The sequence below is a fragment of the Halomonas sp. 111 genome (genome assembly GCF_052379685.1).
Classification (GTDB): Bacteria; Pseudomonadota; Gammaproteobacteria; order Pseudomonadales; family Halomonadaceae; genus Vreelandella; species Vreelandella citrativorans.
Map to the genome: position 1 here is coordinate 1 of NZ_JBQSYV010000012.1, position 113,718 is coordinate 113,718.

At 55.9% G+C, this 113,718-nt stretch carries 108 protein-coding genes (1 of these 108 only partly in view); 51 read left to right on the top strand and 57 right to left on the bottom strand.

Annotated features, from left to right (window positions below):
- Positions 1-33: 33 nt before the first annotated feature.
- Positions 34-1,206: an MFS transporter gene (locus tag ACT3T7_RS10350; RefSeq protein ID WP_444630983.1), complete on the top strand. Its 1,173-nt coding sequence runs from the start codon at positions 34-36 to the stop codon at positions 1,204-1,206.
- Between the two features lie 135 nt (positions 1,207-1,341).
- Here the strand turns inward: ACT3T7_RS10350 and ACT3T7_RS10355 are convergent, their stop codons facing one another.
- Together ACT3T7_RS10355 and ACT3T7_RS10360 are read right to left on the bottom strand one after the other, a co-directional pair.
- Positions 1,342-1,920 carry an NADPH-dependent FMN reductase gene (locus tag ACT3T7_RS10355; RefSeq protein WP_444630984.1) on the bottom strand — a complete coding sequence of 193 codons (579 nt, stop codon included), beginning with the start codon at positions 1,918-1,920 and terminating at the stop codon, positions 1,342-1,344.
- 28 nt (positions 1,921-1,948) lie between these two features.
- A complete protein-coding gene (locus tag ACT3T7_RS10360) occupies positions 1,949-2,944 on the bottom strand; it encodes an alpha/beta hydrolase (protein WP_444630985.1) in 996 nt (331 codons plus the stop codon).
- Between the two features lie 182 nt (positions 2,945-3,126).
- On the opposite strand from ACT3T7_RS10360, the gene ACT3T7_RS10365 reads away from it, so the two are divergent.
- Positions 3,127-5,301 (top strand): malate synthase G, encoded by a 2,175-nt coding sequence (locus ACT3T7_RS10365; RefSeq protein ID WP_444630987.1) that lies wholly within the window; start codon positions 3,127-3,129, stop codon positions 5,299-5,301.
- Positions 5,302-5,423: 122 nt separating this feature from the next.
- Here ACT3T7_RS10365 and ACT3T7_RS10370 read toward each other — a convergent pair whose 3' ends face one another.
- From ACT3T7_RS10370 to ACT3T7_RS10395, 6 genes are read right to left on the bottom strand one after another with little or no spacing between them, the layout of a single operon-like run.
- Complete coding sequence (locus tag ACT3T7_RS10370) at positions 5,424-6,170, bottom strand: SDR family NAD(P)-dependent oxidoreductase (protein WP_444630988.1); 747 nt, start codon at positions 6,168-6,170, stop codon at positions 5,424-5,426.
- Positions 6,171-6,173: 3 nt separating this feature from the next.
- A complete protein-coding gene (locus ACT3T7_RS10375) occupies positions 6,174-7,025 on the bottom strand; it encodes a fumarylacetoacetate hydrolase family protein (protein WP_444630989.1) in 852 nt (283 codons plus the stop codon).
- A complete protein-coding gene (locus tag ACT3T7_RS10380; RefSeq protein ID WP_444630990.1) occupies positions 7,022-8,011 on the bottom strand; it encodes an aldo/keto reductase in 990 nt (329 codons plus the stop codon). The genes ACT3T7_RS10375 and ACT3T7_RS10380 overlap by 4 nt, the downstream gene beginning before the upstream one ends.
- Positions 8,008-8,805 (bottom strand): amidohydrolase family protein, encoded by a 798-nt coding sequence (locus ACT3T7_RS10385; RefSeq protein ID WP_444630991.1) that lies wholly within the window; start codon positions 8,803-8,805, stop codon positions 8,008-8,010. The genes ACT3T7_RS10380 and ACT3T7_RS10385 overlap by 4 nt, the downstream gene beginning before the upstream one ends.
- A complete protein-coding gene (locus tag ACT3T7_RS10390; RefSeq protein ID WP_172116880.1) occupies positions 8,802-9,236 on the bottom strand; it encodes an RbsD/FucU family protein in 435 nt (144 codons plus the stop codon). The genes ACT3T7_RS10385 and ACT3T7_RS10390 overlap by 4 nt, the downstream gene beginning before the upstream one ends.
- Positions 9,233-10,555 carry an enolase C-terminal domain-like protein gene (locus tag ACT3T7_RS10395; protein WP_444630992.1) on the bottom strand — a complete coding sequence of 441 codons (1,323 nt, stop codon included), beginning with the start codon at positions 10,553-10,555 and terminating at the stop codon, positions 9,233-9,235. The genes ACT3T7_RS10390 and ACT3T7_RS10395 overlap by 4 nt, the downstream gene beginning before the upstream one ends.
- Before the next feature lie 97 nt (positions 10,556-10,652).
- On the opposite strand from ACT3T7_RS10395, the gene ACT3T7_RS10400 reads away from it, so the two are divergent.
- Positions 10,653-11,366, top strand: a complete 714-nt coding sequence (locus ACT3T7_RS10400; RefSeq protein WP_444630993.1) for a FadR/GntR family transcriptional regulator — start codon at positions 10,653-10,655, stop codon at positions 11,364-11,366.
- A 16-nt stretch (positions 11,367-11,382) separates the two neighbouring features.
- Here the strand turns inward: ACT3T7_RS10400 and fucP are convergent, their stop codons facing one another.
- Entirely contained in the window at positions 11,383-12,732 is a 1,350-nt protein-coding gene (gene fucP, locus ACT3T7_RS10405) for an L-fucose:H+ symporter permease (RefSeq protein ID WP_319941232.1), read from the bottom strand.
- A 275-nt stretch (positions 12,733-13,007) separates the two neighbouring features.
- On the opposite strand from fucP, the gene ACT3T7_RS10410 reads away from it, so the two are divergent.
- A complete protein-coding gene (locus tag ACT3T7_RS10410; protein ID WP_444630994.1) occupies positions 13,008-13,421 on the top strand; it encodes a PaaI family thioesterase in 414 nt (137 codons plus the stop codon).
- A 109-nt stretch (positions 13,422-13,530) separates the two neighbouring features.
- On the opposite strand, the gene ACT3T7_RS10415 is transcribed toward ACT3T7_RS10410, so the two are convergent.
- From ACT3T7_RS10415 to ACT3T7_RS10435, 5 genes are all read right to left on the bottom strand, one after another.
- A complete protein-coding gene (locus ACT3T7_RS10415; RefSeq protein WP_444630995.1) occupies positions 13,531-14,499 on the bottom strand; it encodes a substrate-binding domain-containing protein in 969 nt (322 codons plus the stop codon).
- A 108-nt stretch (positions 14,500-14,607) separates the two neighbouring features.
- The gene (locus ACT3T7_RS10420; RefSeq protein WP_172116875.1) at positions 14,608-15,600 is read right to left on the bottom strand and encodes an ABC transporter permease; all 993 of its coding nucleotides are present in this window, start codon (positions 15,598-15,600) and stop codon (positions 14,608-14,610) included.
- Entirely contained in the window at positions 15,584-17,125 is a 1,542-nt protein-coding gene (locus ACT3T7_RS10425; protein WP_444630996.1) for a sugar ABC transporter ATP-binding protein, read from the bottom strand. Before ACT3T7_RS10425 ends, ACT3T7_RS10420 begins: the two co-directional genes overlap by 17 nt.
- The gene (locus ACT3T7_RS10430; RefSeq protein ID WP_444630997.1) at positions 17,122-18,300 is read right to left on the bottom strand and encodes a Gfo/Idh/MocA family protein; all 1,179 of its coding nucleotides are present in this window, start codon (positions 18,298-18,300) and stop codon (positions 17,122-17,124) included. Before ACT3T7_RS10430 ends, ACT3T7_RS10425 begins: the two co-directional genes overlap by 4 nt.
- Positions 18,301-18,322: 22 nt before the next feature.
- Complete coding sequence (locus ACT3T7_RS10435; protein ID WP_444631056.1) at positions 18,323-19,378, bottom strand: sugar phosphate isomerase/epimerase family protein; 1,056 nt, start codon at positions 19,376-19,378, stop codon at positions 18,323-18,325.
- Between the two features lie 377 nt (positions 19,379-19,755).
- Between ACT3T7_RS10435 and ACT3T7_RS10440 the strand changes: the two genes are divergently transcribed.
- Positions 19,756-20,805 carry a LacI family DNA-binding transcriptional regulator gene (locus tag ACT3T7_RS10440; RefSeq protein ID WP_444630998.1) on the top strand — a complete coding sequence of 350 codons (1,050 nt, stop codon included), beginning with the start codon at positions 19,756-19,758 and terminating at the stop codon, positions 20,803-20,805.
- Positions 20,806-20,880: 75 nt separating this feature from the next.
- Here ACT3T7_RS10440 and paoC read toward each other — a convergent pair whose 3' ends face one another.
- Genes paoC through ACT3T7_RS10455 form a run of 3 tightly spaced genes read right to left on the bottom strand, consistent with a single transcriptional unit; the run spans position 20,881 to position 24,575 of the window.
- On the bottom strand, positions 20,881-23,064 hold the full coding sequence (paoC, locus tag ACT3T7_RS10445; protein ID WP_444630999.1) for an aldehyde oxidoreductase molybdenum-binding subunit PaoC: 2,184 nt from the start codon (positions 23,062-23,064) through the stop codon (positions 20,881-20,883).
- A 3-nt stretch (positions 23,065-23,067) separates the two neighbouring features.
- Complete coding sequence (locus tag ACT3T7_RS10450; protein WP_172116870.1) at positions 23,068-24,018, bottom strand: FAD binding domain-containing protein; 951 nt, start codon at positions 24,016-24,018, stop codon at positions 23,068-23,070.
- Positions 24,015-24,575: a 2Fe-2S iron-sulfur cluster-binding protein gene (locus ACT3T7_RS10455; RefSeq protein WP_172116869.1), complete on the bottom strand. Its 561-nt coding sequence runs from the start codon at positions 24,573-24,575 to the stop codon at positions 24,015-24,017. Before ACT3T7_RS10455 ends, ACT3T7_RS10450 begins: the two co-directional genes overlap by 4 nt.
- Positions 24,576-24,765: 190 nt before the next feature.
- Between ACT3T7_RS10455 and ACT3T7_RS10460 the strand changes: the two genes are divergently transcribed.
- Together ACT3T7_RS10460 and ACT3T7_RS10465 are read left to right on the top strand one after the other, a co-directional pair.
- Positions 24,766-25,746, top strand: coding sequence for an XdhC family protein (locus ACT3T7_RS10460; protein ID WP_444631000.1), 981 nt, complete (start codon positions 24,766-24,768; stop codon positions 25,744-25,746).
- Positions 25,736-26,332 carry a nucleotidyltransferase family protein gene (locus ACT3T7_RS10465; protein ID WP_444631001.1) on the top strand — a complete coding sequence of 199 codons (597 nt, stop codon included), beginning with the start codon at positions 25,736-25,738 and terminating at the stop codon, positions 26,330-26,332. The genes ACT3T7_RS10460 and ACT3T7_RS10465 overlap by 11 nt, the downstream gene beginning before the upstream one ends.
- Before the next feature lie 11 nt (positions 26,333-26,343).
- On the opposite strand, the gene ACT3T7_RS10470 is transcribed toward ACT3T7_RS10465, so the two are convergent.
- Positions 26,344-26,721 (bottom strand): DUF423 domain-containing protein, encoded by a 378-nt coding sequence (locus ACT3T7_RS10470; protein ID WP_172116866.1) that lies wholly within the window; start codon positions 26,719-26,721, stop codon positions 26,344-26,346.
- A gap of 161 nt (positions 26,722-26,882) precedes the next feature.
- On the opposite strand from ACT3T7_RS10470, the gene thiS reads away from it, so the two are divergent.
- The 3 genes from thiS to trmB all read left to right on the top strand — a co-directional run bounded on the left by thiS (position 26,883) and on the right by trmB (position 28,692).
- Entirely contained in the window at positions 26,883-27,083 is a 201-nt protein-coding gene (gene thiS, locus ACT3T7_RS10475; protein WP_172116865.1) for a sulfur carrier protein ThiS, read from the top strand.
- Between the two features lie 65 nt (positions 27,084-27,148).
- Positions 27,149-27,940, top strand: a complete 792-nt coding sequence (locus ACT3T7_RS10480; RefSeq protein ID WP_087110513.1) for a thiazole synthase — start codon at positions 27,149-27,151, stop codon at positions 27,938-27,940.
- 8 nt (positions 27,941-27,948) lie between these two features.
- On the top strand, positions 27,949-28,692 hold the full coding sequence (trmB, locus tag ACT3T7_RS10485; RefSeq protein ID WP_172116864.1) for a tRNA (guanosine(46)-N7)-methyltransferase TrmB: 744 nt from the start codon (positions 27,949-27,951) through the stop codon (positions 28,690-28,692).
- A gap of 121 nt (positions 28,693-28,813) precedes the next feature.
- Here trmB and ACT3T7_RS10490 read toward each other — a convergent pair whose 3' ends face one another.
- On the bottom strand, positions 28,814-29,746 hold the full coding sequence (locus ACT3T7_RS10490) for a LysR family transcriptional regulator (RefSeq protein WP_444631002.1): 933 nt from the start codon (positions 29,744-29,746) through the stop codon (positions 28,814-28,816).
- A gap of 224 nt (positions 29,747-29,970) precedes the next feature.
- Here ACT3T7_RS10490 and ACT3T7_RS10495 point away from each other — a divergent pair, with 224 nt between their 5' ends.
- From ACT3T7_RS10495 to argE, 4 genes are read left to right on the top strand one after another with little or no spacing between them, the layout of a single operon-like run.
- Entirely contained in the window at positions 29,971-30,936 is a 966-nt protein-coding gene (locus tag ACT3T7_RS10495) for a Bug family tripartite tricarboxylate transporter substrate binding protein (protein ID WP_444631003.1), read from the top strand.
- A gap of 56 nt (positions 30,937-30,992) precedes the next feature.
- Positions 30,993-31,496, top strand: a complete 504-nt coding sequence (locus tag ACT3T7_RS10500) for a tripartite tricarboxylate transporter TctB family protein (RefSeq protein ID WP_444631004.1) — start codon at positions 30,993-30,995, stop codon at positions 31,494-31,496.
- A 24-nt stretch (positions 31,497-31,520) separates the two neighbouring features.
- Positions 31,521-32,993, top strand: a complete 1,473-nt coding sequence (locus ACT3T7_RS10505; RefSeq protein WP_444631005.1) for a tripartite tricarboxylate transporter permease — start codon at positions 31,521-31,523, stop codon at positions 32,991-32,993.
- A 35-nt stretch (positions 32,994-33,028) separates the two neighbouring features.
- Positions 33,029-34,216, top strand: coding sequence for an acetylornithine deacetylase (gene argE, locus ACT3T7_RS10510; protein WP_444631006.1), 1,188 nt, complete (start codon positions 33,029-33,031; stop codon positions 34,214-34,216).
- Positions 34,217-34,570: 354 nt separating this feature from the next.
- Here the strand turns inward: argE and ACT3T7_RS10515 are convergent, their stop codons facing one another.
- Positions 34,571-35,485: an AEC family transporter gene (locus ACT3T7_RS10515; RefSeq protein ID WP_444631007.1), complete on the bottom strand. Its 915-nt coding sequence runs from the start codon at positions 35,483-35,485 to the stop codon at positions 34,571-34,573.
- A gap of 105 nt (positions 35,486-35,590) precedes the next feature.
- Between ACT3T7_RS10515 and ACT3T7_RS10520 the strand changes: the two genes are divergently transcribed.
- Positions 35,591-36,097, top strand: coding sequence for a hypothetical protein (locus ACT3T7_RS10520; RefSeq protein WP_444631008.1), 507 nt, complete (start codon positions 35,591-35,593; stop codon positions 36,095-36,097).
- Between the two features lie 10 nt (positions 36,098-36,107).
- On the opposite strand, the gene ACT3T7_RS10525 is transcribed toward ACT3T7_RS10520, so the two are convergent.
- The 7 genes from ACT3T7_RS10525 to ACT3T7_RS10555 form a co-directional block, all read right to left on the bottom strand.
- Positions 36,108-37,202 carry a poly(3-hydroxybutyrate) depolymerase gene (locus tag ACT3T7_RS10525; protein WP_444631009.1) on the bottom strand — a complete coding sequence of 365 codons (1,095 nt, stop codon included), beginning with the start codon at positions 37,200-37,202 and terminating at the stop codon, positions 36,108-36,110.
- A 3-nt stretch (positions 37,203-37,205) separates the two neighbouring features.
- The gene (locus ACT3T7_RS10530) at positions 37,206-37,886 is read right to left on the bottom strand and encodes an FKBP-type peptidyl-prolyl cis-trans isomerase (protein ID WP_192526890.1); all 681 of its coding nucleotides are present in this window, start codon (positions 37,884-37,886) and stop codon (positions 37,206-37,208) included.
- Between the two features lie 218 nt (positions 37,887-38,104).
- The gene (locus ACT3T7_RS10535; RefSeq protein ID WP_172116854.1) at positions 38,105-38,548 is read right to left on the bottom strand and encodes a universal stress protein; all 444 of its coding nucleotides are present in this window, start codon (positions 38,546-38,548) and stop codon (positions 38,105-38,107) included.
- A gap of 21 nt (positions 38,549-38,569) precedes the next feature.
- Positions 38,570-39,853 carry a TRAP transporter large permease gene (locus tag ACT3T7_RS10540; RefSeq protein WP_192526889.1) on the bottom strand — a complete coding sequence of 428 codons (1,284 nt, stop codon included), beginning with the start codon at positions 39,851-39,853 and terminating at the stop codon, positions 38,570-38,572.
- A gap of 30 nt (positions 39,854-39,883) precedes the next feature.
- Positions 39,884-40,462, bottom strand: coding sequence for a TRAP transporter small permease (locus ACT3T7_RS10545; protein ID WP_192526888.1), 579 nt, complete (start codon positions 40,460-40,462; stop codon positions 39,884-39,886).
- A 282-nt stretch (positions 40,463-40,744) separates the two neighbouring features.
- Positions 40,745-41,758 carry a TRAP transporter substrate-binding protein gene (locus tag ACT3T7_RS10550; protein ID WP_192526887.1) on the bottom strand — a complete coding sequence of 338 codons (1,014 nt, stop codon included), beginning with the start codon at positions 41,756-41,758 and terminating at the stop codon, positions 40,745-40,747.
- Between the two features lie 168 nt (positions 41,759-41,926).
- The gene (locus ACT3T7_RS10555) at positions 41,927-42,499 is read right to left on the bottom strand and encodes a TIGR02444 family protein (protein WP_192526886.1); all 573 of its coding nucleotides are present in this window, start codon (positions 42,497-42,499) and stop codon (positions 41,927-41,929) included.
- A 30-nt stretch (positions 42,500-42,529) separates the two neighbouring features.
- On the opposite strand from ACT3T7_RS10555, the gene ACT3T7_RS10560 reads away from it, so the two are divergent.
- A complete protein-coding gene (locus ACT3T7_RS10560) occupies positions 42,530-44,488 on the top strand; it encodes an ATP-binding cassette domain-containing protein (RefSeq protein WP_444631010.1) in 1,959 nt (652 codons plus the stop codon).
- A 34-nt stretch (positions 44,489-44,522) separates the two neighbouring features.
- Here the strand turns inward: ACT3T7_RS10560 and dtd are convergent, their stop codons facing one another.
- From dtd to ACT3T7_RS10600, 8 genes are all read right to left on the bottom strand, one after another.
- On the bottom strand, positions 44,523-44,960 hold the full coding sequence (gene dtd / locus ACT3T7_RS10565) for a D-aminoacyl-tRNA deacylase (protein ID WP_444631011.1): 438 nt from the start codon (positions 44,958-44,960) through the stop codon (positions 44,523-44,525).
- A 45-nt stretch (positions 44,961-45,005) separates the two neighbouring features.
- On the bottom strand, positions 45,006-45,851 hold the full coding sequence (locus tag ACT3T7_RS10570) for a universal stress protein (RefSeq protein ID WP_444631013.1): 846 nt from the start codon (positions 45,849-45,851) through the stop codon (positions 45,006-45,008).
- Between the two features lie 111 nt (positions 45,852-45,962).
- Positions 45,963-46,784, bottom strand: coding sequence for a bifunctional hydroxymethylpyrimidine kinase/phosphomethylpyrimidine kinase (gene thiD, locus ACT3T7_RS10575; protein WP_444631014.1), 822 nt, complete (start codon positions 46,782-46,784; stop codon positions 45,963-45,965).
- An 8-nt stretch (positions 46,785-46,792) separates the two neighbouring features.
- Positions 46,793-48,208 (bottom strand): TRAP transporter large permease, encoded by a 1,416-nt coding sequence (locus ACT3T7_RS10580; RefSeq protein WP_444631015.1) that lies wholly within the window; start codon positions 48,206-48,208, stop codon positions 46,793-46,795.
- Positions 48,208-48,756: a TRAP transporter small permease subunit gene (locus ACT3T7_RS10585; protein ID WP_444631016.1), complete on the bottom strand. Its 549-nt coding sequence runs from the start codon at positions 48,754-48,756 to the stop codon at positions 48,208-48,210. Before ACT3T7_RS10585 ends, ACT3T7_RS10580 begins: the two co-directional genes overlap by 1 nt.
- Before the next feature lie 135 nt (positions 48,757-48,891).
- Positions 48,892-49,716, bottom strand: a complete 825-nt coding sequence (locus tag ACT3T7_RS10590) for an endonuclease/exonuclease/phosphatase family protein (protein WP_444631017.1) — start codon at positions 49,714-49,716, stop codon at positions 48,892-48,894.
- Positions 49,717-49,743: 27 nt separating this feature from the next.
- On the bottom strand, positions 49,744-50,376 hold the full coding sequence (locus ACT3T7_RS10595; RefSeq protein WP_444631018.1) for a thiol:disulfide interchange protein DsbA/DsbL: 633 nt from the start codon (positions 50,374-50,376) through the stop codon (positions 49,744-49,746).
- Between the two features lie 97 nt (positions 50,377-50,473).
- Positions 50,474-51,103, bottom strand: a complete 630-nt coding sequence (locus ACT3T7_RS10600; protein WP_406565418.1) for a c-type cytochrome — start codon at positions 51,101-51,103, stop codon at positions 50,474-50,476.
- A gap of 326 nt (positions 51,104-51,429) precedes the next feature.
- On the opposite strand from ACT3T7_RS10600, the gene yihA reads away from it, so the two are divergent.
- Complete coding sequence (gene yihA / locus ACT3T7_RS10605) at positions 51,430-52,083, top strand: ribosome biogenesis GTP-binding protein YihA/YsxC (protein ID WP_172116843.1); 654 nt, start codon at positions 51,430-51,432, stop codon at positions 52,081-52,083.
- On the opposite strand, the gene ACT3T7_RS10610 is transcribed toward yihA, so the two are convergent.
- The 7 genes from ACT3T7_RS10610 to argH are packed head-to-tail and all read right to left on the bottom strand — an operon-like array spanning position 52,072 to position 58,107.
- The gene (locus ACT3T7_RS10610) at positions 52,072-52,812 is read right to left on the bottom strand and encodes an HAD family hydrolase (RefSeq protein ID WP_087110461.1); all 741 of its coding nucleotides are present in this window, start codon (positions 52,810-52,812) and stop codon (positions 52,072-52,074) included. The two genes, yihA and ACT3T7_RS10610, sit on opposite strands and share 12 nt — an antisense overlap.
- Positions 52,809-53,720 carry a tyrosine recombinase XerC gene (locus ACT3T7_RS10615; RefSeq protein ID WP_444631019.1) on the bottom strand — a complete coding sequence of 304 codons (912 nt, stop codon included), beginning with the start codon at positions 53,718-53,720 and terminating at the stop codon, positions 52,809-52,811. Before ACT3T7_RS10615 ends, ACT3T7_RS10610 begins: the two co-directional genes overlap by 4 nt.
- Positions 53,713-54,423, bottom strand: a complete 711-nt coding sequence (locus ACT3T7_RS10620) for a DUF484 family protein (protein WP_087110456.1) — start codon at positions 54,421-54,423, stop codon at positions 53,713-53,715. The genes ACT3T7_RS10615 and ACT3T7_RS10620 overlap by 8 nt, the downstream gene beginning before the upstream one ends.
- A gap of 33 nt (positions 54,424-54,456) precedes the next feature.
- Entirely contained in the window at positions 54,457-55,290 is an 834-nt protein-coding gene (dapF, locus tag ACT3T7_RS10625) for a diaminopimelate epimerase (protein WP_193054045.1), read from the bottom strand.
- Complete coding sequence (gene lysA / locus ACT3T7_RS10630) at positions 55,290-56,561, bottom strand: diaminopimelate decarboxylase (protein WP_444631020.1); 1,272 nt, start codon at positions 56,559-56,561, stop codon at positions 55,290-55,292. The genes dapF and lysA overlap by 1 nt, the downstream gene beginning before the upstream one ends.
- Positions 56,562-56,584: 23 nt before the next feature.
- Positions 56,585-56,707, bottom strand: a complete 123-nt coding sequence (gene lptM, locus ACT3T7_RS10635) for an LPS translocon maturation chaperone LptM (RefSeq protein ID WP_087110450.1) — start codon at positions 56,705-56,707, stop codon at positions 56,585-56,587.
- Positions 56,704-58,107 carry an argininosuccinate lyase gene (gene argH / locus ACT3T7_RS10640; protein ID WP_193054047.1) on the bottom strand — a complete coding sequence of 468 codons (1,404 nt, stop codon included), beginning with the start codon at positions 58,105-58,107 and terminating at the stop codon, positions 56,704-56,706. Before argH ends, lptM begins: the two co-directional genes overlap by 4 nt.
- A gap of 294 nt (positions 58,108-58,401) precedes the next feature.
- On the opposite strand from argH, the gene hemC reads away from it, so the two are divergent.
- From hemC to ACT3T7_RS10660, 4 genes are read left to right on the top strand one after another with little or no spacing between them, the layout of a single operon-like run.
- Positions 58,402-59,346 (top strand): hydroxymethylbilane synthase, encoded by a 945-nt coding sequence (gene hemC, locus ACT3T7_RS10645; protein WP_087110446.1) that lies wholly within the window; start codon positions 58,402-58,404, stop codon positions 59,344-59,346.
- Positions 59,343-60,164 carry a uroporphyrinogen-III synthase gene (locus tag ACT3T7_RS10650; protein WP_193054048.1) on the top strand — a complete coding sequence of 274 codons (822 nt, stop codon included), beginning with the start codon at positions 59,343-59,345 and terminating at the stop codon, positions 60,162-60,164. The genes hemC and ACT3T7_RS10650 overlap by 4 nt, the downstream gene beginning before the upstream one ends.
- A gap of 17 nt (positions 60,165-60,181) precedes the next feature.
- Positions 60,182-61,636 carry a uroporphyrinogen-III C-methyltransferase gene (locus ACT3T7_RS10655; RefSeq protein WP_444631021.1) on the top strand — a complete coding sequence of 485 codons (1,455 nt, stop codon included), beginning with the start codon at positions 60,182-60,184 and terminating at the stop codon, positions 61,634-61,636.
- Positions 61,633-62,895 carry a heme biosynthesis HemY N-terminal domain-containing protein gene (locus ACT3T7_RS10660; protein WP_444631022.1) on the top strand — a complete coding sequence of 421 codons (1,263 nt, stop codon included), beginning with the start codon at positions 61,633-61,635 and terminating at the stop codon, positions 62,893-62,895. Before ACT3T7_RS10655 ends, ACT3T7_RS10660 begins: the two co-directional genes overlap by 4 nt.
- Before the next feature lie 78 nt (positions 62,896-62,973).
- Here the strand turns inward: ACT3T7_RS10660 and mscL are convergent, their stop codons facing one another.
- Positions 62,974-63,489, bottom strand: coding sequence for a large-conductance mechanosensitive channel protein MscL (gene mscL, locus ACT3T7_RS10665; protein WP_444631023.1), 516 nt, complete (start codon positions 63,487-63,489; stop codon positions 62,974-62,976).
- A gap of 344 nt (positions 63,490-63,833) precedes the next feature.
- Here mscL and ACT3T7_RS10670 point away from each other — a divergent pair, with 344 nt between their 5' ends.
- From ACT3T7_RS10670 to etfB, 7 genes are all read left to right on the top strand, one after another.
- Positions 63,834-64,970: a GlxA family transcriptional regulator gene (locus tag ACT3T7_RS10670; protein WP_444631024.1), complete on the top strand. Its 1,137-nt coding sequence runs from the start codon at positions 63,834-63,836 to the stop codon at positions 64,968-64,970.
- Positions 64,971-65,167: 197 nt separating this feature from the next.
- Positions 65,168-66,145, top strand: a complete 978-nt coding sequence (locus ACT3T7_RS10675) for a dipeptidase (protein WP_172116829.1) — start codon at positions 65,168-65,170, stop codon at positions 66,143-66,145.
- A 96-nt stretch (positions 66,146-66,241) separates the two neighbouring features.
- Positions 66,242-66,775, top strand: coding sequence for a DUF5943 domain-containing protein (locus ACT3T7_RS10680; RefSeq protein ID WP_192526879.1), 534 nt, complete (start codon positions 66,242-66,244; stop codon positions 66,773-66,775).
- Between the two features lie 11 nt (positions 66,776-66,786).
- On the top strand, positions 66,787-68,859 hold the full coding sequence (gene dgcA, locus ACT3T7_RS10685) for a dimethylglycine demethylation protein DgcA (protein ID WP_193054054.1): 2,073 nt from the start codon (positions 66,787-66,789) through the stop codon (positions 68,857-68,859).
- Between the two features lie 84 nt (positions 68,860-68,943).
- Positions 68,944-70,965 carry a (Fe-S)-binding protein gene (locus tag ACT3T7_RS10690; RefSeq protein ID WP_444631025.1) on the top strand — a complete coding sequence of 674 codons (2,022 nt, stop codon included), beginning with the start codon at positions 68,944-68,946 and terminating at the stop codon, positions 70,963-70,965.
- Positions 70,962-72,239: an electron transfer flavoprotein subunit alpha gene (etfA, locus tag ACT3T7_RS10695; protein ID WP_444631026.1), complete on the top strand. Its 1,278-nt coding sequence runs from the start codon at positions 70,962-70,964 to the stop codon at positions 72,237-72,239. Before ACT3T7_RS10690 ends, etfA begins: the two co-directional genes overlap by 4 nt.
- Positions 72,229-73,053 (top strand): electron transfer flavoprotein subunit beta, encoded by an 825-nt coding sequence (etfB, locus tag ACT3T7_RS10700; protein WP_192526875.1) that lies wholly within the window; start codon positions 72,229-72,231, stop codon positions 73,051-73,053. The genes etfA and etfB overlap by 11 nt, the downstream gene beginning before the upstream one ends.
- An 88-nt stretch (positions 73,054-73,141) precedes the next feature.
- On the opposite strand, the gene ACT3T7_RS10705 is transcribed toward etfB, so the two are convergent.
- The 3 genes from ACT3T7_RS10705 to ACT3T7_RS10715 all read right to left on the bottom strand — a co-directional run bounded on the left by ACT3T7_RS10705 (position 73,142) and on the right by ACT3T7_RS10715 (position 77,632).
- Positions 73,142-74,029: a DMT family transporter gene (locus tag ACT3T7_RS10705; RefSeq protein WP_172116823.1), complete on the bottom strand. Its 888-nt coding sequence runs from the start codon at positions 74,027-74,029 to the stop codon at positions 73,142-73,144.
- A gap of 96 nt (positions 74,030-74,125) precedes the next feature.
- Complete coding sequence (locus tag ACT3T7_RS10710) at positions 74,126-75,877, bottom strand: sodium:solute symporter family protein (protein ID WP_444631027.1); 1,752 nt, start codon at positions 75,875-75,877, stop codon at positions 74,126-74,128.
- Positions 75,878-76,054: 177 nt separating this feature from the next.
- Entirely contained in the window at positions 76,055-77,632 is a 1,578-nt protein-coding gene (locus ACT3T7_RS10715; RefSeq protein ID WP_444631028.1) for a BCCT family transporter, read from the bottom strand.
- 200 nt (positions 77,633-77,832) lie between these two features.
- Here ACT3T7_RS10715 and ACT3T7_RS10720 point away from each other — a divergent pair, with 200 nt between their 5' ends.
- Positions 77,833-78,066: a hypothetical protein gene (locus ACT3T7_RS10720; protein WP_444631029.1), complete on the top strand. Its 234-nt coding sequence runs from the start codon at positions 77,833-77,835 to the stop codon at positions 78,064-78,066.
- A 98-nt stretch (positions 78,067-78,164) separates the two neighbouring features.
- Here ACT3T7_RS10720 and ACT3T7_RS10725 read toward each other — a convergent pair whose 3' ends face one another.
- Positions 78,165-79,451, bottom strand: coding sequence for an aromatic ring-hydroxylating oxygenase subunit alpha (locus ACT3T7_RS10725; protein ID WP_444631030.1), 1,287 nt, complete (start codon positions 79,449-79,451; stop codon positions 78,165-78,167).
- A gap of 368 nt (positions 79,452-79,819) precedes the next feature.
- Between ACT3T7_RS10725 and ACT3T7_RS10730 the strand changes: the two genes are divergently transcribed.
- Positions 79,820-80,926 carry a hybrid-cluster NAD(P)-dependent oxidoreductase gene (locus tag ACT3T7_RS10730; RefSeq protein ID WP_192526870.1) on the top strand — a complete coding sequence of 369 codons (1,107 nt, stop codon included), beginning with the start codon at positions 79,820-79,822 and terminating at the stop codon, positions 80,924-80,926.
- Between the two features lie 173 nt (positions 80,927-81,099).
- Here ACT3T7_RS10730 and fdhA read toward each other — a convergent pair whose 3' ends face one another.
- Entirely contained in the window at positions 81,100-82,287 is a 1,188-nt protein-coding gene (gene fdhA / locus ACT3T7_RS10735; RefSeq protein WP_444631031.1) for a formaldehyde dehydrogenase, glutathione-independent, read from the bottom strand.
- A gap of 437 nt (positions 82,288-82,724) precedes the next feature.
- Between fdhA and glyA the strand changes: the two genes are divergently transcribed.
- The 7 genes from glyA (at position 82,725) to ACT3T7_RS10770 (ending at position 91,900) form a co-directional block, all read left to right on the top strand.
- On the top strand, positions 82,725-84,053 hold the full coding sequence (gene glyA / locus ACT3T7_RS10740; protein WP_444631032.1) for a serine hydroxymethyltransferase: 1,329 nt from the start codon (positions 82,725-82,727) through the stop codon (positions 84,051-84,053).
- Between the two features lie 46 nt (positions 84,054-84,099).
- Positions 84,100-85,350 (top strand): sarcosine oxidase subunit beta family protein, encoded by a 1,251-nt coding sequence (locus ACT3T7_RS10745; RefSeq protein WP_192526867.1) that lies wholly within the window; start codon positions 84,100-84,102, stop codon positions 85,348-85,350.
- Positions 85,351-85,362: 12 nt separating this feature from the next.
- Entirely contained in the window at positions 85,363-85,752 is a 390-nt protein-coding gene (locus ACT3T7_RS10750) for a sarcosine oxidase subunit delta (RefSeq protein ID WP_444627342.1), read from the top strand.
- Positions 85,749-88,790: a sarcosine oxidase subunit alpha family protein gene (locus ACT3T7_RS10755; RefSeq protein ID WP_444631033.1), complete on the top strand. Its 3,042-nt coding sequence runs from the start codon at positions 85,749-85,751 to the stop codon at positions 88,788-88,790. Before ACT3T7_RS10750 ends, ACT3T7_RS10755 begins: the two co-directional genes overlap by 4 nt.
- A complete protein-coding gene (locus tag ACT3T7_RS10760; RefSeq protein WP_444627340.1) occupies positions 88,783-89,430 on the top strand; it encodes a sarcosine oxidase subunit gamma in 648 nt (215 codons plus the stop codon). The genes ACT3T7_RS10755 and ACT3T7_RS10760 overlap by 8 nt, the downstream gene beginning before the upstream one ends.
- A gap of 66 nt (positions 89,431-89,496) precedes the next feature.
- Positions 89,497-90,363 carry a formyltetrahydrofolate deformylase gene (gene purU, locus ACT3T7_RS10765; protein WP_444631034.1) on the top strand — a complete coding sequence of 289 codons (867 nt, stop codon included), beginning with the start codon at positions 89,497-89,499 and terminating at the stop codon, positions 90,361-90,363.
- A gap of 154 nt (positions 90,364-90,517) precedes the next feature.
- Positions 90,518-91,900, top strand: a complete 1,383-nt coding sequence (locus ACT3T7_RS10770; protein WP_444631035.1) for an L-serine ammonia-lyase — start codon at positions 90,518-90,520, stop codon at positions 91,898-91,900.
- 198 nt (positions 91,901-92,098) lie between these two features.
- On the opposite strand, the gene aroQ is transcribed toward ACT3T7_RS10770, so the two are convergent.
- On the bottom strand, positions 92,099-92,545 hold the full coding sequence (gene aroQ, locus ACT3T7_RS10775; RefSeq protein WP_444631036.1) for a type II 3-dehydroquinate dehydratase: 447 nt from the start codon (positions 92,543-92,545) through the stop codon (positions 92,099-92,101).
- A 110-nt stretch (positions 92,546-92,655) separates the two neighbouring features.
- Between aroQ and ACT3T7_RS10780 the strand changes: the two genes are divergently transcribed.
- On the top strand, positions 92,656-93,510 hold the full coding sequence (locus ACT3T7_RS10780) for a DUF72 domain-containing protein (RefSeq protein ID WP_444631037.1): 855 nt from the start codon (positions 92,656-92,658) through the stop codon (positions 93,508-93,510).
- A 152-nt stretch (positions 93,511-93,662) separates the two neighbouring features.
- Positions 93,663-95,006 (top strand): sodium-dependent transporter, encoded by a 1,344-nt coding sequence (locus ACT3T7_RS10785; protein ID WP_444631038.1) that lies wholly within the window; start codon positions 93,663-93,665, stop codon positions 95,004-95,006.
- Positions 95,007-95,077: 71 nt separating this feature from the next.
- Here the strand turns inward: ACT3T7_RS10785 and ACT3T7_RS10790 are convergent, their stop codons facing one another.
- Positions 95,078-95,296, bottom strand: a complete 219-nt coding sequence (locus ACT3T7_RS10790) for a PA3496 family putative envelope integrity protein (protein WP_087110325.1) — start codon at positions 95,294-95,296, stop codon at positions 95,078-95,080.
- Positions 95,297-95,568: 272 nt separating this feature from the next.
- Between ACT3T7_RS10790 and hexR the strand changes: the two genes are divergently transcribed.
- From hexR to ACT3T7_RS10805, 3 genes are all read left to right on the top strand, one after another.
- The gene (gene hexR, locus ACT3T7_RS10795; protein ID WP_087111253.1) at positions 95,569-96,423 is read left to right on the top strand and encodes a transcriptional regulator HexR; all 855 of its coding nucleotides are present in this window, start codon (positions 95,569-95,571) and stop codon (positions 96,421-96,423) included.
- A gap of 86 nt (positions 96,424-96,509) precedes the next feature.
- A complete protein-coding gene (uvrD, locus tag ACT3T7_RS10800; protein ID WP_444631039.1) occupies positions 96,510-98,708 on the top strand; it encodes a DNA helicase II in 2,199 nt (732 codons plus the stop codon).
- Positions 98,709-98,836: 128 nt separating this feature from the next.
- Positions 98,837-99,925, top strand: coding sequence for a TRAP transporter substrate-binding protein (locus tag ACT3T7_RS10805; RefSeq protein ID WP_444631040.1), 1,089 nt, complete (start codon positions 98,837-98,839; stop codon positions 99,923-99,925).
- 84 nt (positions 99,926-100,009) lie between these two features.
- Here the strand turns inward: ACT3T7_RS10805 and ACT3T7_RS10810 are convergent, their stop codons facing one another.
- Positions 100,010-100,423 (bottom strand): acyl-CoA thioesterase, encoded by a 414-nt coding sequence (locus tag ACT3T7_RS10810; protein WP_087110319.1) that lies wholly within the window; start codon positions 100,421-100,423, stop codon positions 100,010-100,012.
- Positions 100,424-100,506: 83 nt separating this feature from the next.
- Here ACT3T7_RS10810 and ACT3T7_RS10815 point away from each other — a divergent pair, with 83 nt between their 5' ends.
- From ACT3T7_RS10815 to cysZ, 6 genes are all read left to right on the top strand, one after another.
- Positions 100,507-101,457 carry a PstS family phosphate ABC transporter substrate-binding protein gene (locus tag ACT3T7_RS10815; RefSeq protein WP_444631041.1) on the top strand — a complete coding sequence of 317 codons (951 nt, stop codon included), beginning with the start codon at positions 100,507-100,509 and terminating at the stop codon, positions 101,455-101,457.
- 98 nt (positions 101,458-101,555) lie between these two features.
- On the top strand, positions 101,556-102,671 hold the full coding sequence (locus ACT3T7_RS10820; protein WP_444631042.1) for an ABC transporter permease subunit: 1,116 nt from the start codon (positions 101,556-101,558) through the stop codon (positions 102,669-102,671).
- Positions 102,671-104,080, top strand: coding sequence for a phosphate ABC transporter permease PstA (gene pstA / locus ACT3T7_RS10825; RefSeq protein ID WP_444631043.1), 1,410 nt, complete (start codon positions 102,671-102,673; stop codon positions 104,078-104,080). Before ACT3T7_RS10820 ends, pstA begins: the two co-directional genes overlap by 1 nt.
- A complete protein-coding gene (gene pstB / locus ACT3T7_RS10830; RefSeq protein WP_172116801.1) occupies positions 104,074-104,889 on the top strand; it encodes a phosphate ABC transporter ATP-binding protein PstB in 816 nt (271 codons plus the stop codon). Before pstA ends, pstB begins: the two co-directional genes overlap by 7 nt.
- Before the next feature lie 44 nt (positions 104,890-104,933).
- On the top strand, positions 104,934-105,659 hold the full coding sequence (phoU, locus tag ACT3T7_RS10835) for a phosphate signaling complex protein PhoU (RefSeq protein ID WP_172116800.1): 726 nt from the start codon (positions 104,934-104,936) through the stop codon (positions 105,657-105,659).
- 76 nt (positions 105,660-105,735) lie between these two features.
- Positions 105,736-106,476, top strand: a complete 741-nt coding sequence (cysZ, locus tag ACT3T7_RS10840) for a sulfate transporter CysZ (protein ID WP_172116799.1) — start codon at positions 105,736-105,738, stop codon at positions 106,474-106,476.
- Between the two features lie 83 nt (positions 106,477-106,559).
- Here cysZ and ACT3T7_RS10845 read toward each other — a convergent pair whose 3' ends face one another.
- The 6 genes from ACT3T7_RS10845 to ACT3T7_RS10870 all read right to left on the bottom strand — a co-directional run bounded on the left by ACT3T7_RS10845 (position 106,560) and on the right by ACT3T7_RS10870 (position 111,857).
- The gene (locus ACT3T7_RS10845) at positions 106,560-106,892 is read right to left on the bottom strand and encodes a hypothetical protein (RefSeq protein ID WP_444631044.1); all 333 of its coding nucleotides are present in this window, start codon (positions 106,890-106,892) and stop codon (positions 106,560-106,562) included.
- A gap of 665 nt (positions 106,893-107,557) precedes the next feature.
- Positions 107,558-107,938: a hypothetical protein gene (locus ACT3T7_RS10850; RefSeq protein ID WP_444631045.1), complete on the bottom strand. Its 381-nt coding sequence runs from the start codon at positions 107,936-107,938 to the stop codon at positions 107,558-107,560.
- Positions 107,939-108,244: 306 nt separating this feature from the next.
- Positions 108,245-109,540: a phosphate regulon sensor histidine kinase PhoR gene (phoR, locus tag ACT3T7_RS10855; protein WP_444631046.1), complete on the bottom strand. Its 1,296-nt coding sequence runs from the start codon at positions 109,538-109,540 to the stop codon at positions 108,245-108,247.
- 2 nt (positions 109,541-109,542) lie between these two features.
- The gene (gene phoB / locus ACT3T7_RS10860) at positions 109,543-110,232 is read right to left on the bottom strand and encodes a phosphate regulon transcriptional regulator PhoB (RefSeq protein WP_087110299.1); all 690 of its coding nucleotides are present in this window, start codon (positions 110,230-110,232) and stop codon (positions 109,543-109,545) included.
- Positions 110,233-110,361: 129 nt separating this feature from the next.
- Positions 110,362-111,258, bottom strand: coding sequence for a 4-hydroxybenzoate octaprenyltransferase (ubiA, locus tag ACT3T7_RS10865; RefSeq protein WP_444631047.1), 897 nt, complete (start codon positions 111,256-111,258; stop codon positions 110,362-110,364).
- Positions 111,259-111,293: 35 nt separating this feature from the next.
- Positions 111,294-111,857 carry a chorismate--pyruvate lyase family protein gene (locus tag ACT3T7_RS10870; protein ID WP_444631048.1) on the bottom strand — a complete coding sequence of 188 codons (564 nt, stop codon included), beginning with the start codon at positions 111,855-111,857 and terminating at the stop codon, positions 111,294-111,296.
- Positions 111,858-111,942: 85 nt separating this feature from the next.
- Here ACT3T7_RS10870 and ACT3T7_RS10875 point away from each other — a divergent pair, with 85 nt between their 5' ends.
- The 3 genes from ACT3T7_RS10875 to ACT3T7_RS10885 all read left to right on the top strand — a co-directional run.
- The gene (locus tag ACT3T7_RS10875; RefSeq protein WP_444631049.1) at positions 111,943-113,136 is read left to right on the top strand and encodes an NAD(P)/FAD-dependent oxidoreductase; all 1,194 of its coding nucleotides are present in this window, start codon (positions 111,943-111,945) and stop codon (positions 113,134-113,136) included.
- A gap of 105 nt (positions 113,137-113,241) precedes the next feature.
- On the top strand, positions 113,242-113,514 hold the full coding sequence (locus ACT3T7_RS10880) for an HU family DNA-binding protein (RefSeq protein ID WP_018918476.1): 273 nt from the start codon (positions 113,242-113,244) through the stop codon (positions 113,512-113,514).
- Positions 113,514-113,718 carry the 5' portion of a hypothetical protein gene (locus ACT3T7_RS10885; protein ID WP_444631050.1) on the top strand. It continues 152 nt past the right edge of the window, so 205 of the gene's 357 nt are visible here — the first part of the coding sequence; its start codon is at positions 113,514-113,516; its stop codon lies beyond the right edge, outside the window. The genes ACT3T7_RS10880 and ACT3T7_RS10885 overlap by 1 nt, the downstream gene beginning before the upstream one ends.

The window sequence follows — 113,718 nt, forward strand, 5'->3', positions numbered from 1 at the left end:
GCTTAATAAAACTTCTAAACAGAGCTTCCAATTATGCGCATTTTTATAACATTAGCATCATCTAGCGCATTCTTTAACTTATACCAAACTCAAGCTATTTATCCTTGGCTGGCAACTCGATATGCTGTAGAAATATCCCAAGCGGGATGGCTAAGCATGGCTAGCCTCTTTGGCATGATGCTATGCGCCCCCTTTGCCAGCAAACTAACCTATAAGTTGCCTCCCAGAAAAACAATCATCTTTGGAATCTATATATTAATAACCTTTAATGCATGTATAGCTATAAGTACAACACTGGAAACTCTTTTTCTCATACGCTTTTTCCAAGGTATCATATTGCCCTGCATCCTGACGTCTGGAATGACGATAATAGGTCAGGCGCAATGTAAGGAAAGGCGCACTAAGTGGATTGGCTGCTATGTTACTGGAACAATCATGGGCAGCACATTGAGCCGATTTTATCCTGCCTTCGCTATCGACACTATGGGCTGGCAGTGGGGCTTTATATCCTGTGCAGGGCTACTACTTTTAGCCTTGCTCATCATGGCGCATGAAAAACACGTTAACACCATTACCGCAACGACTAACAATGATGACGAAAAAACATTTTATTTAACACAACTTAGGCACGCACTGTCTGATAAAACGCTTATAATGATCTACAGCATAGGCTTCGGGATTTTATTTACACAAAGCTCGGTCTTTACTGCTTTAGGCATCGCACTATCTTATCCCCCCTACAGTAAAACGGCTGGAGAAATAGGGCTTATCTATCTAGCCTGTTTACCTGCAATAATTGCAGTTATCACCGTACCAACGATGTATACATCTAAGAACGAGACGCTGCTCTTTATAATTTTACTGGCATTGCTTTGGGGTTCTATGCTTCTAATGACGAAGAATTATTACCTGGTCATTTTTAGTGTACTTCTCTTCTCAATAGCTACCTATCTATTGCAAGCTTTAACGACGGCAATGCTAAGCCAAGTGCGTAAAGTACCGGTCAACTTTGCCAGCGGTGTATACCTTTTCTTTTACTACGGAGGAGGAGCGCTAGGGGCAATATGTTCCGCGACGCTTTATAGCGCCGGGGGCTGGGTGGGGGTAACAATCGCTATTATGATGGTTCACGCCTTAATATTGGCACTATTACTATGGTTAACAGCCGCTTTCAATAAAAAGAAGCCCTGCACCATATCGCATTAATATCCGTTCAAACAATATCAGTCGAGTATAGGAATACACGGGCAATGTAGCACAGATGGGAGCCTGGCGTGACGCAACGGCCCCACGCCAGGCCCCGCCATCAAAGTGCCCCTTAAGGCGCTTCGCGATGCAGTTTTAACGACGCGTACACGCCAGCATATCCACCAGCCGCTGGCAGAGCGCATCCAGTTTTTTGCTATTGGCTTCTTCGATAAACGTGCCCGCTTCATCAAAAGCGGTGTGCGCTTTAGAGAGCGACATCGGCTGCGGCAGTACGATCAAGCCTAGATTGGCGAGCAACTGTTGGGCCAGCGGCATCGCACGAATGCCGCCTAACCCACCAGGCGAGGCCGACACCAGCGCAGCCCACTTGCCCGAGTAAAGTGCCAGGCCCGGCGTATCTTCATAAGGGCGAGACAGCCAATCCAGCGTGTTCTTCAAAAGCGGGGTGATAAAGCCGTTGTATTCCGGTGAGGCGATAAACAGCGCTTGGTGATCAGCAAGCAGTTCGCGCAGTTTCAGCACGTTCTCCGGAACGCCTTGGGTTTCAATATCTTCATCAAACAGAGGGCACGGGTACTCTTTCAAATCCACAAACGTGGCCACTCCGCCCAATGCCTCAATGCGCTTGGCAACCAGCCGCGCCAACTGTTTGTTGTGTGAATCCTGGCGACTGCTTCCAGCAAATACTAATACCTTGGGTACTGCGCTCATTCGATTGGGCTCCTTAATAACAGGCTATTTAGGGTTCGACAGGCTCATGCGGCCCGCCAGGCATCTGGTCAATAAACGTATTGATAGCGCTAAACAAGGCCTCGCGAATCGGCTCTGCTTCGTTAACTAAATGGTGGCGTGCTTCCGGATGGTAGTGAATCTCGGCGGCGGTAAATTTTTGTGCTAAAACGGTCAGGTTCCACTGCCAATCAACCGTTAAATCCTGCTCACCCTGCAAAATCAATGTTGGCACGTCGACAGGCTCAAGCGCGAGCAGGCGTGGCATCCAGCGCCGCATGGCACTTACCCACGCCACACTTAAGCGCTCGGGCTGCAGTGGGTCGTGATCACGCAGAAATTCGGTAAACGCTTCGTCGGTTGAGTTGGGCCGAAATTTACGCGGAATATCCTTCAAGAACGGGCTAGCGATAAGGTGCATCCAACTCGCCTGAGTCCACCGCCAAGGGCGTACCAACGGCGCGAGCAGCACCAGGCCATCCCAACCGGCCTCTTCGCGCCGGGTGAGTGCGTCGGTTGCAAGAATCGCCCCCCCGGTACTCTGCCCAACACCCAACCACGGCCTGGGAGCTATGCCTAGCGTGATCAGGGTGTTTTGCATGTAGGTGAGGCAGTGCTGATAGTCGTCAAAATCTTCAATCTCTGCGCGCGGGCCACTCGAAAGCCCATGACCCGGCAGGTCCCATAGCACTACCCGCCAGCCCTTGGCCAACAGGTGCGTTAACAGGTGACGATAAAGGCCTAAATGGTCAAAGTAACCGTGCACCACAAAGGCTGTGCCTGATGGATTGGGTGGGCTCCATACCTGGCACCACAAGGCAAAGCGGCCGGTATCGATAAAGCCTGCATGTACCTCATCGGTGCTTTCAAAGAGTGCTTCCAGACCATAATGCAGAAAATAGCCCTTCACGACGTCCCACAGCGCTTCACCCGGCACTAATCGGGAAAAGACTGATTCGCCTGCCGTTTGCCGAAACAAACTTTCCATCTGTTGGAAATCCTGCATCCAAACCTCTCTATGAGCGCCCTGCTTTCTTATCATTTGGTCGAGCATTGTGCCGCTTTAACGTCTACGCTGTTTACATGCCTGCACAGTTGTGGAAGTATTTTCCATAAATGTATTTTGCGCTTATTTTACTCTGGCCGTGGCCATTCACCACCCACGGGCACCTTCACAGGAGAAACCCCATGAGCGAGCGTATCACGCGCCACCGATTGCAGGTGGCCACCGAGCTGGACCGCTTTATTAACGAGCAGGCACTACCTGGCACGGGCGTTGATGAAAGCGCCTTCTGGGCCGGTGTCGATGCCCTGTTCCATGATCTGACCCCAAAAAATAAACAATTGCTAGCAGAGCGTAATGCGCTGCAAGAAAAAATTGATGCATGGCATCGTGAGAACCCCGGCCCCGTTAGCGACATGCCAGCCTACCGGGCCTTTTTGAAAGAGATCGGCTACCTGGCCGACCTGCCTTCCAACGTAAAGGCGACCACCGCCAATGTCGACCGCGAAGTTGCCATACAGGCAGGTCCACAGTTGGTGGTGCCGGTAAGTAACGCCCGCTACGCCCTGAATGCGGCGAATGCGCGCTGGGGCAGTCTTTATGACGCGCTCTATGGCACCGACGCTATTTCCGAGGAAGACGGCGCGGAAAAAGGCACAAGCTTTAACCCCAAGCGCGGCGCTAAAGTCATTGCCTATGCGCGAGGCGTTCTGGACCGTGCCGCGCCGCTGGCCACAGGCTCCCACCGCGACGCGGTTAACTACACAATTCGTGACGGCCATTTGGTCGTTACGCTGGAAGGCGGCCGGGAAACTGGCCTAAAAGATTCCGGCAAGCTGATTGGCTTTACCGGTGAAACGTCCGCTCCTGAGACGATTCTGCTAACCAATAATGGCCTGCACCTGGAAATCCAGATCGATGCCAGTCACGCCATTGGCAAAACCGACCCGGCGGGCGTAAAAGACGTCGTCGTTGAAGCCGCGCTCACCACCATTATGGACTGCGAAGACTCCGTGGCCGCCGTGGATGCTGAAGACAAGGTAGGCGTTTATAGCAACTGGCTCGGCCTGATGAAGGGCGATCTGGAAGAGAACATCGACAAGGGCGGTAAAACCTTCACCCGTAAGCTGCACGCTGACCGCACCTGGAACACCACCGAAGGCGGCAAGGTGACCCTACCCGGCCGTTCGCTGATGTTTGTGCGTAACGTGGGCCACTTGATGACCACGCCAGCGATTCTGGATGAGGAGGGCAACGAGCTTCCAGAGGGTATTCTCGATGCTGTGGTGACCTCGCTGCTTGCCCTGCACGATCTTAAAAAAGATGCCGACCAGCCACGCAACTCGCGTACCGGCTCGGTGTATATCGTCAAGCCGAAGATGCACGGCCCTGCCGAGGCAGCATTTGCCAACGAACTGTTTGGCCGCGTAGAAGATATCCTTGGCATGAGCCGGGACACCCTAAAGATGGGCATCATGGACGAAGAGCGCCGCACCACGGTCAACCTCAAGGCGTGTATTGCCGAGGCCTCTTCACGCGTGGCGTTCATCAACACCGGCTTCCTGGACCGCACCGGCGATGAGATGCACACCGCCATGGAAGCAGGCCCCATGGTCCGCAAGGGCGATATGAAATCCGCCGCGTGGATTACCGCCTACGAGAAGAGCAACGTACAGGTGGGTCTTGCTTGCGGTCTACGCGGTCGCGCCCAGATCGGTAAAGGCATGTGGGCCATGCCCGATTTAATGCACAACATGCTGGAACAGAAAATCGGCCATCCTAAAGCCGGTGCCAACACCGCTTGGGTACCTTCGCCCACGGCCGCTACCCTACATGCGTTGCACTATCATCAGGTGAATGTCACCGACGTTCAGCGCGAGCTTGAAGCACTGGGCGAGCCCGACTTCCTCGACGACTTACTCAGCGTCCCAGTGGCGGAAAACCCCAACTGGTCAGATGACGAGATTCAGCAAGAGTTGGATAACAACTGCCAAGGCATTCTGGGTTACGTGGTGCGCTGGGTAGAGCACGGCGTGGGCTGCTCCAAAGTGCCGGATATTCACGATGTAGGCCTGATGGAAGACCGCGCCACGCTACGCATCTCCAGCCAGCATATTGCCAACTGGCTGCATCACGGCATTGTCGATGCGCCGCGCGTTGAAGAAACCCTCAAGCGCATGGCGAAAGTGGTCGATGAGCAAAACGCAGGCGATCCCACTTACACCGCGATGAGCAGTCACTTTGAGGACTCCACCGCGTTCAAGGCAGCATCGGACTTGATCTTCAAAGGCCGCGTACAGCCGTCGGGCTACACCGAGCCGCTGCTTCACGAATGGCGCCAGGTGCATAAAGCGAAGTAAACGCCTATCTTGATAGCGCTTATTAAACAGCCCCTTAAGGTGCGAAATGACTGCACCTTGAGGGGCTTTTAGTAGAAATCGACTACGGTAGCCTTTGCGAAAAAGGCAGGGCCCGTTATCGTTTACTGTGGCCTCAACCTCAGTGACTCCATCCCACCATCGACGGGAAGACACACGCCCACTGAGGAGCGATTGGCAGGGTCTGCCAAATAGGCTACCGCTTGGGCTACTTCCTCTGCGCTAACAAGTCGGCCATGAGGCTGGCGTGCCTCTAGCGCTGTACGTTCCGCCGCTGGATCATCAGCCTGTTGCAGGAGCCGCCCAACCCATGGAGTATCAGCAGTTCCTGGGGCCACACAATTCACCCGAATGCCCTCACGCACATGATCAGCAGCCATCGCTCGGGTCAATGCGAGTACAGCCCCTTTGGTGGCGGAATATAACGCTCTTTGCGGCAAACCCACATTAGAGGCGATAGAGGCCATATTCGTAATCGATGCAGACGCTGACTTTCTTAGATGAGGCAGTGCCGCTCGGGACACACGCGCCATCCCAGCAACATTGATCTCCCATGATTGAGTCCACTCTTTGTCTGAGTTATCAGCGACACTCCCTTGGGCCCCAATGCCAGCGTTATTGACTACAATATCCAAGCGCCCAAACTTATCAACAGTCGCCTGAACGGCACGGTTCACTGAGGTACTATCTGCAACGTTACACTCTTGCCAATAGTGCTGATTTCCTGAATCGACAATATCAAGAACGGCAACACTGGCTCCTTCTTTAGCCAAAAGATCGGCGATCGCTGCGCCAATCCCTGAGGCGCCACCGGTCACAAGGGCCACCAAACCTTCAAAGCGTGCAGACATAACTCACTCCTCCCAAGCTCGATAGGTTTGGCGTTGACGACCCAATCCTTCAATCTCGACGTCAACGACATCGCCTGATTTCAGATACGCAAAGCGTCCAGATACAGCGACTCCCTGAGGCGTTCCTGTCGAGATCACATCGCCTGGCTCAAGTTGCATGTACTGGGAAAGATCGCGCACGATCTCGGCACAGCTAAATATCATGTCGGCTGTACGGGAATCTTGCCGAGACTCTCCATTAACCCAAGAGCGCAATCTCACATCCGCTGGATTAAATTCATCTGCCGTTACGATCCAAGGTCCTAATGGCATATAGCCGGGGCTGCATTTACCCTTACTCCACTGACCTCCTGAAATTTCTAGCTGGAACGCTCGCTCGGAGAGGTCGTTAGCTAATACATAGCCGCCGATATGCTGCGCCGCATCTTCCAAAGAATCACAGTAGGCGGCCGTGCTACCGATAATGATACCCAGCTCAACCTCCCAGTCAGTCTTCAGGGAGCCACGAGCAATGGTAACGGTGTCATTTGGGCCCGCAATGGTATTGGGCGTTTTGAGAAAAACGATAGGGCTCTTCGGCGGCTCCGCACCGGACTCAGCCGCATGGGCGGCGTAATTCTGACCGATACAGATCACCGCTGAAGTGGTAGCCACGGGGGAGCCATAGCGAATATTATCGTCGATATTAACAGCGGTAAGACGACCTTTTTCAACCAATTCACTAAGTTTCCGCACCCCACCAGAGGCCCAGAATTCGGGGCCAAAATCACCTACCGGCGAAGCGTCGTACAACACTCCATCAATCTCAACAAGCGGCGTTTCATATCCAAGTTCACCACGGCGTAACAGCTTCATACTTCCTCCTTTAGCAGACCCTGGGCCCGCAGATCATTCCAGAATGCTTCGGGTATTTCGGATGACGCTAGCGCAAGATTCTTCTCAACTTGCGCAACCGAACGCATACCGGCCATAACATTCACAACAGCAGGATGCCGCTTGGGAAAGTGCAGCGCGGCCTCTGGAAGGCTCACTCCATGATCGCGCGCCACCGCAGCAATCTGCCGCGTCCGATCCAGCGCCCACTTTGGTGCGGGGCCGTACTCGTACCACGCGTCCTCGGACGGCTCTTCGCGCGCAAGTAATCCAGAGTTGAAAATCCCAACGGCAATAACGCCCACTCCTTTCGCCTGACAGGCTGACATCAACCCCACTTGCTCCTGCTCAAGCAAGGTATACCTACCGGCAAGCATGACTAAATCGGGATCGGAATGATCCACGAAACGGCGCAGCATAGTGGCGTCTTTAGAACCAATACCCCACGCTGAAATAACCCCTTCGCTGCGAAGTCGGTTCAGCATGGGTACCGCACCGCTGATCGCTTCGTCGAAGCGGTCAGTCGGCTCTTCAGGGTCATGAATCCAGAGAATGTCGACAGCGTCGAGTTTCAGCCGCCCCAACGACTCTTCAAGGCTGCGCTGTACCCCATCGGCTGTGTAGTCACGAAGGCGCGTTAGATTATCGGGGACAAGAAAACCATTTTGATGATCAGAACCCTGCGGCATTGGGTTCTCTCTTAGCAGTCTTCCCACCTTGGTGGAAATAACGTAATCTTTGCGCGACTGCCCACTAAGCGCTCTACCAATCCGCTCTTCGGAAAGCCCTAAACCATAATGTGGGGCGGTGTCGAAGAACCTTAGTCCGCCCTCCCATGCGGCCTCCACGGCATCGATGCACGCCTGCTCTGCCACCTTTTTTCCCATGTTTCCAAATTGCGCCGTACCGAACCCCAACTCACTAAAAGCGGTGTTGAGCTTATTAGGTAAACGAGAAGATGTGGTCATTGACTTGGTCTCCTTGAGTAGATACGAAGGGCGTTCTCGTGGGCAATTGCCGCACGGTGTTCAGCAGGCAAGAGTTCTAATACTCGCAAGCACCAATCGTAGGTATCCAGGCTAACGGGATAGTCACTGCCGAGTAGGCAACGCTGAGGGCCGAAAAGCTCAACGGCGGCCCCCACCACGCCAGCCGTAACATCTTCCAGCGCTATAGACCCTTGGCATTCCGCAGGTAATCCGGAGAGCTTGCAATGTACGTTGGGTAGCTCCGCAAGACATGCCAAGTCTCGGTGCCAATTGAACATGGCCTGTTTATTACCAACCTCAGGCTTTCCCATATGGTCCAGCACCACAGTAAGCTCAGGCACTTGCGAAAGCAGTTGGGTGAGTGCAGGTAATTCCCCGGCTCTAACGCAGGCATCAAACGGAATGCCGTTGTCTGCAAGTCTTTTCATTCCCTGTAAGAGATAAGGCGAGTTGAAGAGGTTACGATCCTGTAGAAGCCTACGCACACCAACCAACTTGGGTAGCGTTGTAACTCTTTCCAGTCTTTCAGCAGCGTCATGTGCCTCGAGCGCCACACCGGCCACGATGCCGTAAACCCGCGAGTCCTTCTCTGCTATATCAGCGAGCCAATCAGCTTCCTTGACTGGGTCATCGGCATCGGCTTCAACGAGAATGTATTGGCGTTTTTCAACCCGCTCGGGAATGGCTGATTTGGATGGCAATCCTGCTTGAGCAAGCCACGAAACATGGACAGTTGACGTATCCCAGATGTGAAGGTGTGTATCGATAATCATGGCACGCCGACCGTCAGCAAGAGATTCGAATATGGGCGTGTTTCACCGGTAGCAACGAGAAGACATACGTCGGGCTCACGACAAGCCGCATAAAATTCCATCCGCGCCAAACTCGACCATATGATGTCTTCTCCGCCACGATGAACATGCGAAGCCAGCAACTGCTGAAATTCCTTAACAGCTTCAGAGGCACCGCCTTCGGCCGTTTGCATATAAATCGCAGACTCCACATAAATCGTCTCTGCCACCGCCTTTAAAACGTCGGCAGCCGGAATCATTCCTGCACAGAGGTTCAAGTGGACTCTTGGGGCAGTAGACGGCGCCCCCGTTGAATGCGGATAAAGCGCATCAGCAATGAGAATCTGCGCTCCATGGCCTGCCTCGGCTAGACCAGAAAGCAACGCCGGATGCAGAACGCGTCCTTTAATCATACGGCGGCTCCGTCTCGGCGCTTCTTCCACTCAGCACCATTCGGCCAAGCCCAACTCGCCAGCGACTCCGCTTTTATTTCCGCAGAGTAGCCAGGAGCTGCTGGCAGCAAGTAAGCCCCGTCTTTAACTCTGCAAGGGTCAACGAAATGTTCGTGAAGGTGATCCACGTATTCGGCAACACGTCCCTCCATCGGGCCTGAGACCGCGACGTAATCAATCATCACCAAGTGGCTAACAAGCTCACAAAGCCCGACACCACCAGCATGAGGGCACACGGGTTTCGCGAATTTTTTAGCCATGAGTAAGACAGGAATAATTTCGTTGATACTGGCGAGTCGACAGGAATCGATCTGAACAAAATCTACAGCGTTGGCTTGCAGTAACTGTTTGAACAGTACACGGTTCATACCATGCTCACCGGTCGCGATGCCAATGCCCTCGTCGCGAACACCATCGGCAATAGCGCGGTGGCCTAAAACATCATCAGGGCTAGTGGGCTCTTCAATCCATAGCAGATTGTGATGGGCTAGCTCTCGCACTCTCTGGATAGCTTCTGGCACATCCCAAATCTGGTTGGCATCGATCATTAGCGATCTGTCCGAACCAATTACCGAACGAGCGATACCAAGCCGACGCTCATCGTCTTCAGGGTTTGCACCGACCTTAAGCTTAATATGCTGATAGCCCTCCTCAATCGCTTCGCGGCAGAGCCTTTCAAGCTTTTCATCCGAATACCCCAGCCACCCGGCGGATGTTGTATAGCACTGAAACCCATGACCCTTGAGATCAGAAATTCGTTCTTCACGATATTGGCGCTGCTCTTCCAGCATAGCGACGGCTTCATCGGCCGTCAGCACATCAGAGAGGTAGCTCAAGTCGAGTTGATTGACGAGATCAGCCGGTTCCATTTCACAGATATATTGCCAGAGCGGCAGCCCTGCTCGGCGTGCTGCAAGATCCCATACCGCATTCATCACAGCGGCACGAGCCAAGTGAACGACCCCTTTATCTGGCCCGAGCCAACGAAGCTGAGAGTCCTCTGCAAGTTCACGGTAGGCTTGCCCAGGCTTATCGCATAACTCAGCCACATCACGTCCGACAAAGCGAGAGGCTAATGCGTTAACCGCTTGAAGGCAGATATCATTTCCACGCCCTATGGTAAAAGTAAACCCGCATCCATAGAGCGCATCATCATCCGTTATAAGCCGGAGATAAGCGGCGGAGTAATCTGCATCCTTATTAACAGCATCAGATCCATCGCTACTGTCTGACGTAGGAAATCGCAGATCGATAAGGTCAATGGCAGTAATAGCAGTCATCTTTTAACCCCGAATTCATATGATGTATTTAACTCTGGCTTAATTCTTACGCTAGCTTCAAACTTTCTTAATTCACCGCAATAACCCAGGAAAGCGCATGAGTGAAGACAACCTCGCAGACAACGCCGTACGCCGCCCATCACAAAACGAAGTGGTTGTTCAAGGCATCCAGGACATGATCACTTCGAGAGAGATCAAGCCTGGTGACAGGCTCCCTGTAGAACCCCTACTTGCCGAGCGTTTCCATGTATCTCGCAGCTCTCTTCGAGAAGGTGTACGCGCACTGGTTGCCATGGGCATCCTGGAAACAAGGCAAGGCTCCGGCACTACCGTTACAACGCTTGATCCTCATTTACTTCTTAAGCCGCTGGTTTTTTGGGCCAGCATTCAGGGCGACAAATCCTCACTTGACCTGCACGCTGTGCGCCAAGCACTTGAAGTTGAGTCTGCTGCTACCGCGGCTTCGCGAAGAACACCGGAAGATATTGAGCAACTCAAACACCTGCTCAAAACGGCGGAACCTGCCATTCGAGCTAAAGATCACGAAGCGGCCATGGCGGTAGACCTGGAGTTTCATCTCACGGTGGCAAGGATCTCCCGAAACCCCATCCTTATCGCTCTTTTAGAAGCACTGTCTCGCCCAACGCTAAGAATGAGGATATGGCAGTCCATTTACCGCGGGGGCCGCCTGGACACTACACACCATGAACATCTGGCAGTACTGAATGCGATTGCCGCTGGCGACCCCATTTCGGCGCATGCTGCCATGCACACTCATCTGGCTCAGGTTGCCGTTAATCTGGAAGACTGATCCCCAGCGATAAGCACTAGGCTAGATCTTCAGCATTGGCTGACTCCGGCGCAGGATTACGCAGCACATACATGCCGTATCCAACGATCACCATGAAACACCCCATCACTACCAGGTAACTGATTCGAGCCGATGTCATATCGATTACCCATCCCTGTAACGGAGGAATAAGTGCGCCTCCAACAATCGCCATAACCAGCCCCGCAGCACCATACTTGGTGTCCTGACCAAGCCCAGTGAGCGCGATGCCATAGATAGTGGGAAATAGAAGTGAAATACAGGCACTCAGCATAACGATGGCGACTGATCCAACTATGCCACCACTTATTACAGCAAGCAGGGACAGCCCTACGCCCAGCACACACATAAGCGTCATTAACTTACGTGGATCAAAGCGCCCCATTAAACCCACCATAAGGAAGCGGGAGAACAAAAAGACCAACAGAGATGCCTGAAGCCAGTACCCTGCGACGGCATTGCTAACGCCCAGGTTTTCAGTAATGTAGTGGAGCGTAAACGTCCAGGCACATGTCTGAGCAGCAACATTAAAGAACTGGGCGACAACACCAAATGAGTAGCGGCGATTTTTCAACAACCGCCCCAGGCGGCTACCAGGCAGCTTCACAGCGTCTGCTTTGCGGTCTGACATCAAAGCCGTATGCGCCGGAACACGCACCATAGCGATGGCGATAGCAATAACAATGTAGAGCAACGCCAACGTTATATAGGGGCCCATCACAGCTTGCAGCTCGGCTGACTGAATGCTTTCAAGTTCTTGTTGCGAAAGTGCCGCACGATCTACCGCTGTGGCGGGATTAACATGGGGCAAAATAAAGATCGCAGCCAACAACACGCCAAGGTTAGAACCAATAGGATTGAAGGCCTGTGCAAAGTTAAGCCGGCGCGTCGCATTGTGCCGTGGCCCCATAGCCATGACATAAGGATTTGCCGATGTCTCCAAAATAGAGAGCCCCGCCGCCAGCGTGAACAAAGCGACAAGAAACATTGAGTAGGTCATTACAATCGAGGCAGGAAAGAAAAGAAAACCGCCTGTGGCGGCCAAAAGCAGACCGATCAGCACCCCCCCCTTATAGCCAAGCTGCGAGTTAATCCAAGCGGCTGGAATGGCTAACGCGAAGTACGCCCCGTAATAAGAAAATTGAACCAACGAAGACTGAAACGCGCTCATTGAGAAAACTGAACCGAAAACCGATACCAGCGGGTCGGTCAAGTTTCCAGCCAATCCCCATGCCGCAAAACAGGCAACTATTAACAAGAATGGCAGGCGCATGCCTTTGTGGAGGAATGGTTCTTTTTTTAATTCTGAATTCTCTTTAGACGATAGTTCAGCAAGCTGTGATTGCACGAGCAACTCCTTGTTATATTATTATTCAAGGTTAATTCATCTGATGAATTTCGCTGGAAATAAACTAGCCAACTTGGATGTATATGGCAAGCTTCGGCTTGCTAGCCATTCGTCTAAGATTTCTAGCGAGAATTGGTTTTCTTGAATACTAGAGTTGCTATACGTATACCTGACCCAGCTGTATCCAATGTTAGCCACTTAACTATTACTTTCTCTTTGAAAGGCTGACTTGTAGCAGCAAGATTGTGGAGAAATAACCAAACAGGATAACAACAATGGCCATCATGACTGTCGAACAGATCGAGCACTTTCTGGATGAGGTGTTTCCCCAGCGAATGGGCAGAGTTGAAAGCGTAGGCGAGATGTGTGCCACGATGCGCTTAACGGTAGGCTATGAACACCTGCGCCCCGGCCCCCGAGTAAGCGGCCCCACGATGATGGGCTTTGCCGATGTAGCGTTGTATGTGGCGATTCTGGCCCAAATCGGCCCCGAACCCATGGCGGTGACCAGCGACTTAAACTGCCATTTCCTGCGCGCCGCTTCAGGCGAACACGACATTATCGCCCACGCCAAACTGATCAAGCTGGGCCGCCGTTTAGCGGTGGGTGAAGTGCAGATATTCTCCGCAGCCGATGAACGCCGCCCAGTTGTGCACGTCACCGCAAGCTATGCCTTGCCCGCTACGTAGCAGCCGACAAACGGGGTAAGCAGCGATCGTAGAGAATGGCTTGCAAAAAAACGCCCCGGGCCCTGGCTTCTTGATAGCCAGGGCCCGGGGCGTTTAGCGGCCAGGTAGCTTAGTAAGCGGCTTCTGGCTCGTAGTACTCTTCTACATTGTCGAGGGTGATCAGGTCAGCGTTAAGAATAAGCCGTGAAGGCACGCCGTGGTACATATCGCCCAGATGCTCGCCTTTCACGCCGTGTACCGCTACCGCCATGGCAGAGGCAATCATGTTCGGCGGATAGGTAACGGTGCCTTTAACCATCGGATGCTCGTTACGGATCATTTCAATCACGCGCTGAGAACCGCCACCGCCCACAATCAGTTGGATATCGTCGCGGTTGTTTTCATCCACCGCCTGAAGCGCCGAGATCAATACGTCATCATCACCCGCCCAAATGGCGTCCACTTCCGGGTTACTGCCCAGCAGGTCTTCCGTTACGCTAAGCGCCTGCTGTGGGTTCCAGTTGGTCGTTTGAGAGGCCAGGATATTGATATCGGGATAGTTTTCCATCACCCGGTTAAAGGCATCGACACGCTGGCTGTTGATAGGGATGGGCGGGCCTTCCAGCACCAGAATATTGCCCTCGCCGCCCAACTCTTCAGCGATATAACGCGCGGCGTGCTCGCCTAAGCCTGGGTTATCGCCCGCAATAAAGACGTTTTGCGCAGGCGTTTCAAGCTCGCGGTCCACCACAACGGTATAGATGCCTTCATCGTAGGCTTCGGAAATAACTGCCTGAAGCGTTGCCGGGTCGTGGGGAAGAATGACCAGCGCATCCAGGTTGCGGATCATCAAATCTTCCACGTTAGAGACCTGGGCCGTGCCGGAGTTAGCGGAGAGTACCGTAAAACTGACATCCGGATACTCCTCACTTAGGTCGTCGGCGGCTTGCTGTGCCCACCATAAAAGGCCTGCGGTCCAGCCATGGTCAGCGGACGGCACGGTGACGCCAATATGGTAGTCGTCGGCCAGCGCCAGGCTGGACGTACTCGCTATGGCCGTTGCCAGCGCGGCAGTCTTGAAAAGGCGTGATAGTGTCATTGTTATTGCTCCCTTTCTAACGTACATCGTAGATGGGCGAGCCAACCCCGCCCAGTGTGATCGTCGGCCCTGTTTGGGCATAGCGACCGGAAAGACCGTTTTTACAAGTCAGGTACGCTTGTACTGCAGCAGTACCGCCAGCAAAATGACGCCGCCCTTGACCAGCCCCTGTAAATAAGGGGAAACGCCGGTCAGGTTAAGCATGTTGTTGATAATACCTAGAATCAGCGCACCGATGACCGTACCCCATATCGAGCCGCGCCCACCGGAAAGCGCCGTGCCTCCGATGACGACGGCGGCGATAGCATCCAGTTCATAAAAGTAGCCTGCATCACTCGGGCTTACCGAGTTGAGCCGTGAAGTCAGCATGATGGCCGAAAGACCCACACAGATGCCCGCAATCACAAAGGTGGAGAGCACAATGCGCTCAACCCGAATGCCCGAATAGCGTGCTACCTGAGGATTAGCGCCCACCGCGCACACATGCCGCCCGTAAGGGGTATGAAACAGCAGCACATGCGCGATGATCGCTAAGCCAAAGAATACGATCACCGGAACCGGAATGCCCAGCAAAAAGCCGCCGCCCACGCTTGAGAAGTGCGGGTTGGGGGTAGAAACCACTGCTGCATCGGTGAAGTAGAGCGCCAGCGAACGAAAAATCGACATACTGGCAAGCGTTACCACAAAGGCCGCTATGCGCCCTCGGGTGACTAACAGGCCGTTGAATAGCCCTAACAACCCGCCCGCAGCGATAGCGGCCAACAGGCCGAGAAGCACCGCCTGAATGGGGTCACTAATGCTATTGACGATATACAGGATAACCACGCCCACCAGCGCCACCATCGACCCCACCGACAGATCGATCCCGCCGGCGATAATCACAAAGGTCATGCCGATAGCGATAATGCCGGTATAGGAGACCTGGCGCATTACGTTGGAAATATTGCGCGTATTAAGAAAATATTCGCTGGCGATGGACGACACCACGAACAGCAAAATCAGCGCCACCAGCGGGGCCAGAATCGTCGCGTTAAGGGGCAGCCTGCGCAGGCCTTGGCGTGCAACGCTCCCCATTGTCTTGGTATTAGGCGGTTGAGCCATCTTGATTCCCCACTTGTTCACGGTTGGCGTGCTGCCGTGCGCCAGCGGCATACAGCATTATTTGTTCTTCATTGATCTCGTCACCGTTAAGCTCAACGGCTATTTGTCCCTCGCGAATCACTAACACCCGATCCGCAATACCAATGACCTCTTCAAGCTCAGAGGAGATCACGACAACAGCTTTATTTTGTTCGGTAAAGTCGCGAATCAACCGGTAAATCTGCTGTTTAGCGCTGATGTCGATGCCGCGGGTGGGCTCATCGAGCATCAGGATCTCGGGCTCGATATCGAGTAGCTTCGAGAAGTAAACCTTCTGTTGGTTACCACCGCTCAACAGGCTCACCGGCGCCGCGAGGTTGGATGCCTTGATGGCCAAGCGCTGCTGGTAATGTTCAGCTTGACGCCGTTCAGCGCGATGTTTGATAAACCCGCGCACATAGCGCTTCAGGCTAAGGGCGGTAATGTTCTGCATGACGTTAAACGAGAGAATCAGCCCCTTGCCCTGGCGGTCTTCCGACAGATACGCCAAGCCGTGGGCGTGGGCTTCGTTGGGTGACCGAAGATCAACAAGCTCGCCATCGATAAATATCTCGCCCTGCTCTTTGCGGTGCAGCCCCATGATGGTTTCAGCAATTTCGGTGCGCCCCGCACCTACCAGCCCGGCCAGCCCCAACACTTCGCCACGGCGTACTTCAAGGTTGATGTCCTTGAGCTTGCCTTTAAGGCTCAAGCCCCGCACCCGCAGCGCGGGCGGCGTGTTATCAGCACGTTGTGCGATCTTCTCAGGGTAAATTTGTGACAGCTCACGCCCGACCATTTTGCGCGCCATGTCCTCTTCATTAAGCGTCGCGGTCTCGCACAGCTCTACTTGCTGGCCGTCGCGTAAAATCAGCAGCCGATCACAGAGATCTTTGACCTCTTTTAGCTTGTGAGAAATAAACAGAATCGTGACGCCCTTGGCGACCAGCGCGCGCACCACGTTAAACAGCACTGCAACTTCGCGGTCGGTCAGCACCGTGGTGGGTTCATCCAGAATCAGCAGACGCGCGTCGTTAACCAGCACCCTGGCCACTTCTACCATCTGCTTTTGGGCAACGCTTAGCCGCTCGATGGGAAGTTCAGGGTCCAAGTCCACTTCTAGCGAGCTGAGCAGTTGCTGGGTGCGCTTACGCATGCCTGAGTGATCAAGAAAACCATTACGGCGTACTTCCTGGCCCAAAAAGACATTTTCATAGACACGCAGCGTGGGGATTAAATTGAATTCCTGGGGGATCATCGCCACGCCGTGAGAACGCGCCGTAATCGGGTCCAATGCGCTGAATATCTGGCCATTCAGGTGAATCGTACCCACCGTTGGCGTGTAAATACCGCTGATGATCTTTAACAGCGTGGATTTTCCGGCGCCATTTTCCCCCAGAATACCCAGCACTTCGCCCGGCATAACGGAAAGGGAAATATCATTCAGTACTTGAACGGGGCCGAACGCTTTACCGATCCCTTCAAGCTTTAAAATAGGCTCACTCATGGGGCGCCCCCAGAAGCGCCTGACGCTTTACTCAGATGCAGCGGCGTCCAGCTACCCTCCGCCTCGTGTGAGGTAATCGCGGCGGCAATAAAGCGCATGCCATCCACACCGTCTTCAATGCCGGGCAACCAAGACGGATACTCGCCTGACGTGTACCCATCGGCCAGCGCCTGATACAGGTTGGCAAAGGCTTCAATGTAGCCTTCCGGATGCCCGCCCGGCACGCGAACGCCTTGAGCGATATTCGCGCTTAGCCAGTCATCGCGCCGCGTTAAGCGCTGGCTTGGCCCATTAAGCGGTTTCAGCCACAGCTCGTTGGGCTGCTCCTGGGCCCATTGCAGGCTGGCCTTCTCGCCGATGATGCGGATGGTTAACGCGTTTTCATAACCGGCGGCCGTCTGGCTTGCCCACAGCATGCCTCGCGCGCCGCCATCGAAACGCAACAACGCCTGAACGTTATCATCAAGCGCCCGCCCCGGCACCGCGGTCACCAGCTCAGCGCTTACTTCACTGACTCGCTGGCCGCTAATAAACTGGGCCAGCTGAAATGCGTGCACGCCGATATCTCCCAGGCAGCCCGCCGCCCCCGCCTGAGCGGGGTCCAACCGCCAGGCAGCCTGGCGGTTATCGGCTTCAGGGGGTTCGCTTAACCACTCTTGAATATATTCGACCTGTACATGGCGAAGCTGCCCCAGCGCGCCTTCGGCAATCAGTTCACGGGCATGCTGAACCAGTGGATAACCCGCATAGTTGTGCATTAATACAAAGTGGCGAGCGCTTTTCTCAGCCGCCTGCGCCAGCTGCTCGGCTTCCTCAACACTGAGCGTCATGGGTTTTTCACACACCACGTGAAAGCCCGCTTCCAGGCTTGCCAGCGCCGCCGGGTAATGCAGGTGGTTAGGTGTGACTATCGCCACGACCTGCGCGCCATCTTCGCGAGCGGCTTCGCCTGCCAACAGTGCTGCGTAGTCGGCATAGCAGCGCTGCTCATCAATACCTAACTCGTTGGCGGTCGCCAGGTTGCGCTCGGCCTGAGATGAAAAAGCCCCGGCCACCAGCTCAAAGCGGTCGTCCAGGCGCGCCGCCATACGGTGCACACCGCCGATAAAAGCCCCCTGGCCGCCGCCTATCATGGCGAGGCGAAGTCTGCGCGGCGTGTTATTGATTATTGTCATGAAGTAATCCCTGAGCGTTAATTTAACCGAGGCCCAGCAGCGTGCGGTTGGCCTGGCGATCCGTTCCGGCATCGGCAAAATCATCAAACGCGCGGTCGGTCACCTGAATGATGTGCTCGTTCACGAACGTGACGCCTTCCGCCGCGCCCTGCTCAGGATGTTTGATCGCGCACTCCCACTCGATGACTGCCCAGCCATCAAAATCGTACTGGGCCAGTTTCGAGAACACCGCTTTGAAATCCACCTGCCCGTCGCCCAAGGAGCGAAAGCGGCCTGCCCGCTCGACCCAAGAAGTGTAGCCGCCGTAAACGCCCTGCTGGGCGGTGGGATGAAACTCGGCATCTTTGACATGAAACATGCGGATATAGGGGTGATAGCGGTCCAGAAAGGCAAGGTGATCAAGCTGCTGGAGCACCAAATGCGAAGGGTCATACAGCATGCAGCAGCGCGGGTGATGGTCCACGGCGGCTAGAAAACGCTCAAAGGTCGCGCCATCGTGCAGGTCTTCACCGGGATGTATCTCAAAACATAAGTCCACACCCGCCGCATCGAAGGCATCCAGAATAGGGCGCCAGCGTTTGGCAAGCTCGGCAAAACCATCTTCAACCAGCCCTGCGGGGCGCTGCGGCCACGGGTAAAGAAACGGCCAAAGCAGCGAGCCGGAGAACGTGGCATGGGCCTTCAAACCCAGATTGGCGCTGGCCTGGGCAGCAAGCTTTAGCTGTTCGACAGCCCAGGCTTGGCGCGCGACCGGGTCGCCGTGCAGTTCAGGCGGGGCGAAGCCATCAAACAGGCTGTCATAAACCGGATGCACGGCCACCAATTGGCCCTGCAAATGCGTCGAAAGCTCGCAAATTTCCAAGTCATATTGCGCTAGAAGCGCTTGGACTTCCTGGCAATACACCTGGCTTTCTGCCGCTCGTTCAAGATCAAAAAACCGCTTATCCAGCGTGGGCATTTGCAGCGCTTTAAAGCCCAGCTCCGATGCCCAGCGAGCAATATTTTCCAGGCTATCGAAAGGCGGCTCGTCACCAATGTACTGGGCTAGAAAGAGCGCGGGCCCTTTAAGGGTCTTCATCATCGACCTCATTTGTTTTGTTGTTTTGGCGTCAGCAATCAGTGCTGAAAGACACAATGTAATGGATTACATTTCAGCAGAGCAACGCACATCGGTCAAGCGCGTCAAAAAGGGGGATATAAAATGGATAACGCACTGCTGTAAAAGGGCTTTAAATCTTAAACCTCTCGGTAAGCGCTTATATTTTAGACTAAAGAATAAATAAAAAGAGGGAATAAATAGCCGCATAATTAACGCGCTAATAGTAAGGATGCGTTTATATATTGTGGTTAACACTGCTAGAATTTGGATGTAAACATTTACATTCTAGTTAGTAGTGCGCCAACACTGTCTTTAACCGCCCACTTTCAGGCGCGTTTTTTCAGGACCATCGTTCAATGCTTAACACCCAGGTAACGAGCAAACAGCCGCATAGCGTGCCGACGATTAAAGACGTGGCGAAAGCGGCGGGCTGTTCGACAGCGACCGTATCACGCGCCCTGGCAACGCCTGAAAAAGTCAGCGATGCCACTCGCAAGCGGGTGAATCAGGCAATTGCTCAGGTGGGCTATTCGCCCAACATTGCCGCACGCAACTTGCGCCGCGCGGAGTCCAAAACCATCGTGGCGCTCTTGCCGGATATTTCGAATCCGTTCTTCTCCGAGATTATTAGCGGCATGGAGGATGTTGCCCATCAGGCGGGTTATCAGATACTGATTGGCGACTGCGAACACGACCCTGCGCGTGCTGAGGCCTACTTTCGGCTGCTTTCCACCAACCAGGCCGATGGTATTGTGCTGTTGACCTCCGAGATTCCCAAAGCGCTGGTCAAGCAAGCGGATAATCAAGCGGACTTTCCGTTGGTCATGGCGTGTGAATTTTTTAGCGATATCGACCTGCCGTTAATTGCTATCGACAACCATCAAGCCAGCTGTCAGGCGATTGATTACCTGGTGTCGCTCGGCCACCGACGTATTGCCACGCTTTCCGGCCCGGCGAACAACCCTATTTGCGAGGAGAGAAACCGCGGCTACCGCGATACGCTCGCGGCCCATCAATTGAGCAATGAAGCGCGTATTGCAGAGGGTAACTTTGGCTTTCGCTCCGGGTATCAGCAGGGGCTAGCACTGCTGGAGGGGAAAACGCGCCGCCCTACCGCAATTTTTTGTCATAGTGACGAAATGGCGGTTGGCGTGCTGAAAGCCGCCCGCCAGTTGGGTATTAGCGTGCCCGACCAGCTGTCGGTTGTCGGCTTCGATAATATCGGCCTGAGTGAATACTGCGACCCGGAACTGACGACCATTAGCCAGCCGCGCAATGAAATCGGCCAGCAGGCCATGCAGTTGCTGCTCCACCTTTTGCGCGGCGAGCAGCCCATTCGGCATCAAACGCTAAGCAGTCACTTGATCGTGCGTAAAAGCACCGGGCGGCTTAAAGGTAAACAGTGAAAGATAAACCGTAAAAAAGGCCCGGTATCAATCGCCTGACCCGGGCCTTTTTAGCGCAAGCGTGACTTACGCGTGTTACGTGGCGGGTAGCTGATCAAGCATACGGTCCAGCGTCATCGGATACTCGCGCACCCGCACTCCCGTCGCGTTATACATCGCGTTAGCGACGGCCGCCGCCACGCCGCAGATGCCTAGCTCGCCCACGCCTTTGGCTTTCAAGGGAGAGGATGCAGCATCGGTGGTATCCAGGAAAATCACCTCCTGCTCGGGAATATCGGCGTGGACCGCCACTTCATATCCTGCAAGGTCGTGGTTCACAAAGAAGCCGCGCTCCAGGTCAGGACTCATGCCTTCCATCAAGGCTGCGCCTGCCCCCATGGTCATGCCTCCCAGTACCTGGCTGCGCGCCGTGGTCGGGTTGAGGATACGCCCCGCATCGCATACCGAGAGCATGCGCCGAATGCGCGTTTCGCCGGTATGGGCGTGCACGGCCACCTCCACAAAGTGCGCAGCGAAGGTGGCAATCTGCATCTTGTCTTTAAAGTCGCCAAAATTGATCGAATCTTCGGCCACCAGCTCTTCACCTGCCGCGACATCCGCTAGCGCCAGGACGGTGTTATCTGCCAGCACGCGGCCATTTTCAAAACGCGGTGCGTCTATCTCCAGCCGCTTGGCTATTTCAGATTGAAGCGCAACACAGGCGGCATACACCCCAGCCGTCGAGCTTGCCGCGCCAAACTGCCCGCCCGAACCTGAGGATGTCGGGTAGGCGCTGTTACCCAAGCGAACCTCTACTGCATCGATTTCTAGCCCCATGGTTTCTGCAGCGGTCTGGGCAATGATGGTATAGGAACCCGTGCCGATATCGGTCATATCGGTTTCTACCACCAACCGCCCGCTCCGCAGGCGCACGCGTGCGCCGGATTTCAGAGTCGGCGCCCCGCGGTAGGCACCCGCCACGCCATAGCCAATCAGCCACTGGCCTTGGCGCTTTTTACCCGGCGTTTGGCTACGCTCAGCCCAACCAAACTTCTCGGCGCCCTGGCGTAAGCACTCGACAAAGTGACGTTCGCTAAAGGGCTTAGAGGAATCTTCGGGGTCGACCTGGGTATCGTTAAGAATACGGAATTCGACCGGGTCCATACCCAGCTTTTCAGCCATTTCATCCATGGCGATTTCCAGCGCGGCCAAGCCTGAGGCCTCGCCAGGCGCACGCATATCCGCCGATTCGGGAAGCCCCATATCGATAGGCTGATGAGCCACGCGGCGATGTTCACCGGCATAGAAATGGCGAGTCTGATTGACCGGGTCTTCACCGCTGCCGCCGGGTAGCGTATGCGAGACTGCCGAGTGGTCAAAAGCGGTGATATGGCCCTCGGCGTCAGCGGCAATACGAAGTCGCTGGATAGTCGCCGAGCGATGGGTGGTGTTGTTGAACATCAGTTGGCGTGGCAAGGCGAGCTTGACCGGGCGGCCCACCGCCCGTGAACCCAGCGCGGCAAGCACCGTATCCGCCCGCAGCCACAACTTACCGCCAAAGCCACCTCCCACGAAGGGGCTCTCCAGCCGGATGGTGTCGGGGTCGATACTGAGGGTGGTCGCCAGCGCCTTACGCGTCCACTCGATCATCTGGTTCGAGGTCCACACCGTCATCTGGCCGCCATCGGACCAGTCGACGATAGACGCGTGCGGCTCCATCATGGCGTGGCTCTGGGAAGCAGTACGGTAGACTTCGTCAAGGGTCACCACCGCGCCTTGAAAGGTGGCCTCCACATCGCCTACCTCGGCCTCCGGCTCGCCGGTGTTCTGAAGCCGCTCCCAGGCGCTTTCAAGATCAAACACGCCGGGCGTTTCTTCATAGCGCACCTCAATCAGGGAAGCCGCGCCACGTGCCTGCTCCAGCGTTTCTGCCACCACCACGGCAATCGCTTGGTGATAATGCTGGATGGTGTCACCGCCAAACAGCCGGGCGACATTGCTATCCGCGCGCTCCAGCGGCTCAATGTCCAAGGTGGTGACCACGTCTACTACGCCGGGGGCAGCACGCGCCGCAGAGGCATCCATATATGTCACGCGGCCGTTGGCGATGGTGGCACACAAGGGGTAACCCACCAGCTGATTGGCCACCACGTCATGGCGCTCATAGGCGTAGGGCGCCTGGCCGGTTACCTTAAGGATCCCATCGATTCGCGTATGGGGTTTGCCGATGATACGCGCGTGATCAAACAGGTTGTCGTCTGTCGCTTGATTGAAATCCATGGGTTACTCCTGCGCCAGCAGCGCGGCAAGCGTTCGTTCAGCCAGCGTTACCTTGAAGGCGTTGTCTTGCGTCGGGCGTGCGCCATCCAGTAGCCGCGCCATGACCGCTTGCGCCCCTTCCGGTAAGACTGCATCGGCCTCATCGCGCTGCCAGGGCCTAGGGGCTACCCCGCCCAGCGTGATACGTCCGGTGCCGTCAGGCTTCTGCATAAGCGCAACGGACACCAGTGCAAACGCATAGGAGGCGCGGTCGCGTACCTTGTAATACGCTTGGCGGCTTTCCACCGGCGGGGGGAGTAGCACGGCGGTAATCATCTCGCCCGGTTCCAGCGCATTTTCCACATGAGGAGTGTCACCGGGCAGGCGATAAAACTCATCCAACGTCAGGCGCCGGGTTTCGCCATTAGGGGTTACCGTTTCGACATCAGCGTCCAGCGCACGCAGCGCAACGGCCATATCGGAAGGGTGCGTGGCAATGCACGCGTCTGAGGTGCCGATGACACCCAGCTGGCGCGTAACGGCGCCATCGCCAAGGGCGGCGCAGCCTGCCCCGGGCTTACGTTTATTGCAGGGCATGCCGGTATCGTAAAAATACGGGCAGCGGGTACGCTGTAGAAGATTGCCGCCGGTCGTCGCTTTGTTGCGCAACTGGCCTGAGGCACCCGAGACCAGCGCCCGGGTTAGCACGCTGTAGTCGCGGCGTATTCTTGCATCAGCCGCCAGCGCGTTATTGCGCACTATCGCCCCGATGCGCAAACCGCCGTCGCGGGTGGGCGTAATGTCGTTTAAGTCGGTGTGGGTGACATCAATCAAATGCGCCGGGGTTTCAATCTCATGCTTCATCAGGTCAAGCAGGTTAGTGCCGCCAGCAATAAACCTGGCGCCCGGCACGTGTGCAGCACGAGCGGCGGCTTGGGCGGGGTCACTTACGCGTTCATAAGAGAAGGATTTCATGCGCCCTCCTCCGCTGCCTGATGAATAGCGTCTAAAATATTGGCGTAAGCACCGCAGCGACAAAGATTGCCCGACATCCGCTCGCGAATTTCGCTATCCGTTATCTCGATGGGAGCGGTGAGGTCTTGCGTCACGTGACTGGGAATGCCTGCACGAATTTCTTCCAGCACGGCGCTTGCCGAACAAATCTGCCCCGGGGTGCAATAGCCGCACTGGAAAGCGTCATGCTCAACAAACGCCTGCTGCATGGGATCAAGCTGTTCGGCGTCGGCTTTTCCTTCAATAGTGACTATCTCATCGCCTTCGTGCATTACCGCAAGCGACAGGCAAGCGTTGATGCGCTCGCCGTTAACGGACACCGTACAGGCACCACACTGCCCCAGATCACAGCCTTTTTTGCTGCCGGTGAGCTTCAAATCCTCACGCAGGGCATCCAGCAGCGTAGTGCGGTTATCCAGCGTCAGCGTATGGTGTTTGCCATTAACGGTAAGGGATACGATGGTGCTATCGGTAGCTACGGCCTTGGATCGTCTTTCGACATTATTAGAAGAGTTCATGAACATGCCCTCCTTGTGCATTGCCATGGCGTATTGAATGCCACAAAGACTTCAGCATAGTCATAATCGTGGTAGGAGGCCCAATCCTCTGCCCTGATTGCGTCGTTGCGCTAGGCTAATATGCACAGTGATTGGATTGCACTCGCACGGCTGGCATGGATGCCGTTTGCCCACTATTGGAAGCGTTTGAATGCAACACTTGGATTTGCAGGTTATTGAGCAAGCACACGCATGGTGCGAGGAAGGCGAAACGGTGTGGCTATGTACCGTGCTGGCCACGTTTGGCTCATCGCCCCGCGCGCCCGGCTCGTGGATGGCGGTCAGGCAAGATGGCCAACATATCGGCTCGCTATCCGGGGGCTGTGTGGAGGAGAACTTTATCCAGCGCCTGAGTGAGCGCGCGTTTGATCGCCCCATTACGCTGGTGCGCTATGGCGACCCCGAAGCGGATCAAGGAACGAACATCTCCCTGCCCTGCGGCGGCATGCTCGAAGTGCTTATTGAGCGCCTGCCCGCCACACCAGACACGTTTGGACACCTGACCACGCTGCTCGCAGCACTTCAGGGCCAAGAACGCGTGCTGCGCAACGTGCATTTATCCAGCGGGGAGCGCTACTTTTCTGCCGAGACGGGATTAGGTCCCCGTGTGGTAAAGGACGTTGAGCAAGACATCGTTCAGATGCGCCTTGCTCCTGCCCGGCGGCTGATCATCGCGGGGATCTCAGCGATTTCAACGCCCTGCGCCAGCTTTGCCGTCACACTGGGGTTTGAAGTGATCGTCTGCGATCCGGACGAGACGGCTTGCCGAAATTTTGGCGTACCCGGCGTGGATGTGAAGGCGCTGCTGCCTTCGCAGTACATTGCCTCTGGCAACTGCCATGGCGCTACGGCCATTGTGGCGCTTACTCACGACCCACGCATTGATGATCTCGCCATGATGGAAGCCGTGCATACGCCCGCCTTCTATATTGGCGTGATGGGTTCACGGCGCTCTTCGGCGGCACGGGCCGAGCGGCTTACCCGCTCCGGCAGGCTGACAGACGTACAGGTCGAGCGCATCCACATGCCGATTGGCCTGGCGCTGGGCAGCAAGACCCCCGCCGAAATTGCCTTGGCCGTCATGGCGGATATTGTGCGCGTTCAGCATGGAAAAACGCTTGATGAACTCTAACCGCGTCGTGGCTCTTCTGATGGCTGCGGGTTACTCTCGCCGCTTCGGGGCCGACGATAAACGCTGTGCGCTTCTGCCGGATGGCCAAACGCTGCTGGCCGCCTCGGTCGCCAACGTCCAAAAAGCATTTATCCACCTGCGCGTGGCCGTACGTGAAGAGGACGATCCGGCGTTATTAGGCCTTCCCAAAGACATGCCGCTGGTGCGCGTTCACCAGGCGCACCTTGGCCTGGGGGCAAGCCTGGCTGAAGCGATAGGCGCACTGGACCGTGACCCCGGCCTGGATGGCATTGACGCAGTAGCGATTCTGCTCGGCGATATGCCCTATGTTGATCCAAAAACGCTGCTGACCCTGCAGCGCTTGGCCTGCCGAGACACCATCGTGCGACCCTGCTTTGAAGGCCAGCAGGGGCACCCGGTGATTTTCGGACGGACAATGTGGCCCGCGCTTGAGAGGCTAAGCGGCAGTGACGGTGCCAAGGGTGTGATCCAGCAGCACGCCTCACGCCTGCGGGAATGCCCGGTCGCGGATGCGGGCATCTTGCGTGATATCGATGCGCCAGCGGATCTACCAGGGGCTGTTTAGTTAGAGGCTTGTTAAGGGCTTCTTATCACCGCTACCGCCAGCATCAGCCACCCGGCAATCAGTAAAACGCCACCAATAGGCGTCCCGATGCCTGCATTCAAACCGGCCATCGCCATGGCATAAAGCGAGCCGGAGAAACCCACCATGCCCAAGCCCCACAGCGCAACTGGCCACTGCCAGCCCTTGAAGCCAAACACACGCTGACCGACCAGTACCGCCATTATCGCCAGTGTGTGCCAAGCCTGGTAGCGCACTCCGGTTTCAGCAGCGTGCACCAACTCCGCCGATACTCGCGCGGCCAGGCCATGAGCAGCATACGCGCCCACCATGACCGTGATAGCTCCAGAGAGCGCTACCAGGCACCAAATGATTCGTTCGCTACGTTGCATTACTGCTCCTTTCAAGGTGTTAGCGCGCCTGTATAAGCGCGCGTACGACTCGGCATACCTTGCGCCGCAGGAAACCGCTACAATAGAGGCACTTTTTGGTATTTCGCTAGGGTTAGCCCTAACTCTTATAGACCCTATGCCTCGATAGACGAGACGCCCTTATGCAAATTCAACTCAATGGCGAGCCTTACACGCTGGAAGCGGGCCTGACGGCTGCGGATCTAATCGATCAATTGGCGCTTACGGGTCGGCGGGTCGCGGTAGAGATCAACGAAGAGATTGTGCCACGCAGCCAGCTAGCCATCACTCCCTTGGCCGAGGATGACCAGGTCGAAGTGGTGCACGCCATTGGCGGTGGCTAGCCCGCAGCTCTCATGATCCTTCCACTGGCTACGCCCTATTTCTTGCGCTTTAACCAGGATTCGCTATGACACTTCAAAACGATGCGCCGTTTACTATCGCCGGACGTAATTTTAGTTCTCGCCTGCTGGTCGGCACCGGCAAATATAAAGACTTCGACGAGACCGGTGCGGCGATTGCCGAAAGTGGCGCCGAGATTGTGACCTTTGCCGTACGCCGTACCAACCTGGGCCAGGAAGCCGGACCCAACCTGCTCGACGTGATTTCACCGTCGCGCTATACCCTGCTGCCTAACACGGCAGGCTGCTACACCGCCAAAGACGCCGTACGCACTTGTCGCTTGGCCCGCGAACTGCTGGATGGCCACAAGTTGGTCAAACTGGAAGTACTGGGCGATGAGACCACGCTTTACCCCAATGTGGTCGAAACCCTGAAAGCCGCCGAGACGCTGTTGGCCGATGGCTTTGACGTCATGGTGTACACCAGCGACGACCCCATTGTGGCACGCGAACTTGAAGCCATGGGTTGCTGCGCCATCATGCCGCTGGGCTCGCTGATTGGTTCAGGCCACGGCATTCAGAACCCGCACAACGTACGCCTGATTGTGGAACAAAGCAGCGTACCGGTGCTGGTGGATGCCGGTATCGGTACGGCGTCCGACGCGGCCATGGCCATGGAGCTGGGTTGCGATGGCGTGCTGTTGAATACCGCCATTGCCCACGCTCGTGAACCGCTACGCATGGCGCGCGCCATGAAGAGCGCCGTAGAAGCCGGACGCGATGCTTTCCTGGCCGGGCGCATGCCGCGCCGCCAAACGGCAGACCCTTCATCACCTTTTGCTGGCCGCATTAACGGTTAAGAGATCTTATGACTGATATTAAAAGTACCGACGAGTCCTCAACCGGGCCAGAAAGCGCTGAAGCGCCGCTGCATCGTCGCGGTATTAAAAGCTATGTAATCCGTGCTGGGCGCATGACTCAAGCCCAGAACCGGGGCCTTGAAGACGTATGGCCACGCTTTGGCCTAACGATTGACGACGGCCTGCAGGACCTGACCGCACTATTTGGCCGGGAAGCCCCCCGCGTGGTTGAAATCGGTTTTGGCATGGGTAACTCGCTGATCGAGCAGGCCGAAACCCACCCGGACACCGACTTTATCGGTATCGAAGTACATTCGCCGGGCGTCGGCAAGCTGCTGGATGAAGTGGACAAGCGCGGCCTGACCAACCTGCGCATCTACAAGGAAGACGCGCTGGCCGTACTGGAGAAGTGCCTGCCGGAAGGCTCAATCGACACCGTGCAGCTGTTTTTCCCCGACCCTTGGCCGAAGAAAAAGCACCACAAGCGGCGCATTGTGCAGCCCGCGTTTGTCGAACTGATTCGTACACGCTTAAAACCCGGCGGCACCTTCCACATGGCGACCGACTGGGAAGCGTATGCCGAATGGATGGCCGAGGTAATGGAAGCCGCTCCCGGCTACGCCAACACAGCCGATGCCGACACGGCGCCCTATGTACCCCGCCCCGCCTTCCGCCCACTGACCAAGTTTGAAGCCCGTGGCGAGAAGTTGGGCCACGGCGTGTGGGATCTGATTTATCGGCGCGAGGCGTAAGTTACTGCTTTCGGCCACCTTCGCCTGCCAGGCGTAACATTGGGCAAGTGATGCTTCCCATAAAACGTCGGCAGGTGCCCCGCCAGTGGCTTCTCTTTGCCCTATATTTCCCTTTACTGCTTTATGTTTCCCTTTTTACATTAAGGGACGTTAATATTTCCATTTTATGCAAGCTATCGATTTCGGCGTATATTTCTTCGCAGAAGGATTCGGCTACGTTGCTTAACGGCTTGTGTTTAGATTTAAGCAAGGCAATTTCCCATTCGATGGTGGGTTCCATCGCCTTTGACACGACGGCTGTTCCCGGCAGCAGTAGTTCTGCAACAGGATCAATGACGGCGACGCCAAGTCCTCGGTCAACCAATGCACACACCCCTCGCATATGGCGCATTTCAGCCGCCATATGTCTTTTGATATTCACTGTTTGCATCATGTAATCCACACGGGCACGCAGAGGGCTATCTGCCATCAGCTCAACAAATGCCTGATTCTGCAAACTAGACAGCGATATAACGTCCTGTTTCGCGAGTGGATGGGTGCGGTGCATGATGCAGCGCGCAGAACAGCGCGCCAGACTTGTGACCTTTGCGCCGTAGGTATCCGCTTCAAGCGTAATTCCCAATGCTACGTCGCAGGTATTGTTGTCGATCATTTTAAGCAACTCTTGTAAACCTGCATCAATCAATCGCACGCCTACATTAGGGTGTTTTTGTTTAAAGCGCTTAATAACGTCGAGTAAAAAAGTATCGCAAAAAATGGGTTGAGCTGCGACGACAATACTGCCCAGCTGATTGTTGGAAATTGCATCCGCATCTTTCTGAGTATCTCGAATACTCGCCATAAGCCGTAAGACAGAGGCGTGATATAAAAATGCTTCGGATGTGGGTGAAAGCTGATTACGCGTACGTTTGAATAATGCAAAACCCAACGCTTCCTCAAGCCCAGTAAGCAAGCGACTCACCATTGACTGGCTAATGCCCAGCATCTCTGCGGCCGCCTTGGTCGTGCCGTGCTTCATAAACGCGTCAAATGCTTCAATCTCTTTTATTTTCATTATCTTAAACTCGCCTTAAAAACGTTAGCTAAATCATTGGCAGATTAAAACAGACGTTATAAGCCGTAAGCTTGCAATTTCGGCCCTCTACTAGAACATTTATGCATACTTAATTGAATTATTGAAACAGTTTTCATACTTGTCTATGTTGAATAAGCTGGGTTTAAAACTGCTGCTGGCAACGCCGTTTAATAAAACTTCTAACAACTGCTGCGGAGATAAGTATGAAACTCACCCTAAGCTTAACGGCGGCAACGCTTCTCGCTGCGTCCACCGCCTATGCTCAAAGCTATCCTTCCGAACCCGTCACGCTCGTTGTTCCTTATGGCCCGGGCGGCGCTTCTGACCTTGCGGGCCGGGCCTTGGCGGAGTCTGCGCGCGAATATCTAGGCCAGCCTGTTACTGTCGTCAACCAGGCCGGCGCCGGTGGAATGACCGGTGCTCGCGACGTGACACAGGCCGAGGCCGATGGTTACACCCTCTTACTGGCCCGCGTCGGCATGGCGCTGTCACCGGCAGTCAATGAAAACAGTAGCGTTGACTGGGATGAGTACACGTTTATCAGCCCGCTTGAAGCCACCCCCATGATTCTGGCCGTGGCCGATGACTCCCCCTACGAAAGCGTTGAGGATCTGCTGGAAGGCATCGAAAACAACCCTGGAGCAATGAGCTACGCCGCCTCTGGCGCCACCGCCATTGATGGTTTTACGGTGCAATCACTGCTTGCTGATACAGGAATGGACCCGCTAACGGCGGCAACATTGATTCCTTATCGGGGCGGCGGCGAGCTGGCAACGGCCCTGCTAGGTGGACACGTTGATTTTCTCGCCATCGCGGCAGCGTCACTGATGCCGCATATCGAGAGTGGCGATATGCGCCCGTTAATGGTGTTCTCACCCGAGCGTATGGAAGCGCTGCCGGAAGTGCCCACCGCCGAAGAGCTGGGCTATGAGCTGGCAGGCCAGGTCATTGGCTGGAGCGCTTTGTACGGCCCGCCTGACCTGCCCGAAGAAGTGATGAATACCTGGAGCCAGGTAATGGAGCAGGTTGCCGAAGATGAGACGTGGCTCAGCCGTGCCGAAGGCCGTGGCTCGATTTCTACCATCGGCAGTGTCGATATGGAGACGTATGCAGAAGAGCAATACGAGTTCTATCGCTCCTTGGCTGAACAGTTTGGCTATCTGGAATAAATACACGCTAAACATCGCGTAACGACGGTATATATCACTTCATCGCTGGAGGGGTCATGGGTATAACACGCGGCTTGGTTATTACAGCGCTGTTCGGGATCGTGCTTTTTTTACTGATCCCCGCCTATGTGCCCCGCCCACGCTTTATTCCGGGGTTTGCACCACCGCCTGGTATGTGGCCACGAACGGTTTCCATGCTGGGCATGGCGCTGGGAGTGCTGCTTGTCGGGCTATCGTTTTCCCGTAAAACCGAAGCACTCGCTGACCCTGAAGATGCCAGCGCCCTTCGCGGCGGTACACCCCTTGCCACGCTACTCACTCGCTTCGGTTGGACAGTACTGGCCTTTGCGCTCTTTATCGGCGCAGTGACGCTATTAGGGTTCTTGTTATCGAGCATCCTGCTGTTAATGGTGATGCTGGTACTGACGGGTTATTGGCGCCACAAAATAGTGGCAACCATCGTAGCCATCGTACTTCCAATGCTTCTCTACCTGTTTTTCTCCAGCGCTCTCAATACGCGTTTCCCGGTTGGCAGCCTTTTCAAGGTTCTCGGAATTTAACTGTCGCGTACAGGACTGACCACTATGCTCAACGATCTGCTGGTTGCCTTTCAGGCGGTGGCCACCATTGAGAATTTCCTGATCATGGCCGCCGGTATCTGGGGTGGAGTGATTATTGGCGCGATTCCCGGCATGACCGGCACCATGGCCGTTACGTTGGCGCTGCCCTTCACCTTTTACATGCAGCCTATCCCGAGTATTTTGCTGCTTGTCGCGCTTTATAAAGGCTCGACCTATGGCGGCTCGGTATCGGCGATATTGATCAAAACCCCAGGTACTGCTTCAGCCGCCTGCACCACCCTTGATGGCTACCCTCTGGCCCAACAGGGAAAGGCGGGCAAAGCCCTTAACATGGCGCTCTACTCCTCATGTACCGGGGATTTTATTTCCAATCTCTCACTGTTTTTTATCGCCGCGCCACTGGCACTTCTCGCACTGCGTATCGGTCCTCCCGAATATTTCATGCTGATGATTTTTGCGCTCACTACCGTGGCGGGCGTATCCGGGCGCTCGCTACTGCTTGGGCTGGTTTCTGCATGCCTGGGGCTTTTGTTGGCCACCGTGGGTGAAGATATGTACGGCTCGTTCCGCTTTGACCTGACAGTGGATATGCAGAGCGGCTTGGCCGTGGCACCCGTGCTGATTGGCCTGTTTGCGATTCCCGAGCTTCTTAAGATTATTGTGTTTCGTCACAACCAAAACCATAAGCCCATGCAGCTGGGCGATAACCGCGTAACACGCGATGAGCTGCGCCGTTCCTTAAAGGCAATGCTCAAAGGCAGCATGATTGGGGTCGTGATGGGGGCGATTCCCGGCATTGGCCCTTCGGCGGCGGCTTTCTCCTCCTACGGCGAAGCACAGCGTAGTTCAAAGAACCGCGAAAACTTTGGTAAAGGCGAGCTGGAAGGCATCGCGGCATCAGAGTCTGCCAATAATGGCTGCTGTGGCTCCACCATGATTCCATTGCTAGCCCTGGGCGTACCAGGCGATGTGATTACGGGCGTGATGCTGGGTGCCTTTATGATTCACGGCATGACCCCAGGCCCCATGCTGTTTGAGAACAACCTTCATGAGGTCTACATGCTGTTTATTGGCATGCTGTTCTCATCCGTTTTGCTGTTTGGGGCAGGCAAGACAACGATGCGCTTTTTCTCACATATCTCACGTATTCCGCCTGGCTTGATGGCGCCGATTGTCCTCTCCCTGTGCGTGTTCGGTATTTTTTCGATCTCCAACAGCATGTATGACGTCATCGTGCTGCTGGCGATGGGCGTATTTGGCTTTTTCATGTTCCTGTTCGCTATTCCTGCCGCACCCTTTTTAATCGCGTTCATTCTTGGCCCAATGCTGGAAGAAAACCTGCGTCGCGCCCTTGCCCTATCTCGTGGTGATCCCAGCATTCTGGTGTCATCGCCGATCACCTGGTTGTTCGCGTCTTTGGCGATATTTGTGGTGGTAGTAACGATTCGTCAGCAACTTAAAAAAGCCCAGGTTTGAGCCAACGACTCCCCTATTGCCGAGGATTTAACACCATGCAAGCTAGTACCACGCCGAACGCTCACCCGCAGTTGGCAGCTTCAATATCACACCTTGCCGACCTGATCGCTTACGACACAACGAGTGCGTACTCCAACCTCAAGCTTATTGACTACATGGAGAAATTCTTCATCAATCTAGGCGCGGATGTGACGGTGTTACCGGATAAGAGCGGTGAGAAAGCCAACCTGGTCGCTCGCTTGGGCCCGGCCGACCTACCTGGCATCGTTCTCTCTGGCCATACGGACGTGGTTCCTGCCAACCCGGCGAGTTGGCAAAGTGATCCTTTCAAAATGGAGCAGCGTGGCAGTCGCCTGTTTGGTCGCGGCACCTGCGACATGAAAGGTTTTGCAGCGTGCGTCATGGCGGCAGCACCGGCGTTTGCCAACGCTGAACTACAGCGCCCCTTCTATTTCTGTTTCTCTCACGATGAAGAAGTGGGCTGCCTGGGGGCGCCCGCCATCGCACGCTATCTATCAGAACTGAAAGTACCACCGGCGCTGGCGATTATTGGCGAGCCCAGCGAAATGAAGCTGATCAACGGCCAGAAAGGCAAGATCGCCATGCGAGTGACGGTGCGCGGAGAAGGCGGTCACTCATCGTTTTCTCCCCAGCACGTCAACGCCGTCGAGTATGCCTCGCGTATCATCACCATGATCGCTGAACGAGCACGACGATATGAGCAAGACGGCCCCTTCGATCACGATTTTACCGTTCCTCATGCCACCACCCTTACCACCATTATTGAAGGCGGTGTAGCAACCAACGTTACCCCTGATACTTGCAGCTTTATCTTTGAGCTGCGTAGCATTGATCAAGATGCGGCCGCCACGGATATTCAAACGCTGATCAACGATATCGAGTCGGCCCTGCTGCCCGAAATGCAGCGCCAATCATCAGATTCCGCCATTGAGTGGCAAGAGTTGTTTGCCTACCCTGCCATGGGCGATGCCACTGACAGCGAGATGTTTAAACAACTTGAGCCCATTCTTCCCGAGCATGGAGGAAAAGTGTCTTATGGCTCTGAAGGTGGCGTTTTCGAAGTTGATGGCGGTATACCTTCCGTAATACTTGGGCCTGGCTCCATCCGGCAAGCCCATAAGCCCGACGAATTTATAGAAATAGAGCAACTCAACCAATGTCTCGCTTTCTTCGATAAATTAAACGCTTGGATGAGATACTGAGGACTGAACAAGCAGTAGTGGTTATACATCCAAAACAGCCCAGAATTCGTTGAATTGATGGGCAAAGACTGCTGTAACAGGATTGATTTGACTTGGCCCCAACTGGCGGCATTACTTTAATTCACCATCCTGCACTTATTACAAAAAATAATTTACGTAATGTGCAAAAAAGAAAGCCACTCCAAAGGAGTGGCAAAAGACCGTGACTAGCAATGAGAGGGAGAAACCATGACAACGAACTGGCGGCTCGCTGTCGTGGTCTGTAGCGACTCATTAAACGCTACAAGCACAATATAATCATTATCATTTAACCCGTCAATACAAATGCGAATACTTTTTATTTATTTTTACATCTTACCCTGAGAGCTGTAACCAGAGCGGAAGCGTGAGCATGGCGAGTAGCGTTTGACCGGTGATAATGGCTGCCATTAGCTCAGCGTCACCACCTAACTGGCGGGCCAGAATATAGGCCGAGGTTGCCGTGGGAAGTGCTGCAAACAGCAGCGCCACGTCCCGGCTAACGATATCCAGACCTAGCGCCCACGCCAGCACCAATACCAGCGCTGGCATTAGTAACAATTTGACGCTGTTGGTCGCTAGCAGGCCACGGTCAATGCGTAACAGCGCGGCCGGGCGTAGTGCCACCCCCACGGCAACCAGCCCTAGTGGGAGCGCGGCGCGCCCTAGCAGGCCGACGGTGTCCTCACTCCATCCTGGCAGGCCAATGCCGCTCAGGTTTAATCCTATGCCTGCCAGGCAGGCGAGGATCAGCGGGTTTTTCACCAGCGCCATGACGCTTTTACCCATGCTCGCACTGCCTAATGTGCCGGCAGCCACAAAACTTGCCACACACATGATGTTCACCACGGGCACCATCAGCGCCACGGCAACCGCTGCCGTGGTTGCACCTAACTCGCCATGCAATGCCGCGGCCCCCGCTACACCTACATAGGTGTTAAAGCGCACCGCACCTTGAAACACCGAGGTAAACGCTGCAGGCGTTAGCTGTAGCCAATGGCGAAACCACCAGATCAGCAGCCCAAAAAACGCAATGGCGCCTAATAGCACCAGGGCCAAGCGCCCTACCGGGACCTGGCTGACATCGGCGGTGGCCAGCGTTCCCACCAGCATGGCCGGGAAAAGCACAAAGTAAATTAGCCGCTCCATTTGCGGCCAAAAATCTGCACCGGGCCAGCGCCAGTAGCCTAAGCCCGCTCCTAATAAAATCAGTAGGAACAGGGGCCCTAGCGCAGCGGTAATACTCTCCATGAGCTTTCCTTAGTGACTGCGACATCACAGCACAACGACATCGACACGTTTACTGTTACCATGAAACGACACTCCGCCTCACGGCCTGCGTAGCGGTATTCTGCCATGAAGATACTACCTAAAACTGCTGGTTTTTCAGGTTTACAGGGACTCAAGGTGCTGATTTTAGTCACCGGTTTAGCACTGGCGATGTCTACATGGTACGTATTTTTTCATCAATACCACGATAAAAGCCACGTTACCTGGTTCCCTTCCGCCGCCAGTTGCGATGTCCATGCTCACCCTTGTTCAGTCGCACTGGGCAGTGGACGCCAGTTGACCTTTCATATTGATGTTAACGGTCCTATAGAAGCGCTCGCCTCTTTACCGTTGAAAGTCGATATTCAAGGCATTCCCGCTCATCAGGTCAACGTGGATTTGGTCGACCGCTATCGAGATTCGAGGATTGAGCGCTTTGTGCTGGATGCCATCACGCCAAGCCGTTTTCGTGGTCAAGGCCAAGTGGATAAAGAGGTGCAAACTGCTACGCCCTGGCGGGCACGCGTGATTCTTGAAACACCGGAGGGAGATATGGGGAGCTGGTTTGACTTTGAAGTGGTAAAGAAGAGCTAGCCAGGCAGAACTAGTCAGACATAACCGGCATAACCGGCGCGGCTTCCAAACGGTCAAGCATACGCATGAGCGCGCTCGCCTGGACGCCTTCACGGGTATCGTGCAGCGGATTTTTCTGCCAGAGGCTTTCTGCATACCCCCACCAATCCCAGCACCCTTGCGGGTTCGACAAGCTGCTGTCAGCTTGTGGGTAAAGCACTATCTGCTGGTGGCTGGCGGCCCAACGATTCAAACCGCTATGGCTAACAAAGGTATCACCAATAGCGCTAGCGCTCATTTGGCAGCCGTGCAGTGCAATAGTGACCGGGCATGCTTCCTCTTCACATGCTGCGGGAATAAATACATACCCCGTGTCCGCGAGCCCTTTAACCGCAAACTCCGACTGATCGAAAGCAACCAGCTCTCCCGTTGCGGAAGTAGTTGTGGAAGTAGCTGCGGAAATAGAAGCGTCACGTTCGGGGTATAACCAGGCAAGCATTTCTTGCGCAACATCTTCATCACAGGCCAGCACATGGCTACCACCGCCCTGGCGGCAGTTGCCTAATTCCTGCGGGCCAACGGCTTCCTCTTCGCGTAGCTGGACTGGCCAGCCATGCCCCGCGGCCTGATTACGCACCCGTTGCAGCTGCTCAGGCGATGCCAGCCAGCCCAACCACTGCTTGGCCAATAGCTCAGCCAGCTCGGGCTGTACGACATCATCGGCACCGCCATACCAGATAAAGGCACGGAGCTGAGCCAGGTCTTCACGAGCACCGACCCGGTCATGCCTTTTATAACCCGCCCAACGTGCGTCTAGCCTGTCCAAGGCTGGCTGGCCTGCACGGGTTTGCATGCATTGATTAAGCGCAAGATTTAAGGAGCCCTGCGAACAGCCCCAAGGCCCTGCCGCCAGCACGCCTACACCGCTAAAGCGCTCAGGCCAGGCAACCGCTAGCTGGGTTGCCATATAACCGCCTGATGAAACGCCGACGACGCTTGCCTGCTCTGACATGGCATTCAGCGCGGGCAAACGCTCAGGCGTTTCAGCCATTGCACTGGCTGCCAGCGGGCCGCTTAGCAACAACAACGCACTTAGCGTGTGAGCTACCCGCAGGGCCATAGGCATGGATTATTCAACGCCTAACAGTTCAACCCGGAACGTGAGCATTTCATTGGGGCCAATTGGGCCTTGGCCGTTTTCGCCGTAAGCCAGGTCAGCAGGGATATACAGCATCCAGCTATCGCCAACGCTCATCATCTGCAGGCCTTCCTGCCAGCCTTCAATAACTTGATTGACCTGGAAGCTAACCGACTCGCCGCGCTCAAACGAGCTGTCGAATATCGTGCCATCCAGCAGCATGCCTTCGTAATTCACCTCAACAGTGTCCTCAGGCCCGGGCGTTGCGCCATCGCCCGACTCAAGCACTTCGTACTGCAGGCCAGAATCCGTCACCTCTACGCCCTCACGCTCGGCGTTTTCTGCCAGGAACTCTTCGCCTTCCTCGAGGTTTGCCTGGCCGATCTCAGCGGCTTCCTGTTCACGCGCCTCCAAAGAGCGCTCCTGGAAGGCCATAATGGCCTCAACCATTTGCTCTTCGTCGAGCGCCAACTCATTGTCCTCGAACACATCACGCATGCCGTCGTTAAACGCATCCAGGTCAAGGTCGCCGATATCCGCTTTCATGCTTTCACCCAGCGTAACCCCAAGGCTGTAGGCAAGGCGCTGATCGTCAGTTTCAGGGGCCGCAGCAACAAACGGTGCCACTAAAAGCAGACCTGTCAGAGCCGTTGAGGAGAGCAGTGTTTTCATAAAAAAGTAACCTTATTCGACGGCGCAATACGCCAGATATTAAGTGCTTCAAAGCCTAACACCCGCTTCAGGGTGTATCTACCTGAAACGGGCGCTGTTGTTACGACCGTAGTTAAAACCATAGTTAAGATGTAGCTACGCTTGGTACGACCTCGCTTTTACCAAGAGGTTTAACCTTGTGAAGCACGCTTACGCCAGCCGCAGTGTCTACAACGAAGCTACACCACCAAGGTGGGACAATGCGCCGCACCGGCCACCCGCTGAGATACACTGCCCAGCAGCATGCTCTTTTCGCCGTTAGTGCCTTGAGCACCAATCACGATCAAATCGCACTCTCGCTTCCAGGCGAAGCGTGCAATGGTACGTGAAGGCCGACCACCTTTAACAAAAGCACGCACGCTCGTGCTGTCCGCGCCTTGCTCAATGGCATGGTTTTTCGCGTGTATAGCGATCTCGGTGGCGTACTCTTTTAACGCATCGTCGGGAATATCCAACTGATTGGGGCGTACCATGGAAAGTGACGCCTCAAGCAGGCTGTGGTGCTTGAATACGCACAAGAAATAGAGCTCAGCGCCCGTTAGTAGATGTAGCCCTACTGCTTTATCGAGCGCCTTAATGGCGCCTTTCGAGCCATCCACCGGGACTAAAATGCGGTTAAACATGCAGTTCTCCTTAATGGAAGGCTAGCGGAACGCCAGGTCGCGTAGAAACAGCGCAATCTGCGGGAACATGATGAGAAGCGCGGCCGCCAGGATGAGCATAAAGATAAACGGCGGCGTGCCTTTAATAACTTCCCAGTAAGGCCGCTTAAAGATCGCAATCGCGGTAAAGATGTCGCAGCCAAACGGCGGTGTGGCCGAGCCAATCGCTACCTGCAGGGTAATCAAGATGCCGACCAGTACCGGATCGAGTCCTGTTGCGGCAATGGCAGGGGCAAAGATAGGCGTAAGCACGAGGATAACCACGATAGGGTCAACGAACATGCAAGCGATAAAGAAGGAGATACAAATCGCGATCAAGACGCCGGTCGGCCCGGCATCATTCACGCCTACGGCTTCCAGGATCGTTTGGGGAATTTGAGCGAAGGAAATAATCCAGGAGAAGCTATTACCGACGGCTACCAGGATAAACACCACAGCGGTAATCAAGCCGGTAGATTTAGCAATCGTGTAGATATCGGCCATTTTGAGGGACCGAAACACCACAAATTCCAGCAGCACCGCATACAGCACACACGCTGCGGCAGCCTCCGTAGGGCTAAAAATACCGCCATAAATACCGCCGACAATAATAACCGGGAAACCCAGCGGCCAGAGCGCTTTTTGAACCGCAACGCCACGCTCTCTCCAGTTGGCTTTCGCCTCAGTCGGTACATCCTTAACGATGGCGTAGGTAATACAGTAGGCTGAAAACATCAACAGAATCAGAAGGCCGGGGCCTATACCGGCGATAAACAGCTCACCAATCGATGTGCCTGACACGACCCCGTAGATAATCATGCCAATACTCGGCGGAATCAAAAAAGCGATATCGCTGGCATTAATAATCAGCGCCAGCGTAAAGGAGTCGGAGTAGCCGGCTTTAAGCATTTTGGGCCGCAACGGCGAACCCACCGCAACCACGGTTGCCTGGGTTGAGCCTGAAACAGCGCCAAACAACGTACAAGAGGCCGCGGTACTGACCGCAAGCCCGCCTTTAATATGGCCGATAAACGACATTACCATCGCGATCAAACGGTTAGCCGATTGGCCGCGGGTCATAATATCGGCCGCTAAAATAAACATGGGTACCGCGATCAGTGAGGCTGGCCGTATGCCTGCCATCATTTGCTGAATCAGCGTATCCATCTGGCCGAAGCCGTTAAACATCATGTAAAAACCGATGATCGCCGCTGCAATGAGCGGCACCATCATGGGAAAGCCCAGCAGTAGCAGGGCAATCATGGTGACTATCATTATTGTCGTCATAGCTCTTTCCTCAGGATACGATGCCCTGCGTCAAACTTCAGTTTCGGTATCTTTATAACCATCGACCACACCCGTTGAGAGATACACATCCCGACTCGTGAGGTTTTTAATGGCGGTTAGCAGGTACTGAATACCAGTGATGAAAAAGCCCATCGGCACCCATAGATAAATTATCCAGACCGGCAAACTTAACGAAGGCAGCACGCGTCCTTTGCTATACAAGTCGAGGATATAAACGATCGAGTAGTAAAACAGGAAGAACATAATGAAAGAGGTGACGAGCGAAATGCAGATCATCAACGCTTTACGCCCACCCACCGGTAAAGCGTCGTAAATTGCCGACATGCGTATATGACGCCCATGGCGCGCCGCATAGCCAATACCGGCAAACGTAATCATGATGATCAAAATGCGGTTTAATTCACCGGAGAACATGATGCTATTGCCAAATACAAAGCGGGCAATCACATTGGTGACCGTATTCAGCGCCATTAGCAAAACCCCTAGCGCCAATATCACTGACTCGATTTTGCTAATTGCAGTGTCGATCACTCCCAACACGCCGGGTAAACCAGAATGATAGCTCTTTTCGGATTCTTCATCGGTCATGGCCGGGCTCCTTTTTTAACGGCATGTTTAGCGGCATGACGATGGCTAGCAACGGCCAATAACATGCTAGTCATCAAGGTTATTCCACGTTCAAAGTTGAAGGGTGAGAGAGCAGTACCGACATACGTTTAGCGTAGGGGGTACTCAAGCTTTTCGCCTTTTGTATGGGGCTACTATCCACCACGTTGCTCCCCTTAAAGGTATCGATAAACAATAGAAAAGGGGCAGCCGTGGCTGCCCCTGATATGAGTCACCCTTTCTGCCTTAAACGGCAACTCAACATTACTGGTTTGTGGCTTCCAGGTCGGCTTTGAACTGCTCCAGCAGCTCAGCGCCACCCTCACCCGTCATTTCGAGGAAGGCTGCTTCCACTTGTGGCGCCCGTTCACGGAACATCTGAATCTGCTCTTCGTTCAGACGCGTAACGGTCACATCGCTAGAAGCCGCCTGGATTTTCTCCAGCGCTTCGTCGGCCAAGCCCTGGATGTGCTCCATGGTTTGGTCATAAGCAGCTTCAGAGGCATCTTGAACCAGCTGCTGGTCTTCTTCAGAAAGATCTGAATAGAAGTCCTGGTTCGCCATCATGGCGGTGGTGAACCAGCCATGGCCGGTAAACGTCAGGTGCGGAGAGACTTCATAGAGACCGCCCGACTCGATCCAGAAGATCGGGTTTTCCTGGCCGTCCAAAATCCCGGTTTGCAGACCACCGTATACTTCACCCCACGGCAGTGGCGTGGGTGTTGCACCAAACGCGCTGTAGGTTTCTGACAACAGCGGGTTGGTCATGGTACGGATTTTCTTGTTCTGCAGATCCTCGGGCGAGCTGACCGGCTCATCGGTGGTAATCACCATTTCGCCTTCTGGGTACATCTTAAGAAGTTCAAGACCCTGCTCAGCGTAAAGCTCGGGGAACATCTCGTTAATCGCTTCGCTTTCGTCGAAGAACGTTAGCACCGTATCTTGATCGGTAGGCAGAAGGTAAGGAATAAAGAAAATCTGAGCTTCTGGAATCAGCGCGCCGGTAAAGCCCGGTGACTGGTTAACAAACTGGAGAATGCCGTTTTGAGTCTGCTCCATGATGTCGTCAGACTCGCCCAGTTCGCCAAAGCGATAAACCTGAACGGTGTGGTCGGAATTATCTTCGATATACTCTTTGAATGCGTAGGCGAACACATCCTGTACATCACCTTCGTACTCTTCGTGAGCGTAGCGCCAGTTGTCTGCCTGGGCAGCCGCGGTCATGCCCAGCAACAGTGCGCCAACGCTAGCCGTCGTTACTAACTTGCTTGCCTTCATGCGATGTTCCCCTTGCAGTGGTTAGCGCGCCGTACGAGTGCGCAAAAATTCTGCCTTTGTTTTTTTACATTCGCTTTTTAACATTCGCTGACACGCAAAAACGTTATCCATTGCTGTGGGTCAGCGGACGCATAACGAAAGATTATTCAAAAGCAGCTTATTTTCAGGCTAGCGCGGTGACTCGAAGTGGTCAAGCCGGGCTGCCAGGGTTTGCCAAGCGTTAACCACGCTTTCGCGCGCGCTTGGCTTACCCTGGCAACCTTTGTCAAGTTCGGCAAAAAACAGCTTATCTTGCAGCCATTTTTCGCTATCGTTCGAAAACAACGCGCAGTTTGTTAATCGCTGGTCGCTGTCAGAATTTTCGATCGCCCACCTTTGCCAACGTTGAAGGTTTTCACGTTCGGCCTGCAGTTCAGCCTGCTGAATCGTTTTACGCAGAGCGGAAACAGAGGCGCTGTGTCGTGCCTGGGGCTTTAACGTGCGGCGTAAATGACGCAGCACTTCTGTGGTCTCACGCTGCCATAGCTGACGCCGCTCACGCTGTGGCGCCAGCGCTTCTGGGCGTGCTTCAAGCCCATTCACAAACAGCCAGCCGTGAAATAACAGCTCGCACACATCGACGCCTAATGTGTCCTGTAGCGTCAGGCAGGCATCTTCAACGCCGGGGGCTTTATAAAACGAGAGAGCAAAATCCCATAATGGCATCTGCTCCAGGCGGCGCAATCGGTTAGAATCGAGCATTGGTTTACCCACTTTTCATTGGGAGAGAGCATGATCGCACTGCGCCAAGTCGCCCTGCAACGCGGCACGCAAACGCTACTCGAGAACGCCGACTTGACCCTGCACGACGGTATCAAGGCGGGTATTATCGGGGCAAACGGCGCTGGTAAATCGAGCCTTTTCAAGCTCCTGCTGGGTGAATTAGGCCCCGACCAGGGCGATGTTGAAATGAGCGGTGGGCAACGCATCGCTCATATGGCCCAGGAAGTTGAAGCGCTTGATCGGCCAATTATCGAATATGTGCTGGATGGCGATAAGGCCCTGCGCCAAGCTGAAGCCGAACTGCTCGCCGCCCAGGAGGCGGGCGAAGCGCACCGCGAAGCCGAGCTTCACGGGCTAATCGAAACCCTGGATGGCTACCGTGCAGAGTCTCGCGCCGCCCAGTTACTGGTTGGGCTTGGCTTTTTCCAGCCAGATCTTTCCCGTCCGCTTTCCGACTTTTCAGGCGGCTGGCGAATGCGCGTTAACCTGGCGCGTACGCTGTTTATGCCCTCTGACTTATTGCTGCTGGATGAGCCCACCAACCACCTGGACCTCGACGCGCTGCTGTGGCTGGAGCAGTGGCTAAGCCGCTACCCGGGCACCCTGCTGCTGATTTCCCACGACCGCGATTTTCTGGATGCAGTATGTGACCACATAGTGCACATGCACCACCAGACGCTTGAACTTTATCGGGGCAACTACTCCCTCTTTGAGCGAACGCGAGCCGAGAAGCTAGCCTTGCAACAAGCCGAAGCCGCCAAGCAGCAGGCCCGCCGCGAAGAGATTGAGCGCTTTATTGCACGCTTCAAAGCTCAGGCAACCAAAGCGAAGCAGGCGCAAAGCCGGGTAAAAATGCTGGAGCGTATGGAAGATATTGCCATTGCCCACGTCGATTCGCCCTTTCACTTCACGCTGCCGGCCGCCGATAAAACCTCGCACCCGCTGCTGGTACTTGATCAGGCCCAGCTGGGCTATCGGGGTAAAGAGCGTGACACCGTGCAGCTCGACAAGGTCAATATCACCCTGCTGCCGGGCAGCCGTATTGGCCTGCTGGGGCCTAACGGGGCGGGTAAATCAACGCTGATCAAGTCCTTGACCGGCGAGCTTGAGCTGCTAAACGGCAAGCGCGTTCCCGGTGAACACTTGGCAATTGGTTACTTTGCCCAGCACCAGTTGGAAGGGTTGGATGTCACCTCTACCCCGTTTGTGCATGTCCAGCGTCTTTCACCTAGAGCCAGCGACCAGGAGATTCGCAACTTTCTGGGCGGCTTTGGTTTTAAAGGCGATGACGCCTTTGGCAAAGTGGCTACTTTTTCAGGCGGTGAAAAAGCGCGTTTGGCACTGGCGCTGGTCGCCTGGCAAAAGCCCAATTTACTACTGCTGGATGAGCCGACCAACCACCTGGACCTGGAAATGCGCGAAGCGCTGACCGAAGCGCTAGCGGGCTTTGAGGGCACGGTGATTCTGGTCTCTCACGACCGCCACCTGCTACGCGCTACGGTCGATGAGTTCTGGTGCGTGGCGGACAACCGTGTAGAGCCGTTTGATGGCGACCTTGAGGATTATCGCGCCTGGTTGAAGGCACGCCTTGAGGAGAGCCGCCGCGATTCGCGCAGCGAGAAAAACGAACGTCAGAACCAGCAACCCAGCGGGGATAGCCGCGACGCGCGCAAGGCAGCCCGTAAGGCCGCTGCCGAGCTGCGTGAAAAGCTGCGTCCGCTGAAAAAAGAGCGCGACCAGGCTGAAAAAGCCATGGAAAAAGCCCAGGCCGAGCTGGAAGACGTAGAGTCTGTGCTGGCCGACCCCGAGCTTTATACCGACAACAGCCGCAAGGCCGAGCTTACCGAGGCGCTGTCCCAGCAAGCCACCATCAAGGCCCGCCTGGACAGTTCCGAGCAGCAGTGGCTAGCAGCGGAAGAGTCGCTGGAAGCCATGGAAGCCGAACTGTTGGCCAGCGAAAACGCTTAGTACCAGGATGTTTGTACTCTGCGAAACCAAATAGTTAGCTTTCCAGCAGGAACGTCACCGGGCCATCATTAACCAGCGCCACCTGCATATCGGCACCAAACTGGCCGGTGGCCACCTTCGGCCAGGCCGACTGGGCCTGGCTGACCAGCGCATTAAACAGCCGTTCACCTTCAGCAGGGGGGGCGGCGCTGGAAAAGCCCGGGCGCAGGCCCTTATGGGTTTCAGCGGCCAGGGTAAACTGCGATACCAGCAGCAAGCCACCGTCTATCTGCTGAAGATTGAGGTTCATTTTGCCCTCGGCGTCGCTAAAGACACGGTAGTGCAAAAGTCGGTGAAGTATTTTCTCAACGGCGGCGTCAGTGTCGCCCTTCTCAACGCCCACCAGTGCCAATAACCCTTGCTCAATAGCACCCACCGTTTGCCCCTCGACACTGACGCTTGCCTGGCTCACACGCTGTATCAGTACTTTCACTTGCGCTTCTCCTGACGATATCAGCGCCTAGTGTACCTATTCACGTCACCAGGCGCGGCATAACATCAGGTCGCAGTGGGGCTCGCTGAGCAGCGCTTGCGTTAGCTGGCTGGAGTGAAAAGGCTGGCTACGGCTACTCATCACCGCCAGGTCAGGCGAGTGGTACCTGATATAGTCCTGGGTCACCTCGCACGGCGTGCCGGGTTCAAGCACCAGCTCAATATCGGGGGCATCGTCGAGCTCGCGCACCAGCTCATCAATCTGGTGTTTTAATGCCTCCCGCAAGCGCGCCACTTCCTGCTCACGCCACTGAGCGAAAGTGACCTCAGAACCCAGTGCCTCTTCACCGGGCACTGTCCAGGCATGCAGCAGCGTTAGTTTTGCATCGGGAAAGTGGCTTAGCGTCTGTTTTAGTATGTGGCGGGCACTCAAACAGGCATCAACGGGTATCACAATATGCTGCCAGGGCTGGGTGGGCGTGTACTGGGTAATCACCACAGGACATGGCGCATTGCGTACGACGCGCATTAGCGTGGTGCCCGCCAACAGCGCTTTCTGGCCGCGCTTGCGGTGCATCCCCAGTACAATCAGCCTGGCCTGCTCTTCATGGGCCTTGCGTGCAATTTCAACATGGGGTTCGCCGGTAACGGTTTGCACCACGGTCTTGGGGGCTTCCAGCGCGTAGTCTTCACGAATATCGGTCAACGTGGCGCCAATATCTTCATTGATCGCTTGCTCTACTGTTTGCAGTAGCCGATGCGGCAGATGGGGGGCCAGCACATGCAGAACATCCAGATGGGCGTTGTGCGTATAAGCAAGGCGCAAGGCGCGCGCAAAGCCAGCGCGATTTTCAGCAGAGAGGTCAGTGGCAAACACAAACGTGCGGGTCATGGCATAACGCTCCTCAGACAAGCATCCAGGCAGTCGTTTCACAGACACCCTTCAGCATGGTGGGCGAAGCCATATCCCGCAAGCTAACGATTCATTTTAGCGTGTAGCGCGTTACCACCAGGCATGAAAATGGTGCACCGGCCCGCGCCCTTTACCAACGCTTAGTTGAACGCTGGCCTCAAGAGCAGCATGCAGCCACCGTTTAGCATCGCTAATAGCCGCAGCGGGGGCCTGGGCAGGCGCATCCATGGGCAGCTTTGCCAGGCAGGCCGCAATAGCGGATGACAAGGCGCAGCCGGTGCCGTGTAAATTATCTGTTTGGATACGTGACGCAGGTAGCCACTCGTGACCATCCGGTGTTGCCAGCAAGTCAGGGCATGTCTCGCCACGCAGGTGCCCCCCCTTTAACACGACATAAGGCGCGCCCAGTTGGGCTAAGCCAGGCAGCATGGCTTCCATGGCGTCCAGGCTCGTAGGTGAGGCGGTATCAAGCAGCACAGCGGCTTCTGGCAGGTTAGGTGTGATCACATCGGCCAGCGGCACCAGAATGTCGCGTACCGCCCGAATCCCTACATCGTCTACCAGAATATCGCCACTTTTGGCGACCATCACCGGATCAAGCACTATCCAGCGTGGGCGGCGCTTGCGCAGTACATCAGCAATCACGTCAGCGACATCCTGGCTTGCGACCATGCCAATCTTGACGGCATCCAGCTCCACATCGTCCAACAGGGTTTCCAACTGCTCACGGATCGCCTGGGGGGATACCGGATAGACCGAGGAAACGCCGCAAGTATTTTGCGCAATCACCGCCGTAATCACATTGGTGCCATAGACGCCCAGCGCCGAGAACGTCTTTAAATCACCCTGCAGCCCTGCGCCACCGGAGGGATCAGAACCTGCAATCGTCAGTACATTTACGTTTCGTGTCATGGGGTTTCCTAAATAACCGACGGTAGCCACGTGGCAAGCTCGGGGAACAGCGCCAGCGCCAATAGCATTCCCAGTTGCAAAAGAATAAACGGAATGACGCCTCGGTAGATGGCGGAGGTCGGCACACTTTGTGGCGTTACGCCCCGCAGGTAAAAGAGCGCAAACCCAAACGGCGGCGTTAAAAACGAGGTTTGCAGGTTAACGGCGATCATAATACCTAGCCAAATGGGGTCAACGCCCATGGCCAGCAGAACCGGGCCGACAATCGGCACCACAACAAAGGTAATTTCGATAAAGTCGAGGATAAACCCAAGCAGGAAGATCACCAGCATAACCACGATCGTGGCGCCTACAACGCCCCCCGGCATCGCTTCAAACAGGTGGGTCACCAGTTCTTCACCGCCGAAGGCACGGAAAACCAGCGAAAACAGCGCCGCCCCAATCAGGATTAAAAACACCATACTGGTGACTTTAGCGGTGGAGTACACCACCTCGCGCAGCATGGGAACACTCAGTTGGCGATTAAAAGCGGCCAGCAGCAAGGCACCAAACGCGCCCACGGCGGATGCCTCGGTGGGCGTCGCAATGCCGCCCAAAATAGACCCCAGCACGGCAACGATCAGCAGTACCGGGGGTAAAAGCCCTTTTATGAGTAGCGGCCAGATACTGCCGGTATGCCCAAGCTCTTGCATCAACGCCTGACGATCAGCGGCAGGAGCGGCGCCCGGCTTAAGCCACGCCACCATCAGTAAGTAGATGATATACGCAACCACCAGTATCAGGCCGGGCACCAGCGCGCCAACAAACAGATCCCCTACGGAAAGCGTTTTCGGGCTCCAGGCGCCCATGGCAAGCTGGGCCTGTTGGTAGGCGTTGTTGAGCACGTCGCCCAGTAACACCAGCGCAATGGACGGTGGAATAATCTGACCAAGCGTTCCGGTCGCACAAATAGTGCCGGTCGCCAGCGCTGGCGAGTAGCCACGCTTTAGCATCGTAGGTAGCGATAGCAGGCCCATGGTGACCACTGTGGCCCCCACAATACCGGTAGACGCGGCCAGCAGCATACCGACCAACACCACGGCAATGCCCAGCCCCCCACGTAGAGCGCCAAACGCCATGGTCATCGCGTCTAACAGTGTTTCAGCGACCTTGGACTTCTCAAGCAGCACGCCCATCAGCACAAATAAAGGCACCGCCAGCAGGGTGCTATTGGTCATGATGCCGTAAATTCGGTTGGGCATGGAGCTCATCCAGCGCGCTTCAAACGGCACCGCAACGCCCATCGACTGAAGCAACCATCCCAACCCGGCAAATGCCAGCGCAGTGCCCGCCAGCGACAGCGCCACCGGATACCCCAGCATTAAAACAACGCAAACCGTGGCGAATAGTATCAGCGGCATACCTTCCAATAGAGTCGCCAGCACTAGATGATCTCCTCATGCTCAGGAATAGGCGCAGGCAGTTTGCCGCGTATAATGAGTATTTTGCGGATTAACTGGGCCGCCGCCTGGAGAAGCATCAGTGCCACCATCGCCAGGATCATTGACTTGAGTAGAAATACGGCAGGAATACCGCCATTGGCGGAGCGTTCCATGATCGACCAGCTGCTGTAAACGTAGTGAAAGCTAGTGATCGCAATAAATAGCATCACCGGGATCAGTAAAAACAGCGTACCGAGAAGATCGATCCAGGCACGGCCGCGGTCGGACATGCGCCGATAAAAGATATCCACCCGCACATGGCCCTCGTGACGCAGCGTCCAGCCAGCGCACAGCATAAACACGGCGGCATGCATATACATTACCGACTCTTCCATCACAATACTGTTCATACCGAAGGCGTAACGCATGACAACGATGGCGAACTGAACCAGCATCATGATCACAACCAGCCAGGCAATGGCCCGGCCGACTCTCTCCGTCACGCAGTCGAGCCAGCGGAGCAACCGCGGCTCATGAGCATTGGCGTGCATGTTAAATGTCCTACACAAAGAAACGGCCTGGAATCATCGCTGATTCTAGGCCGAACGTCATCCCTAAACAGGCAATTATCTACCGGTTAAAGCGGCTTAAAACGCACATATTCACCCGTTTGACGGACTTAAGCGTTAGTTGGCGTTTTCAATAGCCAATAGACAGGCGTTAGGTAACGGTAGATCAACGGCAATGGGCAGATGATCAGAGAACAGATGATCCATTACCCGCACCTCGGCGGCCTCCAGTGTTTGCGAGAGCAGAATATGGTCCAGCGCACGTCGTGGCTGCCACGAGGGATAGCTCAATAGCGGTTTAACCGGATGAAGCGGCAGCGAGGCGCTAAACCGCTGATGGGCGTGCAACTGATCCGGCGTGCAGTTGAGGTCGCCCATCACCACCACGTGATGTAGCGGCTCAATAATTTCACTCAAGTAGTCAAGCTGACGCCCACGCCCACGCTGGCTAAGCGCCAAGTGGGCAATAAAAATATGTAACGCATCCGGCCCGTTGCCAAAACGTACGTGAATGGCCCCGCGACCAGGTAACGTACCGGGCAAACGGTGCTCTTCAATTTTCGTAGGTGTCAGACGCGAAAGCAGACCGTTACTGTGCTGGGCAATACGCCCCAGATTACGGTTTAATTGTTTAAAGTGATGCGGAAACCCGGCCTGGGCGGCCAGGTATTCCACCTGATTGATACGACTGGAGCGAAAACTGCCGCCATCGGCCTCCTGGAGCCCCACCACATCAAACTGGCTCAACACATCGCCCATAATATCCAGACGTTTAACGCGCTGAGGGTTCGGCAAGAAGTGCTGCCAACTGCGGGTAAAGTAGTGATGATAAGCAGACGTTTGGATGCCCACCTGCAAATTAAACGTCAGCAAGCGAAGGTGCCCCGTTTCAAACAGAGACGATAATTTGCCCGGCTGATTCACTGTTGTCAGATTGACCATCTGCTTATCACCCCATGCCCTTACACCTTACTGCGCGCGTTCAGTACGCACGCGTTCGATGAGCGCTTCTGCCACTTGTGGCATATTCTCAAGGCTACCTGCGGTGCTGGGGGTAATAACGTAACGGCCATCAACCACCAGCGCGGGCACACCCATCAAGCGCATTTCACGAATACGACCATGGGCGTTGTTAACTTCGCCGCGTACGCTAAACGAAGTTAAGGCTTTTTTGGCATCGTCTTCACTGACACCATAATCGGCAAAAAAGTCGGCAATATCGTCCGCATCCGTTAACGCACGGTCATCCTGGTGAATCGCCGTAAAGAAATCAGCATGCAAGTCGTCTTCAATGCCTAGCGACTCGGCAGCATAAAAAGCCGTCGCGTGAACATTGGAGTCTCCGCCCATGACAGCGGGCATATGCACAATACTGACGTCATCATCCAGTGTTTCGTACCATTCAGTGATGGGTGCTTGAAGACGGTTGCAGTGAGGGCAGCCAAACCAGAACACTTCGGTCACTTCGATGTGATCCTCATCGACCTGAGTCGCGACCGGTGAATCAAGCAGCGTATAGTCTTTACCTTCCACCAATTCCTGAGCGCTGACAGCTGCTGAAAGGCCTAAACCGGTCAGGGCAACCAATAACGTTTTGAACATGCGACAATTCTCCAAGGGATAAGCGAAGATAGGACTATCTCTAACGCTATCAGGTTCCCTCACCGATAGGAAAGAGCATTCATTTTCAGGATACAACTTAGTGTAAACCAAAGAGGTAGTTAGCCACGGCCTGCATATCCTCCTCGCTTAGCCGAGTCGCAATATCGTGCATGCTACCGCTTGGGTCGTTCGTTCGTTCACCGCTAGCAAACGCGTGTAACGCTGTCATCGTATAGGCGGGGTACTGACCAGCAATCGCCGGGTAAACGGCGCTGCCAATACCGCCACCCGTGGGCGTATGGCATGCGCTGCAGGCAGGCACACCACGCGAGCGCACCCCTGCGCGATAAATCTCTTCTCCGCGTGCCAATAGCGCCTCGTCTTCCGCATTGGCATGGCCCAGATTAGCCTCCTGGGCGGCATAATAGGCGGCAACGTTCCAGGCATCCTGGTCAGAAAAGTCGTCAACCATGCCTGTCATTTGCACAACCACCCGCTCGCCATCACGAATATCTCTAATCTGTTTGGCCAGGTAAGAGGCTTGCTGCCCCGCTAAATGCGGAAACGCACTGGCCGGACTGATGCCCGTTTGCCCATGACAAGCCGCACACGTTTGCGCGCGCTGTTGACCGGCGGTGATATCCGTTGCTTGCGGGTCAGCAGGCTGCGCAGAAACAATAACGGGGGCACTTAAAGCAGCCGCCAGGCTTGCCAGCGTTGCTTTCACACAGATTTTCGTAAAGACGTTCATAACGACGCTCATGATGACTCTAAGGACGGTTCTAATAACGACTCACTATGCGATTCAAGGGCTACGCTATTCATAACGGTGGGCGCTATCTGGCATGTCAAATAGGGTGCTCAACCTACCGATTAGTCGCTGTTGGCTTAAGCCCAGTGGTACACTAACGCCCCAGGTCACAGGTATCACCGCTTTTTAGCACAATGCTTGACCTGACTGACGGGGCAATTCGTCGCAGTGCGGCGTGCCATGTCATTATACGCGTGGTTAACGCAGACTGTTTTATAGGTTCGATTTTCAGGATTCATTCCATGTCCACCCCTCAAGATAGCCCCGTCGCTCGGTTGAACTACCCTACCGCCAAATTTGTTATCAGCGCCCCGACACTGGCTACCTGCCCTGACGATACGGGTGCTGAAGTGGCGTTTGCAGGACGCTCTAACGCGGGCAAATCGAGCGCCATCAACGCGCTCACGCAACAGAACGGCCTCGCCCGCACTTCGCGCACGCCAGGGCGTACGCAGTTGATCAACTTTTTCAGCGTCATGAACGACGAGGCGCGGCGTCTGGTCGACCTTCCAGGCTACGGTTATGCGAAAGTGCCAGAAGCCGTCAAAATCGAGTGGCAACAGCATTTGTCTGACTACCTGCGGGGTCGTTTTAGCCTACGCGGGCTGGTGCTGTTGATGGACGTTCGCCATCCGCTGACCGAGTTTGACCAGATGATGCTGAGCTATGCCGACCAGCGCAATATGCCGGTACATATTCTGCTAACCAAGGCCGACAAGCTGAAAAAAGGCCCGGCAAGTGCCTCGCTGCAAAAAGTCCGTTCTCGCTTAAAAGAGTGGGAAGACCTGGTGTCAGTTCAGCTTTTCTCATCACTCAAGCGCCAGGGCGTCGATACACTTTCGCAAAAGCTTGACCAGTGGCTGCATACGCCACCGGAAGACACCTCAGGCCACTGAACCGTCCAGCTTATCCAATATACCCGGCAGCTCTTTAATATGTGCGATGCGGTGTACCCTGGGCGGCAGCGCCTGGCTCTGGTCGCTTGAGACCCACACCGCATGCATGCCCAGCTGCTGAGCCGGTAAAATATCCTCTTCCCACGAGTCGCCGACGTGCATGGCGCACTCGGGCGTGACATTAAGCCTTGAAAGCGCCGTTAGAAAGGGCGTGTGTTCCGGCTTAGGGGCCAGAAGCTCGCCTGCAGCAATCGCCACCGGAAAATACGCCGCCAACGGCTGACGCTTTAAATGAATATTGCCGTTGGTAATGGCCGCCAGCTGGTAGCGTTCGCCTAACGCGGAAAGCAGGCCCGCCGCTTCCGGATGCGGAGAAACCTGGATACGCAGGCGATGAAACTCATTCATGGCCGCTGCCGCCCACAAAATGGCCGCACTCCGGGGCAGGCCCTCGGCTTCCAGCTGCGCTTCCAGAGCGCGCAGGCGTAGCCAGGTAAAGTCGCCGCGCCGCTCGGGCACATCTTTAGCGAACTGCTGGCGGCGCTGTAAATAGTCCTCCACGCCCGCCTCATAATCCAGCGACAGCGGCGCCTCTTGACGCGTAGCGCGCCAGATACTCAGCGCCTCAAGTAACCAGCCGTAATGCCCCTCCTCCGTGCGTAGCATCACGCCCTGGTTATCCCAAAGCGTATCGTCTAAATCAAACGTGATAGCTGCTAGTGCGGTCATGGTGTGTTTCCAGAAGGGCGGCGCTTGGCGCGTGGGTGGGCGGCGTCATAGCTGGTCGCCAAATGCTGCCAGTCGAGCCGAGTATATACCTGGGTGGTGGAGAGGTTTGCGTGGCCTAACAGCTCCTGAACCGCACGCAGATCCTGGCTTGATTCAAGCAAATGGCTGGCAAACGAGTGACGCAACCGGTGAGGATGCAAGTGCTCGGGCAAGCCCCGGCTAACAGAGAGTTGGGCAAGGCGTTTTTGAATGGCTCGATGCCCCAGCCGCGCCCCACGCTGGCCCACAAAAAGCGCCGTTTCACCCTCTGGTGCCATGGTTGCCCGGCAGGCAATCCACTCCGCCAGGGTGTGCTGGGCGCGCTGCCCGACAGGCACCTGGCGTGGTTTACTGCCTTTGCCTATCACACGTACCCGGCTGGTCTGCAGATCGTGAAGGTCCAGCGCGGCAAGTTCTGCCAGGCGCAAACCACTGGAGTAAAAAAGCTCCAGCATGGCCTGGTCGCGTACGGCCAAGGGTGAGCCATCATGCGGGCTATCCAGAAAATGGGCCAATGCATCCACATCGACCGGGCGCGGCAAGTGGCTGGGTTGTTTAGGCGTGCGCAGTAGCGCGACCGAGTTATCGGCAAGAATTCCCTGCTTGACCAAGTCATCGGCAAAGCGCGAAAGCGCCGCTCGGCGTCGTGCAAGGCTGCGTGCGCCAAGCCCACGGCTGCGCTCTGTGCCTAGAAAAGTACGCAGCAGCGCCGTATCCAGCAGCGCTGGGTCCTGTATTTCGCGCTGCTCGGCAAACCGGCACAGGGCGCTTAAATCCTGCTGATAGGCGGCGACGGTTGCCGGGCTTGCATGTTGGCCTAGCGCGCCGATATAGCGTGCCACCGCTGCGGCAAGAAGCGACTCAGCCATACGTTTCCAAGCGAATTAAAAGCCGTGCCACGATATCCCCAAGATACTCGGTAAACAGCGTATCCATGCTGGCGCGATAGCAGTCAGGGTTGGGGCTTGCCAGTAGCAGGTATCCCAGCGACTCGCCCGCCGAGAGGCGCGAGATAGCGCAGGAGCCCGCTTTACGTGGCGCTTTAGTGTGCGGCAATAGGCACTTCCAGTCGCTAACGCTTAACTTGGCACAGCGGCTGGTTTTACCGTCCAGTAACGCGGCCAAACGTGTACTGGCGTGCTGGTCCAGCACATGGCGCGGAGGCTGGGGCATGGTGGGTTCGCTATCGCTTAACGACGCCGGGCACCAAAGTGCCATCGCGGGCGTATCAAAGCGCTCGTTAAGCTGAGTCGCCAGAGCTTGCGCCAAGGCGTCACGGCTATCCGCTTCGACCAGCGCCATCAGGGTTTCCCGTAGGCGCCGATACTGAGCTTCGTTGTGCCGAGCAGTTTCCAGTAAGTGCTCCAGGCGATCTTCGGCCTTTTCCGCCCGCTGACGCAAGTCCAGCACCAGCCTCTCAAGCAGCGATACCGCACCATCAATATGTGGGTGCGGTACTTTAAGCTGCTGCAACAACCCTTCACGGCCTACAAAAAAATCGGGATGCCGGGCAAGCCAAAATGCTACCTGGTCTGGATCGAGCGTCTTGCGCGGTTCAGGGGCTTGAGACATCACCGTTCTCCTTGTATCCGTTACGCGTCACTATCAATTAAGTGCTACGCGACCATCAAAAACGCGTGTAGCCGGACCGACCATAATCAGCGACGCTTCCGGGTCGGGCCACTCGATCGTCAGCTCGCCGCCGGGCAGGTGAACGCTCACCGGGCTTTTCAGGATGCCTTGGCGGATTCCGCTAGCAACGGCGGCGCACGCACCGGTACCACAAGCAAGCGTTTCGCCACTGCCCCGCTCAAATACCCGCAGACGAATCTGGTTAGCCGAAAGAACCTGCATAAAGCCCACGTTAACACGCTTGGGGAAGCGAGGGTGCGCTTCCATCAACGGCCCAAAACGCTCAACCTGGGCGCGCTCAACGCTTTCCACTTGCAATACCGCGTGGGGATTACCCATGGATACCACACCAATGTGAAGCGTTTCACCGTCGACCTCAAGTTCGTGTAATGGTTGGTCACCTGGGGCCTCAAAGGGCAGTGCTGCCGGGCTAAAGCGCGGCCGCCCCATATCGACACGCACAAGGCCATCGTGCTGTACGTGCAAAACCAGCGGGCCACCGGCTGTTTCTACGTGAATCTCATGCTTGTGGGTCAAGCGCTGGTCGCGCACAAAGCGCGCAAAGCAGCGAGCGCCGTTGCCACAGTTCTCCACTTCACTTCCGTCGGCATTGAAAATACGGTAGCGAAAGTCCATCTCGGGGTTGCGGGGCGGCTCAACCACCAGCAGCTGATCAAAACCAATCCCAAAGCGACGATCAGCCAGCTGTTGGATATGCTCTTCACGCAGCCGGGCACGCTGGGTTACCAGGTCAACGACCATAAAGTCGTTGCCCAGGCCGTGCATTTTGGTGAAATGCAGAAGCATTAGCGCGCTCCTTCAGGCAGCAGCGCTTCGCCCGCCCAAAGGCTTTCGACCGTTTCCCGACGCCGTACCACGTGACACGTATCGCCATCGACCATTAGCTCGGCCGGGCGCGGGCGGCTGTTATAGTTGGACGCCATAACAAAGCCGTAAGCGCCCGCTGAACGCACCGCGAGAAGATCGCCTTCAGCAATCGCAAGCTCACGCTCTTTACCCAGAAAGTCGCCGGTTTCACACACTGGGCCGACCACGTCATACACCGCACTTGGGCGAGTTTCACGAGTGTCCACCGGCACGATAGCCTGCCACGCCTGATAAAGTGCCGGGCGAATCAGGTCGTTCATGGCCGCATCAACAATGGCGAAGTTCTTGGTTTCGCCGGGCTTCAGGAATTCAACCCGCGTCAGCATGACGCCTGCATTGGCGGCAATAGAGCGGCCTGGTTCAAACAGCAGCGTCAGATTTTCGCCGCCTTCCCAGCGCGACAGGCGAGCGAGTAGCTGGCTTGCGTAATCAAACGGCTGCGGGGGCGTTTCATCCCGGTAAGGCACGCCCAAACCGCCGCCCAGATCCAAATGCTCAATCTCGATACCCCGTTCGCGCAGGCGCTCCATCAGCACCAATAGCCGATCCAACGCGTCCAAAAACGGAGCGGTTTCGGTCAACTGCGAACCAATATGGCAATCCAGCCCCTTCACCTCAAGATTCGGCAGGCTGGCCGCCAACTCGTAAACCTCAAGCGCGTCATCGACCGCGATGCCAAACTTGTTGTCCTTGAGCCCGGTGGAAATATACGGATGAGTGCCCGCGTCCACGTCTGGGTTAACGCGCAGCGAAACCGGGGCAACGTTACCCAGCTCCCCCGCTACGGCGTTTAAGCGCTCCAGCTCAGGGCGGGATTCAACGTTAAAGCACTTGATGCCGACTTCAAGCGCACGGGCCATTTCGTGGGGCTGCTTGGCAACACCTGAGAACACCACTTTTGCAGGGTCTCCTCCGGCTGCCAGCACGCGCTCAAGCTCACCAATGGAGACAATATCAAACCCGGCGCCTAGCCTTGCAAGCAGGCCCAGCACCGCCAGATTAGAGTTGGCTTTAACGGCGTAGCAGATCAAATGCGGGTGACCGCCAAGCGCTTCGGTGTAAGCGCGAAAGTGGCGCTCAAATGTTGCCTTGGAATAAACGTAACAGGGCGTGCCGTGCTCTGCGGCAATCTGCGAAAGCGGCACATCTTCGGCGTAAAGCACGCCGTCGCGGTAGTTAAAATGATCCATAATGTCGTCTCTCCTGCAGCCGCTTACCCAGCCTGTTCGGCCACACCGTTATCGGGTGAGTTGTCGTCGGGCAGGTAGAGCGGCCCCTTCTGACCGCAACCCGCGACGAATAAAGCGATGATCGCGATAAGCGCTAATGTTTTCATGCCTGACCCTGCAGTAACGAGAGCGCCTCGCGGGCGCGCTGTGCTGCGGCACGTACCTGATTGGGCGCCGTCCCGCCAATGTGATTACGCGCGGCCACCGAGCCTTCCAGCGTCAGTACGTCAAAAACATCCTGCTCGATGATAGAGGAGAACTGTTGAAGCTCTTCCAGACTCATTTCCGAGAGATCTTTTTGGGTTTTCAGGCCGTAAGCAACCGACTGGCCGACGATTTCATGGGCATCGCGGAAGGCAACGCCTTTACGGACCAGATAGTCGGCAAGGTCGGTGGCGGTAGAGAACCCACGCCGCGCCGCTTCATACATGCTGTCTTTTTTCGGCTCAATGGCAGGCACCATATCCGCGAACGCTTTCAAGCAGTCGCGCACCGTATCCACCGCGTCAAACAGCGGCTCTTTATCTTCCTGATTATCCTTGTTGTAGGCCAGCGGCTGCGACTTCATCAGCGTCAGCAGGCCCATCAAATGACCATATACGCGGCCTGTTTTACCGCGTACCAGCTCCGGTACGTCAGGGTTTTTCTTCTGCGGCATAATGGAAGAGCCGGTGCAGAAGCGGTCAGGCAGGTCGATAAAGTCAAACTGGGCGCTGGTCCACAGCACCAGTTCTTCGCTCATGCGCGACAGGTGCATCATCAAGATGCTGGCAAAGCTGGTGAATTCAATCGCGAAGTCGCGATCCGATACGGCATCCAGCGAGTTCTCTGCCGGACGCTCAAAGCCCAGCAGCTCAGCGGTGACGTGGCGGTCAATCGGGTACGTAGTACCCGCCAGCGCAGCGGCGCCCAGCGGCAGTACGTTAACGCGTTTACGGCAATCCAGCAGGCGCTCATGGTCACGGGCGAGCATTTCCTGCCAGGCCAGCAGATGATGACCAAAGGTGACCGGCTGGGCGGTTTGCAGGTGGGTAAAGCCGGGCATGATGGTATCGGCTTCGCGGTCGGCAAGCTCGATCATGCCTTCGCGCAGGCGCTTTAATTCCACCTCAATGACGTCAATCTCGTCGCGCATAAACAGGCGGATGTCGGTCGCTACCTGATCATTACGCGAACGACCGGTGTGAAGCTTCTTGCCAGTGATACCGATCTTGTCGGTCAGGCGTGCTTCGATATTCATGTGGACGTCTTCAAGCGGCACCGACCAGTTAAATTCGCCGCGCTCGATTTCACCTTGAATTTCGGTCAAACCGTTAATAATCGCGTCGCGTTCTTCGTCGGTCAGCACGCCTACGCGGCTAAGCATGGTGGCGTGGGCAATAGAGCCCTGAATATCCTGGCGCGCAAGGCGCTGGTCAAAGGTGACAGACGCGGTAAAACGCGCCACAAAGGCATCGGTAGGCTCGCTGAAGCGACCGCCCCAGGACTGATTCGTAGCTTGGCTCATCGGAGGTATATCCTGCTGACAAAACAAAAGAGTCGATGGCGGAAAGTGTAACAGAGTCATTGCGCTTATGGCTTGAGTTCGGGCCGCCTACATTTGCAGAGTAATGGCGTTTGGCCCGCCGAGCACTTATCTTTAAGGCAATTCTTTAAGACTGCTCTTGGAGACAGCTTTTGAAGACAGTGGCTTAAAACAGCTTCTTAAAAACAGCCAGTTATTTTTACTGTGCGCCCGGGTGCTTTATGATGAGACACATCATAGCTTGACGCGCCGCGTCAGCGGCAAAGGGAGAATAACGTGTCATCCATCACCAAACTGCGTATTGCTACGCGGAAAAGTCAGTTGGCCATGTGGCAAGCCGAGCACGTCCGTGACCGCTTGATGGCTGCCCATGAGGGCCTTGAGGTTGAGCTGGTCGCGCTCTCTACTAAAGGCGACAAAATTCTCGACACCCCTCTGTCTAAAATTGGCGGCAAGGGGCTATTTGTTAAAGAGCTGGAAGACGCCATGCTGGATGGCCGCGCGGATATTGCCGTCCACTCGATGAAGGATGTCCCCATGCTTTTCCCCGAAGGCTTAGGGCTTTCGGTTATTTTAGAGGGCTCAGACCCTACCGATGCGTTTGTATCCAACCATTATAAAAGCATCGATGAATTGCCTGAAGGGGCCAAAATAGGCACCGCCAGCCTGCGTCGCGGGCTCCAACTTCGTGAAGCTCGCCCTGACCTGCAAATTCTCAGCCTGCGCGGCAACGTGCAAACCCGGCTGGCCAAACTAGACGATGGTGAATTCGATGCCATTATCCTGGCGACCTCTGGCTTAAAACGCTTGGGCCTTGAAGAGCGTATTGCCCAGGCACTGCCGCCAGAAGTGTGCCTGCCCGCCTGCGGCCAAGGCGCGCTGGGCATTGAGTGCCGCCTGCATGACCCGGAACTGATCGGCCTGCTGGCTCCGCTGGATGACCCGGACACCGCCACCCGCGTACGTGCAGAACGCGCCATGAATACGCGCCTGGAAGGCGGCTGCCAAGTACCGATTGCCGGTTTCGCGGTGCTCGACAAGGCCAATGAGACGCTGTGGCTGCGCGGGCTGGTGGGCAATCCTGAGGGCACCGAAGTATTGCGTGCTGAAGGCCGCGGCTCAATGTACGAGCCTGAAGCACTGGGCATTCGCATTGCCGAAGAGCTGCTTGACCAGGGTGCAGGCGATATTTTGGCCGAGGTCTACGGCAACCACGTATGACACAGCCAGTGCTGATCTGCCGACCTGGCAAGCGCGGTGAAGTGCTTGCCAATACGCTGCGCGCAACGGGCGCCTGGGTAGAGCCAATGGCGGTGATGAGCCTTCAAGCGCTACCAGAGGACCCGCTGATGCGCCGCGTCTGGCTGGATATTGACCAGTACGACAAGGTAATAGTGGTTAGCCCCTTCGCGGCCCTGTGTTTAGGTAACGCGCTGGATCGCTACTGGCCACAGCTACCCACTGGCATTGCTTATTATGGCGTGGGGAGCGCTACGGCAGAGGCACTGTTTGACCAGTTGGGCGTACGGGTACGCATCCCATCAGCAGCGGCTGACAGACCCGGTGCTGACCAACAAAAGGCTGGAAATGAGCGCGGCGATAACACCAGCGAGGCACTTTTAGCGCTCGCCTCACTGAAGAATGTCGCACATCAGCGGATATTACTGGTGGCGGGAGAAGGTGGCCGAACGCTACTGGCCGAGACGCTGACAGAACGCGGTGCTCAGATGACCCGGGTCGCTGTGTATCGGCGCATTTTTCATCCGCCTTCGGCCTCACTCCAGGCCCGCCTTGCTACGGGAGATTTTCGAGCACTCATCGTCACCAGCAGCGAACTGCTCGAACATCTGGCAAAATGGTGTGATCAAACAGCGTTGAACCAACCGCTAATCGTTTCCAGTCAGCGTTTAGCTACACTGGCCGGTACACTGGGTTTTTGTGACCTCAAGGTGGCGTCGGGAGCAACGCCAGCTGCCCTTGCAGCTGCGTTGGGCAGGTCCTGTAATCCTATGGGTGCCGATGTCGATCAAGGAACTTAATTAAGGGCTAGCGACAGATGAGCAAACAACCAAACGACCAGGAAGACGTACAAAAAGCGTCCGCCGACGCGCCTCAAAAAAGCGCCACGCCGGGCGAAACTGCCGCGTCTACCTCAACTCCCTCGCCATCAAGCGCGGTTGAAAGCAGCCCACCCGCAAGCTCGGCTGCCGAACCATCAAGCAACGCGCCTAAAAATGCTAGCTCTCGTCGGCGTGGCAAAAACAGCGGCAAACCTGACGCGGCCTCTGCCACCGCCCCCCCTCCCAGTACGACGCCTAACAGCGAAAAACCGACAGCCAGCGTTACAGAACCTGCCACGGCTAAAAAAGAGCCCGATGGCAATACGGCAACGCCCAATCGCCCCTCCGGTAACGGTGGAAAAGGCACAACGCCGCCTCCCCCAAGTGGAGGTGAGCAGTATAAAGGCCGCAAAGGCGGCCTGTTAGCCTTGGTGTTGGTACTGGTGCTGGGCGTGGCGCTTATTGTGGTGGCCTGGCAAGGCTGGCAACGCCTTAATAGCCAGCAACAGCGCATCAATGCGTTAAGCCAACAGACTGACAGCAGCGCGACGCAGCAATCCGTGAGCGAGCTTGAATCACGCATTGAAAGCAGCGAACGCGAACGTACCCAGGCCCTTGATGGCACGCTGGAAGAGTTACGCAGCGAGCTTGATAGCTACCGCAGCGACGTCAACAGCACGCTGGATGACGTGCTGAACCAGCTTTCCCAGACGCAAGACACCGACGACCGCGATTGGCTACATGCAGAAGCGGCCTATCTGCTGCGCCTGGCAAATCAGCGCCTCCAGCTTGAAGGCGATGTTGACGGTGCTGCTGCGCTGCTGCGTACCGCCGACGCCCGCCTGGCGGATGCTGACAACCCAGCGCTAACCGCCGTGCGTCGTGATATTGCTAACGAGCTTGCCGAACTGGATGGCGTGCCGCGTGTGGATCGTACGGGACTCTATCTAGCGCTTAATGCGCTGCAAGAACGCGTTTCCAGCCTGCGTCTTTCGCAGGAAGTGGAAGAAAGCGCCGTCACCTCCGGCATTGAGCAGCCGCCTACCGGCAACTTCCAGCGTCAGCTGGCACGTTTTGGTGAAGAGCTTAAAGACCTGATCGTGATTCGTCATCACGACGAACCGATGGAAATGCTGGTCACTCCCGAGCAAGAGTCGTACCTGCGCCAAAGCCTGCGCTTGATTCTTGAGCAGGCCCAGCTTGCCCTGCTGAAAGAGGAGCAGCCGCTGTATGAAGCCAGTATCGATAAAGCGCTGGAATTACTTAATGGCTACTACGACCTGGACAGCGACTCCACGCAAAGCGTGATCTCGCGCCTTCAGGAGCTTAAGCAAGCGGATATTGAGCCCGAACTGCCGGATATCAGTGCCTCCCAGCAGGCCATGACCCACTTTATTGAAAACCGCTTCAGGACGCGCCAGCAAAATGGCGAAGAGGGAGGTGATGCATGAGAAAATTTATTCTCCTGCTGGTCGCGGGCCTAGCCGTCGGTGCCCTGTTTGGGCACCTGATGATGTCAGTACCTGGTTATTGGTTAATTCGGGTAGGTGAAACCTCGGTCCAGACCTCGTTCTGGTTTGGCCTGATTCTGCTGCTGGCCGCATTTATTGTGGTGCATTTTGCACTGCGGCTGCTGACCGGCATCCTTCGTCCTGTGGGCCGTTTCCGTACCTGGAACAGCCGTGCGCGTAATCGCCGTGCCATGAAGCGTACCGTGCGTGGTTTGGTCGCCTTGACGGAAGGCCGCTGGAAAAAAGCCGAAAAAACCCTGGTCCACGCCGCCAATGACTCCAGCACGCCGCTAGTTAACTACCTGTCGGCCGCCCTGGCAGCACACTACCAGGGTAACCACACTAAATCTCAAGAGCACCTGAACCAGGCCCAGCTCACCACCGAAGGCGCCGACACGGCCATTGGCTTGATGCAGGCGCAGCTGATGATTGATCGACAGCAGCCTGAAGAGGCGCTGGCAATTCTGAATCGCCTGGACAGAAAACTAAGCGACCACCCGCAAGTACTGAAACTACTCAAGCAGGTACACCTGAGCGTCAACGACTGGGAGGGCTTGCGCTGGCTGCTGCCACGTCTGGCTGCCCAAAAGCTGATTGCCCAGCAGGAGCGCGAGCAGCTTGAATTCAAGGCGTACCGTGAGCTGATTCTGTTTGAAGCTAAAAATCCCGGTAATATCGAGCGCGTTCGCGGCCTCTGGGCAGACATGCCCGAGTACCTGCGCGGCAATACCGAGCTGATCGTGCTATATACCGATGCGCTGGTCCAGTCGAACGAAGAGAGCATCGCTGAGCGTCTGCTGAACCACTCACTGGATCATCACTGGGATGCCCGGTTGGTGAAGCGTTACGGACTGCTTAACGTGCACGCGGCGCGCCAACTGGCAAAAGCCGAAAAGTGGCTGCAAGAGCGCCCCAATGACCCCGAACTACTGCTAACCTGTGGCCGCCTCTCCCTGCGTACCGGCAAGTGGGAAAAAGCCCTGGAGTACTTTGAGGCCAGCCAGCGCCAGCGTCCCAATGGAGAGGTGTGCGCCGAGCTTGCGCGTCTCTACGCAAGCCTTGGCGAACACAATAAAAGCCAGCTTTACTACCGCCACAGCGTAGAAATGCTAGCGCAGTCACTGCCTTCGCTCCCCCAACCCAGCGATGCCAGCGACAGCCAAAAATCGGATACGAAAGCGGCCAAAAAACGCGCTTAAGGTACGCGACGAAAAAAGGGGCGCCCTGCGAGGCGCCCCTTTTTTATGCCATTGAGTCGTCCTGAATAGCGTTTCCCGTCACGCCTGCGGTGGAGACGTTGCCTCTTTTAGAGACTGCTCTTCAGCTTGCGTGGGTACGGGCAGCTCTGACGTACAGTGTCCGCAGCGGGTCGCTTTGATAGGCACCGTCATATAGCAGTAGGGGCAGGGCTTTTCGACCGGACTTTTGGGCGCCTCTACCTCTTCACGCTTTAAGCGGTTGATAGTCCTCACCAGCATGAAGACCACAAAGGCAACAATCGTAAAACTGACGACCGCATTGATAAACAGGCCAAGGTTGAGGGTCACCGCACCATCTTCCTGAGCCGCCGCAAGTGTGGGGTACGGCGCTGACGTTGCTCCCTCTCGAAGCACGACAAACAGGTTAGAGAAGTCGATACCGCCGACCAACAGGCCGATCACCGGATTCATGACATCTTTTACCAGGCTCTGCACAATCAGTGTAAACGCGCCGCCGATAATGATGCCCACCGCCATGTCTACCACATTGCCTTTAACGGCGAACTCGCGGAACTCCTTGAAAAACCTGGCCATTGATGCCTCCTTGCGTATTCAGGTTATGAGCTTATAGCGATTTTTCGTGCAAAGCCTTTGGGTTCAATGACTTATTAAAACGACACTGAATGTTGAAAAAACGTTTCGCTAATCACTGACACCCGCTTAGTATCGGTATTTACCGCCTTTAAAACGACCTCAAGCATTCTATTTGCGACACCCGTTGAGTTGCCTTTCAGATTGCTTTGTCAGTATAAGCGTCATTCGTGCCAATATGCAGGCAAGCAGCACGTATCTAGCGCAGGGGCTCACAACAAGACACCAGCGACATAGAACGATAATAAAAAGAACATCAATGATGTTAGGTGATAGAGGTAAAGACCATGACCACCGATCAATCCCAAAAAACCATGCCAGTAGGTCACTCGCACATACCGCAAACGCTCGGTTTTCTGCTGCTGGACAACTTCACCCTCATTTCGCTGGCGTCAGCGATTGAACCACTGCGTATGGCAAACCAGTTGGCGGGGCGAGAGCTTTACCGCTGGTATACCTTGACTCAGGACGGTGCACCGGTGCGCGCCAGCGACGGCCTTAATGTGACGCCGGACGCCTCTATCCATGCGCCGCTCTCACTTGATTGGGTAGTCGTATGTGGCGGGGTCGCTCCTCAGCACAGCGTTAGCCGTGAGCATATTCAATGGCTACAGGCTCAGTCGCGCCAGCTGCGACGCTTGGGTGCTATCTGTACCGGTAGCTGGGCGCTGGGTCAGGCGGGCTTACTGGATCATTATGAAATCAGCATTCATTGGGAGTGCCTGGCCTCTCTTCAGGAAGCCTTTCCGAAAATCGTCCTGACGACGCGGCTGTTTTCCATTGACCGTAACCGTTTCACTGCCTCGGGCGGCACGGCGCCGCTGGATATGATGCTCAACCTGATCGCTCACGATCACGGCAAGGAGCTTTCCGCCGGTATTTCCGAAATGTTCGTCTATGAGCGTATGCGTAACGAGCAGGATCAGCAGCGTGTGCCGTTAAAACACGTGCTGGGTACGACGCAGCCCAAGTTGCTGGAAATCGTCGCGTTGATGGAATCCAACCTTGAAGAGCCGCTTGAGCTTGATGAGTTGGCAAGCTATGTCGATGTTTCCCGCCGCCAGCTGGAGCGACTGTTCCAGCGTTACTTACACTGTTCGCCTTCCAGGTATTACCTAAAGCTGCGCCTGGTCAGGGCGCGCCAACTGCTCAAACAAACGCCTCTCTCGATCATTGAGATTGCCTCGGTATGCGGCTTTGTTTCTACCCCGCATTTTTCCAAGTGCTATCGGGAATGTTTTGGTATTCCGCCACGCGATGAGCGCCTGGGCATCCATACACGCCAAAAAGCGCCGGAAAAAATTCCTCCTCTGCTGAAGCGCTGGGGAGCAGAACCTGTCAGCAACGAGCCGGCATCAAGCGCGCTGCTGGCTCTGGCCTATGCCCAAGGCGAACCCACCTTTGCCAGCGTTCCGCTTGGCTAAACGGGTGTACCACCGCTGAACTAGAGCTGCCGCAAGGCGGCTCTTTTTTTTGTACCGTGTTTTCTGCTTATTCACCAGGCTTCCTATGCCTGCATTTCTCATGATGACGCTTTTGGAATTTCCATCGTCGTTTCCAAGAGCAGATAGGCACCACCTCAGCGCTATGCTCCCTACATAAACAATTCAGGAGCCACGTTATGAACCCTGCCGAATTACACCAGGACGCCATCGTCATTGACGGCCTAATCATTGCCAAATGGAATCGCGAACTGCTGGAAGACATGCGCCGTGGCGGCCTGACGGCAGCCAACTGCACTGTCTCGGTTTGGGAGGGGTTCAAGGCAACGGTGGACAATATTGTCGCCTCCAACAAACTGATGGAAGAGTGCAGCGACCTGGTTCGCCCGGTGCGTACCACCGCCGACATCATGCGCGCCAAGGAAGAGGGCAAGACCGGAATCATCTTTGGTTTCCAGAATGCGCACGCCTTTGAAGATCAGATCGGCTATGTCGAGATCTTCAAACAGCTCGGTGTGGGCATTGTGCAGATGTGCTACAACACCCAAAACCTGGTCGGCACCGGCTGCTACGAGCGTGACGGCGGGCTGTCCGGCTTTGGCCGCGAGATCGTTGCCGAAATGAACCGTGTGGGTATGCTGTGCGATCTTTCCCACGTAGGCGCCAAGACCTCTGAAGAAGTCATTCTTGAGTCCAAAAAGCCGGTGTGCTACTCCCACTGCCTGCCCTCCGGACTCAAGGAACACCCGCGCAACAAGTCGGATGCAGAGCTCAAGTTCATCGCCGACCACGGCGGCTTTGTCGGCGTCACCATGTTCACCCCGTTCCTCAAGAAGGGCGTTGATTCGACCATCGACGACTACTGCGAAGCGATTGAGTACATCATGAACATCGTGGGTGAAGACGCCATCGGTATCGGCACCGATTTCACCCAAGGCCATGACCAGAACTTCTTTGAGTGGCTGACCCACGACAAGGGCTACGCCCGCCGCCTGACCAGCTTCGGCAAGATCATTAATCCCGAAGGTATCCGTACTATCGGCGAATTCCCCAACTTGACAGAGGCGCTTCTCAAGCGCGGCCTGAGCGAATCTCAGGTCAGAAAAATCATGGGCGAGAACTGGGTTAGAACCTTGAAGGATGTGTGGGGCGAATAAGTACATGCACAGCCTGTACTGCCGTTCGATGAGACCCTGGAAGCCACTGAATAACTCAATGTCTTTTGAATAAATATAAGTGTAAGGAATACAACCGTGACCAAAACCGCCCCCGAACTCCCGATTGACGTCGACAGCGAAACCGGTATCTGGACAACCGACGCGCTGCCGATGCTGTATGTCCCGCGCCACTTCTTCGTCAACAACCACGTCGCCATTGAAGAGGCCCTGGGTGCTGAAAAATACGCCGACATCCTCTACCAAGCGGGCTATAAAAGCGCTTGGCACTGGTGTGAAAAAGAGGCCGAACTCCACGGTATGGAAGGCGTGGACGTGTTCGAGCACTACATGAAGCGTCTTTCGCAGCGCGGCTGGGGCATCTTCGTGACTGAAGAGATTGACCTGAATGCAGGCACGGCCCGCGTGCGCCTTGAACACAGTGCCTTCGTGTATCAGATGGGCAAAGTGGACCGTAAAATCGAGTACATGTTCACCGGCTGGTTTGCCGGTGCCATGGACCAGATTCTGAGTGCGCGTGGAAGCTCGCTGCGCACGGTTGCCGAACAGACCCAAAGCGGCGCCGAAAAGGGCTGTGAGTACGGCCTGTTTGTTGTCACGCCCAAGAACTGAGGATCGCTGCCATGGCATTTGAGGCACTGTTCAAGCCGATCCAGATCGGCAACCAAACCATTCGTAACCGTGTGGTCAGTACGGCCCACGCCGAGGTGCACGCCACCGACGGCGGCATGACCACGGACCGCTACGTCAAATACTACGAAGAGAAGGCCAAGGGCGGCTGCGGCCTGTGCATCTGTGGCGGCTCGTCGATTGTTTCCATCGACAGCCCCCAGGGCTGGTGGAGTTCGGTCAATCTCTCGACCGACCGCATCATCCCGTACTTTCAGAACCTGGCCGATGCCGTGCACAAGCATGGCGGCAAGATCATGATCCAGATCACCCACATGGGCCGTCGCTCACGCTGGGATGGCTTCGACTGGTCGACGCTGGTATCGCCGTCGGGCATTCGCGAGCCAGTGCATCGCTCGACCTGCAAGACGATCGAAGTAGAAGAGATCTGGCGCATTATCGGTGACTTCGCCCAGGCCGCGCGCCGGGCGAAGGAAGGCGGTCTCGACGGCGTTGAGCTCTCTGCCGTACACCAGCACCTGATTGATCAGTTCTGGAGCCCGCGCGTCAACAAGCGCACCGATGAGTGGGGCGGCAGCTTCGAAAATCGCATGCGTTTTGGCATGGAAGTGATCAAGGCGGTGCGCGCCGAGGTGGGCAATGACTTCGTGGTGGGCCTGCGCATTACCGGGGACGAGTTCCACCCCGATGGTCTCGACCACGAGGAGATGAAGCGCATCGCGGCCTATCATGACGCCACCGGCATGATCGACTACTTCGGCGTGATAGGCTCTGGCTGTGATACCCACAACACCCTGGCCAACGTCATTCCCAACATGTCGTTTCCGCCCGAGCCCTTCCTGCACCTGGCCTCGGGCATCAAGGAAGTGGTCAACGTGCCGGTCATCCATGCCCAGAACATCAAGGACCCCAATCAGGCCCAACGTATTCTTGAAGGTGGCTACGTGGACCTGGTGGGCATGACCCGTGCTCATATTGCCGACCCGCACATCATCGCCAAAATCAAGATGGGCCAGATCGACCAGATTAAGCAGTGCGTAGGTGCCAACTACTGCATCGACCGGCAGTACCAAGGACTCGACGTGCTGTGTATTCAGAACGCCGCGACCGCACGTGAATACATGGGGCTGCCGCATATTGTCGAGAAAAGCGAAGGCCCCAAACGCAAGATAGTCATCGTGGGCGGTGGCCCGGGGGGCATGGAAGCAGCACACGTATGTGCCAAGCGCGGTCATGATGTCACCCTGTTTGAAGCCCAGGATCAGCTCGGTGGTCAGATCACTCTGGCCTCGAAAGCCCCCCAGCGCGATCAGATTGCTGGCATCACTCGCTGGTACCAGCTGGAGTTGGCACGCCTTGAGATCGACCTGCGCCTGAATACCCGTGCCGACGAAGCGACCATTGCTGATCTGCGCCCGGACATAGTAATTCTGGCCACCGGCGGGCAGCCGTTCCTCTCCCAGGTACCGGAGTGGGGTTACGACAGCGACCTGGGCAAGAGCCTGGTGGTCAGCACCTGGGACATTCTTAGCGGCAGCGTAGCGCCGGGCAAGAATGTACTGGTCTACGACACTATCTGCGAGTTCTCCGGCGTTTCAGCGGCCGACTACCTGGCAGACAAGGGATCAAAGGTCGAGATCGTTACCGACGATATCAAGCCGGGTGCCGCAGTGGGTGGCACCACCTTCCCGACCTACTACCGCAGCCTGTACGAGAAAGAGGTGATCATGACCTCGGATCTCGCCCTGCATAAGGTATATCGCGAAGGCGACTCACTGGTGGCGGTGCTTGAAAACGAGTACTCCGGCGCGTTAGAAGAGCGGGTGGTGGATCAGGTGGTGGTGGAAAACGGCGTGCGCCCGGATGAAGCCCTCTACTACAGCCTCAAGGAGCAGTCGCGTAACAAGGGCCAGACCGATATCGAAGCGCTCTACGCGATCAAGCCTCAGCCCTGTCTGTCTGAAAGCGGCGATGGCTTCGTGCTGTTCCGTCTGGGTGACTGCACCGCGCCACGCAACACACATGCCGCCATTTATGACGCGCTGCGGTTATGCAAGGACTTCTGACCCACTAACGCTGTAAGCTGAATGTCATGGGCCATCAGGCTCATGACATTTCGTACTTACGGTGTCTCTGAGAGGAGAGACGCCATGCTTGATACCCTCCTACCGATACTGCTGTTTTCTGCGCTGTTACTGGCCGCCATTGGTGCTGTGCGCCGTGTGCGTCTGTGGCGCCAGGGGCGGCCCTCTCCTGCACCGATTATCCGCGGCCTGATGCAGGTGCCCAGGCGCTACCTGGTGGATCTACACCACGTTGTCGAACGGGATAAACTCATCTCCCATACCCACGTGGCCACCGCGGGCGGCTTTGTGCTGGCCGCATTACTGGCGATTGTGGTACATGGCTTTGGGCTTGATAGCACTATCTTGGCCTGGGTATTGCTGGCCGCCACGGTGAGCATGTTCCTGGGTAGTTTAGTGGTTGCCAAGCGGCGCAGCCCGCCACCCTCACGGCTTTCCAAAGGGCCGTGGATGCGCCTGCCCAAGAGCCTAATGGCGTTCTCCATCGGCATGTTCGTGGTGACGCTGCCCACTGCCGGCATTCTGCCAGAAGGCTTTTTCCAAAGCGGAGCAGGCTGGCTGGCTGCACTGGTGCTGGCCGGTGTCATCACTTGGGGCCTTGGCGAGATGTTCTTCGGCATGACCTGGGGCGGGCCGATGAAACACGCTTTTGCCGGCGCCCTGCACCTGGCCTTTCATCGCCGCCCCGAGCGTTTTTCCAAGCGCGCTGGCGGAGAGCACCGCTCAACCGGGCTCAAACCGTTGGCGCTGGATGACGAAAGTGCCAAGCTCGGCGTTGAGGTACCGGCTGACTTCACCTGGAACCAGCTGTTAGGCTTTGATGCCTGCGTTCAGTGTGGGCGTTGTGAAGCCGTCTGCCCGGCCTTTGCCGCCGGTCAGCCGCTCAACCCCAAGAAGCTGATTCAGGACATGGTGGTCGGCATGGCAGGCGGCACCGACGCCCACTATGCAGGCTCGCCCTACCCCGGCAAGCCGGTCGGCGAGCATGGCGGCAGCCCCCACGACCCGATTGTTGCCCGCACGGGTAGCGCATTGGTGGATGCCGAAACGTTGTGGTCCTGCACGACCTGCCGCGCCTGCGTTGAAGAGTGCCCCATGATGATTGAGCACGTTGATGCCATCGTCGATATGCGCCGCTTTCTGACCCTGGAGCACGGTAATACGCCCAATAAGGGCGCCGAAGTGCTAGACAACCTGATTGCGACCGACAACCCCGGCGGCTTCGAACCTGACTCACGCCTGCACTGGGCGGCAGACCTCAATCTGCCGCTGATGGCCGACAAGCGCGAAGCCGAGGTGCTGCTGTGGCTGGGCGACGGCGTGTTTGACATGCGCAACCAGCGCACGCTGCGCGCGTTTATCAGTGTGCTGCGTGCTGCCGAGATCGATTTCGCCGTACTGGGTAATGAAGAGCGTGATAGCGGCGATGTCGCCCGCCGTCTGGGCGATGAGGCTACTTTCCAGAGTTTGGCGCGGCGCAACATTAAGACGTTGAGCCAGTACCGCTTCGCACGCATCGTTACCTGTGACCCGCACAGTTTCCATGTGCTGAAAAACGAGTACGCCGATCTCAGCACCGCCGACATGCCTTCCCGGTATGAGGTTTTCCATCACAGCACCTATATCAACCAGCTCGTCACCGACGGCAAGCTCACGTTCAAAGCCTGGAAAGGCGGCAACGTGACTTATCACGACCCCTGCTACCTGGGCCGTTATAACGGTGAATACGAAGCCCCACGCGCGGTGCTCAAGGCGCTAGGGATTGAGGTTAAGGAGATGGCTCGCTCTGGCTATCGCTCGCGCTGCTGCGGCGGCGGTGGCGGCGCACCGATCACCGATATTCCTGGCAAGCAGCGGATTCCCGATATGCGTATGGAAGATGTTCGCGAAACCGGTGCTGACCTGGTCGCGGTAGGCTGCCCACAGTGTACTGCGATGCTTGAAGGCGTGGTAGAACCCCGCGCTGACATCAAGGATATCGCCGAACTGGTCGCCGACGCGTTGATCATCACAACGTCTGACGAAAAGGCGACCCAAAGTAAGCCCGCGCCAGCATCACCGCGCGCCACCCTGGAGGTAATGCCATGAGCGAGCTTGTTCGTCGTGACCCTCGTAAAGAGTGGATCGCCCGCAACCGCCTGCACCCGCAACATCTTGAGATGCTCGCCGAACTGGGTGGCGGCGCAGTAGCCAGCGAATGGATGGGGCCTAACGGCGTGATGCGCCGCAACCCCCATGCGGTCGGCTTCATCGGTCCCAACGGCATTCGGCGCATTGATCGTAGCGGCGTCCAGCAGGCGGCACAGGCGCCAGGGCGCAGCGTTGAGGCCAAGGATACGAGGACGCCGGTCACTGTCGATACTCCCGCCTTTATGGTGGCGGTCGTACCGGATATGGCTGGTGGGCGCCTTTCCTCCCACGACCGTGATCTGTTAGGGCTTGCCCGCCAGCTAGCCGATGCCGACCCGACCCAGCCTGGTGCCGTACTGGCCGTAGTGTTTGGCGAGCATAAAGAAACCACCTTTGACGAGGCGGGTATTGACCGGCTACTGCACCTGGAAGGCGAGCGTTTCTCGGGCTACCTGCCGGAGCTTAGCGTCGCCACCTTGCAGAGCGTAGATCGTGAAATGACGCCCCGCTACTGGCTGCTACCCGACTCAAGCGTTGGCGGTGAGCTCGGCAGGCGCCTCGCCACAAGGCTTGGCGAGCGCCCGGCCGCTCAGGTCTGGCAGGTCGAGGCAGACACTGAAAGCGCAACTGGCTGGCGCTGTACCGCACGTGGTGCGGCAGGTAGAAACGACATTACCCGCGCCCTGCCCCGTATCGTACTGGCCTTGGCCGAGTGCGCCGACCCGGTCAGCGAAACCCGCCACGCGGCTGAGCCGATCACACTTTCTAACGGGCTTCCCGAAATACTCGGCCGCATTGAGGACATGGGCGAAGTCGCGGTGGACCCGGCCAGCGTATCGCTCGCGGAAGCAGAATTTATCCTTTCCGCTGGCAATGGCGTGAAAAGCTGGGATAGCTATCATCACGCTGCCGAGGTGCTCGGCGCCACCAAAGGCGCCTCACGGGTGGTGGTGGATGACGGCTTTATGCCGCGTGACCGCCAAGTGGGCGCCACCGGCACCTGGGTCTCTGCCCGCGTTTATGTAGCGGTAGGAATTTCCGGCGCTATCCAGCATCTTCAGGGCATTCAGAGCTGCGAGAAGGTGGTGGCGATCAACCTCGATGAAGGCTGCGATATGGTCAAACGTGCCGACCTGGCAGTGATCGGCGATGCCAGCCAGATACTCGCTGCCCTTGTTACACAGGTTGAGCAGTACCGCGCTGAACAGCAGGAGAATCGCGATGCCGCATGATGTCAGTAACAAAAGTGCCAAGCAATCAACCGCCAACGCGCTGAACGTCGCTGTACTGGTTTCGGTAGGCCAACACCCACTGACCGCGCGCGCACGCCGCGCCGACCAGGATGCCCGAGCGGTAGAAATGGCCCTGACGCTGGAAAACGCCTCGGTCAGCCTGCTACATGCCGGCCAGCAAAATAGCGATCATGAAGAGGCCATCCGCGGCTATCTCGGCATGGGTATCAACTCTGTTGGCTTGATCGAGCAGCAACCCCACGCCGATGTAATCCCCGCGCTGGCCAACGCGTTACGCGCCAGCGCCCCGCAGCTGGTGCTGACCGGTACTCGCGCCGAAACCGGCGAGGCCTCGGGTGTAACGCCCTACCTACTGGCCGAGGCGCTTGGCTGGCCGATCATTACCGGTCTAGCGGCGGTAGAAAAGGTCGAGCAGGGAGTGATCACGGTGCTGCAAGCATTGCCGCGCGGCAAGCGGCGGCGCCTGCGCATTCGTCTACCGGCGCTTGCCACGGTGGACAGCAGCGCGCCTGCGGCCCGCCAAAGTGCCTTTGGCCCCGCTAGGCGCGGTGAGTTAGCCCATCAAAAAGCGGCCAGCGAGCTTGATGAAGCACTAAGCACTTGGCAGTTCCAGCCAGCGCGCAAGCGTCCCAAGCGGCTTAAGATCGTTAAGTCATCATCGGCGCGTGACCGTTTCAAAGCCGCCGCTGCCAAGTCCGGCGGTGGTGGTGGGCAGACGCTTAACGACGTCACCCCAGAACAGGGTGCCGAAGCGATCTTCAAACTGCTCAAGGAGGAAGGAGTACTGCGTTAGGCGCACTGCTTCACGATAACGATACTGTCAGCCCGCCTTCTCGGCGGGCTTTTTAGTCCAGGTTCACAAGCGGCAAACGTCAAACGTACTACTTCCCCATAAAGCCCGGGTATAGCCGCAGGCGCTGCCTTTCCAAATGCAGGCCAATCCCCGCATGTACCATCAGCACGCTGATCACCACTGCCCCGCCCGCAAGCGTTGAGGCTGTGGGCTGCTCGCCCAACAACCACCATACCCAAAGCGTACCCAGCGCGGTTTCAACCAGATAGAACAACGCCACTTCCGTCGACGGCAGATAGCGGGTAGCGCTGTTGATCAGCACAGTGGCCAGCGGCATCTGAATAAGCCCCATCACCGCGAGGACGCCATAGCGCGGGGCATCCAGCGCAAACGGCGAAGCCAAAGGCAGCGCGATTGCCGCAGAAAGCAAGCCCCCACCAGCAATCACCACGATGCGATCAATGCTCGGAAAGCGGCGCAGCACCGTCAAATTACCGCCAATCGCCGCTGCCGCCGCCAGCGCATAAAGATTGCCTACCAGCATGCCGTGAGCGCCCTCGCCCATAAAGACCAAACTCATGCCCAGCATGCAGACAGCGATCGCAACCAGCGTGCGCAAAGCAACACGCTCTTTGAGAAACACTCGTGAAAACAGGGCGGCGAACAGCGGCGCAGTGCTAAGGATCACCACCACGTTGGCTACGTTGGCGTTCATCACCGCGAGTACGAAAAGCGCCGAAATCAGCCCCAATAGTATTGCCGAAACCAGCGATGAAAAAGGGTTCACGCGTAGCGTGGCCAGTCGGTTGCCTCGACAACACGCAAGCCCCAGCACACAGAACATCAAAAAGCCGCGCCAGAAGACGATGGTCCAACCCTCGGTATCGGCAAGGCGGATCAGCAGGCCGTCGAAACTGAGAAACACCACCCCCAGTACCACCATCAACAGACCGCGCTGATAACCACTTAACTGCATGATATTGACTCCCGGTTGGCAGAAAAAGATAACCGCTCACCCATGGGTGAGCGGTTAAGCGTAACAGTTGAGCGCAGGCTCACGGCCCAGGCCGTGTTAACGGCCAGGTGACACGGCCACCGGCGCAGTTGAAGCCTTGTGCTGGCGAGGGCGAACTACCCAGAACCCTATGGCTCCCGCCATCAGCAACATGCTCCCGCAGCCGACCGCCAGCATATAGCCGCCCTGCACGGCACTGCCAGGCACACTAAACTGCTCGGCGAACCCGGCCAGCGTGACCGCGTACTGTTGCCAGAGGAATACCCCAATGGCGCCACCGGAAAGCATGGTGCACAGCGCAATCACACGGGTGCCTGTCACCCAGCCACTGACGGCCTGAGCATCAAATGTATGCAGAAACGTCTGGTACTCTTTCTCGGCCTGGCTGACATGGGTAAACCTGGAAGCCAGCGTAATCGCCACCAGCGCCATCAAGGTGCTTAGCAGTACCGGGTGCAAATATACCGGCAGGCTAAGCCACTCGGCCTGAATCATCATCGACAGCGCGACGTTACCCACAAAGCCCACCGCTAAGCCCCAGCCCGCGCCTGCGGCGGTAATCCGCTTGCTCCAGATGCTCATCAAGGCAACCGGCCCCCAGGAAGAGGCAAATAGCGTGGCGGCAAACCATACCACTGACATAACCGCAGGCGGTTGAAACAGCGCAAGCAGCAGTGCTATCAAGCCCGCAGCGAGCACCGCAATACGGCTTTTACGCATGGCCGACGTCTCATCTTGCGAGGCTGAGAGGATATCGTTGGAGAGGCTAAAGCCGATGATCGATAGAAACGTCGAGCAAGACGATAGCCCCGCCGCAAAGACGCCCGTTAGAATGACCACGCCAAGCCAGGTTGGCAGCACGTTGAGCGCCACCCAAATCATGGAGCGCTCCGGGTCCAGTCCGGCATCGTAAAGATTGATGGCCGCCCCGGTCATCATCATCAATGCGTAGAAGATGGCCAGCGCCACTGCCGTCAACATGGCCGAACGCATCACCACGTGCTCATTGCGGGCCATCAGGTAACGGCTGGATTGCCAAGGGCTCGCCGCCAGCACCGCCGCCCACACAAGGCCGAGTGTTAGTCCCCAGGTAAGCGCCTCGCCAGGCGAGGAGAAGTTGGCCTCAGGCCCTTCCAGCACGCCGTGCCATAGCGCAATGCCGGGCTTGTCGGTTTGGGTAAGCAGACCTTCCACCACACCGTTCCACCCGCCCAAATCTTGAATCACATAGATCGAACCGCCCAAGGCTGCCAGCGAGAAGATCACAAACATGATGGTGTCGGTGAGCATGACGCCGGGCGATCCCGAATAGAGAATAAAACCCGTATACGTTGCCCACACCAATACCAACCCGACCCAGTACGGCATACCGGTCAGCTCAGAGAACATGATGCCCGCGCCCTGCATAACGCCTAACAGATACGCGCCCAGGCCGATAATTGTGGTCAGCCCGGCAATCACCTGAACACGGCGTGAGGCAAAGCGCTTGCCAAAAAATTCCGGCACGGTACGCGCCCCGCTGCGCCGAAGGTAACGCCCAAACACCAGCGCACCCAGCAGGCATCCCGAAGTGCTGACGGCCGCGAAGATCAGCATCACAAACGGATAGCCCTGATAGGCAAAACCCGTTTCACCGAGAAACGCGCTGGTGCTGAGATAGCTTGCTACCAGCGTGCCCAGGATAAAAAACGTGGGGGCATTGCGGCCAGCAACCAGATAATCATCCAGACCTTTGACGCGCCGCCCGGCGAGATGCCCGATAACAAAGTAGCCCACCAGGCTGAGCAGTATTGCGATGGTGTAAATCATGAGAATAGCCGTCAGGTTATTAATATTGTTTAGCCATGGTGCAACGCTTTGGCTGTCTACTCTTTGCTATTAGCGGCAACGCATGCAGGAATCACGACACGATATCCGCTAACCAAAAGGGGCGCCATTGAAATGGCGCCCCTATTGGCAACAACAAAGTACAGCAAAAAAATCTGACTATCGCGCTATTTTGGGCACCGCATTGAGCTCGCGCCACTCCTTGTGAAGCCCTTTATAAAGGCTGAAACACATCAGCAGAAGCACCAGCGTAAAGGGTAGCCCTGTCGCCACCGCGCCTGCTTGCAGCGCGCTAAGCGCCGCGCTACCGCCACCGTAAAGCAGCACACCAGCGATGACGCCTTCAAGCGCGGCCCAGAACACCCGCTGCCCCTTGGGCGCATCGGTTTTCCCGCCCGCGGTGATATTGTCGATAACGAGGGAGCCAGAATCCGCCGAGGTAATAAAAAAGACCAGCACCAGCACAATCGCCAGCGTCGAGGTGATGCCAGTGAACGGCAGTAGCTCCAGCATGTGGAACATGGCAAGCGAAACGTCACTGATGCCGTTGGCTAATTCGCCCATGCTATTTTCGGCCTGAAACAGTGCCGCGCCGCCAAAGGTGCTCATCCATACCAGCGTGACCAGCGTCGGCACCAACAGCACCGCAATCAGGAACTCGCGTACCGTGCGCCCCCGGGATACGCGGGCAATAAACATCCCCACAAACGGCGACCAGGAGATCCACCACGCCCAGTAGAAGATGGTCCAGCCGTGATACCAGATGTCATCATCGCGGCCAATCCAGTTCGAAAGCGGCAGGATATGGCTGACATAGTCCACTGCCGTGGTGCCAATTCCCGTTATAATCATCAGCGTCGGTCCGGCGATTACCACAAACAGCAGCAGCACTGCCGCGACCACCATATTGATGTTCGAGAACAGCTTGACGCCACCGTCGATTCCCCGCCATACCGAAAACAGTGCAATCACCGTAACCACCAGGATGATTGCCATCTGCGTTCCAAGGGTATTGGGTATGTCGAAAAGGTAGGCAAGCCCGCCAGCCGCTTGGGTAGCGCCAAAGCCAAGCGACGTTGCCAAGCCAAAGATGGTTGCCAATACGGCAAGAATATCAATGGCATGGCCTGCCCAGCCGCGCGTTCGCTCACCCAAAATCGGGTAAAAAGCAGATCGCAGGGTTAGCGGCAAGCCTTTATTGTAGGTAAAAAAAGCCAAGGATAGCGCGACAACGCCATAGATCGCCCATGGATGAAGCCCCCAATGAAACATGGTGGCGCCCATGGCGGCGCTAGCGCCCTCCGGTGTACCTGCGGGAATATTCAAGGGCGTACCGTACCAATCGGTGTAGTAGGCCACTGGTTCAGCAACACTCCAGAACATCAGCCCGATACCCATGCCCGCCGCAAACAGCATGGCGAACCAGGAGGTGCGCGAGTATTCCGGCTTGGCATCACTTCCGCCCAAGCGTATCCGCCCAACCGGAAGACAAATAAGCGCAAGGCAGAACACTACAAAAATATTACCCGCAATCATGAACAGCCAGTCGAAATGCTCAATCGACCAGTTCTTGGCAAGGCCAAGCTGGGTATTCGCAGCATCGGGATAGATCAGCGCATAAAGAATAAACAGCAGAATGGCGAGTGCGGAGAGCGGAAAGACGGGGTTATGGAAATCCAGCCCCATCACCTGCTTGTTATCCTGACCGGGGGTCAAAACAGGATCATCATGGTCCATAGGTTATCCTCGTTGTTATTTTTTTCTGTACGCTAACCGCCGAGGTGGCGGATAGGGCGTTTAAATTTTTAGGCGATACTCACTTGCCCAGTTATTCAAAACCGACCCCGGCATAGCTATTGCCGCGTTGCCAGCGCTATTGCCAGCCGATTTATAGGTACACTGACAGGCCAACAACCAACACAAGAGAGGATGCCGTCATGATGATTGTCGAACTGATTGATGGTGATGATTTCCGGGCACAGCTGACCGCGCTGGGTATCGATATTCCAGAGAACGCCGACCCCGATACATGTGCTCAAATCGCCGCTGAGGCCCATCGCAAGCAGGAGGTTACCGAGCTGCCAACGTTGGTGCGCAAGCTTATCGATCAAAAGGACATTCTGCTGCCCTCGGTGCGCCACGCTATTGAGCGTTTTCTGCCCTTTGAGTAAGGGCATGAGCTGATTGATTAATGTGTTGATGAACGGATTGGCAATTGCTAAACGCAGGCTGGCCCGCCAAAGCGGGCCAGCCCATCATCAGCGTGCAGTTAGCCCTGCGCCAACTGCAGCGATACGCTATCGCTTCCCAGATTGCTGAGCATGCGCTCGGAGTACCAATCAATAAAGTCGATGACGCCAAACTCGTAGGTTGGTGAATAGGGGCCGGGCTGGTAGGCCTTGGAGTTGATACCGCGCTGATTCTCTTCTGCCAGCTGGCGATCCTGATCGTTGGTGGCATCCCACACGCGACGCATGTTTTCCGGGTCGTAATCCACGCCCTCTACCGCGTCCTTATGCACCAGCCACTTGGTCGTGACCATGGTTTTCTGCGGGCCAAGCGGCAATACACGGAACACGACGGCATGGTCGCCCATGAAGTGGTTCCAGGAGTTGGGCAGGTGCAGAATGCGTAGCGAACCCATGTCCGGGCTGGTCAACCGGCCCATCAACTTGTTGCAGGCCGGCTTGCCATCCATGGTCATGGACACCACGCCATCGAGTAGCGGTGTACGCGTCACGCGGTTACGCTTGCCAAAGCGCTTGAGCTGCCAAGGTACCTGCTCGCCGTTCCAATCGGCCTGCTTGCGGGTCACCAGGTCTTTATATTTGTCCGTCGCGCGCGGGTCTTCGGTATCGTCAAACTCGATTAGCGAGTTCAAAAGCTCTGGGTGCGCACCATTACAGTGATAACACTCACGGTTATTCTCGATGACCAGCTTCCAGTTGGCCTGCTCAATAATACTCGACTCTACAGCGACCTTGACGTTATCCATCTGGTACGGCTCAAGGTAGTGCTCAAGCGTCACCAGGAAATCGTCGATGGCGGGCGGGTTATCGCTCAGATTAATAAATACAAAGCCCCCCGCCGTGCGCACACTAACCGGCTTCAGCCCGAACTGGTTAAGGTCGAAGTCCGTACCCATGTCGCTTCCGGCAAACAGCAAGCGGCCGTCAAGCTCGTAAGTCCACTGATGGTAGGGGCATACCAGTTTAGCGACTTTTCCTTTGTCCTTGGTGCACAGCCGTGAGCCACGATGGCGACATACGTTATGAAAAGCATGAATCTGGCCTTCACCGCCACGCACAATCACAACGGGATTATTACCGATTTCCAAGGTCATAAAGTTGCCCTTGGCCGGGATCTCGCAGGTCATCCCTGCGAATAGCCACTCTTTTTCAAAGACTTCCTGCATGTCGAGCGCAAACAAGCGGGCGTCGTTATAGAACGGCTGGGGTAGCGAAAACGCGTGCGCGCGGGACTGCAGCATATCAACCGTCGCTTCACGCATGGCAGCCAGAGGGTCGTTGAGTGTGTCATCCATTGTCTTGTTCATACCAGATATCCTTTTAAATACCGCCTCCCTTACCCAGGGTGGCGACAGAGTCATTAACCAAACGTAATTGTGTTGTTGTTAAGTTGCTGAACCTGGCGATTGTGTGAAGCGCGCAGCGCTTGCTACTTGTTGATGGATTGTGGTCCACGCCATTTGCTTTCAATTGTCTGCCCACGACACTATGTGGCGTGGCGACGACGTGGGCAGAGATTTTTGATAGGCAGAAGGTGCCGCAAGGTAAGTGCGTGTCGCTAACAGGCAAGCTGGTCATAAAGCGCGTACCCAGAATGCAGGTTAATGGTGCTGGACCGTGCAGACAGGACGGGCCGGTGAAGGCAACGCGATAGCACGGCCATATTGAGACGACGATGACAACGAACTTCTTTAATCCCGTCACGACCCAAACCTGGACCAACGGCCGCCACCATGTGCGGTGCGTCAAGATCATTCAGGAAACCTGGGACGTTCGCACGTTCTGCTTTATGGCTGAACAGCCGGTAATGTTCTTCTTCAAGCCGGGCCAATTTGTGACACTAGAGCTCGAAATCGATAATCAGCCCGTTATGCGCTCCTATACGATTTCAAGCTCTCCCTCTGTGCCTTACAGCTTCTCAATCACGGTCAAACAGGTGCCGGGAGGCCAGGTCTCCAACTGGCTGCATGCCAATTTAAAGGTCGGCGACGAGCTAGTGGTCCATGGCCCGGTGGGCAACTTCAACTCCATCGACTTTCCTGCCGAAAAGGTACTGCTTCTCTCAGGCGGCGTAGGCATCACACCGCTAATGTCGATGACGCGCTGGCTCTTCGATACCAACGCCAACGTCGATGTGGAGTTCATCCACAGCGCCCGTGCCCCGCGCGATGTCATTTTCCATCGCGAGCTGGTGCACATGTTCTCGCGCATCCCCGAATTCAAGCTCCATATCGTGTGCGAGAAGAAAGAAGATATCGGTGAGGCATGGGCTGGCTACCGCGGTTTTCTAACCCAGCCCATGCTTGAGCTAATGGCACCGGACTTCCTTGAGCGGGAGATCTTCTGTTGCGGCCCCGTACCGTATATGAATGCCATCAAAGCGATTTTGCGCGCCAACAACTACAACATGGACCACTACCATGAAGAGCTGTTTGGCGAGACACCGGTTGACGTTCAGGAAGACGTCCTGGAGCTTGCCGAGCAGGCCGAAGTGGAAGCCGAGTTAGCTGAGCCTGAGGATCTGATCAACATCGAATTTGCCCAGTCGGGCAAAAGTGTACGTATACAAGCAGGCGAAACGGTTCACGCCGCAGCCGCCAAGCTGGGGCTGCATATTCCCAAGGCTTGCGGTATGGGCATCTGCGGCACCTGCCGAGTGGAGCTGAAATCTGGCGAGGTGGAAATGGAGCATAACGGCGGTATCACCGACGAAGATATTGAAGAGGGCTACATCCTGTCCTGCTGCAGCAAACCGAAAGGTGACCTGGTGGTCGATTTCTAATGCGGTAGCCCCTCATTCATCCACAACACTAGCCCGACCCCAAAACGGATACTGAGCTCCTCGGTATCCGTTTTTTGTGCCCTACACTCGCCCTAAGCGGACACAAAAAAACGCCCATGGCACGTAGCCATGAGCGTTATTAGCGTTGGTTACCCGCTTCTTTTAGCGCTTAATCAGGCAGCGCCAAGCAATCCATGCGGATCAAGAACGAACTTGCTGGCCACGCCTGCATCGAACTGCTCGTAACCTGTTGGCGCATCTTCCAACGAGATAACCTGAGCGTTGACGATCTCGGCAATGTTCAAACGCCCGTGCAGAATGGCCTGCATCAGCTGGCGGTTGTACTGCACTACCGGCGTCTGGCCGGTATGGAACGAGAGCCCCTTGGCCCAGCCTTGGCCAAAGCGCAGGCTCAGGCTACCGGTTTGTGCTGCCTTCTCAGCCGCGCCCGGGTCTTCAGTTACGTATAGACCTGGAATGCCGATAGAGCCGCCTTCGCGAGTGACTTCCATCATCTGGTTAAGCACCACTGCCGGCTGTTCTTTACCGCCATGCCCGATCGCTTCAAAGCCCACCGCATCAATGGCACTGTCCACACTAGGCTCACCGACCACTGCGGCAATCATCTCGCCCAAACGGTCATGCTTGCTTAGATCAATCGGCACAAAGCCCATCTTGCGGGCGTGCTCCAGGCGATCCTTGTTGAAATCGCCAATCATCACTACCGCTGCGCCTAACAGGCGTGCCGAGGCGGCAGCGGCCAGCCCTACAGGGCCTGCGCCCGCTACGTACACGGTGGAACCCGCACCAACGCCCGCTTTCAAGGCGCCGTGGAAACCGGTCGGAAGAATATCGCTCAACATGGTTAGATCGCGAATCTGGCTCATGGCCTGATCACGGTCCGGGAACTTGAGCAGGTTGAAGTCAGCGTAGGGCACCATTACGTAGTGCGCCTGACCGCCCACCCAGCCACCCATATCAACATAGCCGTAGGCACCGCCCGCTCGGTCATCGTTAACATGCAGACAAAGACCGGTGTGGCCCTCTTTACAGGTGCGGCAGCGGCCGCAAGCGACGTTGAAGGGAACGGATACAATATCGCCAATGTTTAGAAACTCGACGCCCTTGCCTTTTTCGATCACCTCACCGGTGATCTCGTGCCCCAGCACCATACCGGTAGGCGCCGTGGTGCGTCCGCGCACCATGTGCTGGTCGGAGCCGCAAATATTCGTGGACACTACCTTCAGAATGACACCGTGATCAATGGGCTTGCCATGGGGCGTTTCCATTTTCGGGTAGGCGATATCCTGAACTTCGACTTTACCGTCGCCGATATAAACAACACCACGATTGTTGGACATGCGAAATCCTCTCTTCCGGGTGCTGGCGCAGTCTCAAGAGGTTTTCTCAGAGAGCGGCCTCAAGGACGCTATCAAGGGCCACTCCAACAACTGCGCTGGCATCATTATTTTAAATCGAGCTGGCGTATGTGAAGCGCTTTCGAGAAACGCTTCCTGATCAGCAGGCCAATTAAAGATTAGCCTGTTGCCGCAGCATGACGCACCCGGCCTACCCGCAATTACTTATAAACGACGTCGAGCAATAAATGAGCGACGCCTTATAAAGGCCCATAAAAAATTCACGTCAATGTCGCAAATACGCCGAGCGGTGACGTCGGTAAGCATCTTGGGGGGCAAGCCCAGCGATACTATCGCGGCACGATAGCGTGAATGGTGATGCCATTCCTGACGCTAACAAACTCCCAGACCGAATATAAGCGACTAGCCTGGAGACCCAGATGACTCACAATAATTTTTCTCCCGAAGCCCGCTTGGCCAACTACGACACGGCCCTTGCCTCGGCAATCGCTGAAGAGACAGCGCGTCAAGAAGCCCACATCGAACTGATCGCCTCTGAGAACTACACCAGCAAGCTGGTGATGGAAGCGCAAGGCACCCAGTTGACTAACAAGTACGCCGAAGGCTATCCCGGTAAGCGCTATTACGGCGGCTGTGAATTCGTCGACAAGGTGGAAGCGCTGGCTATCGAGCGGGCTTGCAGCCTGTTTGGTGCCAACTATGCCAACGTGCAGCCCCATTCCGGCGCTCAGGCCAATGCGGCGGTATTCATGGCGCTGGTAAGTCCTGGCGACACTATTCTGGGCATGAGCCTGGCCCACGGCGGCCACCTGACCCACGGTGCAGCCCCCAACTTCTCGGGCAAGCACTACAACGCTATCCAGTACGGCCTGGTCGAAGGCACCGGCGAAATCGACTACGACGAAGTAGAGCGGCTGGCGCGAGAGCATAAGCCGAAAATGATCATTGCGGGTTTCTCGGCCTATTCACGCGTGGTCGACTGGCGCCGTTTCCGTAACATCGCCGATGAAGTCGGCGCCTATCTGATGGTCGATATGGCCCACGTAGCGGGCCTGGTAGCTGCTGGTCTCTACCCGAGCCCGCTGCCCTATGCCCATGTCGTGACGACCACGACCCACAAGACACTGCGCGGCCCGCGCGGCGGCCTGATTCTCTCCGCCGATGGCGACGAGACACTTTACAAGAAGCTCAATGGCGCGGTATTCCCCGGCCAGCAGGGCGGTCCGCTGATGCATGTGATCGCGGCCAAAGCGGTGGCGTTCAAAGAGGCCATGAACCAGGACTTCGTTAACTACCAGCGTCAGGTAATCGCCAACGCCCGTGCGATGGCACGCGTCTTCGTTGAGCGTGGTTTTGATGTGGTTTCCGGCGGTACCGACGATCACCTGTTCCTGGTCTCGCTGATCAAACAGGGCATTACCGGTAAAGATGCCGACGCAGCCCTTGGGCGCGCGCATATCACGGTCAACAAGAACACCGTGCCCAACGACCCGCAAAGCCCCTTCGTTACCTCGGGCCTGCGCATTGGCACTCCGGCGGTAACCACCCGCGGAATGGTTGAGGCAGACTGTGAGCACCTGGCAGGCTGGATTTGCGACATTCTTGACGTACTGGCCGACCAGCAGGACACCACTGACGTAGAAAACCAGGTACGCGAAAACGTCGCCGACCTGTGTGCCCACTACCCGGTATATGGCCAAGCCCAAACCACCAGTGAGCACGTAGCCGATAGCGCCTCAATCGCCTGACGATAGCCGCCAGCCGGCTCCACGGAGCCGATCAAGGAGAAACTTTATGCAACGTTATTCCGGCTTCGGACTGGTCAAACATGCGCTTGGACATCACGAGAACTGGGAGCGCCAGTGGCGCAACCCTGAACCCAAGAAGCGCTACGACGTCATCATTGTCGGTGGTGGCGGTCACGGGCTAGCCACTGCTTACTACCTGGCGAAAGAGTTCGGCATCAAGAATGTCGCCGTGGTTGAAAAGGGCTGGCTGGGCGGCGGCAACACCGCACGTAATACCACCATCGTACGCTCTAACTATCTATGGGATGAATCAGGGCGGCTTTACAACCACTCGTTGGATCTGTGGAAGGGCCTCTCCCAGGATTTAAACTACAACGTGATGTTTTCCCAGCGCGGTGTGCTCAATCTGGGCCACACCCTGCAGGACATGCGTGATATTCAGCGCCGCGTTCACGCTAACCGTTTGAACGGTATCGACAGCGAGGTAGTCACTCCGCAACAGATCAAGGAGATCGAGCCTCAACTGGATATTTCCAGCCGCGCCCGCTACCCGATCATGGGCGCTTCCTGGCAGAAGAGTGCCGGCGTGGCGCGCCACGATGCGGTGGCCTGGGGCTATGCGCGTGGTGCCGATGCTCTCGGCGTGGATCTTCTGCAAAATACCGAGGTCACCGGCTTCAAGATTCGCGATGGCAAGGTGCTGGGCGTCCACACCAACCGCGGTGATATCGAAGCCAATACCGTGGGCTGCGTGGCGGCGGGCAACTCCGGCGTATTGGCTAACATGGCGGGCATCAAGCTGCCGTTGGAATCCCATCCGCTGCAAGCATTAGTGTCCGAGCCGCTCAAGCCGGTCCTCAATACCGTCACCATGTCCAACCACGTTCACGGCTACATCAGCCAGTCCGACAAGGGCGACCTGGTCATCGGAGCGGGCATCAACGGCTACGTGGGTTACGGCCAGCGCGGCAGCTACTCGACCATCGAGCACACCCTTCAGGCCATCGTCGAGATGTTCCCGATGTTCTCTCGGGTGCGTATGAACCGCCAGTGGGGCGGCATCGTCGATACCTGCCCAGATGCTTGCCCGATCCTGTCCAAAACGAAGGTTAAAGGTCTGTATTTCAACTGTGGCTGGGGCACCGGTGGCTTCAAGGCAACCCCCGGCTCCGGGCATGTTTTCGCCGCAAGCCTGGCCAAGGGTGAAATGCACCCCATCGCTGCGCCTTTTTCCATCGACCGTTTCAATACCGGTGCGCTGATTGATGAACACGGCGCCGCTGGCGTGGCGCACTGAGGAGAGCCCATCATGTTTTATATCTTCTGCCCCTACTGCAAGGAGCACCGCGAGGAAGAGGAGTTCCACCCTCGCGGCCAGGCCCACTTGATGCGCCCTTCCGACCCGGACAATACCAGCGACGAGGAGTGGGGTGACTACCTGTTCTTCCGCAACAACCCGCGCGGCATTCACCACGAAATGTGGGTGCACTCGGTGGGCTGTCGTAAGTTCTTCAATATCACCCGCAATACGGTGACCTACGAAATTCTCGAAACCTACCCCATGGGTGAGCAGCCAAGCATTACGGCGGCAACGCCCGATGCTCGTCACGAACAAGGTGTTCAGGTGGCCGATGGCGGCTGGCAGACCGTGGGCGCACGGCCTGAAAACAAAGCACTGAATGAGGAGGCCTCGTCATGACCCAGAAAAATCGTATTGATGCCGGTGGGCGTGTCGATCATTCCCAAGTGCTTGAATTCACCTTTAACGGTCAGCGTTACCAGGGTCTGAAAGGCGACACGCTCGCTTCGGCACTGCTCGCCAACGGCGTGAATATCGTCAACCGTAGCTTCAAGTATTCACGCGCTCGCGGCATTGTCGCCGCCGGTGCCGAAGAGCCCAATGCCGTCGTTCAGTTGGGCGCCAAGGATGACACCCAAGTGCCCAACGTACGCGCTACCCAGCAGGGCCTGTACAACGGCCTGGTGGCGCGCAGTACCAATGGTTGGCCCAACGTTCAGCGTGACGTAATGAGCTGGGTAGGCAAGCTGGGCGGTGGTTTTATGCCGCCAGGGTTCTACTACAAGACCTTTATGGCCCCTGCCTCAATGTGGATGACCTATGAGAAGTACATCCGCATGGGCGCGGGGCTGGGTCGTGCACCGACCGAGTCCGATCCGGACATTTATGATCACATGCATCACCACTGCGATGTGATGGTGATCGGCGCGGGCCCAGCGGGGCTTGCCGCGGCGCTTTCTGCCGCGCGTTCCGGTGCCCGTGTGATCCTGTGTGATGAACAGGAAGAGATGGGCGGCTCGCTGCTGGATAGCCGCGAAACCCTGGATGGCGTTTCAGCGACGCGCTGGGTTGAGCAAACAGTAAAAGAGCTTGGCGCGATGGATAACGTGACGCTGCTGCCACGCACCACCGCCAACGGCTATCACGACCACAACTTTGTCACGCTGCACGAGCGGCGTACCGAGCATATGGCCGATACCGCCCGTGAAGCGGGCTTCCCCGGTGAATCACGTGCGCGTCTTCACCGCGTGCGCGCCCGCCAAGTGGTGCTGGCCAGCGGCGCCCACGAACGCCCCTTGGTGTACGCCAACAACGACTTGCCGGGCACCATGCTCGCAGGCGCCGTATCCAACTATATTCGCCGCTACGCGGTGGTGCCCGGCAACAGCCTGGTACTTTCCACCAGCAACGACCACGCTTACCGCGCAGCCCTCGACTGGAAAGAAGCCGGACGTAAGGTCGTCGCCATTGTCGATGCCCGCGCCAACCCCGATGGCGACCTGGTTCGCCAGGCACGCGACAGCGGTATTCGCGTGATCACCGGCAGTGCCGTCATCGAAGCACGCGGTAATCAGCGTGTTACCGGCGCACGCGTCTCGGCCATTGATCTTGAGCGTTTCGTGGTGACCGGCAAAGCCGAAGAGCTTGAGTGCGATACCATCGCCACCTCCGGCGGCTATAGCCCGGTGATCCACCTCTCCTCACACACCGGCACACGCCCGGCATGGGACGAAGCGTTATTAGGTTTTGTGCCCGGCACGGTCAAGGGCATGCAGTCGGCTGGCGGCGTGGCGGGCTATTATGCCCTCGGCGAAACGCTTGCCGATGGCGCTCGCATTGGGTGTCAGGCAGCGCTGGAGTGCGGCTTTAACAGCGCCGAGGAAGCTGCCCTACCCGCCACGCGAGCGCGGCGTGATGCGCCTTCCTGCGCGCTTTATCAAGTGCCGCATGAAAAGAGCGCCCTACGCGCGCCCAAGCAGTTTGTTGACCTGCAAAACGATGTCACCGCGGCGGGTATTGAGCTTGCCACCCGCGAAGGCTTTGAATCCATTGAGCACGTCAAGCGCTACACCGCGCTGGGCTTTGGTACCGACCAAGGCAAGCTTGGCAACATCAACGGCATGGCGATTGCTGCACGCTGCCTGAAACGCTCGATTCCCGAAGTAGGCACCACCGTGTTCCGGCCCAACTATACGCCGGTGACCTTTGGCGCCATCGTTGGCCGTCACTGCGGCGAGCTGTTTGACCCTGAGCGCTACACCGCGCTGCACCAGTGGCACGTGGAAAACGGCGCCGAGTTCGAGGATGTCGGCCAGTGGAAACGCCCGTGGTACTTCCCCCGCACCGTGAATGGCAAGAAAGAAACCATGCACGATGCAGTCAACCGCGAGTGCCTGGCGGTGCGCGAAGGCGTGGGCATTCTGGATGCCTCGACGCTTGGCAAGATCGATATTCAAGGCCCGGATGCCCGCGAGTTCCTGGGTCGCGTCTATACCAACAAGTGGGCCCAGCTCGCCCCTGGCCGCGTGCGTTACGGCCTGATGTGTAAAGACGACGGCATGCTGATGGATGATGGTACCACCAGTTGCCTGGGTGATAACCACTTCCTGATGACCACCACCACCGGCGGCGCGGCAGGCGTGCTCGAGTGGCTAGAATTGTGGCACCAGACCGAGTGGCCGGAGCTTCAGGTCTACTTCAACTCGGTGACCGACCACTGGGCAACCATGACCGTGACCGGCCCGGACGCCCGCAAGCTTTTGTCCGAGCTGACCGACATGAATCTTGATAAAGAGAACTTCAAGTTCATGGATTGGCGCGATGCCACGGTCGCCGAGGTGCCCGCGCGCATCTTCCGCATTTCGTTCACCGGCGAGCTGGCGTTCGAGATCAACGTGCAAGCCAACTACGCCATGCACGTCTGGAAGAAGCTTTTCGAGCACGGTAAAAAGTACAACCTGACGCCTTACGGTACCGAAACCATGCACGTCCTGCGTGCGGAAAAAGGCCTGATCATTGTCGGCCAGGATACCGACGGTTCGGTGACGCCGGAAGATCTTGGAATGCGCTGGGCGATCGGCTACGACAAGCCCTTCCCGTGGATCGGCAAGCGCGCCCTGTCACGCCCCGACACCCGCCGTACGGACCGCAAGCAGTTTGTCGGCCTGAAACCCAAAGACCCAAGCGTGGTACTGGAGGAAGGCGCCCAGGTCGTCTTTGACGGCAAGCAGTCGATCCCTATGGACATGAAGGGGCACGTAACGTCGAGTTACTACAGCGCCTCGCTCAAACACGGCTTTGCCCTTGCCGTGGTAATGGGTGGTCACGAGCGGATGGGGCAGACCGTCTATATTCCCATGACCGATGGCACAGTGCATGAAGCTGAAATCGTAAGTCCTGTCTTCATCGATCCAAAAGGAGAGCGCCAGCATGTCTAACGCGAGTGTACCTAACGTTTGCGAGTTCAACACCGTGCCCGACGGCAATCCGCAGGTCGAATCTCCTCTGGCGTGGAGCTACCAGCAGCACCCGGCGCCCCGCACTAACGGTCAGGCAGGCGTTGTCCTGCGTGAAAAAGCACTGCTGGGCCACCTAGTGCTGCGCGGCGGGGCCATCGTGCTCGATGAAGCGGTTCGCGCCACGCTGGGCATGAGCCTACCGGCCAAACCCAATGCTCTGGAACACGACGATAGCGGCGAGCGCACTATCCAGTGGCTCTCGCCCGACGAATGGCTAGTGATTGTGCCGGGTGGCGAAGAGGGCGCGCTAGAAAGTGCGCTGCGCCAGGCCTTGGGCGATGCCCACGTGAGCATCGTCAATGCAAGCGGCGGCCAGACAGTGCTAACGCTAAGCGGCGACAACGCCCGCGAGGTGCTGATGAAGTCGATCTCCTATGACGTACATCCCAGCACATTTACCGTGGGCAAGGGGGTAACCACCATGTTTGCCAAGGCCACCGTGGTTTTGCGCCGCCCTTCCGAGACACACTGGGAATTGGTGGTGCGCCGCAGCTTTGCCGACTACTGCTACCGTTGGCTGCTCGACGCCTCGGCGGAATATGGTATCGACACACAATAATAAGCCGGCAGGCCGGCACCACCGGCCTGCCCTGACTGCTGATCAAGCTGATGAAAGAGAAGCGCCATGAGCCGAATGACGGATACCTGGATACTTGCCGCCCAATGCCCCAGCATTCTGGGCACGGTCGATGTGGTGACCCGCTTTTTAAAAGAGCAGCACTGCTATATCACCGAACTGAGCTCATTTGATGATCGATTGGGTGAACGCTTTTTTATTCGAGCGGAGTTTCGTCCCGAGCGAGAAGCGTTTGATGAGCAGGCGTTTCAGGAGAATTTTCTGCCGCGCGCCACCGATTTCGGCATGACGTTTGAACTGACCCCTCCCGCCAAGCGCACGGGTGCGGTCATTCTGGTATCCAAGGCAGATCACTGCTTAAACGACCTGCTCTATCGCTACCGTACCGGGCAGCTGCCACTGGATATCAAGGCGATTATCTCCAATCACCCGGATCTTGAGCCCTTAGCGAGCTGGCATGATCTGCCTTACTATCATCTGCCTATCACGCCCGATACCAAGACCGAGCAGGAGTCCCAGGTACTCGAGATTATTGAGAGTACCGGGGCGGAGCTAGTAATTCTGGCGCGCTACATGCAGGTATTGTCACCAAGCATGTGCGAGCTTTTGAGCGGGCGAGCCATCAACATTCACCACTCACTACTACCGGGCTTCAAAGGTGCCAAGCCCTACCACCAGGCCTACGAAAAAGGCGTTAAGCTGGTAGGCGCTACGGCGCACTACATCAATAACGACCTCGACGAGGGGCCGATTATTGCTCAAGGGGTGGAGCCAGTTGATCATGCACACTACCCTGAGGACCTGGTCGCCAAAGGGCGCGATATAGAGTGTCTGACGCTCGCCCGCGCTATTGGCTATCACCTTGAGCGGCGAGTCTTTCTGCACAATGGGCGCACGGTGGTATTTGGCAACTAGCCGCGCTTGCCTGACGCTATTCCTTTCATCCACAGAACAATCATCAAGTCTGCTCATTAATCGACGCCAGGACCAGGTTACGCGGCATTAATTCGCGATTCCCCTGTCCAACGTTGGGTGAGTCGACTTTTTATTTCCCATTCAGAGGTCTTCCATGCCTATTAGTGTCTTCGACCTTTTCAAAATTGGCGTCGGCCCCTCCAGCTCACACACGGTCGGCCCCATGATGGCGGCCTTCAAGTTTTCGGCCGTTCTGCGCGATAGCCAGTTGCTCGACCAGGTGAGCCGCCTGGAAGTGCATCTGTATGGCTCGCTTTCCGCCACGGGTATCGGCCATGGAACCGACCATGCCATTATCATGGGCTTGTTGGGCGAACGCCCGGACACCATCGACCCTTCGATTATCAACACCACGATTGCGGCGTTGAAAGAGACGCGTTGCCTATCGCTGGGCCGCCAGAAAGATGTCACGTTTGAATGGGACCAGGACATTATCTTTCATGAAGAGAGCCTGCCCCATCACCCGAACGCCATGAAACTTTGCGCCTTTGCCGAAGATGGCAGCCTGCTGACCGCCAACACGTACTACTCGGTAGGCGGCGGTTTTGTGGTTGACCAAAACCAGGTAGATGCCAAGCTTGAAGACATGGACACCGCAGAGATCCCCTTCGACTTCAACTCCGCCGAAGAACTACTCGCCATCTGTAAGCGCGAAGGCATGAGCATCAGCCGCCTGATGATGGAGAACGAGAAAACCTGGCGCGGCGAGCAGGAAGTGAGAGACGAGCTGTGGCGCATCTGGCAGGCCATGTGCGAGTGCATCGATAACGGCCTGACCCACGAAGGCATTCTACCCGGTGGGCTTAACGTCAAACGCCGGGCAAGACAGCTGCATCAGCGCTTGCAGGCGGCCGAGCAGAACGACTGCCTGATCGCCACAACCTTTTCCGCCATGGAGTGGGTCAACATCTTTGCCCTGGCGGTGAACGAAGAGAACGCTGCCGGCGGGCGCATGGTCACCGCCCCAACCAACGGGGCGGCGGGTATTATTCCCGCCGTGCTGCACTACTACATGAAGTTCCAGGCAGGTGCCAATGACCGCAATGTGGTGGACTTCCTGCTTGCCGCCGGTGCCATCGGTATTCTGTGCAAGAAAAATGCGTCCATCTCCGGCGCCGAAGTGGGCTGCCAGGGCGAGGTGGGCTCAGCGTGCGCCATGGCCGCCGCAGGCTTGGCCGAGGTCATGGGCGCTACGCCTGAGCAGGTCGAAAACGCGGCTGAAATAGGTCTTGAGCACAACCTCGGTTTGACCTGCGACCCAGTAGGCGGGCTGGTTCAGGTGCCCTGCATCGAGCGCAACGCGATTGCCACCGTCAAGGCGATTAACGCCGCTCAAATGGCCCTGCGCGGTGACGGCACCCACTTTATCTCGTTAGACAAGGTTATCCGCACTATGCGTGATACGGGCAAAGACATGCTGGACAAGTACAAGGAAACGTCCAAGGGTGGTTTGGCGGTTAATGCGATTGAGTGTTAGGGAAAAGCTGGCCAACAAGCGAGGACGTGAGTCTGCAGATCATTTTGGTAGGATCAATAACGTTCCCTGTCATACCCAGCGGTATGACAGGCTCGCTATCTGTTTTTACACTGATCACGACCTTCCAAAGCATGCACACATTCCCGGTTAAAACGCCCACCCAAGACTGGCTGCGATAGCACCAGCCAACAAACTCGCTTAACAAACGCCATTCACGACAGCATCCATTGCCGCCAAGTATCCCTGTATGCCTAGCCCCGCAATCACACCGTCCGCGCGCAGCGAAATATAGGAGTGATGCCGGAAACTCTCGCGCTTATGCACGTTGGAAATATGCACTTCAATGACTCGCCCATCGAAAGCATTGAGTGCATCCAGAATAGCGACAGAGGTATGCGTGTAGGCGGCTGGATTGATAATGATCGCCAGGGTCCCGTCCAGTCTTGCCGCATGAATGGCATCAATCAGCACGCCTTCATGATTGCTCTGCAGGCAGTCAATTTTCCACCCCGCAGTCGTCGCCTTTTCAATTAACAGACTGTTGACGTCATCAAGCGTTGCAGCACCGTAGATTTCCGGTTGCCGAGCACCCAGCAAATTAAGATTAGGGCCATGGAGCACCAGGACACGTGGCGTAGTCGGCATTGGTTTTCCTTGTCTGTTATTGAGGGCTATCGGCCCGTTATACGGCGGCGTTAAAACATCTCTTCATGCTACATTAGTACGCTTTATAAATGCAGCAGGCTCGTTGGCGTATGACCCTCCCCCTCTACCTAGGCCTACCCATGTGGGCCAACCAGGATTGGCAGGGCAGCCTGTATGCCCGCCACGCCAAGACAGATCTGCTCAGCGACTATGCCAGCGTATTCTCCAGCGTGGAAGGTAATACGACCTTTTATAGCGGTGCGCCAAAGGCCGAGACCGTTGCCGCCTGGGCTCGCCAGGCACCTGCTCATTTTCGCTTCTGTTTTAAATTACCTGCCAGTATCACCCATGACCAGCGGCTTGCCCATTTGGATGATGTCTGGTCCTTTTTAGCCGCACTTGAGCCACTGCATGATCGTCTTGGCCCTACCATGGTGCAGCTACCGCGAGATTTCGGGGCGGATGAGCTACCAAAGCTAGAGGCCTTACTGGCTGCCTGGCCCGCTCATTTACCATGCGCGGTTGAAGTTCGTCATCCTGTTTTTTTCCACAAAGGCGCGGCTGAAAAAGCGCTTAACCAATTGTTGATAACTTATTGTGCCAACCGTGTAATGCTGGATGTACGCCCTGTCTTTTCAACCCCTGCCGAGGGCCACGCGGGACTTGCGCACGCTCAGCAGGAAAAGCCGAAACTCCCGTTACACGTGCTTTCCACAGGTAATTTTCCGGTCGTTCGCTTTATTGGCCATATTGACAAAACGATTAATACGCACTACTTCGCCCCTTGGAAAGCCCGCCTCCACCTGTGGATAAGTCAGGGGAAAACCCCTTTCTTATTTGTGCATACTGCTGATAATCGCGAGTCTCCCGAGATGGCACGTCAGCTATACAATGCGCTTGGCGAACTTGCCGACCTACCCCCGCTTAGCGACTTTCCAGGTGAGGCACAAAACCTGTTGTTTTAAGCTAATATTAATTTAACCTAACTGGCACGGGGCCTCTTGATCGGATAAATTGCGCATACTCTTTGAAAAGCGCAGAGCCGTCTGTGCTTTTCGAACATGCGTAAATGGGGCGCATAGCGGCTTATTACAATTCAACCAACAGTAGGTGATGTATGGCAAAACTTGCACATGCACAATGGTCATCGCGTATGGGCTTTGTGCTTGCAGCTGCCGGTTCAGCGGTAGGCTTAGGGAATATCTGGCGCTTCTCATATATGACCGGTGAAAGCGGCGGCGCTGCTTTTGTTCTGGTCTATCTTGCATGCGTAACGCTGGTTGGCCTGCCTATTCTGGTAGCGGAATGGATGATTGGTCGCCGGGGCCAGAAAAACCCGATTAACACCATGTCCGACCTTGCTACGCGTCACGGGCGCTCCAGGGCTTGGGCAACTATCGGTATTAGTGGCGTTCTGGCGGCCTTTTTAATTCTATCTTTTTATAGTGTTATCGGCGGCTGGTCACTCAATTACACGCTGGGGTCGGTGATCGGGACATTTAACGGCCAGGATGCTGATGCCGTCGGGGCTATTTTTGGCGACCTGCTGGGCAGCCCTACAACGCTCCTACTTTGGCACACCGCGTTCATGGTGCTGGTCATTGGTATCGTGGCGCGTGGTGTGACCAAGGGGCTTGAAGCCGCTTCACGACTTCTGATGCCTGCGCTGATCGTGCTTCTTTTGATTTTGGTCGGCTATGGCGTAACAAGCGGCTACTTCGGTGAAGCACTTGCATTCATGTTCAGCCCTGACTGGGGTGCACTCGACGGTGGTGTCGTACTAGCGGCGATGGGCCAAGCCTTCTTCACCCTATCATTGGGTATGGGCATCATGATGGCGTATGGCTCTTATCTGGGCGAAGACGTCAACCTGATTAGCACAGCGCGTACCGTTATCATCCTGGATACGGTCATTGCCCTGCTTGCAGGTCTTGCGATCTTCCCCATTGTGTTCGCCAACGGGCTAAGCGCAGGCGAAGGCCCGGGACTCATCTTCGTAACGTTACCTCTGGCCTTTGGCAACATGGCGGGCGGCACTATTCTCGGTTTGATGTTCTTCCTGCTGCTGACGTTTGCCGCCATTACGTCGGCTATCTCGCTGCTGGAACCGGTCGTTGAGACAATCGAAGAGCGCACGCCCTTGAGCCGGGTAGGATCGACACTGGCGAGCGGTATTGCGGTGTGGGTACTCGGTGTGGCGGCGCTGCTGTCATTTAATGTGTGGTCCGAGGTACTGTTATTCGGCCTCAACATTTTTGACTTCCTCGACACCTTCACCAGCAAGATTTTGCTGCCGCTGACGGGTCTGGGCGCGATTATCTTCTTCTCGCTATGTTTGGACAAAGAAGAAGCGCGCAAGGAGCTACGGTTAGATATCTACGATTTCACCTTGTGGAATCTACTCGCCAAGTACGTGGCGCCACTCGGTGTGATTATCGTATTCCTGACCGGCTTGATCTAGCGATGCCTACGCCCTGCCGCTTGGCAGGGCAGCACTATATGGGTACTGCTTAAACACCGAGCTACATGCCGTTAGTGCAACTCGCTCTCTTGCCGTTCGTCATCGTCTGGCAGGGGGGCGATATCCCGGTATAACTTCTGAAACTCCCGATGCAGTTCAATTCCTCGGCGAGCCCGTAAATTGCGTTGTGCGGCGCTACGCTGGCGCTGAGCATGCTCATCCACTTCCATGCCCATAAAAATATCCAGCAACTCGCTTTTGACCGAGGTAATTCGTTCGACGTTTTTCATGATCGACGTGCCTCCAGGTGAATATGTCTTCGTCCACCTGCATCTGTGGCGACTGTTGAATGATGCAGTGCGACACTTCACTTCTTACTATACCTTACTTGACACTATGATGACGAAACTTGGCGAAATGCGTTAACGCCTTTTAAACGCATGCCTAAACATCGTTTCACTGCCCTTTTATGCCATCACTCAGGCATACTGTGGCAAATGCTGACAAATACAGCAAAGCGCGCAGTACAAAACGCGCGCACTGGATAATCGAGGAGCTGAACGTGAGTCGCGCCCTGTTCGATGAGATGAGACGCCGCATGGAGCACTTTCGCCGCTCCGAACAAAAAGTGGCACGCTTTGTACTGCGTAATCCTGACGAGGTTATCCACATGCGGATCGTCGACCTCGCCACCGAAGCCAACGTTAGCGAGCCTACCGTGGTGCGCTTCTGTCGCGCCCTGGGCTGCAATGGCTTTCAGGATTTTAAACTGCAGTTAGCGCAAATGCTGGCGTCTGGCAGCCAATTCGCGCAGTTCTCAATGAACGACAGTGACTCCGTTGCTGAGTTCTCGCACAGTATTTTTGACTCCACGGTCGGCACTCTGCTTTCGGTACGTGACCGGCTCGATAACGACGCGCTGGGCCAAGCGGTTAATGCGCTGGCGATGGCCAATCGGGTTGAGTTTTACGGCTTTGGCGCCTCAGGCGCTGTCGCGTTTGATGCACAGCACAAATTTTTCCGTTTACAGATATCTACATCGGCCTATGCGGACCCGCACATGCAGAACATGTCGGCGGTGACCCTTAAAGAGGGCGATGTGGTGGTGGCGATTTCTCAAACGGGCCGGACCAAAGCATTGGTCGCCAGCGTGCGCCTGGCCCGTGAAGCAGGCGCTACAGTGATTGGCCTGTGCCCCAGCGGTTCCCCCTTGGCAGAAGAGGTCAGCCTGCCGCTGTATATTGATGTTCACGAAGATACCGAGATCTACACACCACTCAGCTCTCGCATCGCCCACCTGGTGTTGATTGATGTGCTCGCTGTAGGCGTTGCCAAAACCCGCGGCCCCAAACTGGCTGAGCAGCTTAAATCGGTGAAGAAAAGCCTGAACACCCTGCGCTACCCTGAAGACAACTAAATCGTCGTACGCTAACGCCTGTATGCACAGCCAGTTCGCCTGCTGTGCTAAACTAGCCGCCCCTTTTCGATCCGGCAGCGGCTTTTATGGACGACGTCACGGCGATACTCGATCAGCTCAACACAGCCCAGCGTGAGGCAGTCAGCGCTCCTCAGGGCAATCTTCTCGTGCTGGCCGGTGCAGGCTCCGGTAAAACCCGGGTACTGGTTCACCGAATTGCCTGGCTGATGCAGGCAGAGGGCCTGTCGCCCTATGCGCTACTGGCAGTTACCTTTACCAACAAGGCTGCCCGCGAGATGCGCACGCGCCTTGAAGCCCTGCAGGGAATCTCCTTGCGCCATGTTTGGGTAGGCACGTTCCACTCTATTGCTCACCGCTTGCTTCGAACCCATTGGCAGGACGCTCGGCTACCGCAAAACTTCCAGATCATTGACTCCGATGACCAGCTCCGGCTGGTGAAGCGGCTGCTCAAGGATTACGCCATTGACGATGAGCGCTTTCCGCCGCGTCAGGTCCAGGGGTTCATCTCAAGCTGCAAGGAAGAGGGCTTACGCCCGCATCAGGTGAACGTTGACGGCGATGCCTACATGGCGCAAATGGTAGAGCTTTACGAGCGCTATCAATTAACCTGTGAACGCGGCGGGCTGGTAGATTTCGGTGAACTACTGCTTAGAAGTCTTGAGCTTCTGCGGGATAACCCGGCGCTTTTAAATCATTATCGTGAGCGCTTTGGGCACATATTGGTGGATGAGTTTCAGGACACCAACACCTTGCAGTATGCCTGGCTAAAGCTGCTGAGCGGCATGCAAACCCCCATGACCGCAGTGGGCGATGACGACCAATCCATTTATGGCTGGCGCGGCGCCAAGATCGAGAATATTCGCCGGTTTGAGGAGGAGTTCCCACAAACGCAGACGGTGCGTCTTGAGCAGAACTACCGTTCAACCAGTGCCATTCTGGATGCTGCCAATGCGCTGATCAGTCATAACAGTGACCGGCTGGGCAAGAACCTGTGGACCGATGGTATCGAGGGCGAGCCTATTTCTGTCTACGCCGGGTTTAACGACCTGGAGGAGGCACGTTATATCGTCGACACTATCAAAGAGAAGGTCGATGAAGGCGTTAACCGCCGTGATATTGCGATTCTCTACCGTTCCAATGCTCAGTCCCGACTGCTGGAAGAGACGCTGATTCGTCAAGGCATGCCTTATCGCATTTACGGCGGCCACCGCTTCTACGAGCGCCTGGAAATCAAGAACGCCCTCGCCTATTTACGTTTACTGCTTAACCGCGATGACGACGCCTCGCTTGAACGCGTGATCAACGTGCCGACCCGCGGCATTGGCACGCGTACCGTGGAAATTCTGCGCCTGCGCGCGCGCGAACAGAGTATTTCACTTTGGCAGGCGCTGCATGATGCCCTTCAGGACGGTACGTTAAAGGGCCGTGCGGCCAACGCGGTACAGACGTTTGCCAACCTGATAGAGCAGTTGGATAACGACGCGGCAGGCTTAACCCTTTACGAAATTATCGATCACGTCACCGAGCACACGGGCCTGATTGAGCACCATAAGAGTGAGCGCGGAGAGAAAGGCCAGGCGCGGGTCGAAAACCTCGAAGAACTGGTCACTGCTGCCCGAGCCTTTACCCAGGGTGATGCGTTTGAAACGCCCGAGGCGGGCGAAGGCATGGCCGCTCTGGAGGCATTTCTTTCCGAGGCGGCGCTTAACGCGGGCGACCATGAAGCTGAAGAGTTTGAGGATAGCGTACAGTTAATGACGCTTCACTCTGCCAAAGGCCTCGAGTTTCCGGTGGTATTTATTGCCGGTGTGGAGGAGGGTCTGTTCCCGCATAAAATGTCGCTCGAAGAGCCGGGGCGTTTGGAAGAGGAGCGCAGGCTCTGTTACGTGGGCGTTACCCGCGCCATGCAAAAACTCTACCTGACCCACGCAGAAACTCGCCGCTTACACGGCAAAGAGGTGTTTCCGCGTCCCTCGCGCTTCTTGCGTGAATTACCGCCGCACCTGCTAGAAGAGGTTCGCCTGCGCGGCCATATCTCACGCCCGGTAACCGCCGCCCGCACCAGTTTTGCGCAGCAGCGTGTTGAAAGCGATGGCGATTTACCTGCCCTGCATGTGGGCCAACGTGTTGGCCACGCCGTCTTCGGTGAAGGCATTATTCTTAATGCCGAAGGCGAAGGCGCACGCGCCAGAGTACAAGTGAGCTTTGAAGGCGAGGGCGTTAAGTGGCTAGTGCTGGGGTTTGCCAAGCTAATCCCGCTGTAACGCCTATGTTAAGGGGAAGTGTCTTAACAGGTTGCCCAATAAAACCGGGTTAGCGCATACTGGCGAGCGGACACGTACGCTCACGCGTAACGCAATAATAATCGTATTTATTCGGAGTTATAGCCGCCATGCAACGCCGCCAATTCTTAAAAACCGCTGGCTTAGGTGCTGCCGGTGTCGCTGCCGCCCCCTTTGTAGCGACCGCGCATGCAGATGAAACGTATACCTGGGACATGGTGACCTCTTGGCCGAAGAACTTCCCGGCGCTAGGCACTGGCGCCAACGACTTCGCTCGCCGCGTTGAGCAGCTTTCCAACGGCCGTATGAAAATCCGCGTACACGGCGCAGGCGAGCTGGTACCTGCATTGGAAGTGTTTGATGCGGTATCGGCTGGAACGGCAGAAATGGGCCACTCCACGCCCTATTACTGGCGTGGTAAGCTCCCGGCTGCCCAGTTCTTTACCGCCGTGCCCTTTGGTATGTCAACGACTGAGATGAATGCGTGGCTGTATCACGGCGGTGGTCAGGAGCTGTGGGACGAGGTTTACGCCAAGCATAATCTTAAGCCGTTCGCAGTGGGCAACACTGGCCCTCAAATGGCGGGCTGGTTCAAGAAAGAGATCAACTCGCTGGACGACATGCAGGGCCTTAAACTGCGTTTGCCAGGACTTGCCGGTGAAGCCATGAACGGCATCGGTGTCAGCACCGTGAATATGCCAGGCTCTGAGATTTTCACCTCGATGCAAACGGGTGTTCTGGATGCCGCCGACTGGGTAGGCCCTTACAACGATATGGCGTTTGGTCTGCATCAAGTGGCCGACTACTACTACACCACGGTGTGGAACGAGCCGACCGCAACCGTCGAGACGATGATCAATCTGGATGCCTGGAATGCCTTGCCAGAAGATCTGCAGGACGTTATTCGCGAAGCAGCACGCGCGTCCAACCTGGCCATGTACACGGAGTTCGCTTACCGCAACGCGCAGGCGCTAGAGACTCTGGTTGATGAGCATAACGTTCAGCTACGCGAATTCCCCGACGATGTTGTTCAGGCACTCTACGAATCCTCGCAAGCAGTGATCCAAAACCAGGTTGAGGGCGATGAAGACTCACGGCGCATTTATGAGTCGTACGCTAACTTCCAGAACCTTATCCGCCCGTTTAGTGATATCGGCGAGTATGCCTACCTGAAAGGTCGTGATGCCGTTGGCGGTTAATCGCTACCCACGGTTGATAAAAAGGGCGCCCAGGCGCCCTTTTTTTGCAAGCCATTGTGCCATCTGATGAAGGGTCAGCAGGCCTTAACCATGCACGGCACGGATACGACCATTATCGTCCAGAGCGACCATGACGAAACGCGCCTCAGTGACTTTTTGGCGCTCTTCAAGGCGCCGCCCATGAGGGATACGCACCCATACTTCGACATCGATCTTAAGAGAGCTACGGCCAATTTCCTGTACATGAGTATAAACACTCACCATGGAGCCCACGCGCACAGGGCTTAAGAAATCCATCGACTCGATGGCCACTGTCGCAGTACGCCCGCCGGCCTCACGGCCGGCTGCCAGTTCTGCCGCCTGATCCATGTGATTAACCAACCACCCACCCGAAATATCGCCGTAAAGGTTGGTATCCTGTCGAGAAGCCAGTAATTTGAGTGTGAGCAGGCCTTGGGGGGCCGGAGCATCATCCAGGTCGGTTTCTAAAAGTGTCATAAGTCGGTCGCTTAATAGGGTTATTGTTGTGTGGTTGCTGCATAGCAATATAAGGCATTAGTTAATCATATGAGGGCATACGTTTGAAGCGCATTGGTTGGTCGTCAGGGAAAAAAAATCGCCTGCGTTTTACGCTTACCACGGTACTAATGCTATTCGCATCAGCTGCCTGGGGGCAACCACAACCAGTTAGCGGCACCCTGAGTGCGATTGGCTCCGACACCATGGCCGGACTCATATTGCGCTGGGGCGAGGCGCTAGCCGTGCGCTATCCAGAGATTAATGTGCAGTTTCAGGCTACCGGCTCGGCCAGCGTACCGCCAGCGCTTACGGCGGGCACTGCACGGCTTGGCCCCATGTCACGCCCCATGAATGACCAAGAGCGACAAGCGTTTATCGATCGCTACGGTTATCCACCGCTAGAGCTTAAGGTGGCCAGAGATGCGCTTATTCTGGTCGTTCATCGTCATAACCCCTTGCGGGCCATTACGCGCCAACAGGCCGATGCCATTTTTTCCACCGGCCAAGCGTGCGGCGCCGATAAGCCGATAAGACGCTGGAGCGACTTGGCCGCCACACGCGAGTGGCCCTATGGAAATATCGCGCTGCATGGGCGTAACCTGGCATCGGGCACCTATGGGTTGTTTCAGGCCGAGGTGCTGTGTGATGGCCAATTCCGCCCCGACATCAGCGAGCACCCGGGCTCCTCTGCTGTTGTCGCGGCCGTGGGTGAGTCGCCCAACGCCATGGGATATGCCGGATATAATCACCTGACACCGATGGTCCATGCGCTGCGCTTTGTTACCGAGGAGGGGGAAGAAATCGCGCCCAGCGAGCAGGCTGTTCAGCGTAACGAGTACCCGCTATCACGCGATCTTTACCTCTACGTTAATTTACCGCCAGATGAGTCACTACCCGCCGCCGAGCAGGCATTTTTAGCGTTTATTTTATCGGAAGAAGGCCAGCAAATTGCCCGTGCGGCGGGTTTTGTACCGCTGCCCGATGATGAACTCGCAAATCAGCAACACTGGTAGCTCACTATCATCCAATTGTCATAAAAGTGTCTTAGAGTAAGGAGAACTCACCATGCAACCCATCTTCGCGACGGCCATGCCTTCCCTATGATGTTGATATGATCCCACCTCGCGTTCCTGCTTCTTATCAGCCGCTACGCCAGTTTAAAAATCGTGTCGCCACCGGCCTTATTACGGCGGGAGGCATCGCGGTGCTACTCGCGATTCTGGCGATTGGCGTGTTTCTATTTTGGGAAACGCTGCCGCTGTTGGCATTGGATAAGACCTTTGCCTTCGATAAGCTCTCGCCACTGGTATGGGGAACGCTTAAAGCGGCCTTGGCGGCGATGCTCTTCGCGCTACCTATCGCCTTAGGCGCCGCCATGTACTCGGCGCTGTTCATGTCAGCACACTTGCGCAGCCGGATTAAGCCGACTCTTGAGATGATGGAGGCAATGCCCGGCGTGGTAGTGGGATTTATTGCCGGTTTAGTACTTGCTCCATGGGTGGAGCGAAACCTGGCCAGTACGCTGGTGCTGCTGGTATGGCTACCAATCAGCGCGGGGCTTGCGGGCGTACTCTGGTACATGGCCTCGTCTCGCTGGCATCGGCGACTGCCGTTTTCCTGGGCCGGGCTATGGCTTGTACCCTGGCTTATCGGCATGGTGGCGCTGGCGGTGTGGTTGACGCCCTTGCTGGAGCAACTCTTTCTGGGCGGCGATCTGCGCCGCTGGTTAGAACAGCGCTGGGGCATGGACTACGTCACTCGCAATGCGCTGATTGTAGGTATCGCCATGGGGTTTGCGGTAATACCCAGCATTTACTCCCTTGCCGAAGATGCCCTTGCCGACGTCCCGCCCTCCCTGATGGAAGGCGCCCAAGCGCTCGGGGCCAGCCGCTGGCAGGCGCTATGGAAAGTCGCGCTACCAGCGGCGGGGCCGGGTATCTTTTCTGCGGTGATGATAGGTATGGGTCGTGCGGTAGGTGAAACCATGATTGTGTTAATGGCCAGTGGCAACACCGCCCTGCTGAGCGCCAGCCCCTTTGAAGGCATGCGATCAATGGCCGCCGCCATCGCGATTGAGCTCCCAGAAGCCTCCCCCGGCGGGTTTACCTATCATCACCTGATTCTAGCGGCGCTGGTACTGTTTCTATTTACGTTTTTAGTAAACACCCTGGCCGAAGCGGTACGCTTACGTATGCGCCGCCGTTACCATAAAGTGGGGCATTACTAATGAGCCGCCTATTCGCCTCCGCTTCCAAGCATCGGCTCGATAAATTATGGCCGTGGCTATGCGCCGCTAGCGTGGCCTTGTCACTTTTAATGTTAAGCGCGTTACTTACACTCTTGCTTGTTCGTGGGTTAGGCCATTTTTGGCCCGCCACGCTTGAAGAAATAACACTACGCTCGGGTAGCGTTGTTGCGGGGCAAGCTATTCGCGAAACGCCACTGCCTCAGGAGGCCGGGGTTGAGCGCCTCTATTTTAAAGGTAACCGTGATGTCGACGGCGCCAGTTGGCACTGGGTAGATATCGACGATATTACCTCACGTACAACACCGCACGACCTGATCCGCCTGGAACGTGCTCCGTGGGGCAGTTTTATTGGTCGTCTGGCCGCAGTAGAAACCGCTCAACAATCGTTGCATGGCCGCGAAGCGTGGGACTATTTAAACAACGCGCTTACCCTACCGGCTAATCAGCGCCCGCCCGGGCAACTGCTGCTGGTCACGGCACAGGGCGAGACGTTACGCCAATCTTTGGACAGCGTTAGCCAGGCACTAGCGCCTAACGCCATGTCCTGGTGGCAAAAAACGCACACCTGGGGCACTAACGTTTGGCAGTTTTTAAGCGAGGGACCACGCGCGGCCAATACCAGCGGTGGCGTATGGCCGGCTATTTTCGGTACGGTGCTGATGGTCATCTTAATGTCCGTAATCGTCACCCCCTTTGGCGTACTGGCCGCTATTTATCTTAATGAAATTGCCCATCAAAACCGACTTACCCGGTTAGTACGCATTGGCGTACGCAACTTGGCGGGCGTACCTTCTATTGTGTACGGCGTGTTCGGCCTTGGCGTATTCGTTTACGGCATTGGCGGCACGCTGGATAGCTGGTTCTTTAGCGATACACTGCCTTCGCCAACGTTCGGCACCGGCGGTCTTTTATGGGCCTCTTTAACGCTCGCGCTATTGACGCTTCCCGTCGTGATTGTGGCCACCGAGGAAGGGCTTGCTCGCATCCCCGATGCTCAGCGTGAGGGGGCAGTAGCGCTGGGGGCCACCCGTCTGGAAATGCTAACGCGTATTGTCCTACCCATGGCTACTCCTGCCATGCTAACCGGCGTTATTCTCGCTATCGCCCGCGCCGCAGGCGAAGTAGCTCCGCTTATGCTGGTGGGGGTTGCCAAGTTAGCTCCGCAAATGCCGGTCGACGGTGAGTTTCCTTATGTGCATCTGGAGCGCAAATTTATGCATCTTGGCTATCATCTATTTGATACTGCTTTTCATGGCGAGGATGTACAGGCCGCTATGCCTCTGGTTTACGCCACGGCGCTTCTTTTAGTGGTTATTATTTTGGTGCTTAACCTAACTGCCATATTTCTGCGTCATTATTTTAGGCGCCAACGAGGAAGCGAATGCTAGCGTCATTAGATATAGCCAATGCCCCACAGGCGCCGGTGACGCATTTTTCATCCGAGCACTGCGCCTTGAGTATCAACCAATTTAACCTCGCCTATGCGGGGAAATCGGCGTTGCGTAATTTAACGTTGAGTGTGCCACGCCACCGGGTAACGGCCTTTATTGGGCCTTCAGGCTGTGGCAAGTCAACACTGCTACGTGCCATTAACCGGTTACATGATCTTAACGAGAGCGTGGAACACAGTGGGCATATTCAGCTTGAAGGGCAGGATATTTACGCTGCGCAGATGAACGTGACCGAGCTACGCCGCCGGGTAGGCATGGTGTTTCAAACGCCCAATCCGTTTCCCATGTCGATCTATGAAAACGTCGCTTTTGGCTTGCGTTTACAGCATCGCCTACCCAAGCGGCAACGCGATGACATTATCGAGTGGGCGCTGACCTCAGCAGCCCTATGGGATGAGGTAAAAGACCGCCTGCATCGCTCGGCGTGGCAGCTATCAGGTGGTCAGCAGCAGCGCTTGGTCATCGCTCGAACGCTTGCCGTTCAACCGGATGTGCTACTACTGGATGAGCCGGCATCAGCGCTTGATCCGATTTCAACGCTGAAGATTGAGGAGCTGATTCGTAACCTTAAATCACAGCTAACCCTTATCCTTGTCACCCACAATATGCAGCAAGCCGCACGGGTCTCCGATTATACGGCCTTTCTACACAACGGAGAGCTGGTTGAGTACGGCCCTACCGACCAGGTCTTCACTAATCCGCGTTTACAGCGCACCGAGAACTACATCACCGGCCGCATGACGTAGTCGTCAATCATCAGGCCTAACTAACCCAACATCAGGAGTGCTCAATGGATATTACGAGCGATACCCACAGCCAGCATATCTCGCGCCAGTTCAACCAAGAGCTGGAAGAGCTAAAAACCCACCTGATGGCCATGGGCGGCCTGGTGGAAAAACAGGTTCAGGATGCCGTATTCGCCCTGCTGGAAAACGATACCCGCTTGGCTGAAAAAGTACGCGATAACGACCGGCAAGTGAACGATCTTCAGCTGCAAATTGATGAAGAGTGCACCCGTGTATTGGCACGCCGCCAGCCTGCAGCATCAGACTTACGCCTGGTGCTTGCCGTTATTCGTGCCACTTCAGATCTTGAGCGTATCGGCGATGAAGCCAGCAAGATTGCGCGTAATGCAATCCTGCTCAGCGAAAACACCAGCACGGTTCGTGGCTTAATTGAAGTTCGTCATATCAGTGAGCATGTACGTAAAATGCTGCGCGATGCGCTGACAGCCTTTGCCCGTTTCGATACCGACTTGGCGATGAAGGTAGTGCGTGAAGATGAGTCGGTCGATGATGAGTACGGCAGTGCCATGCGCTCATTGATGACCTTCATGATGGAGGATTCGCGCTCAATTAGTTCAATACTCAGCATTATGTGGGTGCTGCGCGCGCTGGAACGCGTCGGCGACCATGCCGACAACCTGGCAGAGTACGTTGTGTATCTCGTGAAGGGGCTCGATATTCGACATAGCGACCTGGACACCGTCGACCAGAAGGTAACGAAAAAGCCTTGACCCATGAGGCATTTCCTCTTGCAATACGTCTGGGCGAACACCCGCCTGGACGTTTGTATTGATGAGGACTGCTTGAATGTTGGATGCAATAACAGCGCTTAGCCGAGGTACGCGGCTGGTCTATCAAAAAGGCCTGCGGCGTTATATTTTTCTTCCTATCCTCGTCAATATTATTGTTTATGCCGCCATGTTCAGCTTTGTGATTACGCGCTTTTCAGGCTGGATTGACCACTGGATGACATTAGTACCTGCTTGGCTGGATTGGCTTTCCTGGCTGATCTGGCCGCTGTTTGTGGTTAGCCTTATTGTCATTGTATTCTTCACCTTTACCCTGATCACAAGCTTTATTGCGGCGCCTTTTTACGGCTTTTTAGCGGCTAAAGTGGAAATTCAAGAAACAGGCCGTATACCGCTGGATGATCGCGGGCTGACCAAAACGGCGCTTGATGCGCTAGGCCGAGAGCTGGTCAAACTCGCGTATATCGCCCCACGCGCCATTGCCCTCTTTATCATCAGCTGGATTCCAGGGCTCAACCTCTTTGCGCCGATTCTATGGGGGCTGTTCTCCGCATGGGTAATGGCCATTACCTATCTGGACTATCCTATGGATAATAATAAGGTCTCGTTCAAGGATATGCGTCAACGGCTTTCCAGGCGCTGGTGGCAAAGCCTCAGCTACGGCGGGCTCGTTACTCTGGTTACCTGGATACCGCTTGCCAATCTTTTTCTGATTCCGGGGGCCGTAGCAGGAGCCGTACTAATGTGGGACCAATATTATCGTACGGCGAATGAGCTTACGATCCAGCGGCCCTCGTAACACCTGAAAAGTCATGCTTTTTTTCTACGCTTTTAAACGCGAAACCCCGCTTTAACGGGGTTTTTAATGCTTTCAGTAGTGGTTTACCAGTCCAGGCTATCGCCTTCTTTGTGATTTAACTCGGTCGATTCGAACGAATGGGTGTTACGACGCTGGGTGCCATCCTGATCCCACTGCAGCTGGCTTGACGGTGCATAGTTGCCGTTCATATGATCACGCTGACTATGGTTAAGCTCACTGGGTGAGTAGTGAGGACTAGACGTGCTAGTGGATTGCGGCATGTCGATGACATCGCTGCCGACTGCACGATCTTTAGTACGCTCAATAGAGCTTTGGGCAAAAGCTAGCGGGCTTGCAATCAAACCGATAGAAATACCTAAAATACCTACCGTTTTTAAAACTGCTTTAAATGACATAACGCTCTCCTGATGTGGGGTGCCGCTCACCTGTCTTGGCTATTATCACACTAACGTAAATACCATTGCACTGAAGGGTGAGAAGCGATCAGTGCCTTTGACTGCAAGATTATGGTCCAAGTGCCCAAACATCCCAAATTCATGAAATGCTGAATGATTAAAAATATTTTTAAACACGACCACACAAATAAAGCTATCCAAGTAAATAACAAGCTAACATTTTTTTAGTGTTGGCACAGCACCATGGTGAACAAGCTAAAAAGCTCGTTATCAACCTTTGCGTTTAAAAAGCATGAAAGGGGTCATCACGCCGTGGGACAAGAGAATCGTGAAAAAACTATTTGAGCGAGGGTAATGTTAAAAAAACGTAGATAGGAAAGGTTCAGTTTTAAAACCAGCCAAACACGACGGCTCATCAAGGGCTACATAACAAGATTAGGCCCTGCCATGGCAGGGCCCTAACCTCGCATCTATGGACAATATCTAGCGCTAGCTTCCACTCCTTTTGCGGGACTCCAACCTTGGAATTTACCCTGACTAACGCTCTGATTGTCGCTTGATTCAATCCATGAATCGGTGAGCATCCATGCGATGGGACATCCTTATCCCGTGCTCGTTCCTAAACTGTAGTACAAATTTTTAGCACTGAGTGTTTAAACCGCTGGTCACTGGTCTTGACCAGTGGTCACAGAGCTATTTTGCTCAGGCAGGTCGCTCGGCTCAAATGACGTATCGCCGCCACCTGTTACACCCGTTGGACCACCATCCATCGACTCATTATGAGTTTCATGTTGAGAAGAACCTGCACCGGGACGAGTAGTATCGCCTGCACTTTCACCGTTCATATCTGAAAGGTCGTCTGCATCATAGGTAGATGCATCACCACCTGCACCTGTACCAGATGATTGCGGCTGCATGGGTTCTTCATCAGCTGTAATATCGTGGCTCGGATCTACTGGCTCTTGGGCAAAAGCGAAGGGGCTTGCCAGTAAACCGAATGTTACACCTAAAATCCCAGCTTTCTTGAGTAGTTCCTTGGACATCATGTTCCTTCTCCTCGATCGCTGTTGATACCGCTAATCTTAAGGAAGTGCCTTCCTGGCGTACCATTTCCTGCGGTAATCTTCCTTTCCCAACTTAATGCAGATGTAATGCCAAAAAACAAAAATAAAAAAATATTTCTTATTAATAAACAACTTAAAATAAATCCCGCGTGCCAATCATGCTCGCTGATCGAGTATAAGGGACCACCATAACTGACTAAAAATGACACATGAGCAGACTTGAACCATAGATGGCTGTCCATATGGCACGCTTGGATAAAGGTTATACAGAAGACCAGAGAAAGGCGGCTAGGAGGTAGCAGCCAGCCGAGTGGCGGGGAAAGTACAGCGAAATAGCGAACCTTCGCCAGGATGCGATTCAACCTGAAGCTGAGCATCATGGCGCAGCAGGATATGCTTAACGATGGCAAGACCAAGCCCAGTACCGCCTGTCGCGGTACTTCGACCTTTATCAACCCGATAAAAGCGTTCCGTTAGCCTGGGAAGGTGGACAGGATCGATGCCCTCTCCATCATCTTCTACTTCTATGCATGCGCTTCCATCTTCCATGGGCGCCCAGCGCAGTATAATTTGGCTACCCTCTGGGGTATATCGCACCGCATTGAAAGCCAGGTTAGAAATGGCGCTACGTATTTCCTGCTCGCTCCCTATGAGCTGGGCGTCACTTTCAATAGCAACACGGACAACATGCTTACGGTGCGATAGCGCCAATGCATCCTGGCAGACGCTATTAAGCAATTGCTCAACCGACAGCGCCTGATGGTCCTGCCCGCCTTGATCAATTTCCAAGCGTGACAAAAGCAGCAGGTCGTTAACCAGATTTTGCATGCGCTGCGTCTGGTCCTGCATTTGCTCGATCCCTCGGCCCAAGCGAGGCGGAAGCTGCTCAGCCAAGTCACCATAGGTTTCGAGGTAGCCAGAAAGAACAGTAAGCGGCGTACGCAGCTCATGGGAGACGTTGGCCACAAAGTCTCTGCGCATCTCCTCAAGACGGTGCAAACGAGTGATATCCCGCGCCATCACCAGGCGCTCATCGTCGCCATACAAGGTAATTTGGTATTGCAGAATGCTGCGTTCATCAATGGGTGAGGTCAGCGTAAGCGGTTCGCTGTAATCGCGGGCGTTGAAGTAGCTAATAAAGCGTGGGTCACGCAACAAATTGGTAATGTGCTGGCCACGATCGTGCGCGGTTTGTAAGCCCAGCATATCCGTCGCTGCACTGTTCCACCACTCCAAATCACCGTGGCGGTCGAGCATTACCACGCTGTCGCGCATGGCCTCTGAGGATTCCTGGATACGCGCGAGCGTAGACCGCAATCGACCTTGTGTAATGCGCTGGCTTTTTTGGTAGCGGTAAAGACGGTCAAGCAAATCCCCCCACATGCCACCCGCAGCCGGGGGCTCATTATGAGGATTAAGGGTTAACCATTGAAAGAGGACGCGCAGTTGGCGTAAATGGTAAAAAAGGCAAACGGCCAACCCGGCTGCCAAACCAAGGCCCGCTGAACCTAATAGCCACCCCAGGCAAACACCTATGGTCGCTAACCAGGCAATACGCCAAAGCTCACGGCTCCATAGGCGCACAGTTACACCCGGGCTGAGAAACGATAACCGGTACCCCGTACCGTCTGAATCAGGTTTTGGTGCACATCGCCTAACGCCTTACGCAAGCGCCGAATATGTACATCCACTGTGCGTTCTTCAACATACACATTGCCGCCCCATACCTGGTCCAGCAGTTGGCTGCGTGTATAGGCTCGCTCCTGGTGGGTCATAAAGAACTGCAGCAGGCGATATTCAGTGGGCCCCATTTCCAGCGCCTTGCCATGCGCACTAACACGGTGGCTGACGGGGTCGAGTAGAAGGCCGTTAATTTCGATGGGGTCTTCTACGCCACGTGGGGTGGTGCGTCGCAATACGGCTTTCAAGCGCGCGACCAACTCACGGGGCGAGAAGGGTTTGGTGATATAGTCGTCCGCGCCCGCCTCAAGGCCTTGAATCTTATTGTCTTCCTCACCCTTGGCGGTGAGCATAATAATCGGCATTTCGGCGGTTGCTTCTTCACGCTTAAGGCGTCGCGCCAACTCAATACCACTGGTACCTGGCATCATCCAATCCAGAAGCAGTAAGTCAGGCTGATGGTCAACGACTAACGCGTGGGCATCCTGGGCGTTATCCGCTTCAAGCACGCGATAGTCAGCCATTTCCAGCGCCACTGCGATCATTTCGCGAATAGGTGCTTCATCATCGACAATCAAAACGGTCTTGGCGGTCATTCCAGGGCCTCACGGTGCTCAATGAAAGGTAATTCAATGACATCTCAGTGACAATAACACCATGACTTGATGACACTTATATGACAATAGCCAATAACAAGAACGAATGACAGGCCTAATCACGCTTTGCTAGAGCGGCCCGGCCACTGGCCACCAACTTAGCGCAATTCCGGCAAAAACCAGCAGCCCTGACCAGTAGTTATTCAAAAAAGCCTGAAAACACGGGTCGCGTTCACGATGCCGAATCAGGCGCTGTTGATGAATAAAGGTGGCCGCCATACCGGCAAGGCCCAGCCAGAAAAAACCACCCAGCCCCACACGAACACCCACAAAGGCTAACAGCACCAACGTCGCCAGTTGCAGTAATCCAATCATCAAGCGGTCTGCACTGCCAAACAGCACCGCCGTTGATTTAATACCAATTTTCAGGTCATCGTCACGGTCGACCATGGCGTATTGGGTATCGTAGGCAACCGTCCACAGTACGTTCGCAAAAAACAGCAACCAGGCTTCCACAGGTACATAGCCCAGCACCGCCCCAAATGCCATGGGGATTGCCCACGAAAAAGCCGCCCCCAGCACCACCTGAGGAAGATGGGTGTAACGCTTCATAAAGGGGTAGATAAACGCCAGGATCACGCCACCAATCGACAGCAGCACCGTAAACCAGTTGGTCAGCAGCACTAACACAAACGCAACAGTGACCAGCCCAATAAACAGCAGTTTGGCTTCGGTTTCACTGATTCGCCCCGTCGCCAGTGGACGATGTTTCGTGCGCTTAACGTGGCCATCAACATGGCGGTCAGCGTAATCATTCACAACGCAGCCAGCAGCGCGCATAACATAAACACCTGCCACAAAAATAAGCAGCACGTTGCGGCCAGGCACCCCGTTTGTAGCCACCCAAAGCGCCCATAAGGTAGGCCACATCAATAGCCAGGTACCAATGGGGCGGTCCAGGCGCATTAAGTGTAAAAAATCAGCGACTCGCGCCCATCCGACTGGCCGCAACAAAGAACGATCCATGCCTACCTCACGTAAAGAAGAGATGCCGAGCAAGCCTACCGCGAAGACAAACGAAGGTCATCTGCCATGGTGGATAAAAAGTACTCTTGTACGAGTAGCGATAACCCACCATGTTGAAACACTGAGCGCCGCCCCCAACAACTTTTCACGCCAGCATCCTGAGGGAAGGCAAAACGTGGCGCACCGCTCGTGGCTTCAAGCGGGCCGCGTACTAAATCTGGCTGGCGAAACAGCCAACTGCCCAGCGAGCGCTCACCAAGTTGCTCCAATCGCTGGCCTTTTAATTGTGTTAAGGGAGCAACCGAACGTGCGACTACCCAAGGATTATCACCCACGCACAGGGCGACCTCCCTTAACCAGGCATAGCGACGAAGCTCAATCCCCAACGCCTGCGCTTCATCACGCAGAGGCACGCCGACGCCCTGGCGCAGCAGGCGAACACGGAATGGTTGCCCTGCGCCTGCCGCTTGCAAGCGAGCCGTTAGCGAATCCGTAGACGCAACCCACTCCCACCAGGCAGCGCTCATGGCGGGGCGTAACGCAGCCACGGGCTGCCAAACAGGAAAGGCATACGCTTGCCGAAAAGAGAACGTCACCACCAGATACTCCTGGGCAAAAAACAGAGAAGCTAGTGTAACATGGTGGTCTTAAAAGCTTTTACGACACCGATTATTTGGGGATGGCATGTCTGCATCACATCCGGTTAGCAACCCGACTGGCCACGCTGAGTTGATCATCATTGGTACCGGCATGGCAGGCATTGGGCTTGCCCGTGCGCTACGTCGCCAAGGCGATAAGCGCTCGATTATTTTGGTGAGCGCAGACAGCGGCAAGGACTACAGCAAGCCGCTGTTATCTACCGGCTTTGCAAAACGCCTCTCGCCCAACCAACTGGCCAGGCATTCAGCCGCGGTACTGGCCGATGAGTTGGATGCCCATGTGCTTACCCATACGTCAGTAGAACACGTGACACCAGACACGCACACCGTGCAGCTTAGTGACGGGCAAACACTTGCCTACGATACGCTGGCGCTGGCGACCGGTGCTGAACCCCGGGTGCCGTTTGCCATTCCAGAAAGCGTTGCTCGCTACTGCTTTACCATTAATGATCTCGACGACTATCGCCGGTTCCATCACGCGCTGAACGATCGCCCTGCGCGCATTGCCGTTATCGGCGCAGGATTAGTCGGCTGTGAATTTGCCAACGACCTGCAGGCAGGTAGCCATCAAGTCACTCTGATTGCTCCAGAGGCCACGCCGTTACCCAAGCTATTACCAGAACCGCTGGGGTTTGCGCTGAGTGATGCCTTTCAGGAAGCCGGTATAAAGCTTGCGCTTCACCGCACGATTAAAGAGTTAGCCCCAAATAATGACAGCACGGTTCGGCTAACGCTTAGTAACGATAACACCGTCAACGCCGATATTGTTTTACTGGCAACCGGCCTTACGCCAAGAACCGCGCTGGCAAAGGCCGCCGGGCTTGCCGTTTCACCACAAGGTATTCAGGTAGACCGGTATCTGCGCACTTCGCACCCGCATATTTATGCCTTGGGCGATGTTGCTTGCATAGAAGGCCTCAATGCCATGTACGTCCAGCCATTACAAGCCAGTGCCAAAGCACTCTCGGCAACGCTTGCCGGCTCACCAACGCAGGTCAGCTTCGGCGCCTGGCCCATCATTGTGAAAACGCCGCTATTGCCCGTAGTGGCCTATCCGCCTTCGGCGATACCCGAACACTGGCGAATTGAGGGCGAAGGGGGTGATATGACGGCGCTTGCCGAAGATAAAGACGGGAATTTAGTCGGTTTTGCGTTGACAGGCGGCTGCGTGAGACGGAAAGTGGAGCTTTCCCGAGCAGCTCCCACACTGCTGGGCTGATTTTTATCGCGCTCACGTCTAGGCTGGATAAGCTAGCCCAGTCTAGTGAGTACTTTTAACAACACCGCTATGCTTTACGCTTAACGTTAATGAGGGGAACTTCCTATGCGCAAACCTGAACTCGCCGCTGCCATCGCTGAGAGTGCCGACCTATCCAAAGACAAAGCAGGCCAAGTCCTGAATGTTATTCTGGATGAAATCACCAACAGCGTTGCAAAAGGCGAAGATGTGGCATTGATTGGTTTTGGTACCTTTACCGTGCGTGAGCGTGCAGCACGTACCGGCAAAAACCCGCAAACGGGCGCACCCTTACAAATTCCGGCCAGCAAAAATGTTGCCTTTAAGCCGGGTAAAGCGCTTAAGGACGCCGTTTCCTAATGAAACTCAAGCTGACGCTGTGGCTATTGAGCCTAATGCTCAAGCGTGCCCTGCGCCGCAAGCCGCGCTTTCGTGAACAGCTTGAAAGGATGCGCCACCTGGACTGGGGCATTGCGACGGAAGACTTGAGCATTGCTCGCTACTACCGGATGACCCCCAAAGGGGTCTCTTCAGGTAAAAGCCTGCCAGTCGATTTGGATCTTG

What these genes read in the sequence shown, in the direction of transcription:
- ACT3T7_RS10875 (WP_444631049.1), top strand. Translation starts at nt 111,943, where the DNA reads ATGTCTGCATCACATCCGGTTAGCAACCCGACTGGCCACGCTGAGTTG.
- ACT3T7_RS10505 (WP_444631005.1), top strand. Translation starts at nt 31,521, where the DNA reads ATGCTCAACGATCTGCTGGTTGCCTTTCAGGCGGTGGCCACCATTGAG.
- phoU (WP_172116800.1), top strand. Translation starts at nt 104,934, where the DNA reads ATGGATATTACGAGCGATACCCACAGCCAGCATATCTCGCGCCAGTTC.
- ACT3T7_RS10425 (WP_444630996.1), bottom strand. Translation starts at nt 17,125, where the DNA reads ATGAGTGAGCCTATTTTAAAGCTTGAAGGGATCGGTAAAGCGTTCGGC.
- ACT3T7_RS10370 (WP_444630988.1), bottom strand. Translation starts at nt 6,170, where the DNA reads ATGTCTGCACGCTTTGAAGGTTTGGTGGCCCTTGTGACCGGTGGCGCC.
- dapF (WP_193054045.1), bottom strand. Translation starts at nt 55,290, where the DNA reads ATGCTTCTGCATTTCACCAAAATGCACGGCCTGGGCAACGACTTTATG.
- ubiA (WP_444631047.1), bottom strand. Translation starts at nt 111,258, where the DNA reads ATGGATCGTTCTTTGTTGCGGCCAGTCGGATGGGCGCGAGTCGCTGAT.
- paoC (WP_444630999.1), bottom strand. Translation starts at nt 23,064, where the DNA reads ATGGATTTCAATCAAGCGACAGACGACAACCTGTTTGATCACGCGCGT.
- ACT3T7_RS10710 (WP_444631027.1), bottom strand. Translation starts at nt 75,877, where the DNA reads ATGATTTACACCATCGCAATACTGCTCAGCCTGGTGGGCTACTTTGTT.
- ACT3T7_RS10750 (WP_444627342.1), top strand. Translation starts at nt 85,363, where the DNA reads ATGTTTTATATCTTCTGCCCCTACTGCAAGGAGCACCGCGAGGAAGAG.
- ACT3T7_RS10590 (WP_444631017.1), bottom strand. Translation starts at nt 49,716, where the DNA reads ATGGTCAATCTGACAACAGTGAATCAGCCGGGCAAATTATCGTCTCTG.
- ACT3T7_RS10715 (WP_444631028.1), bottom strand. Translation starts at nt 77,632, where the DNA reads ATGGACCATGATGATCCTGTTTTGACCCCCGGTCAGGATAACAAGCAG.
- glyA (WP_444631032.1), top strand. Translation starts at nt 82,725, where the DNA reads ATGACTCACAATAATTTTTCTCCCGAAGCCCGCTTGGCCAACTACGAC.
- ACT3T7_RS10415 (WP_444630995.1), bottom strand. Translation starts at nt 14,499, where the DNA reads ATGACACTATCACGCCTTTTCAAGACTGCCGCGCTGGCAACGGCCATA.
- ACT3T7_RS10440 (WP_444630998.1), top strand. Translation starts at nt 19,756, where the DNA reads ATGCTTAACACCCAGGTAACGAGCAAACAGCCGCATAGCGTGCCGACG.
- ACT3T7_RS10595 (WP_444631018.1), bottom strand. Translation starts at nt 50,376, where the DNA reads ATGTTCAAAACGTTATTGGTTGCCCTGACCGGTTTAGGCCTTTCAGCA.
- ACT3T7_RS10450 (WP_172116870.1), bottom strand. Translation starts at nt 24,018, where the DNA reads ATGAAATCCTTCTCTTATGAACGCGTAAGTGACCCCGCCCAAGCCGCC.
- ACT3T7_RS10435 (WP_444631056.1), bottom strand. Translation starts at nt 19,378, where the DNA reads ATGAAGACCCTTAAAGGGCCCGCGCTCTTTCTAGCCCAGTACATTGGT.
- ACT3T7_RS10660 (WP_444631022.1), top strand. Translation starts at nt 61,633, where the DNA reads ATGAGAAAATTTATTCTCCTGCTGGTCGCGGGCCTAGCCGTCGGTGCC.
- ACT3T7_RS10585 (WP_444631016.1), bottom strand. Translation starts at nt 48,756, where the DNA reads ATGCACGCCAATGCTCATGAGCCGCGGTTGCTCCGCTGGCTCGACTGC.
- thiS (WP_172116865.1), top strand. Translation starts at nt 26,883, where the DNA reads ATGCAAATTCAACTCAATGGCGAGCCTTACACGCTGGAAGCGGGCCTG.
- yihA (WP_172116843.1), top strand. Translation starts at nt 51,430, where the DNA reads ATGTCCACCCCTCAAGATAGCCCCGTCGCTCGGTTGAACTACCCTACC.
- ACT3T7_RS10845 (WP_444631044.1), bottom strand. Translation starts at nt 106,892, where the DNA reads ATGTCATTTAAAGCAGTTTTAAAAACGGTAGGTATTTTAGGTATTTCT.
- ACT3T7_RS10480 (WP_087110513.1), top strand. Translation starts at nt 27,149, where the DNA reads ATGACACTTCAAAACGATGCGCCGTTTACTATCGCCGGACGTAATTTT.
- thiD (WP_444631014.1), bottom strand. Translation starts at nt 46,784, where the DNA reads ATGACACGAAACGTAAATGTACTGACGATTGCAGGTTCTGATCCCTCC.
- ACT3T7_RS10515 (WP_444631007.1), bottom strand. Translation starts at nt 35,485, where the DNA reads ATGGAGAGTATTACCGCTGCGCTAGGGCCCCTGTTCCTACTGATTTTA.
- ACT3T7_RS10525 (WP_444631009.1), bottom strand. Translation starts at nt 37,202, where the DNA reads ATGCCTATGGCCCTGCGGGTAGCTCACACGCTAAGTGCGTTGTTGTTG.
- ACT3T7_RS10780 (WP_444631037.1), top strand. Translation starts at nt 92,656, where the DNA reads ATGACCCTCCCCCTCTACCTAGGCCTACCCATGTGGGCCAACCAGGAT.
- ACT3T7_RS10360 (WP_444630985.1), bottom strand. Translation starts at nt 2,944, where the DNA reads ATGCAGGATTTCCAACAGATGGAAAGTTTGTTTCGGCAAACGGCAGGC.
- lptM (WP_087110450.1), bottom strand. Translation starts at nt 56,707, where the DNA reads ATGAAAACATTAGCGCTTATCGCGATCATCGCTTTATTCGTCGCGGGT.
- ACT3T7_RS10540 (WP_192526889.1), bottom strand. Translation starts at nt 39,853, where the DNA reads ATGACGACAATAATGATAGTCACCATGATTGCCCTGCTACTGCTGGGC.
- ACT3T7_RS10675 (WP_172116829.1), top strand. Translation starts at nt 65,168, where the DNA reads ATGAACCCTGCCGAATTACACCAGGACGCCATCGTCATTGACGGCCTA.
- ACT3T7_RS10755 (WP_444631033.1), top strand. Translation starts at nt 85,749, where the DNA reads ATGACCCAGAAAAATCGTATTGATGCCGGTGGGCGTGTCGATCATTCC.
- uvrD (WP_444631039.1), top strand. Translation starts at nt 96,510, where the DNA reads ATGGACGACGTCACGGCGATACTCGATCAGCTCAACACAGCCCAGCGT.
- ACT3T7_RS10810 (WP_087110319.1), bottom strand. Translation starts at nt 100,423, where the DNA reads ATGACACTTTTAGAAACCGACCTGGATGATGCTCCGGCCCCCCAAGGC.
- ACT3T7_RS10500 (WP_444631004.1), top strand. Translation starts at nt 30,993, where the DNA reads ATGGGTATAACACGCGGCTTGGTTATTACAGCGCTGTTCGGGATCGTG.
- ACT3T7_RS10820 (WP_444631042.1), top strand. Translation starts at nt 101,556, where the DNA reads ATGATCCCACCTCGCGTTCCTGCTTCTTATCAGCCGCTACGCCAGTTT.
- ACT3T7_RS10705 (WP_172116823.1), bottom strand. Translation starts at nt 74,029, where the DNA reads ATGCAGTTAAGTGGTTATCAGCGCGGTCTGTTGATGGTGGTACTGGGG.
- ACT3T7_RS10390 (WP_172116880.1), bottom strand. Translation starts at nt 9,236, where the DNA reads ATGATTAAAGGACGCGTTCTGCATCCGGCGTTGCTTTCTGGTCTAGCC.
- purU (WP_444631034.1), top strand. Translation starts at nt 89,497, where the DNA reads ATGAGCCGAATGACGGATACCTGGATACTTGCCGCCCAATGCCCCAGC.
- ACT3T7_RS10455 (WP_172116869.1), bottom strand. Translation starts at nt 24,575, where the DNA reads ATGAACTCTTCTAATAATGTCGAAAGACGATCCAAGGCCGTAGCTACC.
- ACT3T7_RS10490 (WP_444631002.1), bottom strand. Translation starts at nt 29,746, where the DNA reads ATGAAAATAAAAGAGATTGAAGCATTTGACGCGTTTATGAAGCACGGC.
- ACT3T7_RS10395 (WP_444630992.1), bottom strand. Translation starts at nt 10,555, where the DNA reads ATGACTGCTATTACTGCCATTGACCTTATCGATCTGCGATTTCCTACG.
- ACT3T7_RS10785 (WP_444631038.1), top strand. Translation starts at nt 93,663, where the DNA reads ATGGCAAAACTTGCACATGCACAATGGTCATCGCGTATGGGCTTTGTG.
- ACT3T7_RS10460 (WP_444631000.1), top strand. Translation starts at nt 24,766, where the DNA reads ATGCAACACTTGGATTTGCAGGTTATTGAGCAAGCACACGCATGGTGC.
- argE (WP_444631006.1), top strand. Translation starts at nt 33,029, where the DNA reads ATGCAAGCTAGTACCACGCCGAACGCTCACCCGCAGTTGGCAGCTTCA.
- ACT3T7_RS10550 (WP_192526887.1), bottom strand. Translation starts at nt 41,758, where the DNA reads ATGAAGGCAAGCAAGTTAGTAACGACGGCTAGCGTTGGCGCACTGTTG.
- argH (WP_193054047.1), bottom strand. Translation starts at nt 58,107, where the DNA reads ATGAGCCAAGCTACGAATCAGTCCTGGGGCGGTCGCTTCAGCGAGCCT.
- ACT3T7_RS10720 (WP_444631029.1), top strand. Translation starts at nt 77,833, where the DNA reads ATGATGATTGTCGAACTGATTGATGGTGATGATTTCCGGGCACAGCTG.
- ACT3T7_RS10655 (WP_444631021.1), top strand. Translation starts at nt 60,182, where the DNA reads ATGAGCAAACAACCAAACGACCAGGAAGACGTACAAAAAGCGTCCGCC.
- ACT3T7_RS10400 (WP_444630993.1), top strand. Translation starts at nt 10,653, where the DNA reads ATGAGTGAAGACAACCTCGCAGACAACGCCGTACGCCGCCCATCACAA.
- ACT3T7_RS10560 (WP_444631010.1), top strand. Translation starts at nt 42,530, where the DNA reads ATGATCGCACTGCGCCAAGTCGCCCTGCAACGCGGCACGCAAACGCTA.
- ACT3T7_RS10690 (WP_444631025.1), top strand. Translation starts at nt 68,944, where the DNA reads ATGCTTGATACCCTCCTACCGATACTGCTGTTTTCTGCGCTGTTACTG.
- ACT3T7_RS10650 (WP_193054048.1), top strand. Translation starts at nt 59,343, where the DNA reads ATGACACAGCCAGTGCTGATCTGCCGACCTGGCAAGCGCGGTGAAGTG.
- ACT3T7_RS10380 (WP_444630990.1), bottom strand. Translation starts at nt 8,011, where the DNA reads ATGACCACATCTTCTCGTTTACCTAATAAGCTCAACACCGCTTTTAGT.
- lysA (WP_444631020.1), bottom strand. Translation starts at nt 56,561, where the DNA reads ATGGATCATTTTAACTACCGCGACGGCGTGCTTTACGCCGAAGATGTG.
- ACT3T7_RS10530 (WP_192526890.1), bottom strand. Translation starts at nt 37,886, where the DNA reads ATGAAAACACTGCTCTCCTCAACGGCTCTGACAGGTCTGCTTTTAGTG.
- ACT3T7_RS10410 (WP_444630994.1), top strand. Translation starts at nt 13,008, where the DNA reads ATGGCCATCATGACTGTCGAACAGATCGAGCACTTTCTGGATGAGGTG.
- ACT3T7_RS10805 (WP_444631040.1), top strand. Translation starts at nt 98,837, where the DNA reads ATGCAACGCCGCCAATTCTTAAAAACCGCTGGCTTAGGTGCTGCCGGT.
- ACT3T7_RS10620 (WP_087110456.1), bottom strand. Translation starts at nt 54,423, where the DNA reads ATGTCTCAAGCCCCTGAACCGCGCAAGACGCTCGATCCAGACCAGGTA.
- ACT3T7_RS10610 (WP_087110461.1), bottom strand. Translation starts at nt 52,812, where the DNA reads ATGACCGCACTAGCAGCTATCACGTTTGATTTAGACGATACGCTTTGG.
- ACT3T7_RS10355 (WP_444630984.1), bottom strand. Translation starts at nt 1,920, where the DNA reads ATGAGCGCAGTACCCAAGGTATTAGTATTTGCTGGAAGCAGTCGCCAG.
- ACT3T7_RS10880 (WP_018918476.1), top strand. Translation starts at nt 113,242, where the DNA reads ATGCGCAAACCTGAACTCGCCGCTGCCATCGCTGAGAGTGCCGACCTA.
- ACT3T7_RS10535 (WP_172116854.1), bottom strand. Translation starts at nt 38,548, where the DNA reads ATGTTTAACCGCATTTTAGTCCCGGTGGATGGCTCGAAAGGCGCCATT.
- ACT3T7_RS10850 (WP_444631045.1), bottom strand. Translation starts at nt 107,938, where the DNA reads ATGATGTCCAAGGAACTACTCAAGAAAGCTGGGATTTTAGGTGTAACA.
- phoB (WP_087110299.1), bottom strand. Translation starts at nt 110,232, where the DNA reads ATGACCGCCAAGACCGTTTTGATTGTCGATGATGAAGCACCTATTCGC.
- ACT3T7_RS10760 (WP_444627340.1), top strand. Translation starts at nt 88,783, where the DNA reads ATGTCTAACGCGAGTGTACCTAACGTTTGCGAGTTCAACACCGTGCCC.
- ACT3T7_RS10495 (WP_444631003.1), top strand. Translation starts at nt 29,971, where the DNA reads ATGAAACTCACCCTAAGCTTAACGGCGGCAACGCTTCTCGCTGCGTCC.
- aroQ (WP_444631036.1), bottom strand. Translation starts at nt 92,545, where the DNA reads ATGCCGACTACGCCACGTGTCCTGGTGCTCCATGGCCCTAATCTTAAT.
- ACT3T7_RS10770 (WP_444631035.1), top strand. Translation starts at nt 90,518, where the DNA reads ATGCCTATTAGTGTCTTCGACCTTTTCAAAATTGGCGTCGGCCCCTCC.
- ACT3T7_RS10350 (WP_444630983.1), top strand. Translation starts at nt 34, where the DNA reads ATGCGCATTTTTATAACATTAGCATCATCTAGCGCATTCTTTAACTTA.
- ACT3T7_RS10555 (WP_192526886.1), bottom strand. Translation starts at nt 42,499, where the DNA reads ATGCTCGATTCTAACCGATTGCGCCGCCTGGAGCAGATGCCATTATGG.
- dgcA (WP_193054054.1), top strand. Translation starts at nt 66,787, where the DNA reads ATGGCATTTGAGGCACTGTTCAAGCCGATCCAGATCGGCAACCAAACC.
- ACT3T7_RS10615 (WP_444631019.1), bottom strand. Translation starts at nt 53,720, where the DNA reads ATGGCTGAGTCGCTTCTTGCCGCAGCGGTGGCACGCTATATCGGCGCG.
- mscL (WP_444631023.1), bottom strand. Translation starts at nt 63,489, where the DNA reads ATGGCCAGGTTTTTCAAGGAGTTCCGCGAGTTCGCCGTTAAAGGCAAT.
- ACT3T7_RS10430 (WP_444630997.1), bottom strand. Translation starts at nt 18,300, where the DNA reads ATGACAATAATCAATAACACGCCGCGCAGACTTCGCCTCGCCATGATA.
- etfA (WP_444631026.1), top strand. Translation starts at nt 70,962, where the DNA reads ATGAGCGAGCTTGTTCGTCGTGACCCTCGTAAAGAGTGGATCGCCCGC.
- ACT3T7_RS10385 (WP_444630991.1), bottom strand. Translation starts at nt 8,805, where the DNA reads ATGATTATCGATACACACCTTCACATCTGGGATACGTCAACTGTCCAT.
- ACT3T7_RS10790 (WP_087110325.1), bottom strand. Translation starts at nt 95,296, where the DNA reads ATGAAAAACGTCGAACGAATTACCTCGGTCAAAAGCGAGTTGCTGGAT.
- ACT3T7_RS10570 (WP_444631013.1), bottom strand. Translation starts at nt 45,851, where the DNA reads ATGACCCGCACGTTTGTGTTTGCCACTGACCTCTCTGCTGAAAATCGC.
- trmB (WP_172116864.1), top strand. Translation starts at nt 27,949, where the DNA reads ATGACTGATATTAAAAGTACCGACGAGTCCTCAACCGGGCCAGAAAGC.
- ACT3T7_RS10375 (WP_444630989.1), bottom strand. Translation starts at nt 7,025, where the DNA reads ATGAAGCTGTTACGCCGTGGTGAACTTGGATATGAAACGCCGCTTGTT.
- pstA (WP_444631043.1), top strand. Translation starts at nt 102,671, where the DNA reads ATGAGCCGCCTATTCGCCTCCGCTTCCAAGCATCGGCTCGATAAATTA.
- ACT3T7_RS10420 (WP_172116875.1), bottom strand. Translation starts at nt 15,600, where the DNA reads ATGGCTCAACCGCCTAATACCAAGACAATGGGGAGCGTTGCACGCCAA.
- ACT3T7_RS10465 (WP_444631001.1), top strand. Translation starts at nt 25,736, where the DNA reads ATGAACTCTAACCGCGTCGTGGCTCTTCTGATGGCTGCGGGTTACTCT.
- pstB (WP_172116801.1), top strand. Translation starts at nt 104,074, where the DNA reads ATGCTAGCGTCATTAGATATAGCCAATGCCCCACAGGCGCCGGTGACG.
- ACT3T7_RS10730 (WP_192526870.1), top strand. Translation starts at nt 79,820, where the DNA reads ATGACAACGAACTTCTTTAATCCCGTCACGACCCAAACCTGGACCAAC.
- cysZ (WP_172116799.1), top strand. Translation starts at nt 105,736, where the DNA reads ATGTTGGATGCAATAACAGCGCTTAGCCGAGGTACGCGGCTGGTCTAT.
- ACT3T7_RS10670 (WP_444631024.1), top strand. Translation starts at nt 63,834, where the DNA reads ATGACCACCGATCAATCCCAAAAAACCATGCCAGTAGGTCACTCGCAC.
- ACT3T7_RS10545 (WP_192526888.1), bottom strand. Translation starts at nt 40,462, where the DNA reads ATGACCGATGAAGAATCCGAAAAGAGCTATCATTCTGGTTTACCCGGC.
- ACT3T7_RS10520 (WP_444631008.1), top strand. Translation starts at nt 35,591, where the DNA reads ATGAAGATACTACCTAAAACTGCTGGTTTTTCAGGTTTACAGGGACTC.
- ACT3T7_RS10470 (WP_172116866.1), bottom strand. Translation starts at nt 26,721, where the DNA reads ATGCAACGTAGCGAACGAATCATTTGGTGCCTGGTAGCGCTCTCTGGA.
- ACT3T7_RS10725 (WP_444631030.1), bottom strand. Translation starts at nt 79,451, where the DNA reads ATGAACAAGACAATGGATGACACACTCAACGACCCTCTGGCTGCCATG.
- fdhA (WP_444631031.1), bottom strand. Translation starts at nt 82,287, where the DNA reads ATGTCCAACAATCGTGGTGTTGTTTATATCGGCGACGGTAAAGTCGAA.
- ACT3T7_RS10745 (WP_192526867.1), top strand. Translation starts at nt 84,100, where the DNA reads ATGCAACGTTATTCCGGCTTCGGACTGGTCAAACATGCGCTTGGACAT.
- ACT3T7_RS10365 (WP_444630987.1), top strand. Translation starts at nt 3,127, where the DNA reads ATGAGCGAGCGTATCACGCGCCACCGATTGCAGGTGGCCACCGAGCTG.
- etfB (WP_192526875.1), top strand. Translation starts at nt 72,229, where the DNA reads ATGCCGCATGATGTCAGTAACAAAAGTGCCAAGCAATCAACCGCCAAC.